The organism is Corynebacterium sp. c25Ua_47 (assembly GCF_039907205.1).
Classification (GTDB): Bacteria; Actinomycetota; Actinomycetes; order Mycobacteriales; family Mycobacteriaceae; genus Corynebacterium; species Corynebacterium hiratae.
In genome coordinates this window covers 286,851-401,049 of record NZ_JASBOH010000001.1, presented here as the reverse complement: position 1 = coordinate 401,049, position 114,199 = coordinate 286,851, and the positions used below count along the sequence as shown (strand labels likewise).

At 60.2% G+C, this 114,199-nt stretch carries 107 protein-coding genes and 7 tRNA genes (2 of these 114 only partly in view); 47 read left to right on the top strand and 67 right to left on the bottom strand.

Annotated elements, in window-relative coordinates; genetic code table 11:
- The 3 genes from QKE52_RS01880 to QKE52_RS01870 all read left to right on the top strand — a co-directional run.
- A protein-coding gene (locus QKE52_RS01880; RefSeq protein ID WP_046648581.1) for a peptidylprolyl isomerase crosses the window boundary here: on the top strand, positions 1-403 show its 3' end. 458 nt of this gene lie to the left of the window's left edge; the window shows 403 of its 861 coding nt (coding positions 459-861); its start codon lies beyond the left edge, outside the window; the stop codon is at positions 401-403.
- A gap of 288 nt (positions 404-691) precedes the next feature.
- Positions 692-1,084 (top strand): hypothetical protein, encoded by a 393-nt coding sequence (locus QKE52_RS01875; RefSeq protein ID WP_158381264.1) that lies wholly within the window; start codon positions 692-694, stop codon positions 1,082-1,084.
- Positions 1,085-1,129: 45 nt separating this feature from the next.
- Entirely contained in the window at positions 1,130-1,381 is a 252-nt protein-coding gene (locus QKE52_RS01870) for a hypothetical protein (protein WP_046648585.1), read from the top strand.
- Positions 1,382-1,525: 144 nt separating this feature from the next.
- Here QKE52_RS01870 and QKE52_RS01865 read toward each other — a convergent pair whose 3' ends face one another.
- From QKE52_RS01865 to ruvC, 12 genes are all read right to left on the bottom strand, one after another.
- Positions 1,526-2,737: an IS256-like element ISCau1 family transposase gene (locus QKE52_RS01865; protein WP_347947953.1), complete on the bottom strand. Its 1,212-nt coding sequence runs from the start codon at positions 2,735-2,737 to the stop codon at positions 1,526-1,528.
- Between the two features lie 401 nt (positions 2,738-3,138).
- Positions 3,139-3,696, bottom strand: coding sequence for a YetF domain-containing protein (locus tag QKE52_RS01860; RefSeq protein ID WP_180963910.1), 558 nt, complete (start codon positions 3,694-3,696; stop codon positions 3,139-3,141).
- 101 nt (positions 3,697-3,797) lie between these two features.
- Entirely contained in the window at positions 3,798-5,933 is a 2,136-nt protein-coding gene (locus QKE52_RS01855; RefSeq protein ID WP_347947952.1) for a bifunctional UDP-sugar hydrolase/5'-nucleotidase, read from the bottom strand.
- A 192-nt stretch (positions 5,934-6,125) separates the two neighbouring features.
- Positions 6,126-8,423 carry a bifunctional (p)ppGpp synthetase/guanosine-3',5'-bis(diphosphate) 3'-pyrophosphohydrolase gene (locus tag QKE52_RS01850; protein WP_308607224.1) on the bottom strand — a complete coding sequence of 766 codons (2,298 nt, stop codon included), beginning with the start codon at positions 8,421-8,423 and terminating at the stop codon, positions 6,126-6,128.
- A 34-nt stretch (positions 8,424-8,457) separates the two neighbouring features.
- Positions 8,458-9,012, bottom strand: a complete 555-nt coding sequence (locus QKE52_RS01845) for an adenine phosphoribosyltransferase (RefSeq protein ID WP_308607225.1) — start codon at positions 9,010-9,012, stop codon at positions 8,458-8,460.
- Complete coding sequence (locus tag QKE52_RS01840) at positions 9,009-10,619, bottom strand: ABC transporter substrate-binding protein (RefSeq protein ID WP_347947951.1); 1,611 nt, start codon at positions 10,617-10,619, stop codon at positions 9,009-9,011. Before QKE52_RS01840 ends, QKE52_RS01845 begins: the two co-directional genes overlap by 4 nt.
- 3 nt (positions 10,620-10,622) lie before the next feature.
- Positions 10,623-11,786, bottom strand: coding sequence for a protein translocase subunit SecF (gene secF / locus QKE52_RS01835; protein ID WP_046648147.1), 1,164 nt, complete (start codon positions 11,784-11,786; stop codon positions 10,623-10,625).
- Between the two features lie 2 nt (positions 11,787-11,788).
- The gene (gene secD, locus QKE52_RS01830; protein ID WP_158396681.1) at positions 11,789-13,585 is read right to left on the bottom strand and encodes a protein translocase subunit SecD; all 1,797 of its coding nucleotides are present in this window, start codon (positions 13,583-13,585) and stop codon (positions 11,789-11,791) included.
- Between the two features lie 246 nt (positions 13,586-13,831).
- On the bottom strand, positions 13,832-14,164 hold the full coding sequence (gene yajC / locus QKE52_RS01825; RefSeq protein ID WP_046648149.1) for a preprotein translocase subunit YajC: 333 nt from the start codon (positions 14,162-14,164) through the stop codon (positions 13,832-13,834).
- Between the two features lie 51 nt (positions 14,165-14,215).
- Entirely contained in the window at positions 14,216-15,301 is a 1,086-nt protein-coding gene (ruvB, locus tag QKE52_RS01820; RefSeq protein WP_046648150.1) for a Holliday junction branch migration DNA helicase RuvB, read from the bottom strand.
- A gap of 15 nt (positions 15,302-15,316) precedes the next feature.
- A complete protein-coding gene (ruvA, locus tag QKE52_RS01815; protein ID WP_046648151.1) occupies positions 15,317-15,925 on the bottom strand; it encodes a Holliday junction branch migration protein RuvA in 609 nt (202 codons plus the stop codon).
- A gap of 39 nt (positions 15,926-15,964) precedes the next feature.
- The gene (ruvC, locus tag QKE52_RS01810) at positions 15,965-16,576 is read right to left on the bottom strand and encodes a crossover junction endodeoxyribonuclease RuvC (protein WP_175973063.1); all 612 of its coding nucleotides are present in this window, start codon (positions 16,574-16,576) and stop codon (positions 15,965-15,967) included.
- Between the two features lie 140 nt (positions 16,577-16,716).
- Between ruvC and QKE52_RS01805 the strand changes: the two genes are divergently transcribed.
- On the top strand, positions 16,717-17,412 hold the full coding sequence (locus QKE52_RS01805) for a nitroreductase (RefSeq protein WP_347947948.1): 696 nt from the start codon (positions 16,717-16,719) through the stop codon (positions 17,410-17,412).
- Between the two features lie 5 nt (positions 17,413-17,417).
- On the opposite strand, the gene QKE52_RS01800 is transcribed toward QKE52_RS01805, so the two are convergent.
- Together QKE52_RS01800 and QKE52_RS01795 are read right to left on the bottom strand one after the other, a co-directional pair.
- Positions 17,418-18,173: a YebC/PmpR family DNA-binding transcriptional regulator gene (locus tag QKE52_RS01800; RefSeq protein WP_347947946.1), complete on the bottom strand. Its 756-nt coding sequence runs from the start codon at positions 18,171-18,173 to the stop codon at positions 17,418-17,420.
- Between the two features lie 129 nt (positions 18,174-18,302).
- Complete coding sequence (locus tag QKE52_RS01795) at positions 18,303-19,166, bottom strand: acyl-CoA thioesterase II (RefSeq protein WP_070516924.1); 864 nt, start codon at positions 19,164-19,166, stop codon at positions 18,303-18,305.
- A 118-nt stretch (positions 19,167-19,284) separates the two neighbouring features.
- On the opposite strand from QKE52_RS01795, the gene QKE52_RS01790 reads away from it, so the two are divergent.
- Together QKE52_RS01790 and QKE52_RS01785 are read left to right on the top strand one after the other, a co-directional pair.
- A complete protein-coding gene (locus QKE52_RS01790) occupies positions 19,285-19,767 on the top strand; it encodes a DUF3817 domain-containing protein (protein ID WP_347947945.1) in 483 nt (160 codons plus the stop codon).
- A 130-nt stretch (positions 19,768-19,897) separates the two neighbouring features.
- Positions 19,898-21,007, top strand: coding sequence for a DUF2029 domain-containing protein (locus tag QKE52_RS01785; protein WP_257995509.1), 1,110 nt, complete (start codon positions 19,898-19,900; stop codon positions 21,005-21,007).
- Here the strand turns inward: QKE52_RS01785 and QKE52_RS01780 are convergent.
- From QKE52_RS01780 to QKE52_RS01705, 16 genes are all read right to left on the bottom strand, one after another.
- Positions 20,992-21,450, bottom strand: a complete 459-nt coding sequence (locus QKE52_RS01780; RefSeq protein ID WP_347947943.1) for a hypothetical protein — start codon at positions 21,448-21,450, stop codon at positions 20,992-20,994. The two genes, QKE52_RS01785 and QKE52_RS01780, sit on opposite strands and share 16 nt — an antisense overlap.
- Complete coding sequence (locus QKE52_RS01775) at positions 21,451-22,551, bottom strand: glycosyltransferase family 4 protein (protein ID WP_347947942.1); 1,101 nt, start codon at positions 22,549-22,551, stop codon at positions 21,451-21,453.
- Between the two features lie 16 nt (positions 22,552-22,567).
- The gene (locus QKE52_RS01770) at positions 22,568-23,470 is read right to left on the bottom strand and encodes a phosphatidylinositol mannoside acyltransferase (protein ID WP_046648161.1); all 903 of its coding nucleotides are present in this window, start codon (positions 23,468-23,470) and stop codon (positions 22,568-22,570) included.
- A gap of 63 nt (positions 23,471-23,533) precedes the next feature.
- Positions 23,534-24,160, bottom strand: a complete 627-nt coding sequence (gene pgsA, locus QKE52_RS01765; RefSeq protein ID WP_046648162.1) for a phosphatidylinositol phosphate synthase — start codon at positions 24,158-24,160, stop codon at positions 23,534-23,536.
- Complete coding sequence (locus QKE52_RS01760; protein WP_046648163.1) at positions 24,153-24,731, bottom strand: HIT domain-containing protein; 579 nt, start codon at positions 24,729-24,731, stop codon at positions 24,153-24,155. The genes pgsA (QKE52_RS01765) and QKE52_RS01760 overlap by 8 nt, the downstream gene beginning before the upstream one ends.
- Before the next feature lie 45 nt (positions 24,732-24,776).
- Positions 24,777-26,840, bottom strand: coding sequence for a threonine--tRNA ligase (gene thrS, locus QKE52_RS01755; RefSeq protein ID WP_046648164.1), 2,064 nt, complete (start codon positions 26,838-26,840; stop codon positions 24,777-24,779).
- 93 nt (positions 26,841-26,933) lie between these two features.
- On the bottom strand, positions 26,934-28,217 hold the full coding sequence (locus QKE52_RS01750; protein ID WP_347947939.1) for a Dyp-type peroxidase: 1,284 nt from the start codon (positions 28,215-28,217) through the stop codon (positions 26,934-26,936).
- Positions 28,218-28,283: 66 nt separating this feature from the next.
- Complete coding sequence (locus QKE52_RS01745; protein WP_347947937.1) at positions 28,284-28,970, bottom strand: copper chaperone PCu(A)C; 687 nt, start codon at positions 28,968-28,970, stop codon at positions 28,284-28,286.
- 77 nt (positions 28,971-29,047) lie between these two features.
- Positions 29,048-29,650: a copper resistance protein CopC gene (locus QKE52_RS01740; protein WP_293777287.1), complete on the bottom strand. Its 603-nt coding sequence runs from the start codon at positions 29,648-29,650 to the stop codon at positions 29,048-29,050.
- A 195-nt stretch (positions 29,651-29,845) separates the two neighbouring features.
- Positions 29,846-31,834, bottom strand: a complete 1,989-nt coding sequence (locus QKE52_RS01735) for a VWA domain-containing protein (protein ID WP_293777284.1) — start codon at positions 31,832-31,834, stop codon at positions 29,846-29,848.
- A gap of 411 nt (positions 31,835-32,245) precedes the next feature.
- Positions 32,246-32,318 (bottom strand) — tRNA-Gly (locus QKE52_RS01730).
- A 43-nt stretch (positions 32,319-32,361) separates the two neighbouring features.
- Positions 32,362-32,433, bottom strand: a tRNA-Val gene (locus QKE52_RS01725).
- A 32-nt stretch (positions 32,434-32,465) separates the two neighbouring features.
- Positions 32,466-32,536 (bottom strand) — tRNA-Cys (locus QKE52_RS01720).
- A 31-nt stretch (positions 32,537-32,567) separates the two neighbouring features.
- Positions 32,568-32,643, bottom strand: a tRNA-Gly gene (locus QKE52_RS01715).
- A 38-nt stretch (positions 32,644-32,681) separates the two neighbouring features.
- Positions 32,682-32,753, bottom strand: a tRNA-Val gene (locus QKE52_RS01710).
- 61 nt (positions 32,754-32,814) lie between these two features.
- A tRNA-Gly gene (locus QKE52_RS01705) sits at positions 32,815-32,890 on the bottom strand.
- A 287-nt stretch (positions 32,891-33,177) separates the two neighbouring features.
- On the opposite strand from QKE52_RS01705, the gene QKE52_RS01700 reads away from it, so the two are divergent.
- From QKE52_RS01700 to msrB, 5 genes are all read left to right on the top strand, one after another.
- Positions 33,178-33,252 (top strand) — tRNA-Val (locus QKE52_RS01700).
- Between the two features lie 268 nt (positions 33,253-33,520).
- Positions 33,521-34,408 (top strand): TDT family transporter, encoded by an 888-nt coding sequence (locus QKE52_RS01695; protein WP_102234151.1) that lies wholly within the window; start codon positions 33,521-33,523, stop codon positions 34,406-34,408.
- Positions 34,409-34,465: 57 nt separating this feature from the next.
- Positions 34,466-35,116 carry a dihydrofolate reductase family protein gene (locus tag QKE52_RS01690; protein WP_144012932.1) on the top strand — a complete coding sequence of 217 codons (651 nt, stop codon included), beginning with the start codon at positions 34,466-34,468 and terminating at the stop codon, positions 35,114-35,116.
- A gap of 11 nt (positions 35,117-35,127) precedes the next feature.
- The gene (locus tag QKE52_RS01685) at positions 35,128-36,324 is read left to right on the top strand and encodes a glycosyltransferase family 87 protein (protein ID WP_347947935.1); all 1,197 of its coding nucleotides are present in this window, start codon (positions 35,128-35,130) and stop codon (positions 36,322-36,324) included.
- Positions 36,321-36,734 (top strand): peptide-methionine (R)-S-oxide reductase MsrB, encoded by a 414-nt coding sequence (msrB, locus tag QKE52_RS01680; protein WP_070547092.1) that lies wholly within the window; start codon positions 36,321-36,323, stop codon positions 36,732-36,734. The genes QKE52_RS01685 and msrB overlap by 4 nt, the downstream gene beginning before the upstream one ends.
- A gap of 34 nt (positions 36,735-36,768) precedes the next feature.
- Here msrB and hemQ read toward each other — a convergent pair whose 3' ends face one another.
- Positions 36,769-37,470: a hydrogen peroxide-dependent heme synthase gene (gene hemQ / locus QKE52_RS01675; protein WP_046648171.1), complete on the bottom strand. Its 702-nt coding sequence runs from the start codon at positions 37,468-37,470 to the stop codon at positions 36,769-36,771.
- Positions 37,471-37,646: 176 nt separating this feature from the next.
- Between hemQ and QKE52_RS01670 the strand changes: the two genes are divergently transcribed.
- The gene (locus QKE52_RS01670) at positions 37,647-38,261 is read left to right on the top strand and encodes a DUF3000 domain-containing protein (RefSeq protein WP_046648311.1); all 615 of its coding nucleotides are present in this window, start codon (positions 37,647-37,649) and stop codon (positions 38,259-38,261) included.
- Between the two features lies 1 nt (position 38,262).
- On the top strand, positions 38,263-39,510 hold the full coding sequence (locus tag QKE52_RS01665) for an HRDC domain-containing protein (RefSeq protein ID WP_293776981.1): 1,248 nt from the start codon (positions 38,263-38,265) through the stop codon (positions 39,508-39,510).
- Here QKE52_RS01665 and dxs read toward each other — a convergent pair.
- From dxs to dut, 5 genes are all read right to left on the bottom strand, one after another.
- Entirely contained in the window at positions 39,491-41,419 is a 1,929-nt protein-coding gene (gene dxs / locus QKE52_RS01660; protein ID WP_070679700.1) for a 1-deoxy-D-xylulose-5-phosphate synthase, read from the bottom strand. The genes QKE52_RS01665 and dxs overlap by 20 nt on opposite strands.
- Positions 41,420-41,532: 113 nt before the next feature.
- Positions 41,533-42,849 carry a TRAM domain-containing protein gene (locus QKE52_RS01655; RefSeq protein WP_347947933.1) on the bottom strand — a complete coding sequence of 439 codons (1,317 nt, stop codon included), beginning with the start codon at positions 42,847-42,849 and terminating at the stop codon, positions 41,533-41,535.
- Positions 42,836-43,534 (bottom strand): DUF3159 domain-containing protein, encoded by a 699-nt coding sequence (locus QKE52_RS01650; protein ID WP_175973254.1) that lies wholly within the window; start codon positions 43,532-43,534, stop codon positions 42,836-42,838. The genes QKE52_RS01655 and QKE52_RS01650 overlap by 14 nt, the downstream gene beginning before the upstream one ends.
- A gap of 183 nt (positions 43,535-43,717) precedes the next feature.
- The gene (locus tag QKE52_RS01645) at positions 43,718-44,635 is read right to left on the bottom strand and encodes a DUF3710 domain-containing protein (protein ID WP_175973079.1); all 918 of its coding nucleotides are present in this window, start codon (positions 44,633-44,635) and stop codon (positions 43,718-43,720) included.
- 39 nt (positions 44,636-44,674) lie between these two features.
- Entirely contained in the window at positions 44,675-45,151 is a 477-nt protein-coding gene (dut, locus tag QKE52_RS01640) for a dUTP diphosphatase (RefSeq protein ID WP_175973081.1), read from the bottom strand.
- 124 nt (positions 45,152-45,275) lie between these two features.
- Here dut and QKE52_RS01635 point away from each other — a divergent pair, with 124 nt between their 5' ends.
- A complete protein-coding gene (locus tag QKE52_RS01635; RefSeq protein ID WP_046648178.1) occupies positions 45,276-45,812 on the top strand; it encodes a DUF3093 domain-containing protein in 537 nt (178 codons plus the stop codon).
- Between the two features lie 44 nt (positions 45,813-45,856).
- Here the strand turns inward: QKE52_RS01635 and QKE52_RS01630 are convergent, their stop codons facing one another.
- Positions 45,857-46,147 carry a DUF4193 domain-containing protein gene (locus QKE52_RS01630; protein WP_046648179.1) on the bottom strand — a complete coding sequence of 97 codons (291 nt, stop codon included), beginning with the start codon at positions 46,145-46,147 and terminating at the stop codon, positions 45,857-45,859.
- A gap of 321 nt (positions 46,148-46,468) precedes the next feature.
- On the opposite strand from QKE52_RS01630, the gene ppgK reads away from it, so the two are divergent.
- The 3 genes from ppgK to QKE52_RS01615 all read left to right on the top strand — a co-directional run bounded on the left by ppgK (position 46,469) and on the right by QKE52_RS01615 (position 49,375).
- On the top strand, positions 46,469-47,266 hold the full coding sequence (gene ppgK, locus QKE52_RS01625; protein WP_046648180.1) for a polyphosphate--glucose phosphotransferase: 798 nt from the start codon (positions 46,469-46,471) through the stop codon (positions 47,264-47,266).
- 202 nt (positions 47,267-47,468) lie between these two features.
- Positions 47,469-48,941, top strand: a complete 1,473-nt coding sequence (locus QKE52_RS01620) for an RNA polymerase sigma factor (RefSeq protein WP_070513148.1) — start codon at positions 47,469-47,471, stop codon at positions 48,939-48,941.
- A gap of 107 nt (positions 48,942-49,048) precedes the next feature.
- Positions 49,049-49,375: a hypothetical protein gene (locus tag QKE52_RS01615; RefSeq protein WP_070821292.1), complete on the top strand. Its 327-nt coding sequence runs from the start codon at positions 49,049-49,051 to the stop codon at positions 49,373-49,375.
- Between the two features lie 146 nt (positions 49,376-49,521).
- Here the strand turns inward: QKE52_RS01615 and dhaM are convergent, their stop codons facing one another.
- From dhaM to QKE52_RS01580, 7 genes are all read right to left on the bottom strand, one after another.
- Entirely contained in the window at positions 49,522-50,232 is a 711-nt protein-coding gene (gene dhaM / locus QKE52_RS01610) for a dihydroxyacetone kinase phosphoryl donor subunit DhaM (RefSeq protein WP_347947931.1), read from the bottom strand.
- A 3-nt stretch (positions 50,233-50,235) separates the two neighbouring features.
- Positions 50,236-50,901, bottom strand: a complete 666-nt coding sequence (dhaL, locus tag QKE52_RS01605; protein WP_070513139.1) for a dihydroxyacetone kinase subunit DhaL — start codon at positions 50,899-50,901, stop codon at positions 50,236-50,238.
- A gap of 10 nt (positions 50,902-50,911) precedes the next feature.
- Positions 50,912-51,913 carry a dihydroxyacetone kinase subunit DhaK gene (gene dhaK / locus QKE52_RS01600; protein ID WP_070513136.1) on the bottom strand — a complete coding sequence of 334 codons (1,002 nt, stop codon included), beginning with the start codon at positions 51,911-51,913 and terminating at the stop codon, positions 50,912-50,914.
- Between the two features lie 124 nt (positions 51,914-52,037).
- The gene (locus QKE52_RS01595) at positions 52,038-53,636 is read right to left on the bottom strand and encodes an MFS transporter (RefSeq protein WP_347947929.1); all 1,599 of its coding nucleotides are present in this window, start codon (positions 53,634-53,636) and stop codon (positions 52,038-52,040) included.
- Positions 53,637-53,668: 32 nt separating this feature from the next.
- On the bottom strand, positions 53,669-54,115 hold the full coding sequence (locus QKE52_RS01590) for a DUF2871 domain-containing protein (protein ID WP_046648191.1): 447 nt from the start codon (positions 54,113-54,115) through the stop codon (positions 53,669-53,671).
- Between the two features lie 162 nt (positions 54,116-54,277).
- Positions 54,278-56,068 carry a DEAD/DEAH box helicase gene (locus QKE52_RS01585; RefSeq protein ID WP_347947927.1) on the bottom strand — a complete coding sequence of 597 codons (1,791 nt, stop codon included), beginning with the start codon at positions 56,066-56,068 and terminating at the stop codon, positions 54,278-54,280.
- A gap of 102 nt (positions 56,069-56,170) precedes the next feature.
- Positions 56,171-56,422: a DUF3039 domain-containing protein gene (locus QKE52_RS01580; RefSeq protein ID WP_046648196.1), complete on the bottom strand. Its 252-nt coding sequence runs from the start codon at positions 56,420-56,422 to the stop codon at positions 56,171-56,173.
- A 48-nt stretch (positions 56,423-56,470) separates the two neighbouring features.
- Between QKE52_RS01580 and QKE52_RS01575 the strand changes: the two genes are divergently transcribed.
- The 6 genes from QKE52_RS01575 (at position 56,471) to galE (ending at position 62,206) form a co-directional block, all read left to right on the top strand.
- Positions 56,471-56,932: a DUF3099 domain-containing protein gene (locus QKE52_RS01575; protein ID WP_141759832.1), complete on the top strand. Its 462-nt coding sequence runs from the start codon at positions 56,471-56,473 to the stop codon at positions 56,930-56,932.
- A gap of 78 nt (positions 56,933-57,010) precedes the next feature.
- A complete protein-coding gene (locus QKE52_RS01570) occupies positions 57,011-58,552 on the top strand; it encodes a methyltransferase (protein ID WP_347947989.1) in 1,542 nt (513 codons plus the stop codon).
- 86 nt (positions 58,553-58,638) lie between these two features.
- On the top strand, positions 58,639-59,115 hold the full coding sequence (gene dtd, locus QKE52_RS01565; protein ID WP_070753998.1) for a D-aminoacyl-tRNA deacylase: 477 nt from the start codon (positions 58,639-58,641) through the stop codon (positions 59,113-59,115).
- Between the two features lie 139 nt (positions 59,116-59,254).
- On the top strand, positions 59,255-60,250 hold the full coding sequence (locus tag QKE52_RS01560) for a sigma-70 family RNA polymerase sigma factor (protein WP_046648202.1): 996 nt from the start codon (positions 59,255-59,257) through the stop codon (positions 60,248-60,250).
- Positions 60,251-60,537: 287 nt separating this feature from the next.
- Entirely contained in the window at positions 60,538-61,218 is a 681-nt protein-coding gene (locus tag QKE52_RS01555) for a metal-dependent transcriptional regulator (RefSeq protein ID WP_046648203.1), read from the top strand.
- A gap of 4 nt (positions 61,219-61,222) precedes the next feature.
- Positions 61,223-62,206: a UDP-glucose 4-epimerase GalE gene (galE, locus tag QKE52_RS01550; RefSeq protein ID WP_293778430.1), complete on the top strand. Its 984-nt coding sequence runs from the start codon at positions 61,223-61,225 to the stop codon at positions 62,204-62,206.
- Here the strand turns inward: galE and QKE52_RS01545 are convergent.
- Positions 62,163-63,311: a DUF4192 domain-containing protein gene (locus QKE52_RS01545; RefSeq protein WP_070516897.1), complete on the bottom strand. Its 1,149-nt coding sequence runs from the start codon at positions 63,309-63,311 to the stop codon at positions 62,163-62,165. The genes galE and QKE52_RS01545 overlap by 44 nt on opposite strands.
- 335 nt (positions 63,312-63,646) lie before the next feature.
- Here QKE52_RS01545 and QKE52_RS01540 point away from each other — a divergent pair, with 335 nt between their 5' ends.
- The 5 genes from QKE52_RS01540 to QKE52_RS01520 all read left to right on the top strand — a co-directional run bounded on the left by QKE52_RS01540 (position 63,647) and on the right by QKE52_RS01520 (position 69,807).
- Positions 63,647-64,666, top strand: coding sequence for a PAC2 family protein (locus QKE52_RS01540; RefSeq protein WP_070513116.1), 1,020 nt, complete (start codon positions 63,647-63,649; stop codon positions 64,664-64,666).
- 99 nt (positions 64,667-64,765) lie between these two features.
- Positions 64,766-67,339 carry a DUF3516 domain-containing protein gene (locus QKE52_RS01535; protein WP_347947926.1) on the top strand — a complete coding sequence of 858 codons (2,574 nt, stop codon included), beginning with the start codon at positions 64,766-64,768 and terminating at the stop codon, positions 67,337-67,339.
- Positions 67,340-67,421: 82 nt separating this feature from the next.
- Positions 67,422-68,546 (top strand): PTS sugar transporter subunit IIC, encoded by a 1,125-nt coding sequence (locus QKE52_RS01530; RefSeq protein ID WP_347947924.1) that lies wholly within the window; start codon positions 67,422-67,424, stop codon positions 68,544-68,546.
- 28 nt (positions 68,547-68,574) lie between these two features.
- A complete protein-coding gene (locus QKE52_RS01525) occupies positions 68,575-68,952 on the top strand; it encodes a hypothetical protein (RefSeq protein ID WP_347947923.1) in 378 nt (125 codons plus the stop codon).
- Between the two features lie 144 nt (positions 68,953-69,096).
- Positions 69,097-69,807, top strand: a complete 711-nt coding sequence (locus QKE52_RS01520; RefSeq protein WP_293778848.1) for a VIT family protein — start codon at positions 69,097-69,099, stop codon at positions 69,805-69,807.
- 137 nt (positions 69,808-69,944) lie between these two features.
- On the opposite strand, the gene QKE52_RS01515 is transcribed toward QKE52_RS01520, so the two are convergent.
- A complete protein-coding gene (locus QKE52_RS01515; RefSeq protein ID WP_070547103.1) occupies positions 69,945-70,478 on the bottom strand; it encodes a carboxymuconolactone decarboxylase family protein in 534 nt (177 codons plus the stop codon).
- Positions 70,479-70,522: 44 nt separating this feature from the next.
- Entirely contained in the window at positions 70,523-71,116 is a 594-nt protein-coding gene (locus QKE52_RS01510; protein WP_046648222.1) for a peroxiredoxin, read from the bottom strand.
- 173 nt (positions 71,117-71,289) lie between these two features.
- Between QKE52_RS01510 and QKE52_RS01505 the strand changes: the two genes are divergently transcribed.
- Positions 71,290-72,249, top strand: a complete 960-nt coding sequence (locus QKE52_RS01505) for a hydrogen peroxide-inducible genes activator (protein ID WP_046648224.1) — start codon at positions 71,290-71,292, stop codon at positions 72,247-72,249.
- Positions 72,250-72,413: 164 nt separating this feature from the next.
- Here the strand turns inward: QKE52_RS01505 and QKE52_RS01500 are convergent, their stop codons facing one another.
- Positions 72,414-73,496, bottom strand: coding sequence for a hypothetical protein (locus QKE52_RS01500; protein ID WP_347947922.1), 1,083 nt, complete (start codon positions 73,494-73,496; stop codon positions 72,414-72,416).
- Positions 73,497-73,606: 110 nt separating this feature from the next.
- On the opposite strand from QKE52_RS01500, the gene hrpA reads away from it, so the two are divergent.
- Complete coding sequence (hrpA, locus tag QKE52_RS01495; protein WP_347947920.1) at positions 73,607-77,482, top strand: ATP-dependent RNA helicase HrpA; 3,876 nt, start codon at positions 73,607-73,609, stop codon at positions 77,480-77,482.
- Between the two features lie 4 nt (positions 77,483-77,486).
- Here hrpA and nrdR read toward each other — a convergent pair whose 3' ends face one another.
- Positions 77,487-77,945 (bottom strand): transcriptional regulator NrdR, encoded by a 459-nt coding sequence (gene nrdR, locus QKE52_RS01490; protein ID WP_046648225.1) that lies wholly within the window; start codon positions 77,943-77,945, stop codon positions 77,487-77,489.
- Positions 77,946-78,722: 777 nt separating this feature from the next.
- Between nrdR and lexA the strand changes: the two genes are divergently transcribed.
- On the top strand, positions 78,723-79,445 hold the full coding sequence (gene lexA / locus QKE52_RS01485) for a transcriptional repressor LexA (protein ID WP_046648227.1): 723 nt from the start codon (positions 78,723-78,725) through the stop codon (positions 79,443-79,445).
- Between the two features lie 372 nt (positions 79,446-79,817).
- A complete protein-coding gene (locus QKE52_RS01480; RefSeq protein ID WP_046648229.1) occupies positions 79,818-80,600 on the top strand; it encodes a DeoR/GlpR family DNA-binding transcription regulator in 783 nt (260 codons plus the stop codon).
- Positions 80,601-80,705: 105 nt separating this feature from the next.
- Here the strand turns inward: QKE52_RS01480 and ptsP are convergent, their stop codons facing one another.
- Positions 80,706-82,400 (bottom strand): phosphoenolpyruvate--protein phosphotransferase, encoded by a 1,695-nt coding sequence (gene ptsP / locus QKE52_RS01475; RefSeq protein WP_347947918.1) that lies wholly within the window; start codon positions 82,398-82,400, stop codon positions 80,706-80,708.
- Positions 82,401-82,636: 236 nt separating this feature from the next.
- On the opposite strand from ptsP, the gene pfkB reads away from it, so the two are divergent.
- Genes pfkB through QKE52_RS01460 form a run of 3 tightly spaced genes read left to right on the top strand, consistent with a single transcriptional unit; the run spans position 82,637 to position 86,053 of the window.
- Positions 82,637-83,608 carry a 1-phosphofructokinase gene (pfkB, locus tag QKE52_RS01470; RefSeq protein ID WP_175973099.1) on the top strand — a complete coding sequence of 324 codons (972 nt, stop codon included), beginning with the start codon at positions 82,637-82,639 and terminating at the stop codon, positions 83,606-83,608.
- Between the two features lie 23 nt (positions 83,609-83,631).
- On the top strand, positions 83,632-85,725 hold the full coding sequence (locus QKE52_RS01465) for a fructose-specific PTS transporter subunit EIIC (RefSeq protein WP_070513098.1): 2,094 nt from the start codon (positions 83,632-83,634) through the stop codon (positions 85,723-85,725).
- 58 nt (positions 85,726-85,783) lie between these two features.
- Positions 85,784-86,053, top strand: coding sequence for an HPr family phosphocarrier protein (locus QKE52_RS01460; RefSeq protein ID WP_010190265.1), 270 nt, complete (start codon positions 85,784-85,786; stop codon positions 86,051-86,053).
- A 363-nt stretch (positions 86,054-86,416) separates the two neighbouring features.
- On the opposite strand, the gene QKE52_RS01455 is transcribed toward QKE52_RS01460, so the two are convergent.
- Both QKE52_RS01455 and hflX read right to left on the bottom strand, forming a co-directional pair.
- Entirely contained in the window at positions 86,417-87,697 is a 1,281-nt protein-coding gene (locus tag QKE52_RS01455) for a solute carrier family 23 protein (protein WP_102234172.1), read from the bottom strand.
- 34 nt (positions 87,698-87,731) lie between these two features.
- Entirely contained in the window at positions 87,732-89,210 is a 1,479-nt protein-coding gene (hflX, locus tag QKE52_RS01450) for a GTPase HflX (protein ID WP_102234173.1), read from the bottom strand.
- A gap of 122 nt (positions 89,211-89,332) precedes the next feature.
- Between hflX and QKE52_RS01445 the strand changes: the two genes are divergently transcribed.
- Positions 89,333-90,115, top strand: coding sequence for a hypothetical protein (locus QKE52_RS01445; RefSeq protein ID WP_347947915.1), 783 nt, complete (start codon positions 89,333-89,335; stop codon positions 90,113-90,115).
- A gap of 21 nt (positions 90,116-90,136) precedes the next feature.
- A complete protein-coding gene (locus QKE52_RS01440) occupies positions 90,137-90,670 on the top strand; it encodes a hypothetical protein (protein ID WP_049157538.1) in 534 nt (177 codons plus the stop codon).
- 17 nt (positions 90,671-90,687) lie between these two features.
- Here the strand turns inward: QKE52_RS01440 and dapF are convergent, their stop codons facing one another.
- Genes dapF through QKE52_RS01425 form a run of 3 tightly spaced genes read right to left on the bottom strand, consistent with a single transcriptional unit; the run spans position 90,688 to position 93,094 of the window.
- Positions 90,688-91,524: a diaminopimelate epimerase gene (dapF, locus tag QKE52_RS01435; RefSeq protein WP_347947914.1), complete on the bottom strand. Its 837-nt coding sequence runs from the start codon at positions 91,522-91,524 to the stop codon at positions 90,688-90,690.
- Positions 91,525-91,535: 11 nt separating this feature from the next.
- Complete coding sequence (gene miaA / locus QKE52_RS01430; RefSeq protein WP_347947912.1) at positions 91,536-92,462, bottom strand: tRNA (adenosine(37)-N6)-dimethylallyltransferase MiaA; 927 nt, start codon at positions 92,460-92,462, stop codon at positions 91,536-91,538.
- The gene (locus QKE52_RS01425; protein WP_293777904.1) at positions 92,462-93,094 is read right to left on the bottom strand and encodes a hypothetical protein; all 633 of its coding nucleotides are present in this window, start codon (positions 93,092-93,094) and stop codon (positions 92,462-92,464) included. The genes miaA and QKE52_RS01425 overlap by 1 nt, the downstream gene beginning before the upstream one ends.
- Before the next feature lie 131 nt (positions 93,095-93,225).
- On the opposite strand from QKE52_RS01425, the gene QKE52_RS01420 reads away from it, so the two are divergent.
- Together QKE52_RS01420 and QKE52_RS01415 are read left to right on the top strand one after the other, a co-directional pair.
- Entirely contained in the window at positions 93,226-94,542 is a 1,317-nt protein-coding gene (locus QKE52_RS01420) for a DUF349 domain-containing protein (RefSeq protein WP_347947911.1), read from the top strand.
- Between the two features lie 13 nt (positions 94,543-94,555).
- The gene (locus QKE52_RS01415) at positions 94,556-95,641 is read left to right on the top strand and encodes a GNAT family N-acetyltransferase (RefSeq protein WP_071409754.1); all 1,086 of its coding nucleotides are present in this window, start codon (positions 94,556-94,558) and stop codon (positions 95,639-95,641) included.
- Here the strand turns inward: QKE52_RS01415 and QKE52_RS01410 are convergent.
- From QKE52_RS01410 to miaB, 3 genes are read right to left on the bottom strand one after another with little or no spacing between them, the layout of a single operon-like run.
- Entirely contained in the window at positions 95,614-96,702 is a 1,089-nt protein-coding gene (locus QKE52_RS01410; RefSeq protein ID WP_293778637.1) for an alkene reductase, read from the bottom strand. The genes QKE52_RS01415 and QKE52_RS01410 overlap by 28 nt on opposite strands.
- A gap of 28 nt (positions 96,703-96,730) precedes the next feature.
- A complete protein-coding gene (locus tag QKE52_RS01405; protein WP_049157551.1) occupies positions 96,731-97,363 on the bottom strand; it encodes a hypothetical protein in 633 nt (210 codons plus the stop codon).
- 20 nt (positions 97,364-97,383) lie between these two features.
- The gene (gene miaB, locus QKE52_RS01400) at positions 97,384-98,946 is read right to left on the bottom strand and encodes a tRNA (N6-isopentenyl adenosine(37)-C2)-methylthiotransferase MiaB (RefSeq protein WP_083295550.1); all 1,563 of its coding nucleotides are present in this window, start codon (positions 98,944-98,946) and stop codon (positions 97,384-97,386) included.
- A 138-nt stretch (positions 98,947-99,084) separates the two neighbouring features.
- On the opposite strand from miaB, the gene gluA reads away from it, so the two are divergent.
- The 4 genes from gluA to QKE52_RS01380 all read left to right on the top strand — a co-directional run bounded on the left by gluA (position 99,085) and on the right by QKE52_RS01380 (position 102,466).
- Positions 99,085-99,813, top strand: a complete 729-nt coding sequence (gluA, locus tag QKE52_RS01395) for a glutamate ABC transporter ATP-binding protein GluA (RefSeq protein ID WP_046649369.1) — start codon at positions 99,085-99,087, stop codon at positions 99,811-99,813.
- Between the two features lie 68 nt (positions 99,814-99,881).
- A complete protein-coding gene (locus QKE52_RS01390) occupies positions 99,882-100,766 on the top strand; it encodes a glutamate ABC transporter substrate-binding protein (protein WP_293778634.1) in 885 nt (294 codons plus the stop codon).
- Between the two features lie 75 nt (positions 100,767-100,841).
- Entirely contained in the window at positions 100,842-101,528 is a 687-nt protein-coding gene (gene gluC / locus QKE52_RS01385; RefSeq protein ID WP_046649360.1) for a glutamate ABC transporter permease GluC, read from the top strand.
- A complete protein-coding gene (locus tag QKE52_RS01380; protein WP_046649359.1) occupies positions 101,528-102,466 on the top strand; it encodes an amino acid ABC transporter permease in 939 nt (312 codons plus the stop codon). Before gluC ends, QKE52_RS01380 begins: the two co-directional genes overlap by 1 nt.
- Positions 102,467-102,472: 6 nt before the next feature.
- Here the strand turns inward: QKE52_RS01380 and recX are convergent, their stop codons facing one another.
- From recX to QKE52_RS01365, 3 genes are all read right to left on the bottom strand, one after another.
- Entirely contained in the window at positions 102,473-103,066 is a 594-nt protein-coding gene (recX, locus tag QKE52_RS01375; protein WP_046649358.1) for a recombination regulator RecX, read from the bottom strand.
- A gap of 9 nt (positions 103,067-103,075) precedes the next feature.
- Positions 103,076-104,209 (bottom strand): recombinase RecA, encoded by a 1,134-nt coding sequence (recA, locus tag QKE52_RS01370; protein WP_293777969.1) that lies wholly within the window; start codon positions 104,207-104,209, stop codon positions 103,076-103,078.
- A gap of 258 nt (positions 104,210-104,467) precedes the next feature.
- Positions 104,468-104,977, bottom strand: a complete 510-nt coding sequence (locus QKE52_RS01365) for a hypothetical protein (RefSeq protein ID WP_128081875.1) — start codon at positions 104,975-104,977, stop codon at positions 104,468-104,470.
- Between the two features lie 111 nt (positions 104,978-105,088).
- Between QKE52_RS01365 and QKE52_RS01360 the strand changes: the two genes are divergently transcribed.
- From QKE52_RS01360 to QKE52_RS01350, 3 genes are read left to right on the top strand one after another with little or no spacing between them, the layout of a single operon-like run.
- Positions 105,089-105,661: a biotin transporter BioY gene (locus QKE52_RS01360; protein WP_070516853.1), complete on the top strand. Its 573-nt coding sequence runs from the start codon at positions 105,089-105,091 to the stop codon at positions 105,659-105,661.
- Positions 105,662-105,666: 5 nt separating this feature from the next.
- On the top strand, positions 105,667-106,359 hold the full coding sequence (locus QKE52_RS01355; protein ID WP_046649354.1) for an ABC transporter ATP-binding protein: 693 nt from the start codon (positions 105,667-105,669) through the stop codon (positions 106,357-106,359).
- A 4-nt stretch (positions 106,360-106,363) separates the two neighbouring features.
- The gene (locus tag QKE52_RS01350) at positions 106,364-106,978 is read left to right on the top strand and encodes an energy-coupling factor transporter transmembrane protein EcfT (protein ID WP_046649353.1); all 615 of its coding nucleotides are present in this window, start codon (positions 106,364-106,366) and stop codon (positions 106,976-106,978) included.
- Positions 106,979-106,981: 3 nt separating this feature from the next.
- Here the strand turns inward: QKE52_RS01350 and QKE52_RS01345 are convergent, their stop codons facing one another.
- The 4 genes from QKE52_RS01345 to pgsA (QKE52_RS01330) form a co-directional block, all read right to left on the bottom strand.
- Complete coding sequence (locus QKE52_RS01345; protein ID WP_046649352.1) at positions 106,982-107,818, bottom strand: PspA/IM30 family protein; 837 nt, start codon at positions 107,816-107,818, stop codon at positions 106,982-106,984.
- 105 nt (positions 107,819-107,923) lie between these two features.
- Entirely contained in the window at positions 107,924-108,271 is a 348-nt protein-coding gene (locus tag QKE52_RS01340) for a helix-turn-helix transcriptional regulator (RefSeq protein WP_046649351.1), read from the bottom strand.
- Positions 108,272-108,316: 45 nt separating this feature from the next.
- Positions 108,317-108,802 (bottom strand): nicotinamide-nucleotide amidohydrolase family protein, encoded by a 486-nt coding sequence (locus QKE52_RS01335; protein WP_070644971.1) that lies wholly within the window; start codon positions 108,800-108,802, stop codon positions 108,317-108,319.
- Positions 108,799-109,389 (bottom strand): CDP-diacylglycerol--glycerol-3-phosphate 3-phosphatidyltransferase, encoded by a 591-nt coding sequence (pgsA, locus tag QKE52_RS01330; protein WP_293777978.1) that lies wholly within the window; start codon positions 109,387-109,389, stop codon positions 108,799-108,801. Before pgsA (QKE52_RS01330) ends, QKE52_RS01335 begins: the two co-directional genes overlap by 4 nt.
- A 47-nt stretch (positions 109,390-109,436) precedes the next feature.
- Between pgsA (QKE52_RS01330) and QKE52_RS01325 the strand changes: the two genes are divergently transcribed.
- Positions 109,437-109,727, top strand: a complete 291-nt coding sequence (locus tag QKE52_RS01325) for a YciI family protein (RefSeq protein WP_049157577.1) — start codon at positions 109,437-109,439, stop codon at positions 109,725-109,727.
- Between the two features lie 16 nt (positions 109,728-109,743).
- On the opposite strand, the gene QKE52_RS01320 is transcribed toward QKE52_RS01325, so the two are convergent.
- A complete protein-coding gene (locus QKE52_RS01320; RefSeq protein WP_293777981.1) occupies positions 109,744-110,862 on the bottom strand; it encodes a TerC family protein in 1,119 nt (372 codons plus the stop codon).
- A 179-nt stretch (positions 110,863-111,041) separates the two neighbouring features.
- Positions 111,042-114,199, bottom strand: the 3' portion of a protein-coding gene (locus tag QKE52_RS01315) for a DNA translocase FtsK (RefSeq protein WP_347947906.1). The gene runs 49 nt beyond the window's last position; the window shows 3,158 of its 3,207 coding nt (coding positions 50-3,207); the start codon falls outside the window, past its right edge; it ends in the stop codon at positions 111,042-111,044.

The following is a 114,199-nucleotide window of genomic DNA, read 5'->3' as shown; positions in this document are numbered from 1 at the left end:
GGCCAAGTACTATGACGACACCGTGTGCCACCGCATGACCGATGGCGGCATCTTCGTTCTGCAGTGTGGCGACCCGACCGGCCAGGGCGCCGGTGGACCAGGCTTCCAGTTTGCCAACGAGTACCCCACCGATGAGTCTGACGATGCCGCCAAGGCACAGCCTGCCCTGTACCCGAAGGGCTCCATCGCGATGGCCAACGCCGGCGAAGATACCAACGGTTCGCAGTTCTTCATTAACTACAAGGACTCGACGCTTCCTCCCTCCTACACCTACTTTGGTGATTTGACGGAGAAGGGTCAGAAGACCATCGACGCTATCGCTGCTAAGGGCGTCAAGGATGGACAGTCTGACGGAGAGCCCGCCGAAGAGGTGCGCATCACCAAGGCAACCATCGAGGGATAAGTTTTACCCCCTTTACGGTGACTAGCCCCACTCGCGTTCAGCGAGCGGGGCTATTTCTTTACCACTCCGCCCCACCCCGCCCGGTACTAAGAATTTCTTAGCCTTGAGCAGTTCATTTGGCAAACCACTCACCCACCACAGGCACCTCTGTTTAATATCCGCAGCTCACATACGGCGGCCAGCAGATACACAGACTCACCAACTAATTGCCAAATCTCTTGCAAATCGCACAATGTCTCAGTAGCATCTGTGAGGTCTTTGAAATTCCCGAGATCTTAAGGAACGAGAATGAAGTTCTTCTCCCGTAAGGCCCTTGTTGCTGCCGCTACCGCTGCAACCGTTTCCCTGTCCGGCGTGTCCGTTGCTTCCGCTGAGGACACCGCAGTCGTAACCAACGAGTCCGCAGACTCCGAGACCACCACGGACAACAACAAGGAGACCGACAACTCCGAGTCCACCACGGACAACAACAAGGAGACCGACAACTCCGAGTCCGAGAACGACAAGGAGAAGGAAGAGGAGTCCTCTTCTTCCTCCTCCAACGACTCTGAGGGTTCCTCCATCACCGACATGAAGCCGTCTGAGATCCGCGACTGGATCGCAGTCTTCACCGCCATCATCGGCGCTCTGGGCACCGTCTTCGCCTTCTACCAGAAGAACTTCGCTCCTAACGCGAAGTAATTCGGTTTCTCTTTCCACCCTCTCCAAAGATTAGGACACTCCACCATGAAGTTCTTCTCCCGTAAGTCCCTCGTTGCCGTTGCTACCGCTGCGACCATCACCTTCTCCGGCACCGCTGTTGCTTCCGCTGCTCCGGTCGAGAACGATAGCTCCTCCGCTGCTTTCTTCGCTCTCTCCTCCGACGATGAGGGCAACGTCAGCCCGAAGGAGATCCGCGAGTGGATCAAGGTTATCACCTCCATCATCGGCGCCATGGATGACGCATTGCGTCTCGGCGACAAGCTCGCTGGCAACTAAGCCGCAAGCACGTAAGTCTCCTCCCGCGTTCAACGCGCCGGAGGAGATTTTTCGTTTTGCGGGCTGGCCATCCCCCGTTTGAGGCTTAAGGGACATTTCGTGTGGATTTGCGGCGTGTCGCATTAAGGGACATTTCGTGTGGATTTAGGAGCGTCCGGCCCAGCCTTTTCTTATGCCTAAGCTGGGGTTCCATTCGTTGTCGATGCCGGTGTCGAATGTGGCAGGTCGCCCGTCTGGGTGACCGCGCCGTTTGAGTTCTTCTTTTGCCCAGGCTGCGCGTGCTGCTTTTTCTCCTTGGCGTCCGAAGTCTTGTTGCTTGGCTAGCTCCAGTGGCGCTACGGGGTCTTCGGTGTGGGTGTAGAGCCACCAGTCCATGGTGATGCGTTGATGCTCATCGAACATGCCCCGATGGTTTCCTGCTAGGTCTTTGAGCTGTTTGTTGATGCCGCCTTCCAGCAGGTTTGTGGTGGCTTTTAAGTCTTGTGTGACACCTTCAGGCGGGTCAAGGAAGGTAAATAGCTGTTCGGCGTGGATGAGCTTTTCTAGCCGCTTTAGAGCCCTGCGGGCGTTGCGGTGGGTGTACCACCATTTCTGGTTGGGGCTGACCCATTTCGGTACTTGGCCTGCTGGTATAGCACTGCGGTAGGTTCGCTCTTTAAGCCAATCAGCAAAGGTGATGCGGGTGTGGTGGACTGCAGCAGTAAATCGCGCAGCATCTTCACGGTTGTGTACTTGGACGAGCATGTAGCCCAGTTTCCGGATTGCTTTATGGGCTGGGTGAATCGGGTTGCGGCTGATATCGGCGAAAGTGTTGCGCTGGACGTGGACTAAGCAACGCTGGATGGCAACGTCGGGCCATTTAATGCGCAGTGCCTTGAGTGCTCCGCCTGCCCCGTCGGTGGTGACGATGAGTGGTTGCGCGATTTTGTCGAGCAGTTTCAGGTACTCGTATGAGCTTTCACGCAGGCACCAGTGCCAGGCGATGACGTGTGTTTCGGTGCAGGCTACCAGCAGGCATTTCTTGTGGAAGTAGGTGCCGTCGATAAAGACCTGGTCGTAAACACGATAGGGGTCAGTAGACGTGGGTACGGTGATAAACCACAGCAGCTTGAACCACCGGGTTAAAGTTCGTCTGGTTACCCCTAGGCGTTTGGCTAAATGGTCTGCGGATTCGCCGGAAAGAATCCAGTCGATAAAGATTTTGAAGTGCCGAATCTCGCTGGTGTGTGCGCGGGTATTAATCGATGAAACGTTGCACTGAGGACACAACCAGCGCTGGGTTCCTGCCGCGGTCTTGCCGTTCTTAACCAGTCCGTGGCCGCACATGTCACACGACGGCCGATTCCTATTAGCCATAGGAATTGGCCTTACCGCACCAGCAGCAGTCCTCCTATCACAGACCTAGGACTATCCGGTGTTGATTTCACAGATCGGGTCGTTGGAACCGATTCAAAATCAAGATCACTGCATTATCCCAGGCTGCCCCGGGAATCCGTATCGGTTCATCCACACGAAATGTCCCTTAAGCCCCGTTTGACCGTTACTGCCCTAGACACTGCTGCCCTGGACGTGCTGCCTTAGTTGCCAAAGTTTTCCCTCCCGCCCCGGGGATCGGGCTATGTTTTCGTCACGTAGGGCAGTCTGGTCCCCACCCCATGAGGCTCGCGCTCTCGTGTGGAATGGAGAAAGGTATCTCGGCACGTCCTTCAGGACTCCAACCCTCACAGTGGTTAGCAGGTCTAACAGCTGGCGAGAATCTATTCGCTATCCTTTTGCGAGTCTTCTTCGACTTCTTCGATGCGCTCGGCGCCGAGGATATCCTTAAACACTGAAGCGTCGACAAGCTGGCCACGGCGGATGACCGAAATCTGACCAGTCGGTTCCAGAATCATAAGCTGGACGTCGCTACGCCGTCCGAGCCCCGCCTTGCGCACAGCGGAATTGATATCCCTCTCGGTGATGTGCGCAAAATGCATGTTGTCCTCTTGCAGTTCCCCCTTGTACACCAAAAGGACCGGTTTTCGGTCAATGAACCTCGACCACCTCACCAGCTGTCTGAAGGTGCCGAAAGCGGCCTCCAACAACATGAGCGTAAACAGTCCGATGATGCCGGCGGCAAGCGTGGGCGGGTTGCCTACGATGACGCGTCCCGAAACCGCACCAAACATAATGATGATGACAGCATCTGAGGCCGTGATAGACGTCAGCACCCGACTACCGAAAAGCTTGACCAAGAGCATGAAAGCCAAGTAGATGCCCAGCGTTGCGAACATCACCACCGGGATGCGGTGAGGCTCGATGCCGAGCTGATACATTGCCTCGCGTCCAAATAGCCTCAGTGTATCCACAGCTTCCCACCATACCTTCCGCATGCGAAAAGCCCGCACCTCAGTGCGGGCTTTAGGAACGAGACTGACTAGATGTTGAACTGCTTGCGCAACTGCTCAATCATCTGCTGTACCGGAGCCGGTAGCGCGCCTGCCGGCAGGTTAATAGCGCCAATCACAGCGGCAATGGCAGCGGCAATCGCTACGGTGATCCCCACGCCCAGGCCAACGGAGGACGCTACATCCTTGTTGGAGCCGTTATCCTTCGGATCCTTCGGGTTCTCTGGGTCCTTCGGGTCCTCGTCGTTACCCGCGCCCTCAAGGGTGATAGGCAGGACAGCCTTAGTACCAGCATCCGTGGTGATGGACAGCTTCTGCTCGCCCTCTAGGCCCTCCGGGATGGTGAGCTTGACGGTTGCGCGGCCACGCTCGCCAAACTGCTCATCACCCGGCTGTGCTGCGTTATCAATGCCTGCCTCAGCCTTAGCGTCACCCAGTGCAACGGTGACCTTCTTAGCCTGCGGCTCCTCAGCGTTGGAGTAGTTCAGGGAAGACAGGTCAATGGTAATCTCGCTGCCCGGCTTCAGGTCCCCCTCAATGTGAGCACCGATCTGACCCTGGCCGGTGCGGACCTTGGACTCTCCGGACGCAATGTAGTCAATCATCGCCTGGGTGTCCATGTGGCCAACGTCATTGCGGTTCTTGATGGAACCGGGCTCGAAGAAGCCATCGCCGCCTGCTTCCGTATCGCTGGATGCGAGGAAGGAGGACAGAGCAATGCTGTAATTCTTGTTCGGGTCAATCGGTTCACCGTTAATGGTGACGGACTTAACACGCTTGCCTTGCTCAGCCTTCTGGTCGTAGACAACGGTGACATTGTTGGACAGGCCTAGAGCCAGACGTGGGCGGGACTGGCCAGGCTTCCACTGGTTTTCCAGTGCGGTGATGAAGTCAGCTCCGCTGACCTCAGCGGTAATCACGGAGTTTCCGAAAGGCTGAACAGCAAAGATGTCCTGGTATGTAACGTCACCTTCCTTGAGGTCGGCGCGCACACCGCCCGCGTTCATGACGCCAATTTCGATGTCCTTGCCCGCCGGCTTGGCTAGAGCGTAGCGCTGACCTTCCGCAATGAAGTTGTTAAGGGTGGACTCCACACCGCGGTTGGAACCGGTGTCCTTGCCCTCATCGGAGCCGCGGTACATGGCCTTCTCGGTGGTACCAGCAGTCTTGGCACCCTCAATCTCCGCTACTTTCTTTGCTTCCTCGACGACCTTAGCTACCTCGGGGTCGTCTTCGAGGCCCTGCAGCTGGGCGAAGACCTCTGCGTCGGCCACGTCGTACTGCTTGAGATCAATCTTGGTGATCTTCTTCTCGGCCTTGTCGAAGGTGATGTCGGCGTCGTTAAGCACCTTGCCGTACTCGTAGCCCTGTGCCCAGTACAGCGGCAATGCGCCCTCACGGGCAACCTCGCCCTGGGTCTTGACGTGAGTATCACCGCCAAAGAGGATGTCCACATCCTTGTTGAAGCCCTCAGCGAACTGCTGAGCATCCTCGTGCATGAGCGCCACAACAACCTCGGCCTCGCCGGATTCCTTCAGTCGGCTGGCTTCCTTATTGGTGGCCTCGACCGGGTCGGAGAACTCGACGCCCGGGATGGACGCAGCAGACACCTTGTACTTGGTGTTCTCAGTGACGGTACCAACGAAGCCCACCTTCACGCCGTCTACCTCCTTGACGAAGGAAGCATCGAGCAAGGGCTTGCCATCCTTGGTGACGTTGGCGCCCAGGATCGGGAAGTTGGACTGGTCCTTGATACGGCCCATAAGATCCTTATCGCCCTTGTCGAACTCGTGGTTGCCCACGGCCGTGACATCGAGATTCATAGCATTGAGGGCCTCGTTGGTGTACTTGTCCTCAGAAATCGCAGACACGAAAGCGGAACCGCCAACGTTATCACCGGAGGAGGTCAAGGCGTACTCCTGGTCCTTGTTGACGGCCTTGATGAGCGCAGCCATGCGAGCAGCACCCATCTCGGAGTAACCAACCAGTTCCTCGGTTTCCTTATCAAAGTTTTCGGCCAGCTCAAGGTGGCCGTGGAAGTCGGTGAAGTTGGTGACGGAGAAGGTCACCTGGTCGGCCTCAGCGGCGAACGCAGGCGCGCCAAAGACGGCAACGGCGGTAACGGTGGTGGCGGCCAGTAGCTGACCAAAGCGACGGAAATTCACGTGGTACTCCTGAAGATGAGAGGTATCTTGTCCACGTGTTTATAACGCATCCATCACGGTGGCGCAGGGCTTGCTAACGCCACCACCAGCACGTTTACTTTATATCTTTCTCTTTTTCATTACTATGCAACCTAGAGTTCAGCCATACGCCCCCGGTTGGGGGTGGTGGTTTAGCCGTAGGCTTCAGTTCGCCTAGGCGGTGACGCGATAGACGTCGAAGACGCCTTCGGTATTGCGCAGCGTCGTCATGAGCTGTCCCAGCTGCTTGGTATCGGACACCGAGAAAGTAAAGCGAACGGTCGCAATGTGGTCATCGCCGCGATTGGACGTCATCGACAAAACGTTGAGGCTCTGCTCGCTGAAGATACGGGTCAGCTCAAAGAGCAGGCCTTGGCGGTCGATGGCCTCAAGTTGCAGCGTTGCGGAGAAAGCACCGGAAGACTTCGGCCCGCCGGCCCACTCCACCTGCATCATGCGCTCCGGCTCGGACTTCAGCTTTTCTGCGTTGGTGCAGTCCGCTCGATGGACCGACACGCCACCGCCGCGAGTGACGAAACCAAAGATGGCGTCTCCTGGCACGGGCTGGCAGCACTTCGCCAGCTTGGCCATGACGTCTGGGCTGCCCTCCACCAAGATGCCCGTACCAGTTGCGGAATCTTTCGTGTGCTGCGCGCGGGAGTTCTCCAGCTCACTCAGCGGGGTGCGCGAGGCCAAGGCATCGACTGCATCGTCTTGGTCCCCGAACAGGGCCATGAGCTGGTTGGCAACGTGCTGTGCCGACACGTGTCCTGCGCCAATAGCGGTGTATAGCGCGTCCACGTCGGGATAGTGCAGCTGCTCAGCCACCTGCTTCATGGAGCTGGCGGTGAACAGACGGTGCATGGGCAGGCCGCCGCGCTGCACCTCTGCGGCCAGGGCATCGCGCCCGGCTTCAAGATGCTCTTCACGGCGTTCTTTGGCAAACCACTGTCGCACCTTCGTCTTCGCCCGGGGCGACACCAGGAACTCCTGCCAATCCCGCGACGGTCCTGCGTTAGGGTCCTTGGAGGTGAAAATTTCCACCTTGTCACCGGACTTGAGTTCAGACTCTAGGGCCACGAGCTTGCCGTTAACCTTGGCGCCGATACACCTGTGCCCCACCTCGGTGTGCACAGCGTAGGCAAAGTCTACGGGGGTGGAACCAGCAGGCAGGTTAACCACGTCGCCCTTCGGCGTAAACGCAAAGATCTGCTTGGCGGTCAGGTCATAGCGCAAGGAGTCTAGGAACTCGTTGGGATCAGCTGCTTCCTTTTGCCAATCCAGAAGCTGGCGCATCCACGCCATCTGGTCGACTTCTTCCTGATGGCCGGAATTCTTGCCCTTGGTTTCCTTGTAACGCCAGTGCGCCGCCACGCCGAACTCCGCGTTATAGTGCATCTCGTGCGTGCGCACCTGCACCTCAAGGGTGGATCCGCCCTCCGCAATCACGGTAGTGTGCAGCGATTGGTACACGCCGAAGCGTGGTGAGGAGATGTAGTCCTTGAAGCGCCCCGGAAGAGCCTGGTACAGCGAGTGCACCACGCCGATCGCCGCGTAGCAGGAATTAATATCGTCGACAAGGATGCGAATACCAACGAGATCAAAAATCTCAGCGAAGTCACGTCCGCGCACAATCATCTTCTGGTAAATCGACCAGTAATGCTTCGGGCGGCCCATCACCTCGGCCTCGATGCCATTAGCCTTCAGCGCTTGGCTAACCTGAGCCTTGATCTCTTTGAGCGCTCGATCACGCGAGGGAGCACGGTCGGCCACCATGCGTACGATTTCGTCATACTTCTTCGGGTACAGGATGGCGAAGGCCAAATCCTCAAGCTCCCATTTGACGCTGGCCATTCCTAGGCGGTGAGCCAGCGGCGCAATGACGTCGAGAGTCTGGCGTGCCTTCTTCGCTTGCTTCTCCGGTGGGAGGAAGCGCATCGTGCGCATGTTGTGGAGGCGGTCGCACACCTTGATAACCAACACGCGCGGATCGGTAGCCATTGCCACAATCATCTTGCGGATCGTTTCCGCTTCCGCAGCGGCACCGAGTGCAACCTTGTCGAGCTTCGTAACACCATCGACAAGTCGGGCCACCTCAGGACCAAAATCACGAGTCAGATCCTCGAGCGAGTAGTCGGTATCCTCCACCGTGTCATGCAGCAACGCTGCTGCGACGGTCGTGGTGTCCATACCTATTTCCGCGGCGATGGTGGCCACTGCCAGCGGGTGTGTAATGTATGGCTCACCGGATTTGCGGAATACACCTTCGTGCAGCCGCTCCGCAGTCGCGTAAGCGTTGTTGAGTAGCTCCGCGTCAGCCTTCGGATGAAACTCCCGGTGAATGGACATCAGCGGGTCGAGCGCCGGATTGATCTTTACTCTGCCGCCCGTGAGCGAACGAGCCAGGCGGGCGGACATGCCGCGGACGCCGCCTGGCCGCCATGCAGTCTTGTCCTGCTTTTCAGTCGTCATGTCTGCCTCCGCGAAGTAGCTTAGGCATACAACCTTAGTCCTTTGTCCCCATCTGGTTGAGCACAATCAGCGGAGAACCTTGCAGGCGCTCGCGGCCCTCCAGTCCCTGAACCTCCAGAACCACAACATTGCCCACGACCTCTGCTCCTGCGGACTCCAGGAGCAAGGTGGCGCCGTGGAGTGTGCCGCCGGTGGCGAGGACGTCGTCGACAAGCACAATGCGCTTGCCCTTGATGTCGATACCGCTGTTAGGGATCTCCAGCGCGGCGGTACCGTACTCCAACTCGTACTCCTGGGTCAGCACCGGTGGTGGCAGCTTACCTTTCTTGCGGATGGCCAAAATACCTACTCCCAATTTGTACGCTACGGCGGAGCCCAGAAGGAATCCGCGCGCATCGAGGCCACCGATCATGTCAGCGCCGAGCTCTTTACAGGCCTCAGCCAAGCCATCGACAACGGCGGCGAAGGATTCAGCATCGGCCAACACCGGGGTCAGGTCCTCGAAAAGGATTCCTTCCTCTGGGAAATCCGGTACCAGACGCACCTTATCCTTCAGGGCTTGTGCTGCTGCGACGTAAATCTCGCTCACGACTCTTCCTTTGTTTCGGTTGCTTCATTTCGGGTATAGCCCCAGCGGTCGAGATTCCACCCGATACCCGCAGGGCCAGTGTAGGGCACCACGCCAGTCACAGCGCGATCAACAATGAAGGTTCGGGGCTGCGCGGCGATGGGAATAGACGGCAGCTCCTCCCATAGCTCTTGTTCCAGTGTGCGCAAAGCCGCAGCGTATTTCACGCTGGCGATGGGCGCGGAATACTCCCGCATCGGGTCTACGGCTCCAAGGTAGACGTCGATCTCCGGCAACCCCGTCGAGGGGTCGGCGTCCAATTGGGCACGAGAGACACGTTCCCCGGAACGATCCTCCACCGTAATCCCGGCTGGTTCGCAGGCTGCGCGTAGCTCCTCTACCATCGCTCTATAGCGCGGGTTAGGTGCCAGGTATCCGACCCCGACCGTATAGCCAGCGAGGCCAGATGCTGTGGCGGTGTCTACAGGGACTGTGGTGAGCGACGCCATTTGTGATGCCACCGAATCACTGGTGCTCACTGTCCGCACGGAGACGGCGGGTACCTCCACGCCGGATTCCTTTGCGGAGACATCTGCCATGCGTTGTGCATCGACGCAGGCAGCGAAAGCGGCGCGTGCCCACGGCTGCGCGAAGGTGCCGGCTTCGGAGAAAACCAAAGTATCGGTCATGCCTCCCGCAACGGAGTTAACGTCGACCGGTTTTCCTTCTGCGTCCCGATTCAGCCACGACGGTGCCGCGGTAGGTGACTCGGCCACGCGCAACTCGTCCGAGGCCACAAATGCAGCCGCATCCGCCGTGTTCGGCAGCATGACGATCTCCTTCAGCGACGGCTTGTCGCCGTAGTAGTTGTCGTTGGCGGTGAGTACGATGGCGCCGTCGTCCTCGACGCGATCAATGCTGTAAGGACCAAAGGAAATCTGTAGCTCGGGATCGAAACGGCCTGGTTCGGTAGAAAACCCCTCGCGCCACGCCTCCGCCACAGGCTGCAAGGTCGTCACGTCGTAGGCGTGAAGCGCCGCGTTGAGCTCCTCCATGCTGAGCTCTGCTCGCTTAGCTAACGCGTGGGCGGGCACCACCGTGCCCGGCCCAAACAGGTAGCGCCAGCGCGAACCAGCATCTGGGTTAAACCAGACGGTGAACTTCTTACTATGCGGTGCACACTCCATCTCGGCTATGTCTTCCGCCAACGGGAGGTGGGAGCCAAAGGTCTCGCTCAACTGCCCGGCGATATACGCCAAAAGGTAGTCATCACATGTGACAGGTTCTCCGTCGGCAAAGCGTGCCTGCTCCGTGAGCGTGAAGTCCACACGAGCGCCGACGCCCTCGCTCTCGGCCGGAACGTACTCAGCATCTGCCAGATCCGAGTTCGGAACCATCTGCCCAGCCGGGCCTGGCACGTACAACGCAGGGAACACGCGGCTGGCAAGCTGCGCGGCGCCCGCAGCTTCGCCCCAGTCAGAAGCCGCATTGCTGGTGGCGATGCGGGCGTCGCTCAGTACTGCGAAGCGCGGCGGCGGGACATCCTTGCCTGCCCTGTCCTCCTTCGCTCCACACGCAGAAACGGTAAGAGCAACAGCGAGCAGTGCCGCAACTGATGAGGCGCGCACGATTTAGCGCCCAGGACGCCAGGACGCGCCACCGGACTCCTCGCCGCGCGGCTTCGTTGCGGGCTCGGAGGCCGTGGATGGGGAAACTGCTGCCGGGGATACCACAGTGCGCGCAGGCTTCGGTGAATCATCGTCGGCGTCGTCTGCGTCCCCGCCTTCCGCCCGATAAGCGGCGACCTCAGCGTTATGCTTCTTGACGCTCTTGCGCTGGTTCGACAATGTCACCAGCAGCGTCGTTGCGAGGAAGATGGAAGAAAAGACGCCTTCGATAACGCCGATGAACTGGACCAGAGCCAGATCGCGCAGGGTACCGATACCCATCAACCACACAGCGACGACGAACAAGGCGATAATCGGCAGCGCGGAAATGACCGAGGTAGAGATAGAACGCATCACGGTCTGGTTGATGGCCAGGTTGGTGAGATCGGCATAGGTCTTCTTACGCTGGCCCTCCAGCCCACTCGTATTTTCATCTACCTTGTCAAAGACAATGACGGAGTCGTAGAGGGAGAAAGTAAGCACAGTCAGCAGGCCGATAATGACCGCCGGTGAAACCTCAATTCCAAAGAGGGCGTAGATACCAGAGATGAAAACACCGTCAAAGATAAGGGCGAGGATAGCGGCAAAGGCCATATCACGCTGCAGGCGAACCGCCACGTAGATAGTGGCGAGCACCAGGAAGACCGCCATGGCGATGACCATTCGCTTGGTAATCGAGGCACCCCACGATTCCGATACCGTCGAGGAACCGATCGCGTCCGGGCTGGGCTTGCCGTTTTCATCCTTGACGTGGAACTCTTCGAAGATGGCCTGGCGTGCCCGATTCACCTGATCCTGGGACAGGCGCTCGGAGGTGATTTCCAATGTCTCCGAGGAACCGGCGCCCACAATCTGCACCAGCTCCGGTGTGACACCGGTGGCATCCTTGAAGGTTTCCTCTACCTGCTCGGTGCTGAGGTCTCCCGCCGGCATGTTGAGCTTCGTACCGCCTTCAAAGTCAAGGGACAAGTTAAAGCCGCGGAGCGCAATGGCCAAAATGGACGCGATGAGCAGCACGCCGGCGATGGTGTACCAGGTTTTGGCCCGGCCCACGAAGTCGAATCCGCTGCCGTCCACGTAGAGACGGTCAAAGCGGGAAATCTTGCGGTTAGTGGTTTCGACAGCCATGTTTACTTCTCCTCATCCGCAGCGGTAGCAACGGGGTTCTTGGCCGGTTTGGCATAAAAGCCGCGTTCACGGCGCTCCTCCACAAGGTTGTAGATGCCACCAAGGCCATTCATGGATGGTTTAGCGAAGGCCGGGCGGCTGCCGAGGAGCTGCATGAGCGGTGCCATGATCAGGAAGGATACGACGAGGTCGAAGATCGTGGTCAGCCCCATGGTGAAGGCAAATCCCTTGACCGCACCGATGGACAGGAAGTAGACCACGACGGAACCGATCAGGGTAACTGCCTTACCCGTGACGATCGTTGCACGGGAGCGTTCCCAACCCGTGCGGGTAGCGGAGCGGAATGTGCGGCCGCCCAAGAGCTCATCCTTCATGCGCTCGTAGTAGACCACGAATGAGTCAGCCGTGGCGCCGATACCGATGACCAAGCCCGCCATGCCAGACAGGTCCAGCGAGTAGCCAATCCACCGGCCCAACAGAACCAGAGCGCCATAGAGCAGGACACAGGTGGCGATGAGCACCAGCAAGGCCACGGCGGACAGTGCGCGGAAGTAGTAGATGGAATACAGGGAGACCAAAATCAGGCCGACAATACCCGCAATAAGCGCTGCCTCAAGAGCTGCCTTACCCAGTGACGGAGGCACGGTTTCCACCGTTCCGCCCGGCTCGCCGTTAGCGCCCGTAAAGGACAACGGGAGCGCACCGTAGCGGAGGTTGTTGGCCAAGTTCTGGGCTTCTTCCTGCGTGAAATCACCCGTGATGGACGTGGCAGAACCCACCGGAGTCGCACCCTGGATAACCGGTGCGGAAATAACGGCGGAGTCAAGAGTGATGGCCACCTGCTTCTGCAGGTACTCCTGCGTCAGGGTGGACCACGTCTGAGAGCCGTTGGGGCCGTCGCCAGTCTTGAATGCGAAGCTGATCTCCATCTGGCCGGTTTGGCCGTTGAGACCGCCCTGAATTGGGGATTGGGTATCGATTTCGTTACCGGTCAGGCGGGTACCGTGTGGATCCTCAATGCCATCCAGCAGCGGAGCCGGCATCAGGATATAGGGCTGCTGGTTCGAGTAGTCACACGCCACGAGCGGCTTTGCCGGATCGTCCGTGCCGGCCAGCGGATCGGAATCGGCATCGCACCGCATCAGGCCCAGGGCCGCGGTTTGAACGGTGGGATCCTCGGACTGACGGTCCTTGAGAAGAACCTCGTTAACCTGGTCGCGACGTTCGGTTTCTTCCAGAGAGTTTGCTGGGTCCGGAAGCGGCTTTTCGCTCACGGTCGGGGCCGGAGACTTCTTCGCGTCCTTGTTTTCTTCCTTCTTATCCTCACCCTGGGCAGCATCGGCGCTCTGGTTAAGCGCGTCGTGGATAGAGGCCAGTGCGTCATTCGCCTGCTCCGGTGCCACGACGCCGAACTTGACCCAGCGGTTCGCCATATCCGTCATGGTCTTTTCAAGCTTGTCCAAGTCCGGCATCGGCTGTTCACCCACTGGGCGGAACAGCAGCTGCGAGGTTTGGCCTACAGCCTGCGCCTGGGAAGCGTCTTCGCCCGGCACCGTAATGACCAGGCTAGAGCCGCTGATAACGACCTCAGAGCCGGAGACGCCCATACCGTTGACACGCTGCTCCAGGATGTTGCGTGCCTGCTGCAGCTGATCCTGGGTGGGGTCTTCGCCCTGCGGAACGAGGGTTACTCGCGTACCGCCCTGCAAATCAATGCCGAGCTTGGGAGTCGGCGATTTATCGCCGGTTAGGAAGATAAGGGCGTAAACCACAATGACGATGAGCACAAAGAGCGCCATTGCTCGTCTGGGCCATTGCCGTTGACGGCTGCTAACGCCACCACGTTTCGAAGCGGACACAAAGATCTCCTGTGTTGTGAGGAACAGGGCTAAAAATCATGGGTCATGGCAGCCACTGCCACGCACGTGCTGAGTGTCGCGGCGCCACCATGACTAAAGCACAGTCCATCATCGTACGTCATGGACCGGCATAATCCTTAACAGGTTTAAGGTGAGGCACCCGCAGTGTGACGAGTGCAACTTGTTTTAGAGCTTCGGAAAGCGTTCGTCCTCACCCTCCTCCGGCTCAGCCGCTGCTTCGTTCTGGGAAGCAATCGGCTCCGCGGAGCGCACGATGGCCATGGTGTCGAAGGTCATCACCGTGCCGTCCTTGACTCGCAAATCAACCTGTTCACCGCGGGCCTCCACCACGGTTCCGTGCAGGCCACCGGCCGTAATCACGTCTAAGCCTGGGCGCAACGAGGACTGGAGCTCCTTCATCTGCGCTTGGCGCTTGCGCTGCGCGCGCATGGACATGAAGCTCGGCAAAATGACGAGGACGGCGAGAACAAGGAGAAGAATAAGTTGGGTTCCGTTCATAAAAGGCCAGTGTGCCAGACCTGCCCGCCTCCCGGCCAATTGCCGGGACGATTAGAAGAGTGTCCCGCCGACAGTTCCTTCGGGCGCCTCAAGGCCCAGGTGCTGCCAGGCCGCTGCCGTGGCAACACGGCCACGCCCGGTGCGGGAGATCATTCCGGCGCGCACGAGGTAGGGTTCGCAGACCTCCTCGACGGTTGACGGTTCCTCGCCCACCGCAATAGCCAACGTATTAACCCCCACGGGTCCACCGCCGTGTCCCTTAATGAGGGCCTCGAGCACCGCGCGGTCAAGACGGTCCAGCCCACGTTCATCAACGTCGAAGACCCGAAGCGCTGCCTGGGCAGCTGCCACATTAATGTGCCCATCTCCGTTGACCTCGGCATAGTCGCGCACACGACGCAACAGCCGGTTAGCAATACGCGGCGTCCCGCGCGATCGGGAGCCGATCTCCACCGCGGCATCCTGGTCGATATCAACCTCCAAGATTCGCGCTGCTCGGGTAATCACTCGGGTGAGGTCCTCGGTATCGTAATACTCCATCTGCGCGGTGAAACCGAAGCGGTCACGCAACGGACCAGTCAGCATGCCCGCGCGCGTCGTCGCTCCCACCAGAGTAAAAGGTGGGATTTCCAGCGGGATGGAGGTCGCCCCAGGGCCTTTGCCCACGATGACATCGATGCGGAAATCCTCCATTGCCATGTAGAGCATTTCTTCCGCGGGACGGGCGATGCGGTGAATTTCGTCGATGAAGAGCACGTCACCTTCCATGAGATTCGACAGCATCGCGGCCAAGTCTCCGGCCCGCTCCAGTGCGGGGCCGGACGTCATGCGCAGGGAACTTCCCAGTTCTTGAGCGATAATCATCGCCATCGTGGTCTTGCCCAGCCCAGGCGGGCCGGAGAGCAACACGTGATCCGGGGTGACACCACGGTTTTTCGCGCCATTGAGCACGAGCGATAGCTGTTCGCGCACCTTGGGCTGGCCGATGAATTCATCGAGGGATTTCGGGCGCAGTGAGCGCTCAATATCGTGCTCGCCTTGTTGCTCTGTGGCGTCCACATCCTGGTTACGCTGCGGAGGCGAGGTTAAATCCATCCCCTCCGGCAGCTTAAACTCAGTGCGTTCTACATCTGACATGTCGTCCACTCTCCCCTATTTTTTGGCCCCGAGTTGGTTGAGGGCTGCTCGCAGCACCACCGGCGTCGCCGCATCGGGCTGCTCAGCCACTACCGATTCCACCACCGGTCGAGCCATCTTGTCTGTAAAGCCCAACCCAATAAGCGCCTCAACGACATCCTCCACCACGGGGCCGGCAGCCGCAGGGGCGGAGGCCGCAGGATCAGCACCGTCCGTGGGTGCAAACGCCTGCACCTTCTCCTTGAGTTCTAGGATCAAGCGTTGCGCCACGCGCTTTCCTACCCCCGGGATTTTCTGCAGCCGTGCAGCCTCCTCCCCCGCAATTGCTTGGGCCAAATCACCTGCGCTCATCACGGACAACGCGGCTAGAGCCAGTTTGGGCCCCAGCCCAGAGACCGTCTGGAGGACGTGAAACATGTCGCGGTCATCCTGGCTGGTGAACCCGTACAGCGTCATCGAATCTTCTTTCACCACGAGCGTGGTCATGACTCGGGCTTCCTCACCACGCTGGAGCGTGCCCAGTGTGGCTGGGGTGGCCAGCACCTTGTATCCCACGCCGGCGCATTCGAGCACGGCATGATCAAGCTGGATGTCGAGGACAGTTCCGCGCAAAGATGCAATCATTAATCAGGTTCCTTGGTTCGAGTGGATGTACCACATAGCTTAAGAGGTCGTCTTCGCTGCCCGAGAAACGGACGCGGTGCGTGGTGAGGTGCCGCGCACACCGCTCGTTCGTGCCCCAGCCCCCACGCCAGCACTCGGATCACCCCCGCTCATCCATGCCAGGGCCGGCGCACGCCAGCAGTGGCAGACAGCAAGGGCCAAGGCATCCGCAGCGTCCGCTGGCTTAGGCGACTCGCTGAGCCCCAGAATTCGGGTGATCATGGCGGTCATCTGCTTCTTATCAGCGCGCCCGTTGCCCGACACCGCCTTCTTCACCTCCGAAGGGGTGTACATGTGTACTGGGATGTCGCGCTCTGCGGCTGCAAGCACCAAGACGCCGACTGCGTGCGCGGTCTGCATCACCGTAGATACCTCACCGCGTTCGAATACTCGCTCGAGCGCCACGACATCCGGCTTATAGTCATCCATCCATTCCCGGACCGCAACTGACAGCCGCTTAAGGCGCTCTCCCAGCTCCTTGTCACTGGGCGTACGGACGACGCCCACGGCGATGGGAATGACCGCGCGCCCACGTCCGGCTTGGACAACAGACAGGCCACAACGCGTCAGACCGGGATCAATCCCCATGACGCGCAACCCCTCCAAGTTCACGGCTGCCTCCTCGCCCTTTTTATTCTCACCCTATACAACCACTTGTTTATCTAGGAACAGTGTACACACATGTGTTCTAGTGCAGGCAGTCCCCCGAGCCGAATACGCTCCCTCAGATCGTGGGGCGTAGAGTGGCGCGCATGTCTCAACATCCTAATGGCTTTTCTGAGTTCATCCGTTCCCGCCATTCCGCGCGCGCGTTCCTTCCGGACCCCATCCCCGCAGAAGTCATAGAGCAAGTGCTGATCGACGCCCAATCCGCCCCCTCCAACTCCAATACCCAACCCTGGAATGTGCACTTGGTTGGCGGTACGGCATTGCAGGACTTGAGCGCGGCTCTCATTGCTGAGTTCGATAAGAGTGGAATCAATCCGGATTTCACGATTGACTACGGTCAAGGCGTTCACCCGCAGCGCTCGCAGGCGTTAGCAGCCAAGATGTACGGGCTCCTCGGTATTGCGCGCGAGGATAAGGAAGCGCGCACAGAATTTGTCCGTGAGAACCTTCGCTTCTTCGGCGCCCCACACACGGCTCTGCTCTTCATTCCCCCAATGGGCGATCGTATCCGCGCTGCCTTTGATCAAGGTACCTATGCAGAGAATTTCTTACTCTCGCTCGAGGCTCACGGGTACCACGGCGTCCCGCAAGGCATGATTTCGCTCCTCGCCCCAACCGTCCGTGAATTCCTCGGAGTGGACGAGGAGCACAAGCTTGTCACCGCCCTGACCTTCGGCATTGCAGACGAGTCCAGCCCTGTGTTCAACACATCCCCGGGCCGTGCACCATTGTCAGAGACGGTGACTGCTCATGGCATGGAAGGCCTCGAGCTCGACTAGTCTTCTTAGTCCTCGCCCAGCTCGGCGAGGACCTCTTCGCTTAAGTCCATGTTGGTGTAAACGTTCTGGACATCATCCGAATCCTCGAGAGCATCGATGAGGCGGAAGATCTTGCGGGCATCATCTGCCTGCAGCGGCACCTCAACGGAAGCACGGAAGTCGGTATCGGTGTCATCGACCTCGATATCGGCAGCCACGAGCGCCTCGCGCACGGCGGGGATATCACCCGGTGCACAGGTAATCTCAAACTTCTCGCCGTTGTCGTTGACCTCTTCAGCGCCGGCTTCCAACACAGCGAGCAGGACGTCGTCCTCACTAAGCTCGCCCTTTTCCACCAACACCAAGCCGGTGCGGGCGAACATGTATGCGACGGAACCGGACTCGCCGAGGTTGCCGCCGTTCTTGGACATCGCGGTACGAACATCAGTGGCTGCACGGTTGCGGTTATCCGTCAGACACTCGATGAGCATGGCAACACCATTCGGTCCATAGCCCTCGTACATTACGGTTTCCCAATCGGCACCGCCGGCTTCTTCGCCGGAGCCGCGCTTGCGGGCGCGCTCAATGTTGTCGTTAGGAACAGAGGCCTTCTTGGCCTTCTTAATCATGTCATCGAGGGTGGGATTCGCCGCCGGGTCACCGCCGCCGGTGCGGGCAGCCACCTCGATATTCTTAATCAGCTTGGCAAATTCCTTGCCACGCTTGGCATCGTTCGCCGCCTTCTTGTGCTTCGTTGTTGCCCATTTAGAGTGGCCTGCCATGTCATCCCTTTCGATGTGGCTATATAAAAAGCTTGTAGAAACTGCTGCAATTATACGGCCTTGTCCTGGATCCACCGGAACAGGGGTCCGCGCGTGCGTCTCGCACGCCGTGGTGCTGACCCCCGGTGGCTAAACGTTTTGCCAATTCCCGTTGGCGCTTGAGCCTTCGGCGTCCGGATGCAGGATGCGCGTCAGGCCCTCCTGCATCGCCACGGCCAGTAGCTCGCCGCGCTGATTGAAGATCTTGCCCTCTGCTAGCCCCGTCCCGGTTTGTGCTGACGGGCTAGACTGCGAATACAACATCCACTCATCCACTCGAACTGGCCGCAAGAACCACAGAGAATGGTCCAGGCTGGCTAGCTGAATCCTCTCGCCCTGGTGCGGAAGCAATGCTGTACGAATCAGCGTCATGTCCGACATATACAGCAGCGCCGCCTGGTGGAGAGACTGGTCGGCAGTGGTAAGAAAGTCACCAGTGTTACGGAACCAAATATTCCTAAACCCGGCACCGGTGGTTTCCGCGGCAATCGCGTCGCGGTCCGCATCCGGGACAAGCCGCACGTCCCAGTCTTCCCACTCTTTCAAGATGATTCGGGTGGAATAGGGCGAGTCCTTAATACTCTCCGGTGGCGGCACCTGCGGCATGTCTGCTTGGTGCTCTGGACCACTGTCCCCTGGCGCTTGGAAACCAGCGCTGAGCATGAAGATCAAGCGTTCGTTTTGAAAGACCCGTACGTGTCGGTGCGCAAAAGAGCGGCCATCCCTAATCCGCTCGACCCGAATGGTGGTGGGAGCGCCAGAATCGCCCGGCCCCACGAAGTAGCAGTGCATGGAGTGGGCAAACTTGTCGTCAACGGTGAGCTGCGCCGCGCGGAGCGCCTGCGCCATGGTTTGCCCGCCAAAGGTGCGCGTAATAAGCGATGGAACCACAGGGCCGCGGAACTCGTCGTCGCCGATTCGCTCGAGGTCGACCGCCTGGGCCACCGTTGCCATGTCTTGCTCCCTTCCTTGTGCGTTGTGGCGTTCGCCGCGATATGGCGCCCGCCACACTAACCCCGACTATCCTACTCACGTGCTGATCCACCCCCGGAGGTTGCGTACTATATTCCGCATGACTTCAACCACGCCGCACAGCGTGCACCGCGTAGCCGCTTACCTGGAAATGGTCACGTGGGGATTGCTGATTCTCTCGATGATCCTCAAGTACTCGGGCACCACCGCAGCACTCACCCCACTTGCGGGAGGTATCCACGGCTTTGGCTTCCTGTGCTTTTTGCTCATGACGGCCCTGGTGTGGATTAACAACCGATGGCCAATGGGCATCGGGATCCTGGGCCTGGTTGTCACCGTGATTCCCTTCGCAGCATTGCCTTTTGCGCTGTGGGTTTCGCGGCGCGGGCTCGTTGCTGGTCCGTGGCGGTTTAGCGATGACGCGGAGCCGCAGAGTTTCTTCGACAAGCTCTTAGCCCAGGCCGTGCGCCACCCCGTCCGCACCGCGCTCATCGCGCTGCTCGTCGTTGCCGTAGTGTTTAGCATCCTTCTCTTTTTGGGCCCACCCGTCGACGTCGAATCCGCCATTGAAAATAATCGCTAAAGTCCCGACTATCTGGGCTGGATGGGTGCTGGCACGCCTTTTCCTTATCTACCTACTCGTCAACGAAACGGGGCCGCTCGGGGATGTCCGGTACTACCTCGCGGGCGTATACGGAGATAACCCCCGTGACATGACGGAATATCCCCAGGTGGGAACCTGGCCCAGCGTCCTCCTTGCGTGGATTACCGGCGACGACTTCGAGGCCTATGCCATAGGCTTTACGGCAATGGTGCTGCTTGCCGACGGCGCCTTCCTCGCCCTTCTCCTACGCCATCACCGTTCCAACCCCGGGGCATATAGCGCCGGATGGTTTTGGGTGTTCTTTGGCACGGCGGCAGGCCACGTTTTCGCGTGGCGGCTCGATCTCTATCCTGCCTTGCTGGTTGCCGGTGCGGGCGCGCTTCTGGCTACCCGCCCGCGGCTCGCCTCAGCTTTGTTGGCGTGGGCCACCGCCGCGAAGCTGTGGCCGGGGGTCCTCGCTGCGGGGCTCGTCGGGAGAGCAAACTCCCGCGATACCTGGCAACGGCTGGCCGCATTCTTTGGAAGCCTTCTTGCCCTGTGCCTCGGTGTAGCAGCGATGACCAGCGTGGATAGGGTTCTATCCCCGTTGACGTATCAAGGTGAGCGCGGTCTCCAGATTGAGTCTCTAGCCGCTACGTGGTTCGTGTACCAGGCGCATCGCCATCCTAATGTGTGGACGATGGGATACGCGGCCTCGAAGAGCTATGAGATCTCCGGTCCCGGCGTCGACACGGCACTCGCTATCAGCACCATCGCGACGGGCGCGGCCCTCGTGTGGATCGTGGGCGTAGCATTCGTGCACTTTCTACGGGGGTTCTGGAGCCCACATTCCACCGTGGTCTTTTTCATCGCGGCGATTCTGCTTCTCATCGCAACGAATAAAGTCTTCTCCCCGCAGTACATCGTGTGGCTCGGGCCGATACTAGCGGTGGCGCTTCGCTCCCCCGTCCCCAAGTCACCCGCCGGGCAACGGCAGAGGGCCGCCGATATCAAAGGGGTCCGCACCATCATGGCCGTCCTCGCCGTGGGAACAGCGGCTTTGGGAACCGTCATCTACCCCTATGGCTATGACTACATCTGGTTCTATGTCGGTGAGGACCCCAACCCGGTGCGTGCCCTCGTACTGCGCAACCAGCTCATCCTCGTGATGGCTGTACTGGCTCTCTACTGGCACCGCCTCGAGTATCGCGCAGCGCGAGCAGCTCACATGTCGATCTGACTTAGTTCGAAAAACTCAGGCAGCTTCGCTGTTCCCCCCAAGCGCAGCAGCTTGACAGCGGGGCGCAACCGCAACGCACGAATATCGCTGACTGCTTCGTTGTAGAAGCGGTGAGCTAGGTGAATGCGCCCTTCGGCGTCGGCAAGCAAGGCCGGGCGTGATTCAAAGCGCTGCTGGATGGCTGCGGACAACTCCCGCTCCCGGGTGGCACGCTCATCGAAATTCCCCTGTGCTAACTCGGTAGACTCCGCCCGCGCCGCAATGCCCTCGAGCTCCGGCGCCAGCGCGCTCACGACCGCCGCACGGCGGTCGAGCGTGGACTCCAACTGCGCTAACGCCGCATCGGTGCGGATGTGGAGGGAGTTGAGCCGCTGTGCTGTGTACAGGGCCCACATTCCGAGCACAATCGCCAGAGCAAGGATGATGACAACTTCGATCGGCATTTAAGACACACGCACCTTTGTTCCGTCCGCTACCGTTTCATAGACGCGCATTACGGCTGCGGCCACATGGTCCCAATCGTATTCGCGAGCCCTCTCCATTCCCGCTGCGGTCAAGGCGTGCCGCTTGTCGGAATCACTCACCACATCGTGCAGCACGCGGGCTAGATCCGTGGCATCACCGTTACGGAACAAAGCACCGGCGGGTGTGTCCGAATCGACGTTGCACACCGCGGCGAAGGCCTCCAGATCTGAAGCCACGACCGCGCAGCCGGCGGCCATCGCCTCAACGAGGACGATGCCGAAACTTTCGCCTCCAGTATTGGGAGCCACATAGATATCGGCGCGCCCGAGGATGGCTGCTTTCTCGGCATCGCTGACCCGGCCCACGAATTCAACCCCTGGGGCGCTTCGCGGGTGCCCTCCTCCCATGACCGTCACGCGGACGGGCTCTGGGAGAAGCGTCAGGGCCTCGAGAAGAATGTCCAACCCCTTGCGCGGTTCATCGAGGCGTCCCAAAAACACGATTTCAATCTCCGAATCGCGTCGCTCACGCTCAGCCCGCTCCCGCTCGAGGGCATACACGGAGGTATCCACGCCATTGGGGATAAGCACGGGGTCACCGCCAAGCTGCTCCACCTGCCAGCGCCGCGCCATTTCCGAGACCGCGATCCCGCCCCGGACCTTTTCCAGATATGGGCGCAGGAAAGGCTTGGCTAGGGTCAGCGCGAGAGAACTGGAGGCGGATGCATGGTACGTCGCCACGATCGGCCCGCGCGCCAGTGCCAAGGCTGCCATGGAATAGCTTGGGGAGTTCGGTTCGTGAATGTGGAGGATGTCGAAGTTGCCCTCGCGGATGAAGCGCTTGATGTTGCGGCGCACGTGCGGGCCGATGGACAGGCGGGCCACGGATCCGTTATAGGTGATCGGCACCGCCCAGCCTCCCTTGCGCACGAAGCTGGGGACCTGCGTGCTTGCCGACGCCGGCCCCAGCACCTCCACAAAATGGCCCTGTTCAATAAAAACAGTAGCTAGGTCAAGGATGTGGGCCTGAACGCCGCCAGGTTCGTCGAAGGAATAGGGGCAGATGATACCGATCCGCATGATGTGTTCTGCCTTTCTATTTCTTCGCGCGCGCCGCCCGCCGGCGTTCTACGTCGGCGTTCCAATGCGGCTGCAGCATGTGCCAATCCTCTGGATGCGCTCGGATGTTTTCTGCGAAGCCTTCTGCGAGCCGCTGGCAGGTCTCGTGAAGAGTGGTAACTTCCACCTCGGGGCTGACGGACAAGCCCCATTCCTTACCATCGAACCATGAGTGCACCACGTGGAGGGCCGCTCCCGTCTCGATGGCGAGTTGGGCGGGGCCTGCGGCAACGTTGGCTTCTTCGCCCATGAAGTCTACCGGCACACCAGTGCGTGTGAGGTCACGCTCGGACAACAAACACACCACGCCACCGCGCTCCAGGGTGTCTTTCAAACGCGGAAAAGGCGAGGAACTGCCGCCGGTCAGCGGCAAGACGGTAAAGCCAAGGCTCTCGCGGTAGTCCACAAAAGCGTCGAAAAGCGCCTCGGGTTTTAGGCGCTCGGCCACGGTGGTGAATCCGCCATAATGACCCACGCAGAAAACACCCGCCATGTCCCAATTGCCGGAGTGTGGAAGGGCGAAGATCACCCCGCGGCCCGATGCCACGGAGGCGTCCGCGTGCTCCTTGCCGCGCAGCCCTGCCAATAGGCGTTTCTGCAGCTCGGGGTCCGAGTGGATGGCAGGCAAGCGAAAGGCCTCGAGCCAGTAACGCATGTAGGAACGCATCGAGTCACGCACCAGCTCGCGCGTCACGTTTTCGGCGCCCACCACGCGGCTGAGGTTGCGGCGCAGCTGCTCCATGCCCTTGCCATTGTCGCTGGCCAGATCCGCGCCGCGCTCAAACAGCCAGGCAGCCAGTGGCTGTGGGAGAAAACGTACAACTTTCCAACACGCGATGTACGCGGCGGCCGTCAGGCGTTCACGATCCACTAGAGCCACGGTTGAGAAGCCTTTCTGTGCGGGCCGGGGTCGGGTGCCGGCTGAGCGGAGCGATTACTTAGGCTAAAGATCCTTCTTGAAACGCGCTTTAGTGTCCTGGCGCGCCGCTTGGCGCATGCGCTGGTAAATGGTGAAGACAGAACCGACAGCTAGGAGCCAGAGCGAGACTTCTAGGGCATAAGGAACCCCCAGTCCCTCCAGACCCACGCCGCCGAGGCCCAGAATCAGGCGCTCGGGGCGCTCGACGAGTCCGCCGACCATCTTAAAGCCGGAGGCCTCACCGCGCGCCTTGACATAGGAAATGACCTGGGAGCTCACGAGCACCACCATGCAGGCGGCGAAGTTAAGCGGGTGAGCATTGTCGACGTACACCATCCAAAAGGCAATCGCTGCGAACAATGCGCCGTCGGTAATGCGGTCACAGGAGGCGTCGAGAGTAGCTCCGAAGTTGGAACCGCCCGTAGTCAGGCGTGCCATGGTGCCGTCGAGCATGTCGAAGGCTGCGAAAAGCCCCGAGAGTAGCGCTGCGGCGAAAAGGTGGTCGAGCGGGATGAGGATGACCGAGATAGCAATGGTGACAATCGTCCCCACGATGGTGACGATATTGGGGGTCAGGCCCATCTTGAGGAAGAGCTTGGCCACTGGGACCACAACCACGGCGGCGGGCTTGCGCCCATGAACACTAAGCATGCGCTTCTCCTAAGATGATTCCCTCGGCGGCGAGCTCTGCCCACCCCTGCGCCAGCAGGGAGCGGGTGTCCTTGAGGAGCTGCGGCAGCACTTTGACGCCGTCCACGATAGTCATGAAATTAGAGTCCCCGCTCCAGCGCGGAACAATGTGCATGTGCAGGTGCTGCCCCACCGATCCACCGGAGGCGCGCCCCAGATTGAATCCAGCGTTGACGGCATCGGGGCCGGAGACCTTCTTCAGAACCCGGATGGCTGCTTGGGCAAACTGGAAGAGCTCACGGGATTCCTCCTCGGTGAGGTTTTCCAGTTCAGATTCTTGACGGTACGGAATGACCATCATGTGCCCAGCATTATAGGGATAGAGGTTGAGAACACAGTAGACAAGCTCGCCGCGGGCCACGATGAGCCCGTCCTCGTCCGACATCTGTGGAATCTCCACGAACGGATTGTGGGCTTTCTTCGGCACGTCGCCGGCGCCGCCCTCACGCTTGATGTAGCTCATGCGGTACGGCGCCCACAGGCGCTCTAAGCGGTCGGGGGTTCCCAGGCCGGTATCGACGTACTCTCCCACTCTGTATGTTCTCCCTTTCTAGCCTCTGCCTAGATGCATATGCACCTAGACGCGCTCGGCGATGCTGTCCTTGGTCGGTTGTTCGTTATTGCGCTCACGAACCCACGCCTCGATGACGTTGATTGCCGCCTCAACCGGCACACCGTTGACCTGGGTGCCGTCGAGGAAGCGGAAGGAGACCGCACCCGCTTCGACGTCACGCTCACCGGCCAGAAGCATGAATGGCACCTTGCCGGTGGTGTGGTTACGGATCTTCTTCTGCATGCGGTCATCGGAGGTATCCACGTCAGCGCGCAGGCCGCGTGCGCGCAGCTGTGCACAAACTTCCTCGAGGTGCGGGGCAAAGGTATCAGCGACTGGAATGCCCACCACCTGGTGCGGGGCCAGCCACGCCGGGAATGCACCCGCGTAGTGCTCTAGGAGCACGCCAAAGAAACGCTCGATGGAGCCGAAGAGCGCACGGTGAATCATGATCGGGCGCTGCTTGGAGCCATCCGACGCCGTGTACTCGAGCTCGAAGCGCTCGGGCAGGTTGAAGTCCAGCTGCACGGTGGACATCTGCCAGGTACGGCCGATGGCATCGCGAGCCTGAACGGAAATCTTCGGGCCGTAGAAGGCCGCGCCTGCCGGGTCCGGGACCAGCTCAAGGCCGGACTTCTCCGCTACAGACTGCAGGATCTTCGTCGAGCGCTCCCAGATCTCATCCGAGCCAACGTACTTGTTCGGGTCTTTGGTGGACAGCTCAAGGTAGAAGTCATCCAGGCCGTAGTCCTTGAGCAAGGAAATGATGAACTCCAGAACCTTGGTCAACTCTTCTTCGAGCTGCTCCGGGGTGCAGTAAATATGCGAGTCATCCTGGGTAAAGCCGCGAGCGCGGGTCAGGCCGTGGATAACGCCAGATTTCTCGTATCGGTAGACCGTTCCGAACTCAAAGAGGCGCAGCGGCAACTCGCGGTAGGAACGGCCGCGGGAGGCGAAGATGAGGTTGTGCATTGGGCAGTTCATCGGCTTGGCGTAGTAGTCCTGCGGCTGCTTGGTGCAGTTGCCATCCTCGTCCCACTCACCGTCGAGCTGCATCGGCGGGAACATGCCATCCGCGTAGAAATCCAGGTGACCGGACTTCTTGAACAGGTCTCCCTTGGTCAGGTGCGGGGTGGACACGAAGGAGTAGCCGTCAGCGATGTGGCGGCGGCGGGAGTGTTCTTCCATCTCCATGCGCACGGTAGCGCCATTGGGGTGGAAGACGGGGAAACCGGAACCAATCTCATCCGGGAAGGAGAACAGGTCCAGCTCAGCACCCAGGCGGCGGTGGTCACGCTTTTCAGCTTCTTCCACCATGGTCTTGTAGGACTCCAGGGCCTCCTTGGATTCGAAGGCGGTGCCATAAATGCGCTGCAAACCAGCCTTGGACTGGTCACCGCGCCAGTAGGCAGCAGAGGAACGCGTCAGGGCAAATGCCGGGATGTACTTGGTGGTCGGCACGTGCGGGCCGCGGCAGAGATCGAACCACTCCACCTCGCCGGTGCGCGGGTTGACGTTGTCATAGTGGGTCAGATCTCCGGCGCCCACCTCGGCGGCCTCATCGGAATCTGGGTCCACGTTGCCCTTGTCCTGGACCAGCTCCAGCTTGAAGGGCTCGTTGGCCAATGCCGCCTCAGCCTCCTCGGTGGTGGCATAGACGTGGCGCTCGAAGCGCTGGCCGCCCTTGATGATCTTCTTCATACGCTTCTCAATGGCCTTGAGGTCCTCTGGGGTGAAGGGCTCAGCGGTCTGGAAGTCGAAGTAGAAGCCATTCTCGATGGCCGGGCCAATGCCCAGCTTGGTGCCGGGGAATTCCGCCTGTACTGCCTGGGCCATGACGTGTCCGCAGGAGTGGCGGATAACGGCGCGGCCATCTTCCTCGCAGGCAGCAACCGGGGTGAACTCGGCGTCCGTGTCCGGGGTGTGGGAAAGGTCGTAGAGGGTGCCGTCGGCGCCGCGGACGACGACAACTGCTTCGGGGCCCTTGTTGGGCAGCTCATGCTCGCGCATCGCTGCTCCCACGGCAGTCCCGGCCGGGACCGTGATCGGGTCGTAGTTCACCGGGACTGCTGGAATCATTTCCGCCATGACTTGGTGCGCTCCTTTGCGCTCACGCGCCACTCGACATACCTGGCCGAGCAGCACTCATCGAGAAAGTTACAGCGGCTTAGTCTACCCCTCTTAACTGCGTATGAGCGACTCGCCCCAGAAGGTTTCGCCTTCAGTTCCGGCTGGCATGAAGTACACGGCCGAACCAATGTGGGTGATCCACTCGTTGAGCCGATCAGCTTCGTCAAGGCGCGCCTGAATAGGCTCGAACTGGGTCGTAGGGTCCTTCTGGTAGCAAATAAAGATCAACCCGGCGTTGCTGAGCTCACCGCGCTGGGTGGTCTCCGGAGTCGGCGGCAGGTTGTAGTTATACGGGCGACGCAACAGTTTTTGCTCTGGATGCTCCGCCGGCGGATGCGCTCTGGCGACATGAGAGTTCTCATCAATGGCTTTGAGCCCAAACTCGTTGCGGGCGTCCAAATCCACCGGGTCGAACTCGTCCTTAGCACCTATAGGAGCTCCGGTATCGAGAGTGCGCCCAGTCGAGTTCTCACGTGCTGCGCGATCAAGCTGCTCCCATGTGTCCAGGTTCATGTGGATGCGGCGTACCACCATGGCGCTGCCGCCGGCGAAGGGGCCATCTTCGATCCACACCTGCTCGTTGAAATCTTCATCGCTGCGGGGGTTGACCGTGCCGTCTTTCTGCCCGAAGAGATTGCGTGGAGTTGCTCCCTTCGGTGCCGAACCATAGGCATGGCTGAATCCCTGCTGAATCCACGCAACGTCGGCGTAATCTTTGCCTGCGCGGGTCATATGCCGCAACACGAAGGCGGCAGTGAAAGGATCATCGCTGCAGATCTGCAGGACGATATCCGTCTGGCCCCATTCCGGGCGGAGGTCATCATGGTCAAAAGCCTGGATATCGCGCAGCCAGCTGGGCTTGGCGACGTCCACCGTGTCGAAAAATCCCTCTCCCCAACCGCACGTGACGGTGAGGTTTGCTGGGGTGGTAGACAATTCGGGTTCGAGGCTGCCCAACGGGTTCTCACCGGTGCAGAGGCGACGGGCGTCCTCCGTCCACAGGCGCATCAACGCGGCCGCGCCGCGAGCGGTGGTGTCCTTCTTGAGGTTAAAGCCCACCAGCTCCACGTGCGCCTGGACCGGAGTTTGGATGCCTGCTTGGTGCTTGCCGTCGAAGGCGACGATATCGCCACCCATGGTCTCCTCGCGGTTTTCCGGGCCTGTGCTTCCGGCGTCCCCAGCCTGCGCTGCGCGAGAGGCATCCGCGGAGGCATCCGCAGATGCCTGTCCAGGTTCATCCCCTTTCGCACAGCTTGCAAGCGCTACCGCGCTTGCCGCCACAGCACTTCCGGCGAGCAGTCCACGCCGACTGACAGGTTCTGCGAACCCGCTCATCTTTGATTTCTCCCTATCTCGTGAGAACCGATTTCTTGCCTACCTTGACCCAGAGCACGCTGGTTTCTAGTGGGCGTGCTCTTCTTTCTTCATGTCAGACATGTCTGCGGATTCCGAGTGGTCCATGTGCTCTGCATGGTCCATGGATCCGTGGTCCATATCGCCGTGGTTCATGTGGCCCATGTCGCCGTAGTCTTCATCGCCGGCACCAATGGTGCGCACCGGGATGTCACCGAGTTCGATCGTGGAACCGTCGGCAAGCTCCAGCGTCAGGGTTGCGGTCTCACCGGCCATGACGGGCTCGGTCACGCCCATCAGCATGAAGTGGAAGCCACCCGGCGCGAGCTCAATGGATTCGCCGGCAGGGATATCGAAGCCGCCTTCCTTCTCCTGCATGACGCCATCGACAACCTCATGGATCTCATAGTGCTTCGCCTTCACCGAAGAGCTGAAGCCAACCACGTTGATGTCCTCATCAGTGTCGTTGCGGAGCGTGCCGAAGATAGCGGTCATATCGGAGTCCTTCTCCATCGCACGCACGACAGCGTCCTCAAAGGTGACCCCGGACTCAGCAGAATCGGAAGCCGACGCACTGGAGTCCGCTCCCTGTTCTGCACTGCTGTCAGCGCTGGCCGCAGCGCTCGTCGCGGTAGCTGTCGAGTCCTCCTCGCTCGGCGAGCAACCGGCCAGGCCGAGGCTGACAGCTGCGACAGCCACCACGGAGGTACGGAGGAAGGAACGGGATTTCAGCATGGGACATGCCTTTCTGCAGTAATTACATGAAGGGGATGAAGTGGATTGGCTCGCGCGTCATCGAGGCCCTGTGTGACCTAGCCCTCGCCATCGGCGCGACGAGTTTTCGCCCCGAAGGCGAAGACTGCCGCACCGACGACGAGAACTGCCCCGATACCAATGATCCATTTAGCAGCTGCGGGCAGGGAGCTCAGGGGGTCCTGGGAGTCCTCTGCACCGCCGTCTTCCGCGGCAGCATCCGCGTCACTTTGGCCAGAGGCTCCAGACGACCCATTGCCTGCCTCCCCTCCGGCAGCACCGGAAGCCACGCTGAACGGCACCGAGCCGAGTGTGGAGTGACCGTCGGAGGAGGTAATGCGAAAACCTACTTGGTATTCGCCGTCACCAGGTTCGATGTCCTGGGGAACCTCAATGGTGAGGTTTCGTCCGTCAATGGTGGGTGTGGCATCAAAGAGCACGTCGCCGGAAGTTGTATCACTCACGGCGAAAGTGTTGAAGTCATCCCGAGGAATGCCAGAGAACTCCAGCGTGATTTCACGGGGGAATTCTTCCAGCGGTGCGTCACCTACCACGTTGCCGCCAATAACTGAGTCATGTGCCGCGGCTAGTGGCGCGGACAGCCCAATCACGAGGCTCGCGGCCCCAGCGGCGACTACTGTGGTGACCTGACGCAACTGCATTTCTTGGATGACTCCTTGATGGCGTGATGAAACTTTTGATTGAAGGTTCCCTCATCCTATCGCTGGGAGGGATCTCCTAGCCAATCCTTAACCCCACGTGGAGTGCGTGGGGTTATCAAGTAGTCGTTGCACGCGATAGAAAAGTTCCCTATGCCTACTCAAGCCGTCATTCTGCCGTAGTTCCCGCAGGTAGCACTAGTGTCTACGCCCGCGAAGAAGGATGACCACCAAGATGATGACGGCAAGCGCAATGATGCCCAAGGCTGCGGCCAAGAGAAAACCTAGGGTGCCAAGGCCCAAGCCTTTATCCTCGTCGGAGCTTGCTGCTTGGTCCGTCTTGTCTTTCGCTCCTTCTTCATCGCTCTTTGGGGCCTCAGTCTCGTCCTTAACCGGCTCATAGATGGGACCTTGGATTGGGTCTCCCAAGACCTTGGTGGTGAGGGCGTACTTCATCGTGGCTCGCTTGCCGTTAAGCACGTCATCTTCTTTATTGGAATCCGATCCCGCATCCAGAGTAACTAGGACATAGTAGTCACCCTCTAGCCAGTTGGCGCGAGCTTGCGCTCCGTTGGGGGCACTGTCACCGAAGCGATTCGTATAGGCTGTCGGACTCTCCGAGTGGGTACTGGCTTCATCGCCTTCCTTTGGCCACGTCATGGATTCACTCTTACCGGCACGCTCCCGCACGGGGTTGAGGATCTCCACATTCATGTGCGTGTACTGTAAAGCATCCTCATCGGAGACCTCCCCCACCTTTAGGGCAGCGGCTAGCTGCTGACCTTCCTTCATGGGAACTTTGAAGACTTGCGCCTCACCGAGCACGATGTCGGTCTCGATGGTGTTTCCGCTTTGCAGCTCAGTGGCATCGGCGAACCAGCTGGCCGCGCGGACCTTCTCTGCTCCTTCAAAATTGGCGTGAAGTTCTCCCTCTATTTCGCTGTCCAGCCCGCTGACTAGGTCATCAATGTTGGTCACTGGGTCGATTCGACGAACAAGGATCTCCACATCTAGAGGCTCATCGGCCTTATAGGTCATCGCTCGCATCGCGGTTAAGACGATTTCATCGTCAGGGCATTTCTCGGAGCCCATCTCCCGGGTAAAGGCACTCGCGCTAGGCAAAGCATCTGAGCGAATGGAAGTATGGAAAGAGTCCTGATCGGCTGTGCACTCAATGGAGCCTTGTTCACCGCCATGATTTCCGGTTGGTGGCTCGGCACCGTCACCGAAGAAAACCTTCATTCCGAGACTTCGCGGCCTCACCACCGCGCCGTCCAAAGTCTTGTATATTGACGCTACATATCGCTCCCCTGGCTTGACGGGGATAGACCACGACTCAGCGTGAAAATCCTTGTGAGAGTCCTCGCCGCCGTTCGGCGGGGCATCCAGTTGCGCACGGAAGATGAAATCCTCACCAGACTCCCAGCGTGGAAGCGGCGTTGGTTGACTGATATCTTCGCTGCCTTCAATCTGTTCGACATCGGATTGGTAGATGTCCGCAGCGCGTCCGGCGGCCTTCTTAATCATCGCTGCCAGGGAATCTGCATCCCCGGCATCGAGATACTCGCCGCCTGCGGCATCTGCAATGCAGGAAAGCTCCTTGCGGGCTTCCTCGTCAACATTGAAGCCAATGGTGTTGATGACGAGATCAACGCCCTGCTCGTGAAGCTCTTTGGCTACTTCACATACTGGCGGCGGCGCACAGGTATCAATCCCATCCGATACAAGGACGATCGTTCCGTGCTGACCGCCCAACTCCTCGGCGGCCTTCTTCAGGGAATCACCAATCGGGGTATACCCCTTAGCTTGAAGGTCATCGATTGGCCCAGTGAAAGAATCCCCCACGTCCTCCTTAGGCCCACTCACCACGTGGATATCACGGCATCCGGCTTCCTGATTCTCAGGGGCTTCGTCGACCGTGCCACCATACGTGACGAGTCCCAACGGAATGGTGCCGCCGAGTTCGGAGACGAACTTCTTCGTTGCGTCCTTCGCGGCATCAAGGCGGGTCTGCCCGCCAGCATCCTGGACATTCATAGAGCCCGAAGAGTCGAGCACAAGCATCGTCGCACCGCTCTGTGCATCTGCTGAATCTCCACTCGGTGCAGACCCGGAGTCAGCCGCGGACTCCGAACTAGGCTCTTCGCTGCGCGTGACGCCCGTTGGATTCTGTGCAAACGCTGGCACGGCTATCGCGCTAAGAAATGCGAGAAGCGCAACGGCGAAAACGGCGAAAAAGGTGCGTACTGCGCTCTGCCTGGAAGGCAAAAACGGGGCGAATGCTCTCATGATGTCCATTTCTTTGAGATGACAAGTCTGTGAGAAACATCATAAATGGCTGGCGAAAAGCTCGGCCACCGACGGGGAAAGGTCCCCTTCCAACACGCCCCCCACCTCAAACCTGGACATCTCCCAGGCAAGCTCCCGGGCAAACTTATCCAACCTGAGCGTTCACGGTAAACAAGGCCTCAAAAATCTGCGATTTTGTGCCACTATCTACCGTGAATGACCCCGAACCCAGGCAAACCCTTACCCCCAAACGCAAGGGCGAAGAAATTGAAAAAGTGCCCCTCCATAGTGGAGGGGCACTTTCGCCGGAGCGGATGACGAGACTCGAACTCGCGACCCTCACCTTGGCAAGGTGATGCGCTACCAACTGCGCTACATCCGCGTGACGAGCTCTCGCTCGTCGCGGGCTCCAAGTGGAAACCCTGTGCGCGATACTGGGATTGAACCAGTGACCTCTTCCGTGTCAGGGAAGCGCTCTCCCGCTGAGCTAAACGCGCTCGCAGCGCCCTGCGTTGGGCGCCAGCTTTTGAGGTGGAAACGGGAATCGAACCCGTGTGCACGGTTTTGCAGACCGTTGCCTCACCACTCGGCCATTCCACCGTGGCGATACCGCCTCACACACTACATGTGCTGGAGCGGATGACGAGACTCGAACTCGCGACCCTCACCTTGGCAAGGTGATGCGCTACCAACTGCGCTACATCCGCATTCGAAACCAGGCCCGGTTTCTAGGACAAAGTCCTTGTGCGCGATACTGGGATTGAACCAGTGACCTCTTCCGTGTCAGGGAAGCGCTCTCCCACTGAGCTAATCGCGCATATGTATTTATCAAGACCCTCCACTCACTTATGCCAAAAAGTTTGGCGTCAAGAAGGTCTTGGAGCGGATGACGAGACTCGAACTCGCGACCCTCACCTTGGCAAGGTGATGCGCTACCAACTGCGCTACATCCGCATTGCACGTTCCCGGCCGGTATGCCGTGGTGCGAGAAGAAACTTTATCGTGCGCCGCCGTAGTTTCCAAATCCGCAGCCCACGGCACTAATCCCCAGACTCCCCAAAGCCTGCGGATTACATCAGTGTGATTGAGACTGCGGTTACAGCGAGCGGCAGCGATGGCAACAGGAAGCCCTGGACCGACCCCACCACGACACTAACACCCACACAGACAGTTTAAAGCGCGTTTGAGCTGGACGATTAGGGGGTTACCACACGCGCGGTGTACCTTAAGTGCTGCACCGAGGTTCTATAGCTCAGTGGGAGAGCGTTCCGTTCACACCGGAAAGGTCGCTGGTTCAATCCCAGCTAGAACCACCATCATAACTGCAGGTCAGAGACCTCCGGCATGAGGTACAAGCCTTCGCGTGGATACTATATGGATTATAAATCTACATTCATGGTTTCTCGCGGGGCGTTTTCTCATTGTGCCTCATCTTGGCCACAAGGGCTAGACGAAAACCTCAACGCGTTGGGGACACGGCACGGTTACACAAGACTGCATGACATTGAACCTGTCCCCCTCGCACACTTATCCGATTGCTCCATAAGGGTTCGATAGCAACAAGTGCAGGAATAGGGTGATTTTGTGCGGTTGCCAAAGTGTGGCCCGGCCTGGGCGGGCGCCTTGATGGGTACCTCGATTGCATCGACTTTGTCGGGGTTGCATGGTTTAGGCGTAGCGCAGTTCGTCTTCGCTTTTATCGCAGCGGTGCTGCTGGTGATTTTTACCGCGGGGACGAAGAATGAGCCTCCCCGGCACCAGAACATGGCGGCGTGGGGCATGTACACGATGGGGCTGCTGGCGTGCGGCTCGGCATGGACCGCGTTGACTGGAAGCAATGCCTTCCAGTTGGCAAGTTGGTGGATTGGTGCACCGCTATCGGTGGTGGTCTGTTTGTGGCAGCTATGGGGGTTGTTCAAGCAGCCGCACCTCTACGACAAGCCCGCTTTTCCTTGGGGCCTGGCACTTGTTTCTCCCATGGTGGCGGCGACCTCCGCAGGTCAGTTGGCTATGAACCACGGGCAGTTCTACCACTTTGCCGGCGAGCTATGCTTCTTCCTCACGTTCATCACCGCAATTCCACTATTCGCCTACTGTTACTGGTCCCTTGTACAACGCCGAGAAAGGCCGCGCGGGGCAGCTGCAGGTACAGCGTGGATCCCGCTCGGCGTGGTTGGACAGTCAACGGCAGCCTCGACACTGCTTTTTGACGCCCACCTCTACGGCATCATCATGTTCATCATTGGAGCACCCTGCGTCGCATTCGCAATGTACTGCTTCTACCGAGCGGTCTTCGAGTGGACTCCCTACAGCCCCGGCTGGTGGGGCTCGACCTTCCCGGTCGGAACACTGTGCCTAGGTTCATGGAATGAAGGCTGGCACCGGTTGTCCTTCGTTCTCTTGGTGCTCTTATTGCTCCATTGGGGAGCCTGCGCGCTGCGCTTCGGCACATGGCGGCTCCAGCGCGCCTAATGGCATGAGATCCACTTCCCCAGGCAGTAGCCACCCTTTGCGGTACCGTGGGGCGCCATGAGTGACACTGCGCTGATAGAACGCCTACTGGGGCCAGACCGAGAAGGAATCCGCTTGATTGCGGTGAGTACGCTCCACGGCTCCGCCACCATCGATGGCACTTCCGGTCCCATGGGTAACGACACTGACGCCGAGCTCTTGGCGGCTTTACGCGAGTGGTCCGATATTGCCGTCGTCGGCTCAGCCACGGTGAAGGCGGAGGAATATGGGCCGTCGACAAGCACGCGCCTCGCCGTGCTTAGCCACTCCCTCGATTTTGCCGGTTTCGAGGATTTCATTGCAGCAGGCCCCATCGTGCTTACCCCGGCAGAGCGCGCGTCTTCGCCCGAGGCACAGCGCTTGGCCGACGCCGGCGCCGAAGTCATCAGCACAGGTACCGGAACCATGAGCGAGGCTGTTTCAGCTCTTCACGCTCTAGGCGCGCGCCGCATCAGTTGCGAAGGTGGCCCATCCGTTTATTCCGCCTTTATCGCAGAAGGCCTCGTCGACCAGCTTTATCTGACGCTCGATCCGCACCTTTCCCCTTCCGTCGAAAAGCCCGTCGTCGACGGCGAGGCCACCTCCCCCGCGCTCAAGCTCGAGCTGGAGAACGTCGACACCGTCGACAGCACGGTGTTTCTGCGCTACCGGCGCGCACAAACCCCGTAAACTTTGCTGCCGTGACTTCTCCGGCTCCCTCATTCCCAGCTTCCGCGCGACTGTGGACGGCCGCCGCGTGGCCCGCCGCCATCGTCTTAGTCCTTCACCGCGTGTTCGTGCTCGCTGTTAACGGCTCGGTGACTGATGACTTCGGCACCGTCTACCGCGCGATCCGGAGGTTGTGGGAAGGCAACCCGGTTTATGAACAGAACTATTCCTTCGTGGAACCGCTCTACCTGTATAACCCAGGGGCCACCGTCCTGCTGTCTCCCTTAGGACTCGTGTCTGAGGAACACGCGCGCATCGCCTTCATTCTGGCCAACGCCGCTGCCATCGTCGCTGCCTTGGCTCTGCTGACCCGCTTCGTAGGTCACAGCCTGCGGGGCCCGCTGTTACCGGTGAGCATCGCCGCTGCCTTCGCTACCGAATCAGTCATCAACACGTTGGTCTTTACCAACATCAATGGCTTGTTGCTGCTCGCGATGGTGGCGTTTCTGGTCTTGTTGGACAAGCACGGATGGGCCGCCGGGCTGTGCATCGGTCTGGCAATTCTGGTCAAGCCACAGTTTGCCCCGCTGCTCTTCCTCGCCTTGGTGCGCAAACGCTGGCTCACCTTAGGTCTGGGTGTAGCTGTACCGCTGGTAGCCAACCTTGCAGCTTGGCCGTTCGTCCCCGGCGTGGAGGGCTTCCGCGCCAACCTTCTTCCTTACCTGTCCACCACGCGCGACTACGCCAACGCCTCATGGCCGGGCGTGCGCGCTTACTTCGATCTCCCCGGCGTCATCTACTACCCCATCTGGATCCTTTTCGCGGCGCTAGCCGCAGTGGCGATCCTCGGTCTGCTGCGCTGGCGCGACAGCGAGCCGACCTTCTGGGCGCTGAGCACCAGTGGCGCCATCATGGTCGGGATCTTCTTTCTTTCCTCCCTGGGTCAGCAGTACTACTCCATGTGGCTTATCCCCATGCTGTTTACGGTGGTGCTGGGCCGCGCAGTGTTCCATTCGTGGGGAGCATGGCTCGCGGCATTTTTATTCTTGGCGCCGCTCGAGTGGACGTCGACAAGCATGCCCACCGCCGCACACTGGATGAGCGTCTTCATCGCCACCATCGGGTGGGGCCTGCTCATCGTCGTGACCGCTGCCTCCGTGGCCGGCTGGTGGAGCGCGGAGCGAGGCACTAGCCCCAAGCCTCAGGCGAGCGATAAACTCCCTGCATGACTGATTTCAAGCTCATTGCCGATACCGAATGGCGCCAGCGCCTGAGCCCTGAGGAGTACCACGTCCTGCGCGAGGCCGGCACCGAGGCACCGCACGTCGGTGAATACACCAACACCACTACCGAAGGCGTGTACTCCTGTCGAGCCTGCGGCGCCGAGCTCTTCCGCTCCACCGAAAAGTTTGAATCGCACTGTGGCTGGCCGTCCTTCTTCTCCCCCTTGGCTGGCAACGCCGTCATTGAGCGCGAAGATAATTCACTGGGCATGCGCCGCATCGAAGTGCTGTGCGCCAACTGCGAGTCCCACCTAGGCCACGTCTTCGAAGGCGAGGGATACGATACGCCGACGGACCTGCGCTACTGCATCAATTCCATCTGCCTCAACCTAGAAGAAAAGCCGGTCGAGGACTAAACCCTCAACCGGCTTCCGGCGCTATAACGACCCTTTAAGGCAAAATCGCGATGAGCTCAGCCACATCCTTCACGCGGCGACCGGTGTGGAAGGGAATCTCCTCGCGCACGTGGTGGCGCGCCTCGGTGTAGCGCATGAGGTACATCAGATCCACGATGCGGTGCAGTTCCGGGGCCTCAAAGGCCAGGATCCACTCGTAGTCACCCAGCGCGAAGGCCGGCACGGTGTTCGCGCGCACGTCCGGATAATCACGCGCCTGCATGCCGTGCTCCATGAGGATGCGGCGGCGCTTTTCCTCGTCCATGGTGTACCAGTCGTAAGAGCGCACGAAGGGGTAGACGGAAATCCACTCACCGGGCTCCTCGCCCATGATGAAGGACGGCAGGTGGGACTTGTTGAACTCCGCCGGGCGGTGCAAGGCGTTTCCTACCCACGTCACCTCAGAGACCTGGCCCAGGACGGTCTCGCGGCGGAAGTCCGCGAAGGCCTTCTGGATGTCGGCGAATTCCTCAGCGTGCCACCAGATCATGAAGTCAGCGCTCTCCCGCATTCCGGACAGATCGTAGATACCGCGCACGGTAACCACGCCTGCTTCCTCGAGCTCAGAGAAGAACTTCTGCGCCTGCGCGACGATCTCCTCGCGCTCAGTGCCCAGCGCCCCCGGGATGACCTGGAACACCGCGTGCTGCGAGTAGCGCTGGACCTTGTTGAGCTCGGCGAAGTTGACCTTCGACATGCCTCTCTCCTTTTTTCAACCGACAAAGTTTCTTATCCATCATAAGTTGGAGACGCCCTCGCGCGCCACTAGCCTTTCGGCGCGCCTTCCACCGCCACACGGGCGGAGCTTATACCTTGATCCCCGTGAGCAATTCCGACGTTTCTTCGCGCAACCTTGCAGGGGCACCGACCAACCTGCACGATCGCGCCGCCGCCTCTCCCGCCGAATCGCGCCCCGCAGAACCGAGCACTCCGGCTGCCTTCACGGAGGCCGTCGAGTCCCTCCACGCTGCGCAGCTGCGCCCAGAAATCACCTTGGGCACCATCCGACCCCCGCAGCGACTGGCCCCGTTCAGCCATGCCATTGGCCTGGAGGTTGAGCGTCACGAGCAGGAGGAGGCTATCCCCACCGACTCTGAGGGTGATGCCTTCGGCCGCCTTATCCTGTTGCACGACCCAGGCGCTGAGGAAGCCTGGGAAGGTGCGATGCGCCTGGTGGCCTACATCCAGGCAGACTTGGAGGATGCCGTAGCCGGAGACCCGCTGCTTCCCGACGTCGCCTGGGAGTGGCTCACCGAATCCCTCGACGTGCGCGAGGCAACACACACCAACCTCGGAGGTACTGTCACCTCGACTGCTTCGGTGCGCTTCGGCGAGATCGGAGGCCCGCCGCGAGCCTATCAGCTGGAAATGCGAGCTTCCTGGACCGCAGCCGACTTGGATCTTGCCCCACACGTCGAGGCTTTTGCACAGGTGCTTTCTCTCGTCGCAGGCCTGCCGCCCGAAGGCGTCACCGAGCTCGGGCGCTAACATGAGCGAACTGCGCCAGGTCCCCGTCGACGGCACGCCGAAAGTCCTGCTTTCTCCCCGTGAGTTCCAGGCGGGTGCCGCGCGCCTGGCCGCGGGGACTGGACCCTTCGCCATTGATACCGAACGCGCGTCGGCCTACCGCTTCGATGACCGCGCCTTTCTAGTGCAAATTCGCCGGGAAGGCGCAGGCACGCTTTTGTTTGCCCCGGAGAATCGTCGGCATGAACTGAGTTCCGCGCTAGCGCCGGTGCTCAACGGTCAGGACTGGGTAGTCCACGCCGCTCCTTCCGATCTTCCCTGTCTGGCCTGGCTGGGGCTACACCCCGGAACACTGTTCGATACCGAACTCGCCGCCCGCTTCGCCGGTTTTGCACATCCCAACCTGGGGGCGATGGTGCTGGAGCTGTTCGACGTCGAACTGGAAAAAGGTTACGGGGATTCCGATTGGTCCCAAACCCCCATTCCCCGGACATGGCGCAACTACGCGGCGCTCGACGTGGAGCTGCTCAACGAGCTTGCTGTGACGTTGCGCGACATCCTTGCGGAAGAAGACAAACTCGACTGGGCCTTTGAAGAATTCGACCGGATCGTCGACGAGCACGCCGGGATTACCGGCCCTGAGCCTCGAACATGGCGGGAGCTGAAAGGCGTCTCTTCGCTACGCACACGCGAACAGCTCGCCGTGGCTCGCGAGTTGTGGCAACGCCGTGAATCCATCGCACGTTCCCAGGACATCGCCCCCAACCGGGTGCTGCCGCACCGCGTGCTCGTGGACATAGCGCGCCGCGTGCCTCGCACCCCGCACGACATCAATCAGATTAAAGGGTTCCCCCGCCGCCGCGGTGGGGCTACGTTGCGCTGGCTCGATGCCGTCACGACTGCGCTGGATAGCCCGCGCCAGCAGTGGCCAAAGCCGCTGCGCAGCCCCCGCCCGGTGCCCTCCAAATCAGTATTTAACCGGGATTTTCCCGAGCTGTGGCAGCTCTACTGCGAGATCCGCCATGACTTCGAGGACCTCGGTGACGAACTGCGCATGAGCTACGAGCTGATCCTCAAACCCAGTCTGATACGTACAGCGGTGTGGGCAGCGTTCGGGCCAGAAGGCGGCGTCGCGGGGGAGATCGCAAAAGATGCCGATATCCCCGATTTCCTGCGTTCTCAGGGCGCGCGCGACTGGCAAGTCAAGCTGGCCACGCCGCTCTTGCAGCGCGGGTTAACCCGGATGCGCTCTACTCCCCCGCGCTCTTAGCAGACTCCTCAGCATCGCGTGCAGCTACCCACTCACGCACTGAGTTCGCGATGCCTTCCGGGGTCAAGCCAAAGTCCTCGAGGATTTCTCCACGGCTGGCATGCTTGGGGAAGCAGCCGGGTACGCCGAGCCTGTGTACCGGAGTGTCCACATCGGCGGCGTCGAGGGCCTCGGCCACCATGGACCCCACACCGCCCCGCAGGATGCCATCCTCCACCGTCACCACGAGATCGTGATCGGCCGCCAACGCGATGATGGATTGCGGTACCGGTACCGGCCAGCGCGGGTCCACGACGGTCACGTTGAAGCCTTGGGCTTCGAGCAGCTCAGCTGCACCCAGGGAACGCGCGCTCATGGCACCGACGGCGACGATAAGCACATCAGTAGCTTCCTCCGCAGAAGCAGCGGCATCGGAATAGCTCAGGATGTCTACCCCGTCATCGAGCCGCTTGAGTTCGTCGCGGTCATCAAGGAGGTTGCCCTTGGGGAAGCGCACCACGGTCGGGCCATCCTCGATTGCGATGGCTTCGTTAAAGAGTTCCCGCAGGCGGGCACCATCGCGCGGGGCGGCGATGCGCATGCCGGGGACGATGCTCATGAGCGCCATATCCCACACACCGTTGTGTGAAGCACCATCAGAGCCCGTAACACCGGCGCGGTCGAGGACAATGGTCACTGGCAGCTTGAGCAGCGCAATGTCCATGATGACTTGGTCCACCGCACGGTTGAGGAATGTAGAGTACACCGCTACCACCGGGTGCATCCCGGCCAGCGCCAGACCGGATGCAGAAGCCATGGCATGCTGCTCAGCGATGCCGACATCAAAGAAGCGCTCCGGGAACTCCTCCTGGAAGGGGGTTAGCCCCGTCGGCCCAGCCATGGCGGCAGTAATGGCGACGATGTCCTCGCGGGCGTGGCCGGCCTTGATCAATTCTTCCGAGAACGCCGCGGTCCACCCCGGTTGCTTCTGTCCCTTGGATACACCGGTGACCGGGTCGATGGCGCCGGTGGAGTGCATCTGGTCCTTCGGCTCGTTGACCGCAGGAGCAAAGCCATGCCCCTTCTCGGTGACCGTGTGCACGATGATGGGACCGTCATAGTCGCGGGCGTAGCTCAGCGCCCGCACAACTGCCTCAATGTCGTGGCCGTTAATCGGGCCAATGTACTTGATGCCCAGCTCCGGGAACATCTCCGTGGGCATGACGGTCGACTTCACACCCTCCTTGACCGCGTGCAATGCATCAAAGGTGCGCTCGCCTACCCAACCCATGGACTTGAGGCGCTTCTTGCCCAGCGCCATGAACTCGTCGTATCCGTGCTGCGCACGAATGCGCCCCAGATTCTCTGAGAGGCCACCGATCGTCGGCGAATAGGAACGCCCATTGTCATTAACGATGATGACAACGTTGCGGTCCTTGTCGGCAGAAATGTTGTTGAGGGCTTCCCAGCACATGCCGCCGGTAAGGGCGCCATCGCCCACGACCGCCACGGCATTGCGGTGGGATTCACCCCGAATCTTGAAAGCCTTGGAGAGCCCGTCCACCGTGGATAGCGCTGCCGAGGCGTGCGAGGATTCGGTCCAATCGTGTTCTGACTCTGCGCGATCCGTGTAGCCGGACAAACCGCCCTTCTGACGCAGAGTATCGAATTGGGAGGCGCGGCCCGTGAGCATTTTGTGCACGTAGGACTGGTGTGACGTGTCGAAGACGATGGGATCGCGCGGGGAATCGAAGACGCGATGGATCGCCACCGTGAGCTCCACGACGCCCAGGTTAGGGCCTAGGTGGCCGCCTGTAGCGGACACCTTCTCAATAAGGCGCTGACGGATTTCCGCCGCGAGCTCAACCAGTTGCGTCTTGCTCAGGGCTTTAAGATCGCCTGGTGATTGAATGGAATCCAGAATGCCCATAGAGCTTGCCTTAAACCCCTTCATCGATCGTTTTCTTCTTTACCACCGTACCCGTTGACACGCGTGACGCGTCAATCATTGCCCGACCACTCCCGCGGCGCCCCCTGTGCGCCCTAGGCCAGTGGAACCAGGAGTGCCAGGGTTTCAAAGTGATGCGTTCCGGGGAAAGCATTCACCATGGCGAGGCGCTTCGCGCGGTAACCATGCTCCGACCAGGCAGCCAAGTCCCGGGCGAACGTAGCGGGATCGCAACCGATATGCAGGATGCGTTGCGGCTTTGCCGCGGCGACAGCGGCCACCACGTCGTTACCAGCACCGGTACGCGGCGGATCCAAAATCACCGACGCCGGCTGCGGAAGCTGGCTGGCCACCTGCTCCACCTTGGCTGTGCGGAAGTGCACGTCAATGCCTGCGAGTCCCGGCTGCGCTGCCGCTGCTGCTCGCGAATAGTCGACGGAATACACGGTTGTGTGCCCGCCCTGGGGCGCGGTGACCTCTGCGAGCGCGGGAACGAACAGGCCAACGCCGCCATACAAATCCCAGGCCACTGCATGTACAGCGGACTCGTCCGCTGCCTCAGGTTCACCGCCGTTCCCGTGGCCTTCTGCGCCGAGCCACTCGCGTGCAAGGCTGGTGTAAACGTCCGGTGCTCCGACGTGCGCCTGCCAAAAAGCGGTGGGCGGGAAGCGGAACTCGTGGCCGTCAGCACGCTGCACCACGTTCTCAGTTGGCGCATCAATGACCTCTCGAATGGTCTCGATTCGCCGCCCCCGCGGCGCCTTCCGGGTTTCCACGACGTGCCTATTGCCGTCGCTATCCATGACCGCGATTACCTCTGCACCTGGATTAAAGGTACGGGCATCAGGCCCCACTAGGCCGTCGACGAGCCCCGGAATCAGCTGGCTGCACGCAACGTCGGTGACGAGCTCCGTGGAGCCACGCTTGCGCAGACCAGCACGGCCCTGCTTGTCGACGCCCAACCGCACCCGCGTACGCCACCCGCGATGCGGTGCCACATCGATGGTCTCGACGTCGGGAGCATCCTCGATGTGAGCCACGCGGCGCAGCTGATCGAGCAAGACTGTGACCTTGATGTCTGGCTCCGCCGCGGGATCGAGCTCAGCGAAGTCACAACAGCCGGCGCCACGCTGCGCGGCCGGGCACGCAGATTCGACACGGTAGGGCCCAGGTTGTACGACGGAACTCAGCGCGGCTTCCACAAAGGACTTCTTCACCTTGGTCGCAGTCACCGTGACATGGTCGCCGGGGAAGGCTCCCGGGACGAAGCACACGCGCCCGTCGGGGGCCGCCCCGATTCCGACACCGCCGTGCCCCATACGTTCGATGGTGGTGTCGAATGACTGCCCTTTGCTCAGGCTTCCGGCAGCGGCGCTCTGATCTTTCGCGGAGTTGTGATCAGTCGCGGTCATGGATCTTCTCCTTAGAGTTGTCGCCGCCCTGCGACGTAGTGTCGCCGCCCTGTGCTTCCTCCACGGCGGCATTCGCGCGGCGCACCATCCAGATAGTGAGGAGGGTGACAATACCCGTTAACGGCCAACCCATGAGAATGCGGACGATACCAAGCGTTGTGGTGGCATCGGCATCGTAGAGCGCGCGTTGCACCGCAAAACGGGCGATGAACACCGTCGCCCACCCGGCGGTGGCATAGGCATAGGAGCGTCGTGCTCGTGGCACAGTGCGCCACCCCATGTCCTCACCGTTGAGGCCTTTCCATACCACGCCGACAAGCGGCCAGCGCAGAATAATGGAAACGACCGCGACGATGAACAGCACGAGCGACATCCAAATTCCGTAGAGGAAATAGCCTTTGGCATCCCCGGTAAACCACGCGATTCCGGCGCAGATGGCCACGCCCAGCAGACCAGAAAAGGCTGGTTGCAGGGTTTCCTTGCGGGCCAGGCGCCACAGGCTGATAGCCAGCGCCACGCCCAGTGCCGCAACAAGCGCCGGCCCCAACCCCCAGACGTTGTTGACCGGAATGAGAACCAGCACGGGCAGGGTCGCAGACACGAGCCCGGTCAGCCCACCCATCTGGTCGAGCAACGACGGCTCCGGATCAGCTTCTGTCGACACCGTCTCTTGTTCCGCCGCCATGTCGGCGCCAGGATTCGAGGATGGCTCAGGGGCAGGTTCAGTAGCGCGCTCGGCGCTATCGTGGTCATGCGCAGACGCCGGGGTGCGGTAAGGCTCGCGCTCTTCGGGAGTAGGGCTGGTCACGTGCTTAAGGGGTCCTTTTCGGTAGTGCCGGAGGGGTCTGGACCGGCAGGCTGAAGTGCGCTACTTGTTCTCGTTGTCTTCGAGGTCGCGCAACTGCTCGCGGGCCTGGGACTCCGCGGTCTTCTCTGTATCCGTGGCCGTGTCCGCTGCCGCTGCACTATCCGCGCTGTCTGCCTGCGCGGCCTGCTGCTGGCGCTCCTTCAGCGCCTGCTGAACTTGCTCAGCCAGCTGCTGCGGAAGCGTGACAGGCAGGGAGCTGCCAGCCAGGATGGGATCCTCACCGCGGTAGACAAAGGTGCGGGCAACGACTTCGCGCCCTAGCTGCGCCAATTCCACTTCCTTGCCGGCAGGTGCGGCCAGGGTCAGGCGGTACATCCACCGCGGCCCCTCTACACCAATGATGCGTATGCCGCCTTTCTCGCTGCTGCCAACGATCTCAGAACCCCACGGGCCATCCTCCGGGTGGGCAGCGAAACCATCGGCTTCCAAGCCTTTGATGATGTCCTCCGCAGACTCCGCCCACTGCCCCGGCGTGCGCGGCGCGGCAAAGGCCACTGGGGTCATACGGCCGTGTGGGGTGAGAATGTGGAGCATGCGCGGGCCTTCCTGACCCATCTCCACTTGGACCTGTGAGCCCTTCGGCAGCGGGATGCGCAGTGAGCCCAGATCCAACAGGCCTACGGAGAAGTCCTCAAAGTTAAACTCAGCGATGTCGACATTATCGCCATCGTAAGGACCCATGTCGCCGTTGATGGCATCGTGAGCCACCGCCTTCACGGCTAGAGAAGCCTGAGCATCATCTTCATCCTCACGGACAAGACCAGCGGTTGGCTCGGGGTCAGCCTCAGCGGCGCCGTCATTTGCGTTCTCCGCTGCCGGGTTCACTGTGGTGGTGTCCTCGGCCACGGCCTCGGCAGCCGCCTCATCCTGGTGGACGGCAGAGTTCTTCTTCTTTTTTCCAAAAGGCCACATCGCCATTGTTTACGCCTTCCTCATTCCGTGTCTGCTTTGTTGAACTTAGTTAACGCCGGTTGATCCATACCCGCCGTCGCCACGAGCGGTGTCATCAAGTTCCTCGACTTCCTGGAAGCCCACCAGCTCCACGCGTTGGACAATCAACTGCGCGATACGCATTCCCCGCGTGACCTCAAAGGTCTCCTCTGGGTCGTGATTAATGAGGCATACTTTAATCTCACCGCGATACTCGGCGTCAATGGTGCCGGGGGTATTCACGACGGAAATGCCGTGCTTGGCCGCCAGGCCCGAGCGCGGGTGGACCAAGCCTACCGTGCCCATCGGCAGGGCAAGGGCAATGCCCGTACCGACAAGAGCGCGCTCGCCGGGCCGCAAAATAACGTCGTGAGCAGCGTAGAGATCCGCGCCCGCATCGCCGCCGTGAGCGCGATGCGGCATCGGAAGCTCCTTATCAAGGCGCTTGACCTGAATGTCGCCGAAGGGACTAACTGGATCTACGAGAGGGTGTTGCTCATTCACGCGGCCCAGCCTACCTTGTCCCCTCCATCCCCAACCGTCAGGGCCGGAAGCCGCGTCGGCCTGGCAGCCGCGCCTACTCTGCGTGTTGGGCTCTCCCCTTCCCCGACGGCTAGACTCGAAGGTCATGACTTCGAGTTCTTCGTCTGCTTCTCCCTCGGCACCAGCCGCTTCCCCAGTGATCCTCTACCGTGAGCGCCAATGGGTGCCGTGGTACTGGTGGCTGATGGCGGCCTTTGTTGTAGCGATCTCCACCGCCACAGTCAGCCTCAACCGTGGAATCATGTGGGTCATCGTCCCCGCCATCCTGCTCAGTGCCATCGCCGCGTGGGTCCTACTGACATGGTCCAACACGGTGGTGCAGGTGGAACAGGATGCCGACGGCACACGGTGGCTCACCGTCAAGGACGCGCAGCTGCCGAACGATGTTGTCGCCCGCAGTACCGCGGTGCCGGCCACTGCACGCCGCAACGCGCTCGGTCCACAGCTCGATCCGGCTGCCTTCCTCGTCACACACGGCTGGGTACCCGAACACGTCATGCTCGTCCTCGATGACCCCGAAGATCCAACGCCCTACTGGCTCATCGGATCCACCAACCCCGAAAAACTCCTCGCAGCCTTTGTCCCCGAGCAGGCCGCAGCAGCTACAAGGCGCAGCAATTAAGGCTTGAATTAAGGCCTCAGCCACGCCTCGGTGAAACTGGCCTGTTAGGCGCAGTCCATGCAGACTGGCTCGCCGTCCTCTTCATGGTCAAGGCGCTTGTTGGACTGCACCAAGAAACATACAGAGCAGGTGAACTCGTTTTCTTTGCGCGGAACGACGGTGACGTTGAGCTCTTCACCGGTCAGGTCCACTGACGGCGGTTCGAAGGCCTCGACGATTTCTCCATCGTCATCCATGCCATTGTTGTCGTTTTCAGCCGCCTTCAGGCCCTCGAGGGAATCGGCCTCGAGGTCGTCTTCAGCGCGGCGACGCGGTGCGTCATAATCCGTGGCCATAATGCTTGCCCCTGTGAGTCAGATCGATAGGTATGTGTATTTATCGACGGCATCCTAAACCAGACTGGCCTCTGTGTCACACTCGCCCCGCCGTGGGGGCACCAAACCCTGCACTATCCTACCCCCTATTACGCCTCCTTCACCCCTGTGACCTGCTAATTCCAGCCCTTTAGCGAGCCGCGAAGATTTCGTCACAATGTGCACCTACCTCCAGCTCAAGGAGCACGTCACGCACCGGACACCGCAGGGCATTACCGACGCTACCCTTTTCATCGCTGAGATCGTGCCGCATCATCGCGCGAGTGCACATAGACTGTCGGTATGACCGCCCATGAATCACAGCACCAGGACACGAAACCGAGCCCGCAGCACGAAGGCCACGCCTTCGGCATCGATGTTGGAGGCTCTGGCATCAAGGGTGCCGAGGTCGACCTCGCAACGGGAGAGTTCGTTGGTGACCGCCTCAAGATTGCTACTCCCCAGCCCGCAACGCCGGACGCCGTCGCCAAGGTGATTGCCCAGATCATCGAAGAGAAGAACTGGGACGGTCCCGTCGGCATTACCATGCCAGCGGTGGTAAAGGACCAGGTAATCCGCAGCGCGGCAAACATTGATAAATCCTGGATCGGCACGGATGCACAGGAATTGTTGAGCTCATACCTCGACGTTCCTTTTACCGTGCTTAACGACGCCGACGCGGCCGGCCTCGCCGAGGTGGCTTATGGCGACGAGATTGCGCGCTCCGGCCCCGTCATCTTCCTCACTTTGGGCACTGGTATTGGTTCCGCTTTCCTGCTAGATGGCCAGCTTTTCCCCAATACGGAGATTGGGCACCTCATCGTTGGCGAGAAGGAGGCGGAGCACCAAGCTTCTTCAGCCGTCAAGGACCGCGAGGGGCTCAAAACCAAGCAGTGGGCGAAGCGCGTCAACCGAGTGCTCCACGAGTATGAGGCCCTGTTTAACCCTTCAGCCTTCGTCATCGGCGGAGGAATTTCCCGCAAGTTTGACAAGTGGGGAGAGCACCTCCGCATTGAAACGCCGGTCGTTGCAGCTCAGCTTCGTAATCGCGCCGGTATAGTAGGCGCAGCCATGGCAGCACAAGAAGGTATTCGCCCATAAGGCAACCGGGGGCCAGCATTTCCGAGTTGACCCCAGTCACCGCCTAGTGCAAGAAATGATCTATACTGGGCTGTCGATTATCCAATATCCAGCGGCGCGCCTCCCCTGCTCATCTCGGAGGCGAGCTAGCATCGGGGACTAGTCGCGACTAACTTGCGCGTCCCCATAGTTTCCACTCAGAGAGCAAGTCGAAAGGGCGTACGTGGCAGCCACTGATTCTTCAGACCAGGTACTCGGCGCGGGCGAGAGCACCTCCGAGGCATCTGCACCTGCACAGAAGACCGCCAAAAAGACGGCAAAAAAGACCGCTAAGAAAACGGCCAAGAAAACCGCGAAAAAGACAGCCAAAAAGACAGCCAAGAAAACGGCTAAAAAGACGGCCAAGAAGGCAACAAAGAAGACCACCCGCAAGTCTGCACAAAAGGCCACAAAAAAGGCGGCCAAGAAGACTGTGCGTAAGTCAGCAGCCACAAAGGCAACGTCGCCTGAAGCTGCCAAGTCTTCCGAGGATCTCGCCGAGGATCAGACCGACGAGTTGGACGCCGACACCACTGACGATGCCGATATCGATTTCGATCCGGACAACGCCGAGATGGATGATGAAGACGAGTTCGGCGACGACGATGATGACCTCGAGGGCGACGACGCTGATGAGGACGAGGACGATGGTTCCTCGGTCTGGGACGAGGATGAGTCCGCAGCCCTGCGCCAAGCCCGCAAAGATGCGGAGCTGACCGCGTCGGCAGACTCTGTCCGCGCCTACCTGAAGCAAATCGGTAAGGTCGCCCTGCTCAATGCCGAGCAAGAGGTCTCCCTCGCCAAGCGAATCGAGGCTGGCCTCTACGCTCAGTACCGCATGGATGAGATGGAAAAGGCCCGTGCCGAAGGCGACAAGGCCGCCAAGCTTTCCCCCATGGAAAAGCGTGACATGCGTGCCATCGCTCGTGATGGCCGCAAGGCGAAGAACCACCTTCTCGAGGCAAACCTGCGTCTCGTGGTGTCCTTGGCCAAGCGCTACACCGGCCGCGGCATGGCCTTCTTGGATCTCATCCAGGAGGGCAACTTGGGTCTCATCCGTGCTGTTGAGAAGTTTGACTACACCAAGGGCTACAAGTTCTCCACGTATGCCACCTGGTGGATCCGTCAGGCTATTACCCGCGCGATGGCAGACCAAGCACGCACCATCCGCATTCCTGTGCACATGGTCGAGGTCATCAACAAGCTGGGCCGCATCCAGCGAGAGCTGCTGCAGGATTTGGGCCGCGAGCCCACGCCGCTGGAGCTGGCGAAGGAAATGGACATCACCGAGGAAAAGGTGCTGGAAATCCAGCAGTACGCTCGTGAACCCATCTCCTTGGACCAGACCATCGGTGATGAGGGTGACTCCCAGCTGGGTGACTTCATCGAGGACTCCGAGGCTGTCATTGCTGTCGACGCGGTCTCCTTCACCTTGCTGCAAGACCAGCTGCAGGACGTGCTCACGACCCTGTCTGAACGTGAAGCCGGCGTGGTTCGCCTGCGCTTCGGCCTCACCGATGGCATGCCGCGCACTTTAGACGAAATCGGCCAAGTCTATGGTGTCACCCGCGAACGTATTCGCCAGATCGAGTCCAAGACCATGTCCAAGCTGCGCCACCCTTCGCGCTCCCAGGTGCTGCGAGACTATCTCGACTAAGCCCGCGGACACGACAATGGCGGCGAGGAAAGATTTCCTCGCCGCCACTTTTCTTTCTGTATGTTCCAGGGCTCTGGGGTTCCTAGCGGCTCTAGGGATTGAGTCCCATGACCACCATCATGGCCATGGGAACGAACGGTGCGATACAACTCCAACAGAATCCGATGATCATCCCGGACACTGTGATGCCGGTTCGCCTATGCTCCGGGCTTCGCCCTGATCCGAGGATGAGCGCCACGATCCCCAGCCCCACCGCGCACCAACCGGTAAAGATCGTCAGCATCGACGACAAGAATCCCACTGCACCCCACAAGAGCGTCAGCACGATGATGACGAGTGGCGGAAGCACCGCCAGCCCCAGTACCCACGGCGCGAGGGGATTCGGCGTGGAAGGGTGTTCTATCGGAGACGTGTACGACCCCGCAGAGGAGTAAGGGGAAGTATTCGGATAAGCCTGTACGTAATCGGGCTGGTTCATGGATTCCCCGCTTTCAAGAGAACTCAACTAGGACGCTGCCTTTTACCCTATTCGAAGGCAGTGGGAGCGTCCTTCCGTACGGGGGACAGTGCCCGCACGCTTCTAACCGTCGAGCCCCAGCTCGATGGCCGTGGCAATCCGGTCGATGACTTCCTTATCGGAGATATCTCCGCTAATGGTCACCGATGCGCCCTGGCAAACACCGAGCGACATCAGCATCATCGCGGAGTCTGCCTCTACTGCCTCACCGTTATAGGTAAGGACGATATCGCCCTCTGCTTCAGCCGCCATTTCAGCGATCTTGGACGCGGGACGAGCATGTAGTCCTGCTTCATCGGCAATGGTCACAGTCAGCGAGTATCGATGTGGATCTTCCTCTTGGTCTTGCTCGCGCACAGTCCCGGGATCAGCAGGCTGCTGAGGAGTGAAAGCCTCGATAGCTCGTCTAGCGGCGTCAGCAACTGCCCCCAGATCATCGCCTTGCTGGGCGGCGGTTGCCGCAGCGATAGTGGCCTCGACCAGTGGGGCATCAACGAACAGTGCTTGCTCTTCGTCCAGAAACTCCAGAACCGATTCGACGGTCATCGTTGCCGAGCCCAAGTCCGTGAGCACAACAACGCTGAGACCTTGACCTATGGCGTGGCTGATAGCGCCTTCGATGAAGTCATAGGACGTTCCGATACTGCCGTCTTCCAAGCCACCTGCAGGAAGGATGGTGACATCGGCGGCCATCTGGGCGGCGAGCTCAGCCAATCCTTCTGCGAGCTTCGCGGAATGCGAAACGAGAACGAGTCCAACGCGCGGCTGTGCCATGCTCTACGCCCCCTTCCCAGTAGTGTCGGCGGCGTCAGCAGCCGCAGCGAGGAAAAGCGCCGAGGAGGCGGCACCCGGATCCTTGTGCCCGGCAGAACGCTCGCCCAGGTAGGAAGCGCGTCCCTTAGTCGCAACCATCGGGATAGTAGCGTCCGCGCCGGCTGCGGCCGCGTCGGCAGCCGCGCGCAAGACCTCGGCGGGGCTCTGTGCGGCATCGGCGGCGTCGCGGGCAGCGCGCGCCGCTGGCGCCCAAGCATCGACCATGGTCTTCTCCCCTTCCGTTGCTTTGCCGCGGGTCATGATTCCCTCGAGGGCGGCCTCAATAAGCGCAGCCGTCGTAGAAGCATCAATGTCACCGGTGCCGGCGGCCTTCGCCGCACGCAAGAAGGCGGTGCCCAACAATGGGCCGGAGGCTCCGCCGACGGTGGACATGAGAGTCTTCGCGGTTAGTTTGAGTACATCAGCGACCGTTGAGTCATCCGAAGAGATATCCGCAGCAACCTTGTCGACGACGGCGCGGAAACCACGGTCGACGTTTTCTCCATGGTCGCTATCGCCGATGGCACGGTCGAGCTCGATGAGCTCCTCACGGTGTTCACGCGCGGCTTCGGCACAGCTTTTCATCCATTCCTGTGCCCACGCGCTTGAAAGAGTTTCAGAATTCGTCATAGTTAGATTGTTACATTCCTTGGCGTAGTGCGGAGGTGTGGCAGGGAGCGTCGAAAAGCGCGAGATCCTCGTCGTCCGCTCGCATGACGGTAACAGAGCACCCAGCCATGTCCAGGCTGGTGACGAAGTTACCCACGAGGGAGCGCTCAATGGCGATGCCAGCCTGCTGGAGACGCTGGGCCACGCGGCGGTAGACCACGTACAGCTCAGAGGCCGGGGTGGCGCCCATGCCATTGACGACGACGATGGTGCGCTCCCCCTCGCTCAGCTTAAGATCTGCCAAGACGGGGTCGAGTAGGTGATCAGTAACGTCATCGGCAGAAACCAGTGGAATTTCCTTGCGGCCCGGCTCGCCATGGATACCCACGCCGAGTTCGACTTCGTCTTCCCCAAGGTCGAAGGAGGGCTTGCCCACGTGCGGCACCGTGCAGGCGCTCAGTGCCGCGCCCATGGTCGCGGTATTCTCCACTACCTTCTTAGCCACCGCTGTCACCGCAGCAAGATCATCGCCGCGCTCGGCTGCGGCACCTGCCAGCTTCTCTACCAACAAGGTTCCTGCCACGCCGCGGCGTCCGGCGGTAAACGTAGAATCCTCCACCGCGACATCATCGTCGACGATGACCTGGCTGACCTCAATATCATCGAAGTCAGCCAGCTCGGCTGCCGTATCAAAGTTGAGAACATCGCCGGTATAGTTCTTGACGATGTAAAGAACGCCCGCCCCAGCACTTACCGCTTCGGTGGCTGCTTGGATTGCATCCGGTGTAGGCGACGTAAACATGGCGCCCGGCACCGCCGCGTCCAGCATGCCGTAACCAACGAAACCCGCGTGCAAAGGCTCGTGCCCAGAACCACCACCGGAGACAATAGCCACCTTGCCGTGTTCTTTCTTCTGTGCGCGGGCAACAAACAGCGGTTCCGTGTTGCGAGTCACAATGTCACCGTGGGCTAACGCGAAGCCTTCTACTGATTCGGCTACTACGTTGTCCGGCGAGTTGACGAGCTTTTTCATCATCCATCTCCTTAGGTTGTCTTTGGCCTAGAGCACTCTTCTCACAATGCTGCCGAGCCTACCCTTCGCTGCTGGATGTTTCGCTGAAACCGTTGCGCCAACACCGTGGGCTACGCCCCCTTGCTTAGCCCTGCGCTGCTTTGCGGACCTGCAACGCACCAATAAAACCGAGCCCTAAGAACGCAACTGCGGTCAGCAATGACCAACGCGCTGCATCACTCATACCGTCGCTGAGTGCTCGGACCAACACGGCAGTCTCCTCTCCGAAGGGACTGGCGGCACCCTGCGCACGCAGCCCAGCGATACTCGACCCAGCCGATTGACGCGCTGCTTCCGCTATTCCTTCCGCAGCCGGACCATCGAAGCCAATGGTATTAAGCGCCTTCGGCAGAGACAGCGCTAGCGAGACGGAAAAGACCGAACCGGAAATCGCGGTTCCCAGGGAAGAACCAATTTGACGAACTGTGCTCTGTGTCGCGGAAGCTTGGCCTGAGTTTTCCACGGGGATGTCACGCAAGACGGTTCCGGTTAACTGCGCAGAAGCGAATCCTAGGCCCACTCCATAGATCACAAGCGGCAGCGCGATGAGCCATCCGCTGGTGTCGGGACCGAGAATTAACGCGAGTATAAGAGCTCCGACGACCTCGAGGCTCAGGCCGATGAGTACGGTGCCAGGGGCGCCGAAGCGCCCAGCGACGTGGCGTGCGGCTGCACCTGAAATGAAGGCTCCGACGGCCATCGCCGCGAGCACAAGGCCGGCAGACATTACGCTTAAGCCCAACGCATTAATGAGATATAACGGCAAGACGAAGATGATGGCGAACTCCCCGATGGCTACCGCACCGGCGGTGGTATTTCCCCACGAGAACGTCGGATAGGAAAATAGCCCCAAGTCCAAGAGTGCGGAGCGCTGAACCTTTTCGCGGTGCTTCTCCCAACGGATAAACAAAGTGAATCCGACCGCGGCGATGAGCAGCGCCACCGGCACAGCGGATACCGACGCGGTGGTAGGCCACGTCCACCCGAACACAGTCAGCTCCGCTTGCGGTGTCCACCAGCCAAGGCTGGGCCCCTCGATGACAGCGAAAACAAGGGCCCCAAAGGCAATCGCGCTCAGCTGCGCGCCGTCGACGTCGACTCCAGGGCGAGTCTCTGGGTTGCGGGTTTCCCGGACGGTAAGGACAGCTCCACCGGCCACGAAAAGGCCGATGGGGACGTTGACCAGAAAGATCCAGTGCCAGGACACCCACTGAGTAAGCGCGCCGCCGGCTAAAGGGCCTACGGCAGCAGCGCCTGAGATGACGGCGCCCCACACGCCGAATGCGGCTGCACGATACTTCCCGCGGAATACGGCGTTCACGGTGGACAGGGTGGAGGGCATGATAAAAGCCGCGCCCACTGCCTGCACGGCACGTGCCGAGATGAGAATTCCCGCTGTTTCGGAGAAACCAGCCCACACGCTGCCTGCTACGAATACGGCGAGGCCGAGAAGGAAAGCTCGTTTGCGGCCCCAACTATCCGCGATCTTTCCGGTTGATAGCAACAGCGCGGCAAGCACTACCGCGTAGAGGCTGTTGACCCACTGTGCCTGGGTGATATCCAGGTTGAGGTCCGTGATGATGGCGGGCAATGCCACGCCGACGATAGTGCCATCAAGAACAATGACACCCAGCCCTACCGATAAAACCGCAAGGCTAATCCAGTCACGGCGGGTCGGTGCCACCGTGCTGGATTCTGTTGTAGCCGCGGGCATAGCTAGGCGCTCACAGAAGTTGCGGCGGCAGGGTTAGCGGGCTCGTTCAATGCGCGGCCAAGTGCGACGAGGAAGAGTGCCAGCCCCACCGTGATGAAGATGTGTCCGAGGCCGGCGATTCCGGCGATCATCGCGGTCGATTCCTCCCCCAGCACAGTTAAGCTACCGTGCCAGATGAGCATTCCAACGGTAAGCACAACGCCAATGTTGTAGAACCAGAAAAAGGAGTTAAAAAGCTTCTTGTTGCGGGACACGGCGAAGACCTTGTCCACCACAAGGAAGATGAGGAACATCATGAACCCCAGCGCCAAGAGGTGGGTGTGGGCCACTCCTAGCTGGGTGAACTGTCCCTCCGGGAAATCGTTCGCGCGCGTGAACTCGCGGTAGAACACGCCGGCGCTCAACCCCATGACAAGGTAGAAGATGGCTGCTCTATAGAGGGACTGCATTGTGTGTTCCTTCCTAGCCACGCTGCTGTGGCGATTGCGTCGAGGATGGTGATTGGTCTTTAGACCATCTGCTATCCATCCTGCTTCGCGCTCACAGCGTTTCCATCGCGTAGCCGGTTGAGTTTCTCATCAACCAACTAGTTGATAGCGCGGCCGCGCCGGCTACCACTTGCGCAGGTAATCGATGCGCTCCCGCAGCTGCTCGGCGTCGCACAACGCAGTCGGCGGGCCACCGCAGGCCTTGCGGGCTTCTGTGTGGATGGCTCCATGCGGGCGCCCGGTGCGTTGGGCGGTAATAGACACCACCGTGTTGAGTTCTTTGCGCAGCGCGGAAATCTCATCCACCACACCTGGCTGGGAACCAGCACCGCTTGCCGACGCCTCTGACCCACGCTTGGGTGCATGTGGGGTGCCGTAGAGCTTGCGGCGTTGTTCCTCTGCTGCTTCCGCAGCCCGGCGCGCCTTCTCTTCTGCCTCGCGGCGGTCCAACTCTTCGGACTGCTTTTTGCGCAGGAGGTCCTTGACCTGGTCGGCGTCGAGAAGCCCGGGGATTCCGAGGAAGTCTTCCTCTTCGTCCGTGATATTGCCCGTCGTGAACTGCGAGCCGTTATAAAGCAGCCCGGAAAACTCTGCCTCCGCTCCGAGGGACTCGTAGGAAGGCTCGAGCATATCGGGCTCGGTCTTCTTCTGGTTAGCGTCCTCCAGAAGCTCGTCGTCCCAGCCTTCCTTGTCGGGGTTCTTCTCCCCTCCCAGGACGTGGTCGCGCTGCTTTTCCATGTTCTCGGCAAGGCCCAAGAGCACCGGCACGGAGGGCAGGAAGACGGAGGCCGTCTCGCCGGGCATGCGGGAGCGCACGAAACGCCCGATGGCCTGAGCGAAAAACAGCGGGGTCGAGGCAGAGGTGGCGTACACGCCCACGGCGAGGCGGGGAACGTCGACGCCCTCCGACACCATGCGCACGGCCACCATCCACTCGTCGGTGGATTCAGAGAACTCCGCAATGCGCGCGGAGGAGCCTGGGTCATCGGAGAGGATGACGGAGACTGGAGTATTGGAGATCTGCTTGAGGATCTTGGCGTAGGCGCGCGCGGTTGTCGTGTCGGTAGCAAGTACCAGACCGCCGGCATCCGGCATGTTGCGGCGCATCTGCATCAGCCGCGTGTGCGCCGCCTGCAAGACGGTGGGGATCCACTCGCCTTTCGGGTCGAGGGCCGTGCGCCAGGCGCGGGCTGTCTGCTCCGGATTGAGGATATCGCCGAGACGGGCCGCATGTTCCTCACCGGCGCTGTCGCGCCAGCGGGATTCGCCGGAGTAGCTGAGGAAGACCACGGGGCGCACGACACCGTCGGCAAGCGCATCGCCATAGCCATACGTGTGATCAGAGCGGGATACGAGGTGGCCTTCCCCGTCCTCCTCATAGCGCACGAAGGGGATCTGCGAGTCATCGGAGCGGAAGGGCGTACCAGTCAGTGCGAGGCGGTGCTCCGCATCATCATAGGCTTCCCGCACGCCATCGCCCCAGCTCTTGGCATCTCCGGCGTGGTGAATCTCATCAAGGATCACCAGGGTGCGCCGCGCTGAGGCAACCGCGCGGTGCTTGTACGGGTGCATGCCCACCTGCGCATAGGTCACCACGACACCGTCCATCGCGGGGTTGACTCCCGAGGAGTTTGTGAACTTGGGGTCAAGCGCTAGCCCTACGCGGGAGGCGGATTCCGACCACTGCACTTTGAGGTGCTCGGTGGGCACCACCACGATGACGCGCTCTACGGTGCGGTCCGCCATGAGCTCTGTGGCTACCCGCAGGGCGAAGGTGGTCTTACCTGCGCCTGGCGTTGCCACCGCCATGAAATCCTTCGGCTTGGTGGCTAGGAACTTATCCAAAGCCGCGCGTTGCCATACGCGCAGCGAACCGTTATTGGCAAATCTCTGTGCTGGAGTCTGAGTAGACACGGTCAGCGACTTTCCCCCTCTAGTTATCCCAACATCCCGCTCTTGTGAAGTTTTTCGTACGCTTCGGTTTACGCCGACGCAGGATGAGCGTCGACGTCAGACTTAACGGCGGCGCAAGCTCTTATATATGCGCTCGCAGTCTGGGCACACGGGTGAGCCGGGCTTCGCTTGCTTGGTCACCGGGAAGGTCTCTCCACACAGGGCAACGACGTACTTGCCGTTGACCGCGGAATCGAGGATCTGGTTCTTCTTCACGTAGTGGAAGAACTTCGGGGTGTCGTCGTTGGTCGACGTATCCTCGCGGACATCAGGGCGTTCAATAGTCTTAGTCGTCGTACTCACGCCCCCTATCATGCCGCATCGGTATCGAAGTTGGCGAGTCCTGCAGCTACGCTAGTAGGCATGACCCCTTCGAACTCGCGCGATAACCCCCGCCATACCCCACGTTCAGGGCAGCGGCGCGGGCGCGGATTCGGCCGCGAGACGCACCTCATCACGACTGCCAAGCTCGCCCCCGGTCAAGACCGGCATCGCCGCGAGATCATCTACTCAATACTGCAGTTTTTGCGCGTTCCATCCCTCCTGATAGCCGGGGCCATGGTTTATGTTTGGCAGTGGTGGATCCCCGCTGCCCTCGTCGTGGCCGTCACCTTCCCACTGCCCTGGATCGCTGTGGTCATTGGCAATGGTCGGGGTCAAAAGAAAGACAAGCGCGAGAAGGCTGTTTATAAGCCCGCTATGGCCCGGCAAATGGCGCAGGCCCAGCGCGAGCAACTGACAAGCCGGTCCCATGGAGCGCTTCCCGGCGCGCCGTCATCACACGACGATACGGCGAAGCAAAACACCATCGACCACGAAGACTAGACATTTACCGTTTACCTCCCGAAGCAATGTAAGGACACTTTTGTGAGCACACAACAGCCTTCTCCTTTTGGCCCGGAGATGAACCCAGAGCACCCCGTCGCGGATGTCGCGGCCGACCTCGCCCGTGTCTTTGCTGACGCGGGATTCACCGCGGACGGCATCGCGGGACACTTAGGGCCGGAGTACACCGAAGCCCTACATCGCGGGGAGCCCGAGGCCGTGGCGCTGGGTGCTAGCGGCGACTCCCGTCTCGACCGCCTCATCCGCATCTTTGTGTTGCACGAGCACGTGCCGGCCACGCTGCTTTCCGACGTCCTCGGTGCCCGCCTAGCCACCCAATTGCTTGACAGCGGTGTCGCGCTTACCGACGATCACGGCACTGTCTACGTGGCATACGACATTCGGCCGCACGTCATCGTGGGCAAGAATCGCGTGGTGTTTTCCGATGTTGATGCTTCCCTCGTGGACCACGTTCCTGGTCCCGAGCACGTCTTGGGTGTCGGCTCTGCCAGCCTTTCCCTACTTCATTCGACTCCCACTACTCCGGTGTCATCGGTGCTGGATCTGGGCACAGGCTCTGGCGTGCAGGTCCTGGGGCAGCTGGATTCTGCAGAGCGCATCGTCGCTACTGATGTCCATGAGCGAGCCCTCGAGCTCGCCCGCGCTACCGTTGCTGCAGCGGACGCAAAGGAACGGGTCGAACTGCGCCAGGGTTCGTGGTTCGAGCCGGTACAACACGAGCGCTTCGACCGCATCGTGGCCAATCCTCCATTCGTGGTGGGCCTTCCTGAGGTCGGCCATGTGTACCGAGATTCCGGACTCAACCTCGATGGTGCTAGTGAGCTCGTGGTGTCCCAAGCCGTGGAACACCTCACCCCTGGAGGAACCGCGCACGTGCTCGCCGCGTGGGTTCATCAAGGCGAGGAGTCCTGGCAACAGCGGGTTGCCTCGTGGTTACCGGACACCGGTGTAGCCGCATGGATCATTCAACGCGACGTGGCAGATCCTGCCCTGTATGTGTCCACCTGGTTAAGCGATGAGTCCGTGGATGTTCGTAGCCCTGAGGGAAGGGAGCGTTCGCGCCGTTGGCTCGAGCACTTCCGCGACCATGAGGTCACCGGCATTGGGTTTGGTTTCGTAGCCATCCAGCGTATTGGGGACGACGAGCCCTCGGACATTCTGGCGGAGACAATGTCACAGCCGCTCATTGATCCACTCGGACCAGAAGTAGAAGAGTATTTTGCGCGCGTCGAATGGCTGCGCGCTTTGGTGCCGGGAGAACTGGAGACCAAGCACGTTCAGCTGCGCCCCAGTGTTACTCGGGAGGACGTGGCCCTGCCAGATGCTGAGCTTGGCATGGGCTTTGAGCGCGCAGCGCTCCGATTGAGCCGGACCGACGGTCCGCGCTGGCAGCATGATGTCGACGAGCACCTCGCGGCTATCGTCGCCGGGCTTAATCCGCATGGGTTGAGCATCGGCGAAACCATCGAGCTTTACGCCGCCGCACAAGGCTTTGATGAGACCGCACTGGTGAGTGCTGCGCTTCCTGCCATCGTGGATCTCATCCGCCATGGTCTGCTGATCCCCACGGAGCTGCTAGCTTTTAGCAACACCGAGTAGACCAAGTAGTTCGCGTTAGCTGTATCCCCAGGAGCCTCATTGCGTACTGAAAACTTCTCCACAAGAAAGGTTGTGTATCCCCGTCCATGCGTGCTGTTCTCACCCGCGTTTCTGAAGCTTCCGTCACGGTAGAAGGCGACGTTGTCGGTTCCATCAGCTGTCCCGACACCGGCGGCATCCTAGCGCTCATTGGTGTATCTCGTGACGATGTCACGGCAGGCGCCGAAGCTGGTCCTGCCGACGGGCCATCCTTGGAGGAGCGGATGGACACGATGGCACGCAAGATCGCCGAGCTGCGCATTCTCGAGGGCGAAACCAGCGTGGTTGACAGTGGAGCTCCAGTGCTAGTGGTAAGCCAGTTCACTCTCTACGGGCGAACGGCGAAGGGCCGCCGGCCATCGTGGTCAGATGCCGCACCCGGGGACGCGGCGGAACCGGTGATCCAAGGGGTTGTCGCTCGCCTGCGGAAGCGCGGGATCACCGTGGAGGAAGGTCGCTTCGGAGCCATGATGCAGGTCTCCTCCGTCAATGAGGGGCCGTTTACCGTGCTCGTTGAGGTGTAGCCTCGGCGCGCCTCCCCCAAAATGGCCTAAAACCCACCTCGCAGACCGGGATGCGTGAACTTTTTTCAAACCGTGGGAACTATCTGCGCCGAAGGTCCGTTGTAGGAGATGAACCAAGCCGCAACTTAGGAGGCATGAGATGGCCACATCATCCGCTGCTAGCGTCCAGGACGAGGACGGACAGGAAGTTGACCGCGGCTCACGCCGTAACCAGACTAATGACAATCCCTCCGCGGACTTGGTCCGCGTTTACCTCAACGGAATCGGCAAGACTGCGCTGCTGAGCGCCGAAGACGAGGTTGAGCTTGCACAGGCAATCGAGGTGGGCCTGTACGCCGAGTACAAGCTCGCCAATGCCGAAAAGCTGACCCGCGCCGAGAAGCGCGACCTCAAGATTCTCGCCCGCGAAGGCAAGAAGGCACGCTCCCACCTCCTCGAGGCTAACCTGCGCCTCGTGGTCTCCCTGGCTAAGCGTTATACCGGCCGCGGCATGCCGCTGCTGGACCTCATCCAGGAAGGAAACCTGGGCCTGATTCGCGCAATGGAGAAGTTTGACTATGCCAAGGGCTTCAAGTTCTCCACGTACGCCACGTGGTGGATCCGCCAGGCCATTACCCGCGGCATGGCTGACCAGTCCCGCACCATCCGCCTCCCGGTGCACCTGGTAGAGCAGGTCAATAAGCTTTCCCGCATCAAGCGCGAGATGTATCAGTCCTTGGGCCGCGAGGCTACGAATGAGGAGCTGGCCGAGGAATCCGGCATCGAAGAGTCCAAGATCGAAATGCTGCTGCGCCAGTCTCGCGATCCCGTCTCCCTGGATATGCCTGTGGGCACCGATGAAGAAGCACCGTTGGGTGACTTCATTGAGGATGCCGAGGCAACCGATGCGGAAACCGCCGTGGTGGCATCCATGCGCCACTCTGATATCCGCTCCGTCATCGGCTCCCTCGAGGAGCGTGAGCAGGATGTCATCCGCCTGCGCTATGGCTTGGACGACGGTGTTCCGCGCACCCTCGATCAGATTGGACGCAAGTTCGGTCTCTCCCGCGAGCGTGTTCGCCAGATTGAGCGCGAGGTCATGGCCAAGCTGCGGGAGGGCAACCGCGCCGATCGTCTCCGCGAATACGCGCTTTAAGTTCTGTTTCATAGCTTGGCGCTAGCCATCGAGGTTCATCCCTCCTGCCCACCTAAATTGTTGGCTGGGCTCGGGGAGGTCGATGCTCGGTGGCTTTCGTCATTTCTCGAGGGCCGTGAATCTCTTTGTCCATATCTTCCTATTCACCCCGCGCAGCGTGCAGCGCTGCGTGCGCTAAGCCCTGAAAAAATACGCTATTGTTTAAGATATTCTCTTAATACACTCCTATTACCGCGCCTAAACCTATGTGGCTACGGACCGCCGACAACGCAGAAAGGTAAGCCCACGTGAGGGATCTAGTTGACACCACGGAAATGTATCTGCGAACCATTTATGAGCTCGAAGAGGAAGGAATTACCCCACTGCGTGCTCGCATTGCAGAGCGCCTAGAGCAATCTGGGCCGACTGTGTCCCAGACTGTGGCTCGCATGGAGCGCGATGGCCTGCTCCACGTGCGCACGGACCGCAGCCTCGACCTCACCCAGCAAGGTCGCGAACTGGCCACCAATGTCATGCGCAAGCACCGCCTCGCTGAGCGCTTGCTCACGGACGTCCTGGGCCTCGATATTCACAAGGTTCATGATGAGGCCTGCCGTTGGGAGCACGTCATGAGCGAAGAGGTAGAGAAGCGAGTCATAGCCGTTCTTGAGGATTCTTCCCGCTCCCCCTTCGGCAACCCCATCCCAGGTTTGGCGCAGCTTGGCATGACCCCCGCGGAACTCGACCTGGGGACTCGCGCCATCGATCTTCCCACCGGGCAAAAGACTGCAGCCACCATCGTCCAGATCAACGAGGTTTTGCAGGCGGATAACTCGACTTTCCACGAGCTTTACTCGTGCGGTATTCAGGTTGGTTCGAAGGTTACCGTGGTCAATGAAAGCGGAACGATTACGCTGACCACGGAGTCGGGCCACACCGTCGAGCTTGTCGACGACCTCGCGCACGCTATCCGAGTCAAGGAGGACTAAGGCGATGAAGCTACTTGTTACTGGCGGTGCCGGCTATGTCGGCAGCGTGTGCGCGGCCGTCCTCGTGGAGAAGGGGCACGACGTCACCATCATCGATAACTTTTCCACCGGCAACCGCGAAGCTATCCCAGAGCAGGCCCGCCTCGTCGAGGGTGACGTGGCCGATGTAGCTCGTGAAGTGCTATCTGAAGGAGGCTTCGACGGCGTTGTGCATTTTGCCGCTCGCTCCCTCGTTGGCGAATCCGTTGAGGCTCCGGCTGACTATTGGCAGCACAATGTCGTCACGACGCTGCAGTTGCTCAACGCCATGCGCGAATTCGGCGTCACCAACCTTGTGTTTTCTTCGACCGCGGCAACGTACGGCGAGCCTGCACAGGTTCCGATCACAGAGACGATGCCTACGAAGCCGACGAATCCTTATGGCGCATCCAAGCTCGCAATCGACTACATGATCACCTCATATGCCCAGGCCTACGGCTTGGGGGCGACGTCGTTGCGCTACTTTAACGTCGCCGGTGCCTACGGCAGCATTGGCGAGAACCGCGAGGTGGAAACCCACCTCATTCCGCTTGTATTGCAGGTAGCACTTGGCCATCGCGACAAGATCTTCATTTTCGGCGATGACTACGACACTGCCGACGGCACCGCCGTCCGCGATTACATCCACATCCGTGACCTGGCCGACGCTCATGTGCTCGCGCTTGAAAGCAACGCTGCGGGTACACACCGCATCTATAACCTCGGCTCCGGAGACGGTTACTCTGTCAAGCAGGTCATTGAGGCCTGCCGCGAAGTCACCGGACACCCCATCCCCGCTGAGCTGGCGCCCCGCCGCGCAGGAGATCCCGCAACCCTCGTGGCCTCCTCGGACAAGATTAAGTCCGAGCTCGGATGGGATCCGAGCCGCACCGACTTGACCACCATCGTGACGGATGCGTGGAACTTTACCCGGCAGCTCGGCGAGCGGGCGCACTCCGCTCAGCGTTAGCATCACCCTCCTGGGCCGCATCCCCTACCGCGTTGTCAAAAGCTTTGCGCGCGCCCGTGTGGATCGAAGCGCGTATCTTTTCGTGCAACCCGTGGCGATAAGCCTGGCACAACAACGATCCTAAGCGGTGACTAGGGAACTCTTCCGTGACGAGCTGCAGTGCCGGTCCAGCCAGGATGTCCCACTCCTGTTCCATGTGTGCCAGGGCAAACAGGGTCAGAGCATTCGCCCGTAATTCTTCGCCGAATGTGCGCGCTGCTGCTAGGAGAAGGTACGCACCGGTTTCGCCAGCCTCCGCGCAGATGCCCACCACGAGGTCGCGCGTCCACGTCGTCGACAGCCACACGGCGCATGATGCCAACAGCTCTACATCTTCTTCGGCTTCCTCCACAGACGCCACCTGGTGAAGCGCCCACTGAGCATCATCCACAAAGTGCTCAAGGAGTTCCTTGCGCTTCTTCCCTTTCGCCGCGGCCACCTGGGCGCGAAACTGAGTCGCGGTATCGCGTGCTTGCCGGCTCAGGGCTTCGGCTTCGGCAGAATCGAGGTGTGGGTTTCCCGGCGCGAAAATGGCAAAGAATTCTTCCCTATTGAGCTCTGGAACAACATTGTGATTGACGCAGGAGCGCATCGAGGAGGCGTCGGTAAGCGCCGGTATAGTGCCTTCTACCCACTTTTTCATCGGCCCGCTCCCATCTGCGTTGACGGTTCCGTGCAACAGAACGTAGGGCTCATGTTTGGTGATTTCCTTGGCGTACCAGGCCGCGTCAATCTCCAACCCGTCACAGGAACGATCCAGGCCGTAGAGCCAGTGGGTCACCTCCCGCAATTCAGTAAGCGGGCGCTGCGAAATGAGGAAGGCGAAGACGCCTTCGCGGGCATTCTCTGCCAGCATCGCCGCGATGTCTGGCAGGGCTCCGGCGGCATCGGGGATATCGACGCGGGCGAGCGGACCCATGGCCGGGCCGCGCGGGGTGGTGTCAATGGCCATGAATACCACCGATTCGGTGGGATAGAAGCCAAGGAGTCCGGGGATGTTAGCAAGGAGATGACCAGGTGTCGTAATCGGTGGGGTGTTATCTGTGTGCGTTGAGAATGTGCTCATACTTGTACCCTGAACCAGGGCTGCCACAGGACGCTAGGGGGATCACGCCACACACGGAGAATCTGTGGATAACTAGTCCGGACTGGTCTGCAATCCGAGGGAAAGAGCCAAGTTATTCACACCCACCAACTCGACATGCTGGCACAACGGATGGCCATGTGGCATGCTTGAACGATCATCACCAGTGCCCATGATCAATCCCAGCTCGGCTTGGCAAGGAACGCACAATCGCAGCTGGGAATAGGTAGTAGCCCTACAGCGTTGCAAGGCACAGAACGCTGATTAGGTCCGTACGCTTCTAAAGAAGCGCACGGATAGAAGGAGGAGTCACAATCATGCAGGAAGAACAGGGCCGCATGTATGAGCTGGAGTATCCCGCACCAGTGGTCAAGGACGATTCCGCCCCAGGCAATGGCCCTACGATGATCGTGGCCATGAATGGCTATGCCGATGCGGGCCAGGCCGTCGAAGCCAGTGCTGATCACCTCAAAGCCGCGTTGGAGAACCGCCAGCTGGCTTCGTTTAATAATGACGAGCTTATTGACTACCGCTCTCGCCGCCCCGCCGTCACCATTGACCACGACCGCACGGTAGAAATTGAGAACACCGATCTGGGCATCAAGGTGCTCCGGGATAACTCCGGCACACCTTTCCTGCTGCTTTCTGGACCGGAACCGGACTTGCGCTGGGAGGCATTTACGGACGCGGTGGTGAACTTGGTGGAAAAGTTCGATATCAAGAACACCATCATGCTGTACTCGGCCCCTATGCCGGTGCCGCACACCCGCCCCACCGTGGTCACGGCGCACGGCAATGAGCCGGAGCTCCTTAACTCCATGGTGCGCATGGAATCCACCATGATGGTCCCGGGCGCCGCCGCCCTGTATATTGAGCGAGCCTTGGATAAGAAGGGCCGCCGCGTTGCTGGATACACCGCTCATGTTCCGCACTACCTTGCGGCGTCTCCTTACCCGGCCGCCACGCTACGGCTGTTAGATTCGGTCGCCTCGGCGGTTGACCTCAACATTCCGCTGGGCAGCCTGGAAGCGGACGTTGCTCGCATCAACCAGCAGTTGGAGGAGCAGGTTACCGATTCTGAGGAGATCGCTGGCGTCGTACGTCAGCTAGAAGAGCAGTACGATGCCTACATGGAGCGCTACCGCTCCCGCCACCCGCAGGCCATCATGCCAGGTGAGGAGCACATGCCCACTGGCGAGGAGATCGGTGCGGACTTTGAGGCCTTTCTTGCTGGCCTCGATGACAGCTCGGACATCCTGTCCGAAGATATCGATGACCGCGAAGACAACTACGGCCGCGATGAAGGCCCCGGCTTAGACATGGATGACGACGTCTAAGCATATCTTGCCCAGCCGCACAATTAGAGGCAGGGCAGTGAAGTTGGGGCGCAGGGCCGACGCTCTGGTTAATAGAGCTTTTCGCCTAAGGTGGGACGGGTGAACCTTTCTCAGATGTTGCCCGATCTCGCCGAAGTCCCCGAGTCGATGGTTGATGAGGCCATCTGGGACACATTTTTGTCCTGGACTTCCGGCCGCGGTATCTCGCTTTACCCGGCGCAGGAAGAGGCCTCCCTTGGTGTTCTCGCCGGGGATAACGTCATCTTGGCCACCCCCACCGGATCTGGTAAGTCCATGGTGGCCAACGCCGCCCACTTCACTGCTTTAGCACGCGGCCAGCGCAGCTTCTACACCGCTCCCATCAAGGCCTTGGTGAGCGAAAAGTTCTTCGCTCTCTGCGAGATTTTCGGCCCCGAGAACGTCGGCATGATGACCGGCGATGCCACGGTCAATGGCTCCGCCCCGATTATCGCCGCCACCGCTGAGATCGTGGCCAATATTGCGCTACGCGATGGCGCAGAAGCCGCCATCGATCAAGTGATCATGGACGAGTTCCACTACTACTCCGAACCCGATCGCGGCTGGGCCTGGCAGGTACCGCTCCTGGAGCTACCGAAGGCCCAGTTCCTGCTCATGTCCGCCACCCTGGGTGATACCGCCTGGCTGGAGAAGGATTTGACGGAGCGTACCGGCCGCACGACGACTCTGGTAGCGGGAACAACTCGCCCAGTGCCCCTCGACTTCTCTTATGTCTTTTCCGCGGTCCACGAAACAATCGAAGAATTGCTCGCCGATGGCAAAGCCCCTGTCTATGTCGTCCACTTCTCCCAACGCGAAGCCTCAGAGCGTGCGCAGGCGCTCACTTCGCTGTCGAAGATCATCACCGCAGAGGAGAAGGAGGCCATTGCCGCGGAGCTCGCGGGCTTCCGCTTCACCACGACGTTTGGCAAAGACCTCTCTAAGCTTCTGCGTAAGGGAATCGGTGTCCACCACGCTGGCATGCTGCCGAAGTACCGGCGCTTGGTTGAGCGCCTGGCCCAGAAGGGCCTTCTCAAGATTATTTGCGGCACCGATACTTTGGGTGTGGGCATCAACGTCCCCATCCGTACAGTGCTGATGACGGGTTTGGCCAAGTATGACGGGACCCGCCAGCGCATTCTGAAATCCCGTGAGTTTCACCAGATTGCCGGCCGCGCTGGCCGCGCCGGTTATGACACGGAAGGCACCGTCGTAGTGCAGGCGCCGGAGTATGAGATTGAGAACGCCAAAGCGCGGCGCCGTGTGGGCGATGACCCGGCCCGCCTCAAGAAGCTGAAGAAGAAGTCTGCGCGCGACGGTGAAGTGTCGTGGTCGGAGCAGACTTACGCCCGGCTTATCGACGCCGAGCCGGAGCAATTGACGTCCCAGTTCCGAGTGTCCAACTCCATGTTGCTCAACGTGCTCGCCCGCCACGGCAACGGCTACGAGCACCTTAAGCACCTGCTCCGCACGAGCCACAACACGCGCGCCCGCCAGAACGAGGACATCCTCACAGCGTTGAGTCTGTTCCGAGGCCTCCTCAATTCGGGCGTGGTGCAAAAGTCTACGAAGGGGCTCGATATCTACGGCCGCCCCTACCACGTGGTCCGTGAGATGCCGCGCGATTTCGCCCTCAACCAGCCTTTAGGCCCCTTCGCGCTAGCGGCACTCACCTTGCTGGATCCCGAGTCCGAGACCTATGCCCTCGATGTCATCTCTGTCTTTGAATCGGTGCTGGATGATCCACGCCAGGTGCTTATTGCTCAACAGAAGCAGCGGCGCGGTGAGGAGATAGCAGCTCTCAAAGCGGAGGGCGTGGACTATACCGAGCGCATGGCCATCGTGGAAGACATCACGTGGCCAAAGCCCCTGGAAGAACTCCTCGAACAATCCTATGAGACCTTCTGCCAGACCAACCCATGGGCTAAGGAGTTCGAGCTGCGGCCTAAGTCTGTAGTGCGCGACATGCTGGAGAGCGCCATGACTTTTTCCGATCTCGTCGCCACCTACGGTCTTGCCCGCTCGGAAGGCGTCATTTTGCGCTACCTGACGGATGCCTGGCGCACGCTCAAGCAGTCGATTCCCGCGGAGTTCCTCACAGAAGAACTCGAGGACATCATCGTCTGGCTCGGGGAGCTTATCCGCCAAGTAGATTCTTCGCTTGTCGACGAGTGGGCTGAGATGGCTGGCGAGGACTCCCCCATTTCCCAGGAGGATTTGGACCGCGAGTTGGCCTTTGGAGTTGAGGATCCCACTGCCTTGACCGCGAATCAGCGGGCTTTCAGCATCATGGTGCGCAACTACTTCTTCCGCCTTGCTCAGCTCTTTGCCTTGGAGAAGGAAGAGCGCTTGGCAAACCTATTGGATTACTTGGAGGAGATCCCCGACTTCGGCCGCGCCCTCGATGACTACTTCGATGATTACGATGACATCGACACTGGGCCAGCGGCTAGGGGGCAGGAATATTTTGTCTTGGATAAGGGTGACACGGGCTCGGGCGCTCGTGGAGTTGGCGGCTCGCGGTCGTGGACCGTGCGTCAGATCCTTAAGGACCCAGAGGGTGATAACTCCTATCAGCTCGTTGGCATCGTAGATCTCGATGCCTCCGATGAAGCCGGGGAAGTACGGCTTTCTGAGCTGCGCGTGGAGTACTAGGGCGCATAAGCAGGGACTATTAATACCCCCTTTTCTGAATTAATATTTTCCGTTCATCGCATATTATTCGTATGATTGGAGAATGAGCACGGCACAACAGATAGACGAACGCAAGCTTTCCCCAATTCCTCACGCCAGCGCAGCCCCCGCGGCCGAGCGCCTCACACCCGGTTCCTTCACCATGAAGGTCCTCAACGGCATCTCCATCGCCGTCGTGGTGTCGCTGGTTCCGCAAGCTCTACTGGGCGAACTGGCCAAGGCTCTGCTGCCCTTCTGGTCTGGCGCCGCCACCGTCATGGCCCTCACCGGTTTGGCCGCTAGCCTTTTGCCCGTCATGATCGGTGTCCTCATTGGCATCGAATTCAAGATGACACCCATCCAAACCGCCGCGGTGGGTATTGCCTCCTTCTGCGGCTCCGGCGTGGCCACAGTGAATCCCGAGGGCGGCTTCTTCCTCAAAGGTACTGGCCTTGTGATTAACTCAGGACTTACCGCAGCCATCGCGGTGGGACTGCTTCTTTTCATCGGCGATAAACTCAAGAACTACTCAATCTTGCTGCTCTCCACCATTGTGACTCTGGTCGCGGGCACGATTGGATGGGTAGTCACTTACCCCGTTGTTAAGGTCTTCACCCTGTGGTTGGGCAACTTGGTCAACGGCGCAACCACTTTGCAGCCGGTCCTTATGGGCGTGGTCCTCGCTATCCTCTTCGCCATCATGATTGTCTCCCCAGTCTCCACCGTTGGCATTGCCACTGCCATCTTCATTGACGGTGTTGCCTCCGGTACCGCCAACCTGGGTGCCGTGGCCGCCGGATTTACCGTTCTGGTTGCTGGTTGGCGCGTCAACGGCTTCGCCACCTCCATCCTGCACGTCCTCGGTTCCCCCAAGGTGCAGATGGCCAATATGCTGTCCAAGCCAGTGACCTTCCTCCCGGTACTTTGTTCCGCGGCAGTTTTGGGCGGGGTCGGCGGCGCCCTAGGGATTTCCGGTACCCCGATTTCCGCCGGTTTCGGCATCTCCGGCCTGATGGGCCCCTTGGCCGCCCTCAACTACGAAGGCTGGGGCTGGAGCGCTGGCAACGTAATGATTATCACCTTTGTCTACCTCGTCCTGCCGCTCGCCCTTGCGCTGCTCTTTTGCTGGCTCTTCGAGAAGGTCCTGCATCTCACCAAATCTGAATACTTTTCTCTCGATTTCACATAGCCACGTGGGGAGTACAGTGGGTGGCGCTATGAATACCCCAGACTCCCCAGCCACCAGTATTCGCCTCGCGGGCGTTCACTTTGAAACGCAGGATGACGCCGTCACGGTCCACTGGCTTCTCGGAGGCCTTCCTCACCACCGTGACGTCGTGTTTAAGCTGCACACCCTCGATCTTCAACTCATCATCCACTTCGAGCGAGACCAGCTCGTCTCCATGGAAATCGCGTCTTTTGGTGAGGACACCAGGGATGCCCACCGTCCAGTTGACTATCCCTATACGTACACCCCCGAGGAGCTCGTTGTCACCGTGCCAACGGCTCATTTTGAACTCACCGACCAGGTTTTCACCATGGGGCTGTCCGTGGATGGTGCCGCCTGTGGCGAATGGACTGGCACTATTATCTAAGCCTTCGCTCCCTGCATTCAGCTAAGCCTACACACGCTTTACAGGGCGTTGACCAGCATTGATACTGGAGTATAAGAAGTTCTCTAGACAATTGCGAGAGCACTAGAGCACGACGTGGACACTCTGGACATCGAGGAGCTGGCAATGCCCCACCATGGCAACGAACCCCACGGATCTTCACACAACGCGCGCCTCAACTCTTTGCGGGCAGGCGTTCTTGGCGCCAACGACGGTATCGTTTCTGTCGCCGCGCTTCTACTCGGCGTGGTGGGTTCGGGGGCGTCGGCAAGCGCCATCCTCACCGCCGGCTTGGCAGCCACCGTGTCTGGTGCCGCCTCCATGGCGCTTGGAGAATACGTCTCGGTGTCCGCTCAGCGTGACTCCGAGCGGATGATGATCGACAAGGAGACCCGCGAGCTGGCGGAAATCCCCGAACAAGAACATGCTGAGCTCGTTTCCATGCTCGCCAGCTACGGCATGCACACCGAAACCGCGGACACCGCAGCGCGCGAAATCGCCGCCGAGGATCGACTGCTGGAGGCACACCTCCGGCTTGAAATGGGCATCGACGGCGAAGACCTGACTAATCCCTGGCATGCGGCTTTCTGGTCGGCCGTATCCTTCCTCGCCGGCGCCGCACTCCCCCTGTTGTCGATCTTCCTCGCCCCCATGAGCATGGCTGCAGCAACAGTCGCCATCGTTACCTTGGTCGCTCTTGCAATCACAGGCTACGTCTCCGCCCGCCTCGCCGACACGAACACTGGGCGTTCCGTGCTCCGCCTCGTCATCGGTGGTGCACTGGGCCTGGCCGTCACTTATGGCATCGGCGTCGCGTTCGGCGGGGTCGTCGGCTAAAGGCAGGAAGAGAGCTGTCCCACGCGCCCTCTGCGCACCGACGCCCCTCCCCGACGGGCCCCAAAACAGAAAGTCCCACCTCCCGCCAAATGCGGGCAGTGGGACTCTACGTTTAGCTAGGAAAGTGCTAGCTGGCTTTACTCAGCGGTGCGCACAGCCTCGGCCTGCAGCGCCTGGGCCACGGCCTCGATGACGCCAGCTACCTTGATGCCTTCCCAGATCTGCTCCTTGGTCACGCCTTCCTCGAGGAGAGTATTAGCGTGTGCGGACAGGCAGTGCTCGCAGCCGTTGATGGCGGAGACAACGGTGCTCCACAGCTCAAACGTGGCCTTTTCCACGCCGGGCTTAGCAATGATATTCATGCGCAGACCAAACTTGACCTGGGCAAAATCATCGCCCAACCAGCTCTTTGCACGGTAGGCCACGTTGTTCATAGCCATCACCGTGGCGGAGCCAAGAGCTGCGTCAATTGCTTCCTCACTGAGGTGCTCGCGGGCTTCCTCGAGAATCTCCGACAGCACCAGATCATTGCGGGTCGCAGCGGCAGCAGCGACCAAGCTACCCCACAGCTGCTCCTCATTCAGCTCGGTGGTGCGTGTAAGGGAACCAATGTTGAGCTTCTGATCCTTAGCATATGCCGGAAGCGCGGACTTCAGGTTTTCGATAGACACTGATGTAACTCCTTTAAGGTTGGGCGGTTGTGCTTACTGCTGGTTTACAGAGCGGACTGAACAACCTCGAGCTTGTCGATGTTCTTCGTCGGGTCGTTAGCCTCCCAGTTGCAGGCGCAGACCTCTTCGGACTGCAGCGCGTCCAGCACGCGCAGAACCTCATCAACGTTGCGGCCGACAGCATCCGGGGTCACGGACACGAACTGAATGACACCGTCCGGGTCGATGATGAAGGTTGCGCGGTCAGCAACACCGTCGGCGTTCTCCACACCAAGGGCACGGATCAGGTCGTGGCGGATGTCAGAGAACATCGGGAACGGAACTTCCTTCAGCTCCGGGTGGGTTGCACGCCAGTTGAAGTGTGCGAACTCGTTATCGGTGGAGCCGCCAAGCACCTGGGTATCGCGGTCCAAGAACTCCTCATTCAGCTTGCCGAAGGCGGCGATTTCGGTCGGGCACACGAAGGTGAAGTCCTTCGGGTAGAAGAACACGACCTTCCACATTCCCTGGTACTTGTCCAGAGATACCTGCTCGAAGTAGTCCTCCGGCTGGTTAGCGTTAACGTCGTGGAGGTCACCGCCCTTCAGTGCGGTCAACTCGAACTCTGGGAACTTCTCGCCAACGGTCAGGATAGGCATTAAAGGCTCAACTCCTTATAGTGTCACAACAATGCATAACTGTGATGCAAATCTCTACGACCACACGTCAATCTGCCTTTTAGCAGGTACGCGGTCGCTCACCTGCCAAGTATGCCACGGAAGGCTTCGCGCGTCAATAGGACCGACGAATTAGAAGTGTTACAGTTATAGGCATGAACAATAAGGAGTATCGTCCGACCCTCGCCCAGTTGCGCACCTTCGTCACGATCGCAGAGAACAAGCACTTTGGCTCCGCGGCCGCCAAGCTCGATATCTCCCAGCCTTCGCTCTCCCAAGCCCTCGTCGCGCTCGAGCAAGGACTGGGAGTGCAGCTCATTGAACGCTCCACCCGCAAGGTCATCGTGACGTCCACCGGCGAGATGCTCCTGCCCTATGCAAAGGCGGCCCTCGAAGCCTCCGATGCCTTCCTGAGCCAAGCCCGCGGCGCCAACGGCACACTCACCGGTCCCCTCACCATCGGCATCATCCCGACCATCGCGCCCTATATCTTGCCGGGTCTGTTGCGATCCATCGATGATGCTTACCCCGATTTGGAGCCCCGCTTCGTCGAGGAGCAAACCCAGCATCTTCTGAGTAAGCTGCGCGAAGGAAACCTTGACTTAGCCGTTGCTGCACTACCCACTGAGGCTCCCGGCATGGTGGAGATCCCTCTCTACACCGAGGCCTTCACCGCAGTAACTCCAGCGGCGCATCCACTCGCAGGGCGCGATGACCTCACACTGTCGGAGCTCGAGCATCTCGATTTGCTCTTGCTTGATGACGGCCACTGCCTCCGCGACCAAGTCCTCGACCTGTGCCGCCGCGCGAAAGTGAACCCCTCCGAAGCCACCAATGCCGTCACGCGCGCCTCGTCACTGACCACTATTTTGCAGCTTGTCATGGGAAACCTCGGCGCCACACTCGTACCTGAATCCGCACTCGTTACGGAATGCCAGAACCCGCAGCTTGCCGTTGCTCGCTTTGCCCCTTCGGTAACAGCAGAGCGCCAGGTGGGGCTCGTTTTTCGCTCCTCTGCCGCCCGCGCCGATGAATACCGCACTTTCGGGACACTGGTCACCAGCGCATTTGAGGACGCCGTCGAGCGCTCTCGGGACCTCTTTTCGTCTCCCTAGTCAGCTCCCTCTGATCAACACGCGTGCCCCAGCGCGACACTCAAAACGCCAAAGCCGCCACTGACCGGCCTCCTTGTCTAGGCCCTCCTCTGTGAAAGGGCTATCCGAAGAGGACAGTCAGGGCGGCGGCGCGCGTTAAATGCGCTACGTGTGGCCTTTAGTGTTTAGGCTGCGGGGGCATAACGCCCTTGACACTGGCGGCACAGGTGCGCGGTTGCCAGCTGCATAGCCGGTGCGATGACTACCAGCGCCAAGCCCAACGTGATGAAGGACGCGGCAAACATGAGAGCCGTAAGAACGATGAACAGCAGGATGTGGCTGTAATTCTGTTTGCCTAGCTTGAGCCCCTGCGAGAACGCCTCACCGATTGAGGAGGTATCCGCTGCCAACCAGGGCATGAGGGTAAAGAAGGGCTGGATGAATAGCCCGATCAGCATGAGCACGGCGAGAATACCGAAGATGGAACCGACGAGCGCGAGAATCTCCCCGTCTCCGAGGTTCTCGACGTTCTGCATATCCATTGCAGAGGCCCCGCCGAAGCCCACAGCAAACACAATGACGACAACAATCACGAGGGCTATAGCGCCAAGAATACCCAGGACCAGGTTCACCACAAGCGGCGACACCCAGCGAACACCTTGGAAAAGAGTGCCCCACGTGGGGCTTGGCTTATCGATCTCGCGATAGGCCAAGCGGTACACAATCAAAGAGATAACGATGGCGAGGATAGACACGGCAAAGGAGAAGAAGCTCACCATGACGCTCGCGCCCGTACCATCGGCGTTCTGCTCGCCAACGCTTATGCCAATTTGTGGAATAACCTGAATAAAGAACACTACGACAGCACCCAGCACCCACAGCATCGCATTACCCAGCGCAGCCTTGAAGCCCCATTTGATCGCCTCTAGGGCGCTGACTGGGCCCGTGTAGGCAGGGCCGGCGCCCGGACCAGGGCCCTCATATCCGGAATCGCCTCCGTAGCTTGCCCCGGCGTATCCCGGCTGACCGGCGTTGTAGGCGCCATAGGAATTGCCACCATAGGGCTGAGCGCCGTAGGACTCGCCACCGTAATTGCCATAACTGCCGGACTGGCCGAAGCCAGCCTGATCCTCTGGGTGCGTGGTGGGTTCATACCGCGGCAGGCCGCCATTGTTTCCCGAGGAGTTATTGGCGTTGTTTCCCGGATTGTTGCCGAACCCGCCCTGCGAGCCGTTGTCATCCGGTTTCGGATCAAAAGGATTGGTCATACACTTCTACCCTTCTTTAATCTCTTTTCACACAGTCACCACGAGAGTACCAACTTCTCCACCTCGACCTGTGAGCGAAAAGCACTTCCGAGTAGACTTCTAGGTCGACTATGACTGCTACTCGCGAAGACCTCTACAACGCCCTCACGACAGTTTCCTTGAGTGATGAGCGTGCTTTCCGCCGCCGCCTCCGCAAGGCTCGCTCCCCCAAAGCGCTTGCAGCTATCGGGGCTGATATTGCATCTGCCCAGGAAAAAGTGAACGCCATCGACGTAAACGTGCCGTCGCTTTCCTACCCTGAGCAGCTTCCCGTTACCGGACGGCGGGACGATATCGCCGAGGCCATCGAGAATAATCAGGTGGTCATCATTGCCGGCGAGACTGGTTCGGGCAAGACCACTCAAATTCCCAAAATTTGTCTAGAGCTCGGCCGGGGACGCCGGGGGCTCATCGGCCATACCCAGCCGCGACGACTCGCAGCACGGACCGTCGCCGAGCGCATTGCGGAGGAACTCGGCCAATCAATCGGGGACTCCGTTGGCTACGCCATCAGGTTCGATGACCGTGTCTCCTCGACCACAGCCGTGAAGCTCATGACCGACGGCATCCTGCTGGCGGAAATGCAACGCGACCGCTTCCTCAACGCCTACGACACGATCATTATTGATGAGGCCCACGAGCGGTCCCTCAATATCGATTTTCTCCTCGGCTATCTCAAGAGGCTGCTTCCCAAGCGTCCGGATCTCAAGGTCATTATCACCTCCGCGACGATCGATCCGGAGCGTTTCGCCGAACACTTCGCTGACGCTGAAGGGAAGCCCGCGCCGATCATCGAAGTGTCCGGGCGCACCTACCCGGTAGAAATCCGCTACCGTCCCCTCGAAGTCGAGTCAGGGGGAAAGACCATTGACCTCGATCCACTGGACGCCCTGTGTGAAGCCATCGAGGAGCTCATGGCGGAAGGCGAAGGAGATATCCTGTGCTTCTTCCCAGGCGAGCGCGATATCCGCGATGCAATGGAAGCGATTGAGGGGCGTCATTGGCGCAACGTGGAAGTCACTCCGCTCTTTGGGCGCCTGTCCAACCAGGAGCAGCATCGCGTTTTCCGCTCACACAAGGGGCGCCGCATCGTGCTCTCCACCAACATCGCCGAAACCTCCCTGACGGTGCCGGGCATTCGCTATGTCGTGGATACCGGAACCGCACGTATCTCGCGCTACTCCACCCGCACTAAGGTGCAGCGATTGCCCATCGAGCCGATTTCCCAAGCCAGCGCTAACCAGCGTTCAGGGCGGTGTGGTCGCGTGGCCGATGGCATTGCTATCCGTCTGTATAGCGAGCAGGATTTCCTCTCCCGGCCGGAGTTTACCGACCCTGAGATTCTGCGCACTAACCTAGCCAGCGTTATTCTCCAAATGATTTCGCTGCGCCTCGGCGACATCGCTGATTTCCCCTTCGTCCAGGCCCCAGAGCCCAAAGCCGTGCGTGACGGCCTGCTCCTCCTCCACGAGCTGGGCGCACTCGAGGGCAAGGAGAAAGACGGGCTACCGGTGCTGACACGCATTGGGCGGGATCTTGCCCGCATCCCGGTAGATCCGCGCATGGCTCGCATGCTCGTTGAAGCCAACACCTCCGGATGCCTGCACGACGTCATGGTCATCGTTGCCGCGATGACAATCCAGGATGTGCGCGAGCGCCCCATCGACAAACAGGCCCAAGCCGACCAGGCCCATGCTCGCTTTAAGGACAAGTCCTCAGACTTTATGGCGATGCTCAACCTGTGGGACTTTGTCCAAGAAGCTCGCGATGAGATGAGCGGCAATGCTTTCCGCAAGCGGATGAAGGCAGACTTCTTGCATTACATGCGCATCCGCGAGTGGTTTGATCTGGTTCGACAACTCAGGGATGTCGCTAAGCAGCTCGGTTGGACGGCCCAGGAGAGCACCGAGCGCCGAGCGGATGACATCCACATGTCCCTGCTGTCTGGCTTGCTGTCCAATATCGGCGCACGCGATGGAAACTCTAAGGAGTTCATTGGCGCACGAAATACCCGCTTCCTCATCTTCCCCGGTTCAGCACTAGCAAAGAAACCGCCAGAATTTCTCATGGCGGCTGAGCTGGTGGAGACCTCACGTTTGTGGGCCCGCGACGTAGCGGCCATCGACCCCGCTTGGGTAGAAAAGCTGGCCAAGAACCTGCTCAAGCACAACTATTCGGACCCGACGTGGTCGCGCAAGCGGGGCTCCGCGGTAGTCACCCAGCGCTCGACCCTCTACGGAGTCACCGTGGTGGCCGATCGAACCGTTCCCTACCATCGCGTCGATCCCGTTGCGGCACGTGACATGTTCATCCGCAATGCGCTTGTCGACGGCGACTGGACCACCCACCATAACTTCTTCCACGACAACAAGCGCAAGCTTGCCGAGGCTTCCGAATACGAAGAAAAAGCACGGCGCCGCGGTCTCGTTGTAGACGAGGACACGCTTTTCGACTTCTACGATCAGCGCATCCCGGAATCTGTGACCACTGCCCGACACTTCGACTCGTGGTGGAAGAAACAGAAAAACAAGCATTCTCTGGACTTCGACCCAGAAGCACTCCTCGAGGATGACCACGATGTCACTGAGGACGCCTTCCCGGATCGGTGGTTGAAGGGAAGCATCGATTACGACCTGTCCTATAAGTTCGAGCCAGGTGACCCGCTTGACGGCGTCACGCTCAGGGTTCCCGTTCCACTGCTGGCCGGATTGGATACTGAGGGATTCGACTGGCTCGTGCCGGGCCTGCGTCTAGAGCTTGTCACTGAGCTGATCCGCTCGCTACCGAAAGCGCTGCGCCGTACTGTGGTTCCGGCCCCCGAGTTCGCTGAGCGGGCCTTGCCCAAGCTCCTTCCCTATGAAGGAGCGCTCATCGACCAGCTCGCAGCTGTGTTACGGGACATGGGCGGCCAGGGCATCAACGCGGCTGACTTCCGCCCTGATCAGCTCCCGCCCCATTTGCGCATGAACTATGCCGCAGTGGACAAGCGGGGCAAGATCATCGATTCCGATCGCGATTTGAAGGCGCTCGTGCAACGCCAAGCCGGGCATATCTCGTCCTCCGTGTCGCGCGTCGGCCGCGCCGCCGAATCCGCTTCCGTCAAGGAATGGTCGGAAGACACGCTGGGCGCTATCGATGAGGAAGTGACCACGGTGGTTGATGGGCATGAGGTCACCGCTTATCCTGCACTTGTCGCTACGAAGGAGGGCGTGGCGCTGAAGGTGCATCCAACCAAGGCGGCTGCCGACGCCTCCATGATCACCACCACCCTGACGCTGCTACTCCGAGAGATTTCCGTAAACACGCAGCATATGGTCAAGGGCCTGCCCCTGCAGCAGCGGGTTGCTGTCGACGCCTACCCGCACGGCGGGGCCGAAGGTCTCGTCAACGATGCTCGGGTCGCCGCAGTACGCGACATCATGATGGAGAAGGGCGGGCCGGTACGAAGTCCTGGTGAATTCACCACTCTTCTCAACGCGGTTAAACCGGAGGTGCCAGGCCGCGTCCGCCAGGCGGTGGTCGCGATCGCCCCAGGCTTGGCAGAGTATTCGAACCTCAACGCTGAGCTCAATCAGTGGGAGGGGCCGGCAATCGATGATATTCGCGGTCAGCTGAAGTTCTTGTTGCCCCCGAATGCGATCACTATGCACGGCATGCAGCACCTTCGCCACCTGCCGCGTTATATCCAAGCCGCGCGCATCAGGCTCGAGGACATGAATCTAGACCCGGATCGGGATGCCGACCGCCAAGCCGATGTCGACGAAGCGAAGGCATACCTGAACAATCGTTTGCGCACGCTGCCCGCCGGCCGCAAGAAGACCCGTGAGGTCAAGGACATCTACTGGATGATCGAGGAGTTACGCGTATCGCTCTTCGCACAACGCCTGGGTACCGCGCATGCGGTGTCCGTGCGGAGAATTCAAAAAGCCACGGACAAGCTGCGCTAGGAGGCTAGAAGCTGTCACGGTCGCGCCGGCGCATGAGGCGAATTTCGGATTCAAAGTCGTCGGCGCTCTCAAAAGACTTGTAGACCGAGGCGAAGCGCAGATAGGCCACCTCGTCGAGGTCACGCAGGGGTTCCAAGATAGCGAGGCCGATATCGTTGGCGTTGACTTGTGACGATCCGTGACTGCGCACGGTTTCTTCGACCTCTTGCGCAAGCTTTTTCAAGGCATCATCGCTAACATCGCGCCCCTGGCACGCGCGCTTCACGCCGCGGATTAGCTTGTCCCGGCTGAAAGGCTCGGCCAAGCCATTACGTTTGACCACCGACAAGACAGCCTTCTCGATGGTGGTAAACCGGCCTCGGCATGCAGCACACTCGCGACGTCGGCGAATTGACGTTCCACTGTCGATCACTCGGGAGTCAATCACTCGTGACTGTTCGTTGTGACAGAACGGGCAATACACTGTGCCGTATCCTTCCTCTCGACCGCTGCGCAGACGCCTTCCGGCCCCTCGGGAAGTCTAGCGCGAAGAAACAACCGCTGTGGCTGATGCACCGCTAGCGCTAGGGGCCTCACCATCAATACTAAGACCACCCCACACGGTGCCGATAAATACCGCTGCACCGAAAACTGCTCCAAGAACATAGTTACCTACGTTCGAGCCGCTACGGCGAGGTAGGGACGCAGCACGCTGGTATGAAACTGAGGAATCCCCTATTCGATCTGTGCGCCCCTGTGTTCTATCTCTCGGCTCGAGCGTTCGAACACGCGACAAACCACTTTCACGCGTTAACGCGAACGAGTGACACCGCTCAGGTTCCCACACGGCCGCGGGCGGGACGAGCACAGGACCCTTTCCGGACTTCTCGGGAGTTACTCCATGCAGAGCAGAGCTGGTATTAAGTGCAATGGCCATGACAGTTCCTTTCCAGGACTTCTTCTTCATTGTGGTGATGCCTGAAGTGTAAGAGCGAGGTTCGACATCGTCGAACACTTCCATCGACCAACCGTTCGATTTGGTCTGTATGTTCGATTTATAGCAGGCGCTCGAAAGTTTGTCCACATCCAAGCGGCGTTAGTCGAACATTTTTTCTTTACGTGCTAAAAAGGAAACGGAAACACCAATACGGCGCACGCCACGATGAGCAACCAACGAGACGTCACCGCGATGCCCACCAGCGTCCTGCACGCCTCAACCCGACGCGCTGTTTTGCGCACACCGATAGCCCTAGGAGTAAGAATGCCCCGCAAGCCGAAGCGAAGCGACCAACCTACCCTCGACTCACTTTCCGCCCGTCAGCGCCGCATCTTGGAAGTCATCCATGACGCTGTCATGCTGCGCGGGTACCCGCCAAGCATTCGTGAAATCGGCGATGCAACAGGCCTACAGTCCACGTCTTCCGTGGCCTATCAGTTGAAGCAACTAGAGGAGAAGGGCTTTCTTCGCCGCGATCCAAACAAGCCGCGCGCCGTTGATGTGCGCCACTTCCCCGGCGCCGACGATCCAAAGAAGCCGGGCCGCAAAGCCGGGCAGGCCAACACCACAGCAGGGCAGTCCACTCCCGACGTCCCCGAGGATGCAGCAACGCCGAACTACATCCCAGTAGTCGGCCGCATCGCCGCGGGCTCTCCTATCACCGCCGAAGAAAACATCGACGGCTACTTCCCCATGCCAGGTGAGATCCTGGGAAGCGGCGAGCTTTACATGCTGCAGGTCGTCGGCGACTCTATGCAGGACGCCGGAATCCTCAATGGCGATTGGGTTATTATCCGCTCCCAGTCCGTCGCCGAAGAAGGCGAATTCGTCGCTGCACTCCTCGAAGGCGAAGAAGCAACTGTAAAGGAGTTCCACCGCGATTCTTCTGGAGTGTGGCTCCTCCCCCACAACGACGCCTACGCTCCCATCAAGGGCGATGAGGCCGAAATCATGGGCAAGGTTGTATCGGTGTTCCGCAAGCTTTAGGCACCCCTAAGCCACAACTATCCCTCCCCCAACCGGTTGCCCACGCCACCGCTTATTTCCACTCGGTGCGGGCGAACTGGAGGGAGGGATTTTTTCTTTTTACCCCCTTGTGTGTGTACATGTCCGAATCGCGCCGTTTAAGCGTCCGACATCACACATTTGCAAACATGCAGTATAAACATTGTTTTTCTCGCACGTTTGCCGCCAGCAATGTGAGCTTTTATTTGTTTGGTTCCGTTTTGTTCGCATTCAGTGGGACAATAGAAGCATCGCCGCAACATTCGTTGCTCTCTTCGCTCACATGCCCCGGCCCCACTTATTATCACCGCCGGGCGCAGCGACTACCACAGGCAAACTTCACTGGGAGGAACTATGTACGCAGAAGAGCGTCGCCGACAAATTGCGTCATTGACCGCCGTCGAAGGCCGAGTCAATGTCACTGAGCTTTCCGAACGCTTCGATGTTACCGCTGAGACGATTCGCCGCGACCTCGCGGTCTTAGACCGGGAAGGAGTTGTCCACCGCGTTCATGGCGGTGCGGTTGCTTCCCAATCGTTCCAGACTGCAGAATTTACACTCGATACTCGTCAGCGTTCCGCCACGGGCGCGAAAATGGCTATCGCCCGCGCCGCACTAGAGCAGCTTCCCGACGGGGGCAGTATCTTCATCGACGCTGGAACTACCACCAACGCCCTCGCTGACCTCATCGGACAGCGCTATTCTGCTGGCCAGTTCAGCATTGTGTCGAATAGCCTACCGATCGCCCTCTCGTTGGCCAGCAATGGTGTTTCCGAGGTGCAGCTCCTAGGCGGCACGGTGCGCGCGATCACCCAAGCCGTCGTCGGCGATACCGCCCTTCGCACCATGGCGCTGATGCGCGCAGATGTTGCTTTCATCGGCACCAACGCCCTGACCATCGACCATGGGCTATCCACGGCGGACTCACAGGAAGCAGCTATCAAGTCGGCCTTTGTTACCAACGCGCATCGCGTCGTCGTCTTGTGTGACTCGTCGAAGCTCGGCAATGACTATCTGGTCAGCTTTGCCTCGCTCGATGAGATTGATGTCGTCATTACGGACGCCGCTGCTCCAGCCGCCTACGTCGAAGCCCTGCGCGAGCACGGCATCGACGTGATTATCGCTTCGGAGAAATAGGCGGTTTCATCCCACGACCGCGTAAGGGCGGTGTGGTTCCCCGAGGGGCCTCTCGGGGAACCACACCTCCCTGTTTCAGCAGCGGCCTAAACCAAGCTAGAGCTACTAGGCAGTCTGGTATTCCTCCAGCAGCGCAATCACTGCGGATCGCGCATCTGCTGGGCTTTCGGCGTTGATAGCCGCCTCCGCCATCTTCTGGCACTGCTCGAGTGTGAGCTCAGCCAGCTGTGCACCAACGCCCGCAACTGCGGTCGACGCTGCGGACAGTGAGGTGACTCCAAGGCCAGTCAGCACGCAAGCGAGCATGGGATCGGCGGCGGCCTCACCACAGACACCAACCGGCACATTGTTATCGCGACCCACCACGCACGTGTGCTGGATCAAACGCAGCACGGCCGGCTGCCACGGATCGGTCAGGTAGGCCAGCTGCGGCGACAGGCGGTCCGCGGCCATCGTGTACTGAGTCAAGTCATTGGTACCGATGGACACGAAGTCGAGGTGCGGCATGATGGTATCGGCCATCAGGGCCGCTGCAGGCACCTCAATCATCGCGCCGGCGATGAGCCCGCGCTCACGACACAGTTCAGCAAACCACTTCGCCTCTACTGCCGTGGCCACCATGGGCGCCATGACCCAAGTGGTAGCGCCATCAGCACGCTTTTCCGCGGCCCGTGCGATGGCGTCGAGCTGACGGGTGAGAAGCGCCTCGTTGTTTCGGGCGATGCGCAGGCCGCGCACACCCAAGGCCGGGTTCTCCTCAGAGTCCAACGTGGCGTAGGAAATCGGCTTATCCGATCCGGCGTCGAGCGTTCGAACGACGACCTTGGATTCGGGGAAAGCGTTGAAAACCTTGCCGTAGATGCGTGCCTGCTCCTCCACGGTCGGTTCTTCGCTGGCAGAGAGGAAGGAAAGCTCCGTGCGGTACAGGCCGATCCCCTCTGCCTGCGAATCCGAGGCGATGCGAGCTGCGTTCCCGTCGGCCACGTTGGCCAACAGCTGCACGCGGTGACCGTCCTTGGTCTGGGCAGGGCCACGCCACTCGGCCACTCGCGCTGCCTTCTCGCGGTATTCCTCAACTGCCTTAAGTGAGGTGTCACGATCCGCGCCAAGGGACACCGTTCCCACGGAACCATCGACGAAGATCTGGGTTCCCGCTTCAATCGAGCGGAGATCAGCGCCAACTGCGACGATGCACGGAAGGTCCAGCTGGCGGGCGATGATTGCAGTATGGCTCGTCGGCCCGCCGAGCTCGGTGACCAGTGCCTTGATATGCGCAATGTCCAAGGTAGCGGTATCCGCTGGAGCGAGGTCATCCGCCAGCAGTACCGCCTCGCCTTCGACCATGGGCAGGCCCGGTTCCTGTTCACCGCGTAGCTGTGCAATCACGCGATCGCGCACATCCTTAAGGTCGGTTGTGCGCTCTGCCATCACGCCGCCGGCGGCCTCAAACATGGTGACGAACCTGTCCGTTGCGCCGACGACCGCATACTCGGCGTTCTTGCCGCTACGAATACCCTTGCGCACTGCCTTGTGCCAACCTCGGTCCTTCACCATTCCGGCGGTAGCACCGAGAACCTCAGCAGCCTGGCCTTCAGCCCCAGCTGCACGCTGCTCAAGGCGGCTGGCAACAATGTCCGCCGCTTCGAGGAAGCGATCGTACTCAGCATCGCGCTGCTCCTCCGGCACGGTTTCTCCCGCCGTGGGCAGTTCTGGGCGTGGGCGGACCCACACCGCCTCAGCGTATGCAACGCCGGCGACGACGCCGGTGCCTTTAATGGTGGATGGGGATGCGTTTTCCATGACACATATCCTTACGGAGACGATGTTTTCTCTATCCAGATCATCACAAGTCGGTCAAAAATGCAACGAAAACCACAGTGATTCCGTTGACATTCGGGCACATACGGGCAATAATCAACATTAAGCAACATTAGTTTCACGCTGACCACGGGCAATCTGCACCGAAGTTCTTGTTCGAGCCGCCGCGGCGCTTTTGCCCCAATATACGCACTCCGCGAAAGGGGACATTGTCCACGATGATCCTTACTTTGACCCCCAACCCGAGCATCGACGCCACAGTGCGCCTGAACGAGGCGCTCGAACCCGGTGCTGTCCACCGCGCCGAGTCTGTCTCCAGCGTTGCCGGTGGTAAAGGCGTCAACGTTACGCATGCCGTAACGCTCGCCAACGTCGACAGCTTGGCGCTGCTTCCCGCCGCCCCCGCTGATCCTTTCTTGGCCCTTGCTGATGACGCGTCCATCCCCGTACATGCAGTACACACGGCCGGCGCGGTGCGCACCAATACCACTCTGACCGAGCCAGACGGCCGGACGACCAAACTCAACGGTCCCGGCCCCACGCTCGATGAGTCAGTTCAGCAAGACGTGGCACAGGCCGTTGCTGAACACTGCGCCAACGCCGAGTGGATCGTCATGGCAGGCTCCCTGCCCAAGGGGGTTCCCACCGACTGGTACACGCAGCTCATCACTGTCGCTCGCGAGGCGAACCCCAACATCCGTGTAGCCGTCGACACCTCCGATGCCCCTATGGTGGCTCTCGGGGAGAACCTCGAGGTAGCCAGCCCCGATCTCATCAAGCCCAATGGCCTTGAGCTTGGCCAGCTAGCCAACGTTGATGGCCAGGCCCTCGAAGCTGCCGCAGAGAACGGTGATTTCAGCGGTGTGGTCGAGGCCGCGAGGGTCGTCGTCAAGCGCGGCATTCCCGAGGTTCTCGTCACCCTAGGTGGCGCTGGCGCAGTCCTGGTCACCGCCGATGAAGCGTGGGCCGCTACTCCCCCGCCCATTACCCTGCGCTCCACCGTGGGTGCCGGTGATTCTTCGCTCTCCGGCTATATCCTCGCCCGCCGCAGCGGTGCCTCCTACCCCGAAGCGTTGCGCCAGGCCGTGGCCTACGGCTCGGCTGCCGCAGCGCTCCCAGGAACCCAAATACCAACCCCTGAAGAACTCGATATTGAACACACGACGGTTCAGGCCGTCACCGACCTTTAGCAGTACTGAGGAGTACGTACCCGATGTCATCAGAACTCATCACCACCGATCTTGTGGCGCTCGACGCCGACTTCGGTGGCAGCATCGAATCAGTCATTACCAACCTGGCCACGCTTGTCCATGACACTGGCCGCGCCACCTCCATCGAAGAGCTGGCCGGCCCCGCCATCGAGCGTGAAGCCAAGGCCGGCACCGGTGTTCCCGGCGGGGTTGCCATCCCGCACTGCCGCTCCGCCGCAGTGTCTGAACCCACCTTGGCCTTCGCCCGCCTCTCGCGCGGCGTGGACTTTTCCGGCCCCGATGGTGACGCCCACCTGGTATTCCTCATTGCTGCCCCGGAAGGTGGCGGTAAAGCACACCTGAAGATCCTCTCCAAGCTTGCCCGCGCGCTGGTGAAGAAGGACTTCCTGGAGGCTCTGCGCACCGCGCAGACCAAGGAGGAAATCGTCTCCCTGGTACTCGACGTGGTTAACGCCGAAAAGCCGAAGAAGGCTGCGGCTAACGAATCAGCATCCCCTGCAGGTGCGAGTGCAGCGGCTACGGCTCCTGCTTCGAGCAAGGCTGCAGATTCAAAGAAGACCCGCATCGTCGCCGTCACCGCGTGCCCGACCGGCATTGCCCACACATACATGGCGGCCGACGCCCTCACCCAGACCGCCGAGGAGCGCGACGATGTCGAGCTCACCGTAGAGACCCAGGGTTCCTCCAACAACACCGCTGTTTCGGCAGACACCATCGCGGCTGCCGACGCCGTCATTTTCGCCACCGACGTCGGCGTTCGCGACCGGGAGCGCTTCGCCGGCAAGCCCGTCATCGAATCGGGCGTTAAGCGCGCCATCAACGAACCGGGCGTGATGCTCGATGAGGCCATCGCCGCGTCGAAGAATCCCAATGCGCACAAGGTGGCAGGCACGGCAGGCGCAGCCTCCTCTAGTTCCGCGGAAGAAGGCGAAGGACTGGGCTGGGGCAAGCGCATTCAGCAGGCCATCATGACCGGCGTGTCCTACATGGTGCCCTTCGTCGCCGCCGGCGGCCTCCTCTTGGCCTTGGGCTTCCTCTTCGGCGGTTACGACATGGCCAACGGATGGCAGGCCATCACTACTGATTACTCCCTGACCAACCTGCCGGGCCATGACGTCATGGTTGATGGCGAAATGATGACCTTCCAGAAGGCAGGATTCGCCCTATACATCGGCGCCGTGCTCTTCGCGATTGGTCAAGCATCGATGGGATTCATCGTCGCAGCGCTCTCCGGCTACATCGCCTTCGCACTGGCAGGCCGCCCGGGCATCGCGCCGGGCTTCGCCGGCGGTGCTATTGCTGTTACCTTGGGCGCCGGCTTCATCGGTGGTCTGGTCACCGGTCTCATCGCTGGCTTCGTTGCGATGTGGATTGGCAAGTGGAAGGTCCCGCGCTGGATCGGCTCCCTCATGCCTGTGGTCATCATCCCGCTGCTCGCCACGATGATTACTGGCCTGCTCATGTATCTGCTTCTCGGTGCCCCGCTGGCCGCCATCATGAACGGTCTGCAGAACTGGCTGGCCTCCATGTCTGGCTCCTCAGCAGTGCTTCTGGGCATCATCCTCGGTCTCATGATGTGCTCCGACCTGGGTGGCCCAGTCAACAAGGCTGCTTACCTCTTCGCTACTGCTGGCCTGTCCACGGGTGATGAGGCTTCCATGAAAATCATGGCCGCCGTTATGGCCTCCGGCATGGTTCCGCCGATTGCGCTGTCCATCGCTACCTTCGTACGCAAGAACCTGTTCACGCCCGCGGAGCAGGAGAACGGCAAGTCGGCCTGGCTGCTGGGTCTGTCCTTCGTTTCCGAGGGCGCTATCCCGTTCGCTGCTGCCGACCCGCTGCGCGTCATCCCTTCGATGATGCTCGGTGGCGCAGTAACTGGTGCGCTGTCGATGTCCCTGGACGTCATGTCTCGCGCCCCGCACGGCGGAATCTTCGTTATCTTCGCTATCGAACCTGCGTGGGCCTACTTTGTGGCTATCCTTGCCGGCGTCATCGTCTCCGCCATTGCAGTCATCGCGATGAAGCAATTCTGGCCGAACAAGGCTGCTGAAGAAGCTGCTGCGAAGGCAGACAAAGCCAAGGCTGCCGCCTAGCGCTTAAGCCGCGTACACTTGTAAGCACGAAATACCGTAATTCGAAAGGATTATCATCATGGCTTCTAAGACCGTCAAGGTTGGCTCCTCCGTCGGACTGCACGCACGTCCGGCCTCCATCATCGCTGACGCCGCCGCTGAGTTCGATGAGGACATCTTCCTCACCCTCGTTGGCGATGAGGACGAGGATGAGACCGATGCCGCTTCTTCCCTCATGATCATGGCTCTCGGCGCCGAGCAGGGCGACGAAGTCACCGTGACCTCCGAGAACGAGGCCGCTGTGGAGAAGATCGCCGGTCTCATCGAGCAGGACCTCGACGCTTCCTAAACGGCATCCTGCCGCTTAAGGCCCACGCTCCCGCTTCCCTCTTTGCTGAGGGTAGCGGGAGCTTTCTGTTGCTTGGTTGTCTAGCACAAGGTTCCAGTCATCAGGCTCTACTCAAACGGTTCTGTTGGGGGCAAGGAAACCAAATAGAGGTGCCTAGAAGGTTCATTTGACCTCAGAAGAACCTTCTGACCCAAACCGTTTGAATGGAACCATGTGTATGCGCGTCTTCATACCGCAGAGGGACCGAAGTAAAAGCACCTTATGCAGATTCCTGCACGAATTCACCTGGGGCTTTCTAAATCAAAGCCCCCAGATGGTGCCTTTACTCCGGTCCCTTATCCTCGCTAGTCGGCGGAAGCGCCTCTAGTACTTCGCGCCGCGGCCCTCACCGATGGTGCTATAGAGCTTCTTCATCACCGGGTAGAGCACGATTATGCCGACAGAGCCCCAGGCAATACCTTCCAGCGTCACGCCGAAGACGTCGAGGGTGAGGTTGCCAATGCCCGCGATGAGCGCCACCGCCGCCGCAGTGAGGTTGACCGGGTTGTTGAAGTTGACCTTGTTGTCCATCCAGATGCGCACGCCGAGCATGCCGATGAGGCCGTAGAGGACGATGCAAGCGCCGCCCAGCACGCCGGTGGGAATGGTGAAGATGAGCGCGCCGAACTTCGGGATGAAGGCCAGAGCTATGGCGGTGATAGCAGCGACCCAGTAGGCGGCCGTGGAGTAGACGCGGGTCGCGGCCATAACGCCGATATTCTCCGCGTAGGTTGTGGTGCCGGAGCCGCCGAAACCACCAGCCAAGGAGGTAGCCAGGCCATCGGCAATGAGAGCGTCGCCGGCTAAATCATCGAGATCGCGCTTAGTCATCTCCGAGACCGCCTTGACGTGGCCGACGTTTTCCGCAATCAGCACCACCAGCACTGGAAGTGCTGCCGCGATGGCGGAGACGTGAAACTCCGGCGCATGGAACTGCGGGAAGCCAATCCAGGCTGCTTCGCGGATGGACTCCACGGCCCCCTCGCCCAGGTTGCCCGTGGCCGCCGCGAAAGCCCAGCCGACGACGACACCGATAAGAATCGACAGACGCGAAACCATGCCGCGACCGGCCACGGTGGCCAGGATGATGACCGCCAGCGTCACCGTGGCAACTAGAGGCTGGCTCGAATAATTGCTGGCAGCATTGGGTGCCAAGTTAAGGCCGATCAGTGCCACAATGGCGCCGGTTACGGCCGGCGGCATGACGGCGTCAAGAACCTTGCGGCCCGCTGCCTTCACCGCGAAACCAATGGCTACCAAGACCAGGCCAGTTACTAAGACAGAACCTGCCTGCGCGCCAATGCCATACTGCTGGGAGGCGCTCAGCGGTGCAATGAACGCGAAGGAGGAGCCCAGGTAGGAAGGCAGGCGGTTGCGGGTAATCAGGAGGAATAGGATTGTTCCCAAGCCTGAAAACAGCAGCGTGGTATTGACCGGGAATCCGGTCAGGGTGGGCACCAGCAGGGTCGCGCCGAACATGGCCACCACGTGCTGCATGCCGATGCCGATAGTGCGGCCCCAGCTCAATCGTTCTTCGGGTGCGACAACCGCGCCCGGCTTAATCGTTTTTCCGTCCCCGTGGACGGCCCAGCCAAAATTACTCACGAACCATAATTATGGCTCACGGGAGCACCGAAACCTAAGCGTCCTCACCAATCACGCGAAATTCGCTGAGTTCGGCGGCGATGGAGGCGGGCAGGCGGACGTCGACAAGCGTGCCCTCCCCCGTGTACTCCTCGCTGCGCACCGTACCCTGAGTATGGATGCGATCGACCACGTCCCCGCGAGTAAACGGAATGAGCAACTGCACATGCTCGTCCTGAGAATTGAGGAAGAGCTCCACGCGCGTGGTGAGCTCCTCGATGCCCTCCCCCGTCTTGGCGGAGACATACACCACGTTGTCACGGTCGAGGGCGTGGCGAAGCTCCGCCAGCACCAGCGGATCGGCCTGGTCTATCTTGTTGATGACGATGATCTCCGGCGGGGCCTCCTCGCCGGTTTCCTTCACGATGTCATAGATGACCGCATTAACCGCCTCAATTTGCTTCAGCGGGAAAGGATCTGAGCCGTCCACGACGTGCAGCATCAAGTCTGCTGCGAGGACCTCCTCCAAGGTGGACTTGAAGGCCTCCACCAACTGTGTAGGAAGGTGGCGGACGAAACCAACGGTATCGGTGAACACGACCTGGCGGCCATCAGCAAGCTCGGCACGCCGGGTGGTGGGGTCCAAGGTAGCGAACAGCGCGTCCTCCACCAGCACGCCAGCGCCCGTCATCGCGTTGATGAGCGAAGACTTACCAGCGTTGGTGTAGCCGGCGATCGCAATCTGCGGGATCGTCGATGACGCACGGCGCGAGCGCTTAATCTCACGCGCCGTCTTCATCGCCTTAAGCTCCTTCCGCAGCAGCGCCATCTGCGTGCGGATACGCCGACGGTCCGTCTCAATCTTGGTTTCACCTGGGCCGCGCAGACCGACGCCGCCGTTGGAACCAGCACGGCCGCCCGCCTGGCGCGAGAGGTTGCCGCCCCAACCACGGGTATGCGTATAAAGATATTCCAACTGCGCGAGCGAAACTTGGGCTTTGCCTTCCTTGGACTTGGCGTGCTGCGCAAAAATATCCAAGATGAGCATGGTGCGATCGATAACTTTGGTGTTGAGAGCGCGCTCCAAGGCAGAGAGCTGGCCGGGGGTTAGCTCGCCGTCGCACACCACGGTATCCGCGCCAGTGGCACCCACGATATCCTTGAGCTCGTTCACTTTGCCGGAGCCGATATAGGTACCCGGGTCCGGCTTATCGCGCTTCTGATACAGGGCTTCTACTACTTCGGCTCCCGCGGTTTCCGTGAGCGCCGCGAGCTCCGACATCGTGGCCTCAACCTCGGCCACGGTGCCTTCAGTCCACACTCCTACGAGGACTACTTGTTCAAGGCGCAGCTTGCGGTACTCCACTTCGTAGCCGTCGGTGGTGTCTTCTGCGCGAATGGTGGTCTCGCGGGTTACCCGGCGGAAGGCGTTGCGCTCAGCTAGGTCGAGATCACCGGTAGTCGGCTCCGGTGAGGTGGGCGCGGGCTCACCAAAAGCCTGCGCGAGGAGATCATCATGGGTTTCTTTTGTCATATGCTTTCTATTCTTGCACGTCACGCCTCTTAACAAGGAATCTCCGTTGCACACGACCTTGTGCCGATCCCGGCGGCAAGGCTCACCGACAACATTTTTGAGTCATCGCGGCGCCAGATACAATGGGCCGCATGACCGTCAAAGAGACCACTCACCCAGAGATGCAGGCCATTGGCCTCAACTACGAGCGCTGGCAGGACGCCGTCGAAGCAGCCATTTCGACCAACCAGCTGACAGTCACGGGGGAGGTTCGGGGAGGACAACTCATTCAGTTCTCGGATCCTTCCGGGGCGCAACTCAATATCCTTGCCGTCGAACCTTTCGCCACCTTCATTGGGTTTGAGGGCGTCACCCAAGGCTTCGCCCACGTCTCTATGATCAACGATGTCTTGGCTTACCTGGACATCATCGATCCTTTCGGAAACGTTCTCGCGCAAGCGACGGCGAACTTGGCGCAGGGCCCGCTCTTGGCTGATGAGGACACCCAGCAGTGGCAGCAGGTAGAGCTTACTGCGATGGGCCTCGATGTCACCGCGTTCGACAACGCAGATGCCTACGAAGCCGAGAAGGGCACCTACCCAGCCACGTTTGAATCCACCGGTGCGGCAGTTGTTGCGGCCGGTTCCGGCGCCGAATCCCCTACCCCGGGCTGCACTTTTTCCGCTCGGGTTATGGAGTCCGAGTGGCGCCACAACCAGCTCACCGGTGAGCGCTTCATGCACCTCGTCATGGATGGCACCTTCCCCTTCGATCTGTGTCTGCCGGAGAGCTTTGGCGAGCTGCCGCCGAAGGATTCCGTGCTTGCAGGTTCGGCGATGCTGACCGCCTCTATCGCGCTGCCCACCGGCGGCTGTGGCGGCGAGGGCGGCTGCGCCTGCGGCTCTGGAGGCTGCGGCGGCCACTAGGCATACCGTAGAGTTGTAAACATGAGTTTTTCCGCATCTCAGCGTCAGGGTTTTGCCCTGCTCCTTGCCGGGGTTACCGCTACGGTACTGGTTCTGACGCTGAAGCTGCCGGGAGTTATTCTCGCCATCTTTATCTGCGGGGCGCTATGGCTGTTTGTCGGCGCCCGCCCCGATGCCTCGGAACATGCGGCGCTGCGGGCTTCCATTGCGCTCACGGTGGAAGACATCACGGGCGTCCTCGAGGACTACGCCACATTTGCTACGAGCGACGACGCTGAAGCATTGGCGGACCGCACGCTCCACCGCCCGGCGCTTGCCGACGTCGACTGCACGAACCCCGCTATCGAAGCGTTCCACTATGAAATGCATGGCGCGCAGCGTTTCTTGCGCCGCCTCGACGCACGGGTTAACTCGCCAGATGCTGGCACCAGCGAACTCGAATCCTTGCTCAAGGTGGCGGATGATCGGGCCGCCGAGCTCAAGGAGTCGTGGCTCGCCGCCCGCCGCGCCGCCTTGGCGCTAGGGACCAACTACAAAAAGGGGGACGGACGCTAAACGCCGTCCCGAAAACCCTATAGTGAGGTTTCGCCTGTGGCTACGATGCGCGAAGGCCCCGTCAGTGTGGAACCGTCCTCAGTGATTTCTACCTGGACCTCGCCGCCGGGGACGACGACGCGGACGCGGCCGGTGGTGTGGGAGGCGTCGGCAAGCGCGGCACACGCTGCCGCCACCGTTCCGGTACCGCACGAGCGAGTCTCCCCTGAGCCGCGCTCGAAGACGCGCATGTGAATCACGCCATCGTGCAGCGGTGTAACCAGCTCCACGTTGACGCCTGCCGGGAAGAAATCAGTATCGAAGACGGACTGCTCAAGGCGCTTCGCCGCCAAATCCTCCGCGGTCAGTCCCGGGATAACGGCTGCTAGGTGAGGGTTTCCCATATCTACCCCGAGCCCGGCGAAGCTCTCCCCCGCCATCGAAGCGGTGGAGACACCGAGCACCTGTGCGGGCCCCATCTCCACGCTGACTTCGGCTTCAGTCTCGTTGAAGGAGTGGACAGTGACCTGCTTGGCCCCAGCGCGCGTGCCGACGGTGAAAGTATCGGTGTTCACCAGCCCACGGGAGCGCACCCAATGCGCGAAAACGCGGGTACCATTGCCGCACATTTCCGCCACCGAGCCGTCCGCGTTGCGGTAGTCCATAAACCAGTCGCCAGCATCGATGCCCGGTGCGAGCTCATCGATTTCTCCAGAGGAGAGCAAGTCACCTGCACGTATGACGCGCAAGACGCCGTCGGCGCCGATCCCGGCGCGGCGATCACACAGCGCCACTACCTTTTCCGGCGGTAGCGGCTCGGCTCCTTCCACAATGACGAAGTCGTTTTCAGTTCCGTGGCCTTTAGCAAACTTCATAGGTGTAAAGTCTAACTCTCTTCGAGGACACGCAAAGCCTGCGTTGTCGTATCAGCCGCGGCATCCAGCCAGTAGATGCGCTTATCACGGTTAAACCAGGCACGCTGGCGACGCACATAACGACGGGTTCCAGTGATGGTACGCTCCACCGCTTCTTCCCAGGTGAGCTCTCCACGCTGGGCTTGGAGGACTTGGGCATAACCGATGGCCCGCCCCGCCGTTGAGTCCGCCTTCAGCCCCTGCGACTGAAGGTTTTCGACCTCTTCGACCAGCCCCTTGCCGAACATGAGGCGGCTACGCAGCTCGATGCGCGGGTTCAACCAGCTGGCTTCCGTGCGCAACCCGAGGATTCTCGTGCCCCACCGGGGCGGGGCATTCTTCGGTGGCTGGCTGGCTTTGAAAGGCTTGCCTGTAAGCTCGATGACTTCCAGTGCGCGCACGGTACGGCGCGGGTCCTTATCTTCGATGATGGCCGCGGCTGCCGGGTCCACGCTGGCAAGCTCTGCGTGCAAGGCATCGGTACCAATCTCTTGGCGCCGGGCCTCCCAGCGAGCGCGCACCTGCGGATCAGTGGGCGGGAATTGCCAATCATCCACGAGTGATTGGACATAGAGCATGGAGCCGCCGACCAAGATCGGGGTGTTGCCACGCGCTCGAATACTCTCGATATCCGCGATGGCAGCGGACTGATAGCGCGCTACCGACGCCGTTTCCGTCACGTCCCACACATCGAGCTGATGGTGTGGGATACCTTCGCGCTCCTCCAGCGTCAGCTTGGCCGTGCCGATGTCCATGCCCCGGTAAAGCTGCATCGAATCGACGTTGACTACTTCCCCGTCAAGCTCGTGCGCCAAGGCGACTCCGAGTGCTGATTTTCCGGAGGCCGTCGGCCCTACGACGGCAATCGGGGTTGGGCCGCTACTGAGAGTCTCTGGCATTAGCACTGCCACCCCGCCACATAGCGGCCCACGCCCAACGTCGAATCTGCAGCCCGGAGTTCTGCATGATGCGGGTGCACGCCTGCTAGCTGCGCCCACAGTGCCGTTTCGAGCACTCCCGTCGAATGGAGCAGCTCTTCGTCACAGTCTTCCTCCGCGCCGGCCAGCACGCTCTCGCACCACAGGTGAGTGTCCCGCGCACCCTCGACAAGAGCGAGCGGCGCGCGCTCCGTCAAGCCTGCAGAGCCATCAACGCACACTATTGTGAACCGTCCGGAACGCACCTCCCCTAGGTCGGCGCGGGAGTCTTCCACCGTGAAGGCGCGGTGACTGCTTTCTGCCCCGAGCGCGCTAGTGAGTACGTAGCGGGCCATTATTTCGGGCAGGTAGTTTCCGCCGCCGACGTCGACCTGGGGTGCGCCCCACGCTCTCAAACTTCCTGTGTGCTCGGTACGCCAGCGCGCATCGCGCGATCCCACGATGTCGACCTTAAGCGGTGCACTACCGTTGACGCGTGCGGCATCACGCGTGAGCTCGCAGGCGGCGCTAAGGAGCGCGCGCGACGCGTCATCGCTGGGTGACAATTCTTCCGCCAAGGCCGGTGAGGCTGGCATAACCATGAGATTTTGCATCAACTCCCATCCTATAAGGTTAGTTTTTCGGGGTTAACACGCGGCTGCGCGGCGGAAACGGTAGTGTTGTGTCACATAAGTTCTGGCAGCCGTGTCGCGCGGCGCGATAATACCGAAGGTGGTTTCTTAGCATGTCCGCTATTCCTTCCCCTGGAGCCATGCCTCGCAAGGGCGCTCGTCCCGGCCCGTCTTCCTCTGCCCCGGCCGCACGTCCCGTGCAGCCCGCAAAGAATGATCCCGCCCAGTGGGGCCGCGTTGATGCTGATGGGTCGGTATTCGTCAAGGCCCCCGAAGGCGAACGCAAAATCGGCGAGTGGCAGGCCGGCACCCCGGAAGAGGGCTTGGCACACTTTGGTGCACGCTATGACGATCTGTCCACCGAGATCGAACTGCTAGAATCCCGCCTCACAGCCCATCCGGGCGATGCCGCGTCGATCAAGGCGACTGCTGCGGAACTGCGAGAGTCCCTACCTACACAGGCAGTAATCGGTGATATCGCGGCATTGGACAAGCGCCTAGCCACGATCATCGAGCACTCCGTAGAAGCCGGTGAGCAAGCACAGGCTGACAAGGCTCGTCGCCGCGAAGAAGCCATTGCTAAAAAGGAAAAGCTCGCTGCCGAGGCCGAGGACATCGCCGCCAACTCGACGGAGTGGAAGGCCGCCGGTGACCGTATCCGTGCCATCTTGGAGGAATGGAAGCAGATCCGTGGCATCGACCGCCAGACGGATGATGCCCTGTGGAAGCGCTACTCTCGCGCCCGTGACTCTTTCAACCGCCGCCGCGGCTCCCACTTCGCCGAACTGGATCGCAACCGCGCGGCCGCCCGCGCCAAGAAGGAAGAGCTGGTAGAGCGCGCAGAAGCTATTAAGGACTCCACCAACTGGGGCGAAACGGCGCGCGCGTACCGTGATCTCATGACGGAGTGGAAGGCTGCGGGCCGTGCCCCTCGTGAGATCGACGACAAGCTCTGGGCCCGTTTCCGCGCCGCCCAGGATCACTTCTTCAATGCCCGCAACGCCGTCAATGACGAGCGGGACAAGCAGTTCGCAGAGAACGCCGCCGCCAAGGATGCGCTCATTGCGGAATATGACTCCCTGATTGATCCCGCCAAGTCGATCGACTCGGCGAAAGCCAAGCTGCGGGAGCTGCAGGAAAAGTGGGAGGAGATCGGTTTCGTTCCGCGCAACCAGGTGCGCGAGTACGAGGCCAAGATCTCGGCGCTGGAAAAGCGCGTGAGTGACGCCGAGGATTCACAATGGCGCCGGACGGACCCAGAGGCCCAGGCCCGCGTGGCCCAGTTCCAGTCCAAGGTCGATGATTTCACCGCGCAGGCAGAAGCTGCCGAGGCCAAGGGCAACACCAAGAAGGCGGAAGATCTGCGTGCCCAGGCCAAACAGTGGCAGGAATTCGCCGATGCCGCAGCGGCTGCTGTCAACGACAAGTAGCACCCTAGTCTGAGTGTTCGTTCAGATTGTCGCGCCGCCGGGTTCGGCCTCAGCTGAGCCGGCGGATTGCCTGCGTAGCTTCGTTTTCGACGCCAACCTAGCCGCCCAAGAGGCCAGCGGCGATCCCGCTGCCAGCGGTTCCCCGCGCCGTGTGCTTCAGCGCCTGCAAGGCTCCACAGAGTCTCGCACCTATCTCTTCGGGTTGACTGACTCCGCCTTGGGGCCGGCTGGTGAACTAGGTCTACCCGTTATCTCAGCGGCAGAGCCCAGCCCCGAAGTCGATTTCGATGGCTTCATCCACATCTCTCTTCCACTCTTGGAGGAAACAGAGAACGCCGATATCGAATGCGTCCTCGCCGCGGATCTCCTGCCCTTGCCTGGGGAGGATCTAGAGCCAGAGGCTCTCGACGTGACGCGAGCCCTCGCCCGCGAGGCACTCCGGATTACCCGCCAGCTGGGCCGCACGACTGCCCAGGTTGGCATACTGTACCCGCCAGACGCGGACCATACCTATGACCCAATGTCGCAGGCCTACCTTGAGCTCGGGTTTCGTCGCAAGCATGCCGAGCGCCAAATGTTCGTCGAAATAGCCCCCACTCCTCCGGTGGTTGGAGCGCAGGTGTGGCCCGACTACGACATCCCGGAAGAGCTGCTTGATGATGTCCTGCGCCTGCTCACCCTAGCCTCCACCGACGCGGTCTACGGTGACTTAAGCGTCGAGCCCATCGTGTGGACACGACAGCGCCTGAATGAAGCGCACGCACGGCTGCGCTCGCGCAAAGCGCATACGCTCCTCGTCGGCATTGTTGAACAGGGACGCGTCGTCGCACTCACCGAGCTCTCCCGCCACGGCGATGCGGACCCTGAGGTATGCGAGTGGACTCTTACCGTGACAGACCGCGAACAGCGCCGCCGTGGCCTGGCTACACGTGCCAAGCAGCATGCCCAGTATGCGGTGGCGCACCACTGGCCCGACGTCCGCCGGGCTTACTGCTCAGTTGCCCAGGCGGATCCGGCGATGAATGCGCTCTACAAGCGCCTCGGCGCGCACGTCATCTCGGCGAGCAGCGCCTACGAGTTGACCGTGGAGAACGGATAGTCGGTGTAGCCGTGCGCTCCACCCGTATAGAACGTGGTCTCATCCGGCGCAGTGACAGGAAGCTCTTCCTGCCAGCGGCGAACGAGATCTGGGTTGGAGATGGCCAACCGGCCCACGGCCACGGCATCACCGTGGTGTACTAGATCCTCGGCTTCCGCGCGCTGGGTCACCTGTCCAAACCCCGAATTCAGGATGACACGGGTACGCCCGTTAGCACGCGCTTCGGCGCTCAGCTCAGTAATGAGCTCACCCGTAGGCGCTGCATGCAGGAAGGAGACGTAGGCCAAACCAAGGTCTGCGACAGCGCGCAGCAACCTACCATAGGTGGCACGCACATCCGCAGCGTCGGTTTCCTCAATGCCCTGAATATTGTGCTGCGGGGACAGGCGCAGCGCTACGCGGTCGGCTCCGATCTCCTTCGCCACGGCACGCAGGATCTCTACTACCAGGCGGTAGCGCTTCTCCGGGGTTCCGCCGTAGGCATCCTCTCGGTGATTCGAGCTCGGAGAAAGGAACTGGTGCAGCAGATAACCGTTCGCACCATGAAGCTCCACGCCATCCATCCCCGCATCGATGGCATTGCGGGCAGCTTGGCGGAACTCATCGACAATGCGCGGTAGCTCCTCGATGTCGAGAGCGCGGGGCACCGGGCACTCCTTGCGGGATTCGAAATCTCGGACCGCAGTGCCCGATGCCAGCGCAGAGGGTGCCACCGGTTCTGCACCCTCGAGGAGGCTGGCATGAGAAAGGCGCCCGCCGTTCATCATCTGCATGAAAATGCGTCCGCCAGCTTCGTGGACGGAATCGGCCACTCGCCGCCAGCCGGAAATCTGTTCTGGAGTTTCGATACCGGGCTGGCCAGGGAAAGCGCGGCTGGTCACTGCGGGGAATACGCCCTCCGTCACGATAAGACCCATGGAAGCGCGCTGCGTGTAGTACGTCTCGTGCAAATGCGTGGGGACGCCATCGCGACCTGCCCGTGAGCGGGTCAACGCTGCCATGGTCACGCGGTTTGGCAGGGTCAGTCGTCCCATTTCAAGTGAGTCGAAGAGTGTAGTCATGCACTCCACAACACGAATCTCGTAGCGCTTATTCCTCGTCCTGCTGGCGCCGGTGGCGGGAGGCCGCGCGGGAGCGGCGGTCGTCGATAAGCAGCGGATTCTGTTCTGCCGGCAGCTCGGTAGCGGCTTCGGTCTGCAGGACTCCCACGTGATCGAGCTGGCCGGCGACTTCCCGCACGCGTTCTGCGGCGGCCAACTGCTCAGGACTGCGGCGCAGTGCTACCTGGCAGTACACAAGAAAGGCGACCAACGTTGAGAAGACGCCCACGTACATACCTATGGCAGCGCCATCCGAGGCGCTGTCCCTGTACCAAAATCCCCACAGGTTAGCGAAGAAAGAGATCGTCGTCATCATCCACGCTACGAGAGCCAGCTTGGTCCGGCGAGTGATAATCGTGGCGGTGGTTAAGATCCCCACTCCACCCAGCGCTAGCCATGCGCTGACGGTTTCCATGAGGGAGATACGCACGCCCTCGGCCGTTCCACCGACGAAGAGAGCTTCCCAGCCGCGGGCATCACCGGCATAGGGCAAAACCAAGTAAGCAACCCACGCCACGACGGCCACGATGAGCGCATATTTATGCTTTCCCAATTCGAGAGTCTGCGCTGCGCGCTTCTCAGCAGCAACGGCATCGTGAACGGACTTTAAGTCATCACTCATAAAACGGAGCCTACCCCCTTTTAGCAGCCGCAGGAATCGGCAGGAGCACTGGGCTTGCCGACGCCCGGCAGACCCAGACCCACCCCAATCGGTGCCGTCGTGGGCGTCTGCCCCGCCGCCGACATATCGCCGGCCTTCGTGCGACGGTGCTCGCTCACGCCGGAATCAGCCACCAGGAAAAAGGAGCCTGCATCCGTCACGGTAGCGTGCACAACATCACCGGGGCGAATCTCCGCAGAGATGTCCTTGCCCGCGGCATCGACTGGTGCAAAGTGAACAAGGCGACCATCACGCGCGCGTCCGGTGAGGCGGTGGGTCTCGGCGGCCTTGCGGCCGCCTTCCGCCTGCACCAACAGCTCTACATCAGTGCCGACAAGCTTGGCGTTTTCTTCTGCCTGAATGGAATCCTGCAAGGCGACGAGGCGCTCGAAGCGCTCCTGCACAACTTTCTTGGGGATTTGGTTATCCATTTCTGCGGCCGGGGTGCCGGGGCGCGGCGAGTACTGGAAAGTGAAAGCGGAGGCGAAACGTGCGCGGCGAACCACGTCCATCGTGGCTTCGAAATCCTCCTCGGTCTCGCCTGGGAAGCCCACGATGATGTCGGTGGTAATTGCCGCGTGTGGCATCTTCTCACGGACCTCGTCGAGAATCCCCAAGAACTTTTTCGTGCGATAGGAACGGCGCATGTCCTTGAGGACCTTGTCAGATCCAGACTGCAGCGGCATATGCAGCTGCGGGCACACAGCCGATGTCTCCGCCATGGCATCAATAACGTCGGAGGTGAACTCGGCCGGGTGCGGCGAGGTAAAACGCAAGCGCTCGAGACCCTCAATCTTGCCTACCTCGCGCAGCAACTTGGAAAAGGCGAAGCGATCACGCGGCAGGTCTGGGTCCGCGAAGTTGACGCCATAGGCGTTGACGTTCTGCCCCAATAGGGTCACTTCGGACACGCCTTGATCTACCAGGGCCTGAACTTCTGCGAGGATATCGCCGGGGCGGCGGTCTTCCTCTTTGCCACGCAGCGAAGGGACGATGCAGAAAGTACAGGTGTTATTACAGCCCACGGAGACCGAGACCCACCCAGCATAGGCGGATTCGCGTTTTGCCGGCAGTACGGAGGGGAAAGCCTCGAGGGCATCGACGATTTCCACCTGCGCTTCATTGTTGTGACGTGCACGCTCAAGCAGTGCCGGCAGCGCCGCCATGTTATGGGTTCCGAAAACCGCATCCACCCACGGCGCGTGGTCCAAGACGGTGTCCTTATCCTTCTGCGCCAAGCAGCCGCCAACCGCGATCTGCATGCCGGGATGGTTTTCCTTCGTCTTCTTCAGCGCACCCAGGGTGCCGTACAGGCGCTTGTCGGCGTTCTCGCGCACGGCGCAGGTGTTAAATACGATGAGGTCAGGCTCGGCGCCATCCGGCGCCGCCGAGTAGCCGGCCTCCTCGAGCAGGCCGGAAATGCGCTCGGAATCATGAACGTTCATCTGGCAGCCAAAGGTCCGCACCTCATAGGTGCGGGGCTGGTTATTAGTTACGGGGGAGCTCACGTGGGGACATTCTAACTGGACGACCCCACTACTCATAATGCCCCGACCGCATATAAGAGTTATGGATTTGTTACACAAACCTCCCCGCCTCCACTATCCACACGCCTATTGTTCTACATATGATTCAGCTCACTCTATCTAAGGAGGTGTGATGTGACCGACCATTCCGGCCCGATGATCAAGATGGACGGAGTCAATAAGTACTTCGGTGACTATCACGCGCTCCGCGATATCAACTTGGAGATTGGCCGCGGCGATGTCGTCGTTGTTCTCGGTCCGTCCGGCTCCGGCAAGTCCACCCTGTGCCGCACCATCAACCGGCTTGAAACCATCGACGAGGGTTCCATCGCGATCGACGGCACTCCCCTTCCTGAAGAGGGACGCGAGCTAGCCAAGCTGCGTGCGGACGTGGGCATGGTGTTCCAGCAATTCAATCTCTTTCCACACAAGACCATCAAGGACAACGTCACTCTGGGGCCTATCAAAGTCCGCAGGATGAAGAAGTCCGAGGCCGAAGAGCGTGCGATGCAACTGCTTGACCGCGTTGGAATTGCTAATCAATCAGAAAAATACCCTGCACAGCTCTCCGGCGGCCAGCAACAACGTGTCGCCATTGCCCGTGCCTTGGCTATGCGCCCGAAAGTCATGCTCTTCGATGAACCTACCTCAGCTCTCGACCCTGAGATGGTCAACGAGGTGCTTGACGTCATGACGGATTTGGCCAAAGAAGGCATGACCATGGTCGTGGTGACCCACGAGATGGGCTTCGCCAGGCGCGCGGCCGACCGCATCCTGTTCATGGCCGACGGGGCCATCGTCGAGGACACCGACCCGGAATCCTTCTTCACCAACCCACAATCAGAACGAGCAAAGGACTTCTTGGGCAAGATCCTGCAGCACTAAACGGTTACCAGTTCACCTCTTTTCTCTACCTTCATTCATTTTCCACTCACCTCATCAAGGAGAATCTCATGTCCCGCACTTTCAACCGCATTACTGCCACCGCCGCCGCCATCGCCGCATCCAGCGCTCTGCTCGTTGCGTGTGGTGATTCCTCTGACTCCGCCAGCGGAGGCGAGGGCCTTCTCGGCGCTATCGAGTCTGGCTCTGTCACCCTAGGCACCAAGTTCGACCAACCGGGTCTGGGCCTGCGCGAGGGCGATGGTTCTATGACCGGCCTCGACGTTGACATTGCCACCTACGTGGTCAACCACATTGCCAAGGATAAGGGGTGGGAGGAGCCGGAGATCGAGTGGCGCGAGACTCCGTCCGCGCAGCGCGAAACTCTGATCGAAAACGGCGAGGTTGACCTCATCACCGCAACGTACTCCATCAACGCTTCCCGCGCGGAAAAGGTCAATTTCGCTGGTCCATACCTCATCACCCACCAAGCGCTTCTTACCCAGGCTGATAACAAGGAGATCAGCGGGCTCGAGGGCCTCGACGGCAAGATCCTGTGCTCTGTCACCGGCTCCACCCCGGCACAGAAGGTGAAGGAAGCTCTGCCCAGCGTGCAGCTGCAGGAGTACGACACCTACTCCTCCTGTGTGGAGGCACTGAGCCAGGGCAACGTCGACGCCATGACTACCGACGCGACGATTCTTAACGGCTACGCCGCTCAGAATCCTGGCAAGTTCCAGGTCGTCGAGTTGGAGAAGGACGGCAAGCCCTTCACCGATGAGTACTACGGCGCGGGTCTGAAGAAGGATGATCAAGAGGCGACAGACGCTGTCAACAAGGCCCTGGAAGAGCTTCATTCCTCCGGCGAATTCGACAAGCTCGTAGCCAAGAATTTGGACAAGGGCGAGGGCATCGACGAGGCCACCGTCGGTGACCTCTCCTTCCTCAACTCCTAAACGCTCGATTAGCCCCCACCTAGCCTGCGCCGAGGACATTCAGCCTCGGCGCAGGCCTGTTAGTAGGAGATTTCTATGGAATCCATGTGGGCCGCACTAGGCCCCGAACTATGGCCAGCCTTTTGGCTCACCATCCAGCTGACGTTCTGGTCTGCCATCGGCGCAATGATCCTCGGCACCATCCTCACTGCCATGCGTGTCTCCCCCGTAAGAATCCTGCGGTGGATTGCCACGACGTACATCACGACGGTGCGCAATACTCCCTTGACTCTCATTATCCTGTTCTGTTCTTTTGGCCTGTACCAGAACCTAGGGCTCACGCTTGCTAGCCGGGACTCTTCGACCTTCCTAGTGGATAACAACTTCCGCCTCGCCATCGTCGGATTCATCTTGTACACCTCGGCATTCGTTGCGGAATCCTTGCGCTCGGGAATCAACACCGTGGACTTCGGTCAAGCCGAGGCCGCACGATCGCTGGGTTTGAGCTTCTCACAGACCTTTAGCACGATCGTCTTCCCTCAGGCGGTACGTGCGGCAATCGTCCCCCTGGGAAACACGCTCATCGCGTTGACCAAGAACACCACGATCGCCTCCGCAATCGGAGTGGCAGAAGCTTCCCTACTGATGAAATCCACCATTGAGATGCATGCGAGCCAGCTCTTTGTCATCTTCTTTATCTTCGCGCTGGGCTTCATCATCCTGACCTTGCCCATGGGCTTAGGCCTAGGCAAACTCTCCGAAACTGTGGCGGTGAAGAAATAATGGCTGTACGCGCAACCGTGCTTTACGACGCCCCCGGCCCCAAGGGCAAGCGGCGCAATCTCATCTATACCGTCATCACCGTCGTTCTCTCGCTAGCTGCACTGTATTGGGTGCTGTCTACATTGGGTGAGCGCGGGCAACTCGACTCCGCGTTATGGACCCCTTTTCTTAACAGCCAAACGTGGACCACGTACCTGCTCCCTGGCCTGCGCGGAACGATCCTTTCCGCTGTAGCATCCATCATCTTGGCCATCGTGTTCGGCGTCATCTTCGGCCTAGGCCGATTGAGCGAGAACGTCATCGTACGCGGCGTATGTGGTGTGGTCGTGGAATTCTTCCGCGCCATCCCCGTCCTGCTGCTCATGATTTTTGCCTACCAGCTTTTCGCCATCTATAACGTAGTTCCGTCGAAGCAGCTGGCGTTTAGCGCCGTGGTCTTCGCGTTGACCCTCTACAACGGCTCTGTCGTCGCAGAGATTCTGCGCTCCGGAATCAAGTCGCTGCCCAAGGGGCAAACTGAAGCCGCTCGAGCGCTGGGTCTTTCGCATGGGCAAACGATGCGTACCATTCTGCTCCCGCAGGCCGTAGCCGCAATGCTTCCGGCCCTCATCGCCCAGATGGTTATTGCGCTCAAGGACTCTGCCTTGGGCTACCAGATTGGCTATGTCGAGGTGGTGCGCTCCGGTATCCAATCGGCGTCCTACAACAAGAATTACCTGGCCTCGCTCATCGTCGTTGCGATCATCATGATCCTCATCAACTGGGGGCTGGGCCTCCTGGCCGAACGCATCGAACGTCAGCTTCGAGCGGGCCGTGCGCGCCGGAACATCATCGCTAAAGTTCCGGAGCAACCAGACCAAGGCTTGGACACCAAAGACCAGGTCAACGTTGATTGGCACTCAGAAAGCTATACAGAAATCCGCAACCCGGACGAATAGAAACAGCTAGGAGAGCTCGGCGATGCGCGCATCCAGCACTTCGATGGAAATACGCATCACCAGCTCCTGGCGATAGCCGCGCCGCGCGAGTGTTCCTACAATGCGACGCAGGAACTTGTCCCTCTCATGGCGGTCGGCGGGAACACTCTTCAAGGTTCGCGCCTTTTTCTCCGCTACGCGGCGCGCTACGGCCTCCTCAGATTCCTCGGTAATCTGCTCTAGGGCCGCTGCGCGATCGGCGGCCTCAACACCCTTCTCCTTGAGTTCCACATTGAGGGCACGGGCCGACTTACCGCGCCGCGCGTGGCGCTGCCGCACCCACTCCTTGGCGAAGGTTTCATCATCAACGAGCCCCACCCCTGCAAGGTCATCGACCACGTCCTCGACCACATCGGGCTCAAAGTCCGCCGCGACAAGCCGGTCACGCAGTTCCTTGCGGGAACGTGCACGTTGATCTAGCAAGCCTAATGCTCGGGAGCGCACGGGCGCCTTCGCTGCTTCAGCATTCGCATCAACAAGCTGGCCCCCCGCGTCCCCCGATTCATAGGACTCGAGAGCTTGACGTAGCTTCTCTAGCTTCTCTGGTGAAGGTTGTGCCATTGCGCCTGTTTAGTCATCGTCGAAATCGACGTTCGGTACCAGATCCACAGCCTCATCCGTCAGCGGATCGTCTGCACCCGGCACATCCATGGCGACGTCCTCACCAGCTTCGGCTGCGGCAGCACCCACGCCGAGCTTGACAAAGATCTTCTTCTCAATCTCATCCGCCAGATCGGGGTTGTCCTTGAGGAAGTTGCGGGCCTTTTCCTTGCCCTGCCCCAGCTGATCGCCTTCGTAGGTAAACCACGAGCCAGATTTCTTAATGAACCCGTGTTCGACACCCAAGTCAATGACGGAAGACTCGCGCGAAATGCCTTCGCCGTACATGATGTCGAACTCAGCGATCTTGAACGGCGGGGACACCTTGTTCTTCACCACCTTGAGCTTGGTGCGGTTACCAATGGCATCCTGGCCGTCCTTCAAGGTTTGGATTCGGCGGATATCGCAGCGCACAGAGGCATAGAACTTCAGCGCCTTACCACCCGTGGTCGTTTCCGGCGAACCAAACATCACGCCGATCTTTTCACGCAGCTGGTTGATGAAGATGGCGGTAGTCCCAGAGTTGTACAGAGCACCCGTCATCTTGCGTAGTGCTTGGGACATGAGACGGGCTTGGAGGCCAACGTGGCTATCTCCCATCTCGCCCTCGATTTCCGCCTTGGGCGTCAAGGCGGCTACGGAGTCAATCACGATGATGTCGATAGCGCCAGAGCGCACGAGCATATCTGCGATTTCCAGAGCCTGCTCACCGGTATCCGGCTGGGAAACCAAGAGGTTATCCGTGTCCACGCCAAGCAGACGCGCATACTCAGGATCGAGCGCGTGCTCCGCATCGATAAACGCCGCGATGCCACCGGTCTTCTGCGCCGACGCGATAGCATGCAGAGCAACGGTGGTCTTACCCGAGGATTCCGGTCCATAAATCTCTACGATGCGACCGCGCGGGAAGCCACCGACGCCCAGCGCAATGTCGATGGCCGTATTCCCGGAGGAAATGGCCTGGATTGGCGGGCGGTCATCGTCACCAAGACGCATGACGGCTCCTTTGCCAAAATCCTTCTCAATCATCGCCATTGCGGCATCGAGGGCTTTCTGACGATCATCGCCCTTGCTAGCCGCCGAGGACTTCTTCTTCGTAGCCATTTATTTCCTCACTATCGTGCGTCAGTTAGTGTGCAGTGCTGTATGTCATTAAATGGGGGCACCTAGTTAGACTGCCATGAAGCAACTTCGGTTCCCAGGCCCGTCGCATTGTGTTTTCCGGCATCGTTGCGGTTCCATCACATGCCACGAAAGTACCCTAACGTTTCCACCAGACCACAACCCACAATACACACACAAGTGTTCGATTGCCCATTCGAGCAACGCGCGTGTCTGAGACCTAATCCAACGCCTCGCCGCCTAGTGAAGTTTCCACGGACCGCCCTGCTCTGCACGGACGAAAGACACCTGCTCATCGGCAGGCAGTACGGCAACTACCCCGCCCAGCGCGCTACAGACATCCAGCTCATCAAGAGAGGCCCTGCTGCTCACATACTTCGACGCTCCACGCCCCTGCGCATCCCGATAAATCTCAACACTCCCCGAGCTTGGCGGCACCCATTCATCATCCTCGTCGGTACCGCCCTGCCAGGTTCCTCCACTAGCGTTTATGACATCCTCCTCGACAGCCCCAGGGCAGATAAAGATCACGCGGTGATATTCGGAATCGAAGATGTCGCCGACGCGCATGTCGACGCTGCCAGGCTCCCCTTCCTCCACCCCGGCCGCTTCTTCGATATTTTCGATGACATTCGCGGAACCTATCAACGAACATCCAGCCACGCTCCCCAGCGCGATACCGGAAAGAAGCGCTACCACACTGACACGAGCAAGCCCTAAGACATGCTCCATCTTCTTTCTATTTGCCATGCCTCGAGATTACCCCGTTCGGGGTAGTTTCAAGCCCTGAAAGCCGTGCTTGAACACTGTTCAAAAGTACCTATTTGCTGCATTATTAAGCTACTAGATAAACTTTGGCCCATGAAAAAGAATTCCGTCGCGACTGATATCGCGTACGTCGCGGTCTTCACCGCGCTCATCATAGTCTTTGCATTCGTCTCTATCCCTACGCCTACCGTGGGCGTGCCCATCGTTCTTCAAAACGCCGTCATCATCCTGGCCGGCCTCGTCCTTGGTGGCCGCCGGGGCTTCTTCGTCGGTCTACTCTTCATAGCTCTCGGCCTCGTCGGCCTTCCCATCCTTGCCGGCGGCCGCAGCGCCCTGAGCGCCATTGCCGGCCCCACCGTGGGCTACCTTGTCGGCTACGTCGTCTCACCCGCCATCGCCGGCCTCATCGCCTACCGCGCGCCGAGAAGCAAAGGAGGCATGACGGTAGTCCTCGCCATCGCCGGCGTCGTCGGCCTGGCCGTGCAGTACTTGTGCGGCATTGTTGGCCTGATGGTCCGCTCTGACATGTCCTTCGGGGCGGCCGCCGTGGCTCAGGGCCCGTTCGTCATCCCCGATCTCATTAAGGTCGCCGTGATGGTTGTCATCGCCGTCGGTGTCCACGCAGCATTCCCCGACCTGATGGGTCGCCGCACCAAGGCAAAGTAGCACCAGTGCCGCAGATTGATTTCCGCAACGTTTCCGTCACCTTCGACGAAACAACGGTGCTCAAGGATATTTCTCTCTCATTAAACGAACAGCGTATCGGCATCATCGGTGCCAATGGTGGCGGGAAATCCACTCTTGTCCGGCTCATCAACGGTCTTGGTGAACCTTCACGTGGTGAGGTCTTGGTGGATAACGTGGACGTCGCCAAGCGCGGCAAGGAGATTCGCCGCCAAGTGGGCTTCGTGTTTTCTGATGCGGAGAACCAGATCGTCATGCCGCACGTGCGCGATGACGTAGAATTCTCCCTTCGCCGGCTCAAGCTGTCTCGTAAGGAGCGCACCGCGCGCGTCGACGCCGTCCTCGAGCGCTTCGGCCTGACGCCGCTAGCTGAGCAGTCCCCGCACACTCTCTCCGGCGGGCAGAAGCAGCTCCTCGCGTTGGCGGCAGTGCTTGTCATGGAACCCACCGTCATCATCGCTGACGAACCCACGACCTTGCTAGATCTGCGCAACCGCGATCGCATTCGCCGCGAATTTGCGCAGCTCGAACAGCAACTCATCGTGGTTACACATGACCTTGACTTTGTCTCTGATTTCGATCGCGTTCTGTGCATCGATAACCACCACGTCGTAGCCGACGGACCTCCCGCCAAGGTCATTTCCTTCTACACCGAACTCATGAAATCCCGCCCGCTCTAGAGTCATGCCTAAAAACATCCCCCTCGGCTACTACGTCGACGCCGATACCATCATTCATCGCATACCGGCCGCGGTGAAATTCCTCGTGCTCATCGGCTTCATCCTCGTGACCTCGCTGGCCGTGCACACGCTTCCTTGGGCGGCGGCCAGCCTCTTCCTCCCACTCGTGCTCTTTCCCGTCGCCCGCATCCCGTTTCGCGTCGCACTCGGACAGCTTGTTCCTCCGCTCTACCTCCTCGTTGCGCTCGCAGCTTTTCAGTGGTGGCAGAAGGATTTGCTGTCGGCCGCGATCATGTTTCTCACCATCTACGCAGCGATCAGCGCGGCGGTGCTGCTGACGCTGACAACGAAGGTGTCGGAGATGATGGACTCCCTCGACCGCGCCCTCGCGCCCCTAGGGCGGCTGGGCATCCCTGTTGAGAACATCACGCTGGCCATGTCTCTCACCATTCGTCTGCTCCCGCTCATGCTGGGAACAGTCGTCGAGGTACTGGACGCACGAAAAGCCCGGGGTGCCACGGCATCTCTAACTGCCTTTGGCACCCCGGTTATCATTCGCTCAATCCGCCGAGCACGCGCGATGGGTGAGGCGCTTCAAGCCCGCGGCGTCGGCGACTAAGCCTTATTCTCCGCGCAACTCGCGTAGGCGAGCCTGGACGGCATCGTCCTGCACGTTCGGCTGAGCCTTAGCCTCTGCCGAACCGATTGCCTGCTGGGAGTTTCCCTCCACTGCCTTCGGGTTATTCATCTCCGCACGGATCTGCTCGAGACGGGAGTGGCCAGCCAGTTGCACGCCAGCCTGCTCGATCTCCTGCATGCGGTTAGACACTGAGTTCTCGGCGAGCTCTGCCTGGCCCAGGGCCTTGGAGTAGCGACGCTCAATCTTGTCACGCACAGCATCCAGGGAAGGCGAGTTACCGTTTGCGGAGAGCTCGTTCATCGAGTTGAGGGACTCGGAGACCTTCTCCTGCATCTTGGCCTGCTCGAGCTGCGACAGCAGCTTGGAGCGCTCGTTGACCTTCTCACGAAGCGCCATGCCGTTGCGTTCAACGGCCTTCTTGGCCTGCTCCGCCTGCTGTAGAGCCTGATCGTGGAGCTTCTTAGTGTCCTCAACAGACTGCTCAGCGGTAACCAACTGGGCGGCGAAGGCTTCAGCCGCATTCTCGTACTCGGTCGCCTTCTGTGCATCGCCTTCGGCACGGGCCTTGTCCGCAAGGCTTAGGGCGTTACGGGTATTCTGCTGCAGCTTTTCAATCTCGCTCAAACGACGGTTCAGCTGCATCTCCAGCTGGCGCTGATTACCAATAACCGCAGCGGCCTGCTGTGACAGCTCCTGGTGCTGGCGCTGCGCCTCCTCGATAGCCTGCTCAATCTGAACCTTTGGGTCGGCGTTCTCCTCGATCTTGGAATCGAAGAGAGCCATCAAGTACTTCCAGGCCTTTACGAATGGATTCGCCATAACAGAAGGTGCCTTTCTCAGCAGTTCGTTGTGTGGATAAATGGGTAATCAGAGTATTCTCTGCCTGCCTAATATTAGCGAAGCAAGGAGAGCTACGCCGCAGTTCTATAACTCGGATGCAGCGGGTGCGGTGGATGCGAGCTCCTCATCCATCGATGGCAGCGCCATGTATCCAGCCGCCTCAATAAGGACATCGGAAACACTGGCGTCAAGGGCATGACACACGGAAGCCAGAAGCTCGGAGGAAACCTCCTTGCGGCCGCGCTCCAACTCCGACAGATATCCTGGGGACACACGCGCCGCGGCGGCGAGTTCGCGAAGTGTTACTCCCTTATCCGCACGGAAGGCACGAAGCGTCAATCCGAGGGCCTCGCGCAAAAGCGGCTCCAGAGTCCGCGTCGATCGCGCCGTGGTCTGAGTGGGCTTATCAAGTAGTGCAACTGAAGTGTTCATCACCCCATACAACGGCTCAGCAGTCGTACTTGTTCCCACAATCAACTAATTTTCTTCAAGAGTTGATAGGAGAAGACTCAATGCCGCCTCAACGGCAGCGAAACGAATCGCGTTGCGCCCCTCAGCAGGAAGCTCATAAAGGACGCCGCGCTTGGCGACGCCCCCGCCACCCCTCCCGCATAACCCCACGTACACCGTGCCCGCGGGTTTGCCTTCCTGGAGGTCCGGCCCGGCTACACCAGTCAGCCCTACCCCCCAATCTGCACGCGTTTCAACGACCGCCGCCTCAGCCATCTGCGCAGCAGTCGCAGCAGACACCACGCCTTGCTCCTCAAGTTCTTCCACGGTGGTGTTGAGAAAATGAGCCTTGACCTCTGTCGCATACGTCACCAGCCCACCCCGCAGCACCGCCGAGGCTCCCGGGATGCACGCCACAGTCGCAGCGGCTAGACCAGCAGTAAGGGACTCACAGAACGCCACAGTTTCACCGCGTTCGCTGAGCGTGGATACTAGTTGCGCCTCGATGCTCATTGGTTCTCCCTATGGCCATCAATGAGGTACTGGATGCCGGTCAGGACGGTAACGAAGGCGGCGGCCAACATAACGAGGAGGCTCGGAAGGTCCATCCACCCTGGCAGCGGACAAAGATACAACGCCACCGCCAAGGTCTGCAGAGCCGTCTTGAGCTTTCCGCCTTGGGAAGCCGGCACCACCTTCCCTTGACGCAGCAAGAAGAAGCGCCAAATCGTAATGCCGAATTCGCGAAACAGAATCAGCACGGTGATCCACACCGGCAAAGCCCCGGTGATATTGAGGCACACGAGGGCCGCGGTCATCAGGGCTTTATCCGCGATCGGGTCCGCAATCTTGCCAAAGTTAGTGATGAGTCCCCGCGCGCGTGCAATATCGCCATCCAACTTATCCGTGAGCATCAAGAGCGCGAAGCAGAGGAAAGCCCACCATTCATGGCCGGCGAGCACCAGCCAGGCAAACAAGGGGATAAAGAGGATGCGCAAACTGGTCAGGATGTTGGGCAGGTTCCAATTGGAGACCTCGGGGTTAACATCCGTGGTTTGAGATTGCTTGTGCGCAGCCTGAGAATCATTCACGCTCTTCATCCTACCGTGGCCTCCCTGCCACTCGAGCGAGCACTACCATGGTCGGTATGAAGTACTTCGCAGTCTCCTATGAATACAATCCATCTAACCCGGTCATTGCTGAGGTGCGCCCACAGCACCGCGAGTTCATCGGCGCGCTCCACGACAAGGGCCAGATCTGCGGCTCTGGTCCCTACACCGATTCCAAGGGCGGGGCGCTCATCGTCCTGCAATTTGAGGACGAGTCCGTAAAGGTGGCCGATGTCATCGCTCTCATGGATCAGGATCCCTTCTACACCGAAGGCGCTGTCACTGGGCGCGCCTTCCGCGAGTGGAATCCCGTTATCAATTCCTTCTAAACCCCGCTGCCCGAGTTTAGGGCAGCTCGGACTTGGGAAGCTCGTCCGCCTTGCCGACGAGCTCACCCTCCTTGTTGCGAACGATCTTGTTGCCATAATCGTCCCAGTCGTAGTGGTTGTGGGAAATCACCACACCACCCTGGGCTTGGTCGCGTTTGTCCTTCCACACCGACAACAACACCGTCACGAGGAGGACGCCAACGATGACCAGCAGCGACACCATGGTCGTAATTTCCGGTACCGCACTGACATTCTCGCCGCCGTTGATGAAGGGCACGTTGTTCTCATGCAAAGCGTGGAAGAGCAGCTTGACACCGATGAACAGCAAGATGATACCCAGGCCATAAGGCAGGTAAACCAAGCGATCCAACAGACCATCGATGAGGAAGAACATCTGGCGCAGCCCCATGAGAGCGAAGGCGTTGGTGGTAAAGACCAGGAAAGGCTCCGAGGTAATGCCGTAGATAGCTGGGATGGAGTCGAAGGCAAACATGACGTCGATCAGCCCGATGGCCGCCAACGCAATAAAAAGCGGGGTCAGGGCAAACTTGCCCTTCTTTTCACCTGACTCTTCACGGTGAGTGAGCTTGTCGCCGTGGTAGCGCGGGGTTACGTGGACCACCTTGCGCAGCCACTTGACCACCAGCATGTCATTGGGATCGGTCTCAGGCGTCCCGTTGATCTCATCAATGAGCAGCTTCACTGCGGTGTAGATGAGGAAGATTGCGAAGATGTAGAAGACATCAGACCATGCAGCGATGATAGCTGCGCCCATCAGAATGAAGGCCAGACGGAAGATCAACGCCAGCACGATGCCAATGAGCAGCACCTTCTGCTGATAACTGCGCGGGATTTTGAAGGATCCCATGATGAGAGAGAAGACAAACAGGTTGTCCACACTCAGCGCCTGTTCCGTTACCCAACCGGTGTAGAACTGCGCTGCGTGCTCGCTATCCCACAACACCCACACGACACCGCCAAAGACGACGGCCATCGCCATGTAAAACAGGGTCCAGCCGCCGGATTCCTTGATGCTGGGCTCGTGGGGTGAGCGGACGTGGCTATAGAAATCGAAAATGAAGAAGCCTAGGATCACCGCGATGGTGATGGCCCAGACCCACAGTGGCACATGCATAATAAGATATCCCTCCGGTCGACACGACAATAAAGACCGGAGGTCTCCCCCGCCAGCGGACTCTATGCACAGTCCCGCTAGCCGGCGCGACCGGGAACTGTACCGCAGTTGCCGTGTTGACGATCGACGCCGTGGATTGGGGTACTCCCCTCCAAGACTCGTCCTATCCTACACGGAACTTAGAACGCGCCAGTGGAGGGGTTAGCGGAAATTTCAACCGTACGGGAATCGGCAGATCCATCCTCGCTCCCGCCAGCACCTTCAGCGTCTTGGACTTCCTTCGGAGCCTCTGCTGGGTCAGCGCCCTTAATCATCCAAATGATGGTGTCAAGCTCCTCCGGCTTGACCAGAACCTCACGTGCCTTGGAGCCTTCGGAAGGACCGACCACACCGCGAGACTCCATGAGGTCCATGAGACGGCCAGCCTTGGCGAAACCGATACGCAACTTGCGCTGGAGCATCGAGGTGGAACCCAGTTGGGAGGTGACCACGAGGTCGACGGCCTCCAAGAGGTCGTCCATATCCTTGCCGATCTCCTCGTCGATCTCCTTCTTCGCCTCCGAGGCTTTATCGTCGGTCACGCCTTCCGTGTAATTCGGCGAGCCCTGTGCCTTCGCGGCGTCGACCACCGCCTGCACCTCCTCGTCGGAGACGAACGCACCCTGCATACGCACTGGGCGTCCGCCCTGCGGGATGAAGAGGCCATCGCCCATACCGATGAGCTTTTCTGCACCGCCCTGGTCCAGGATGACTCGGGAGTCCGTCAACGAGGACGTCGCAAACGCCAAGCGGGAAGGAACGTTGGTCTTAATAAGACCGGTCACCACATCCACGGACGGACGCTGCGTTGCCAGCACCAAGTGGATACCGGCCGCACGTGCCTTTTGAGTAATGCGAACGATGGAATCCTCAATTTCCTTCGGCGCCGTCATCATGAGGTCCGCGAGCTCGTCCACAACGCACACGATGTACGGGTACGGGCGCATCTCCCGCTGAGAGCCGGCAGGAGCCTGGTATTCGCCACTGCGGACCTTCCGGTTGAAGTCCTCGATCTTGCGCACTCGGGCAGCCTGCATATCCATGTAGCGCTGTTCCATCTCTTCTACCAGCCATTGCAGGGCTGCCGCGGCCTTCTTCGGCTGCGTGATGATGGGAGTGATGAGGTGCGGGATACCTTCGTACGGGGTGAGCTCCACCATCTTCGGGTCAACGAGGATGAGGCGAACATCTTCCGGCGTCGCGCGGGTCAACAGCGAGACCAGCATGGAGTTCACGAACGCCGATTTACCCGAACCGGTTGCGCCGGCTACGAGCAGGTGTGGCATCTTCTTCACGGAGAATGAGGTGTATTGCCCCTCGATGTCCTTGCCCAAACCGATAAGCATGGGGTCATGGTCGGCACGCAGTGCCGGGGAATCCAGGACGTCGCGCAGACGCACCATTTCGCGGTCTGCATTAGGCACCTCAATGCCGACTGCGGACTTGCCCGGGATCGGGGTCAGCAGACGCAGGTTATCCGTCGCCACCGCATAGGCCAAGTTGGACTGCAGGTTCGTAATCTTTGAGACCTTAACGCCTGGGCCCAGCTCGATTTCGTATCGGGTCACTGTCGGTCCGCGACTAAAGCCGGTGACTTGTGCATCAACCTTGAACTCCTCGAAGACCTCGGTGATGGCCTCGATGATGCGATCGTTGGCCTCGGTGCGCGCCTTCGCTGGCTTGCCTGCGGTGAGCAATTCCGTGGTCGGCACATCGTAGCCTCCGCCCAGGGCAGTGTCTTCCGCACCACTCGGGGTTGCGGGTGCTTCTTCGGCTACGCTCTGAGCCTCGTTCTCAACCTTGGCGCCCGTACGGGCGTCGCGTCCGGAGCGTTCCTGGAACATCCGTACTGCTTCGGAATGCGCGGCGGAGACAACGTCATCTCCGACTGATGCGGCCGACGCTGTGCTTGCCGACGCCTCCGCAGCCGCCGCGCCCAGTGCCGCACCGGCAGCACCGCCGACGTCCACGCGCGGGCGCTTCTTCTGCGCCGGTTTCGGCGCCGGTTCAGGCTCCAGAACGGCCGTGGGCTCAGCATCCTGAACCACTGGAATCTCGTCAGTATCATCCGCGCGGCTATCAAAGCTCGGACGGCCGTGCTGCACCGGCTCCTGGTTTGCAGGCTGCGCCGCGGAGTCAAAGGACACCGTGGCGTTCTCATCCGGTAGCTGCCTTGGGGGCTGCTTCGGGGTCTGCTTCGGGCGCGGGCGCGGAGTATATGCCGGGCGCGCGGGACGCTCGCGGCCTTCGGCGATGGCGTCGATGTCATCGCTGACGTAGTCGTAGTCGTCCGCGGGGGCGTCGTCAAGCAGCTCCTGCTCTGAACGATTCTTCCTGTCACGCAGGCCGCCGACGAGCGCCGCACATTGCGCGGCCACAAAATCATATGCTTCACGCAGGGTGATGCCCGTGATATTGAGTGCCCCATACACAATGAGCAAGAAAAGCAAAGGCACCGCGACGTAGCTAGAGAAAGCCGCTACCAACAGTTCACCTATTGCATAGCCGATAGCACCGCCAGCCTCCCCGGCGGCATTGTTATTCCAGGTCAGCTTCGGAAGACCTGCAAAGATGTGAATGAGGCTGAGCATGCACACCACGATGAGGGCCGTGCCGCCCACCACGCGTGGCTTGAAATGGCCAGCTGGACCGGAAAGGTCCATCATGAGCGCGATGGCTACGCCGATCAGCGCAACGGGAAGAACATAGGCGCCCGCGCCAATCACATAGCGCACAGCGTTGGTGAGGTACTCACCGATAATGCCGGCCACCTGGAACCACGTCGCGCAAGCAAGGATGATGGCCACGCCGATAAGCACAAGAGCCACCGCATCTGGATTGGAGACGCGGATGCTCTTCTCAGTGTGAGCTGGACGCTCCATGACCGTCGTCGGCATCTCACTGTCGACGTCGCGTGCTCGCGTTACCTTGCTCTTTGCCGGAACAGCGCTATCGGCCTTGTTGCTCTTTTTCTTGTTCTTCGCGCGTCCAGAAATTTCCCCTGGCTCCCTCAACTCGTCGTAATCATCGTAGGCACCCTCGTCATGAGCAGCATCGTAGGCGGAGTCATAGAGGTCGTCATCTCGACTCCCCGTATCTACCGGCTTGAGACCGGCAAGGCCGTGCCCGACCCCTCGCGCCATGCTTCCCACGCCTCGGGCGGTAGCGCCAAAAACGGTTCCCAGTCCGCGGCCAACGGCGCGAAAGGCGCTGCCGGTCCTCTCTTCGGAGGTCTCGGCAGCGCGGGTTGCGGAGGTCAGCGAATAGCTTGTGCGGCCCGATGGCCGCGACCGATTGG

Excerpts from the sequence above, each read along its gene's own strand:
- QKE52_RS01480 (WP_046648229.1), top strand. The coding sequence starts at position 79,818 with ATGTACGCAGAAGAGCGTCGCCGACAAATTGCGTCATTGACCGCCGTC.
- yajC (WP_046648149.1), bottom strand. The coding sequence starts at position 14,164 with ATGAACGGAACCCAACTTATTCTTCTCCTTGTTCTCGCCGTCCTCGTC.
- QKE52_RS01745 (WP_347947937.1), bottom strand. The coding sequence starts at position 28,970 with ATGCTGAAATCCCGTTCCTTCCTCCGTACCTCCGTGGTGGCTGTCGCA.
- QKE52_RS01590 (WP_046648191.1), bottom strand. The coding sequence starts at position 54,115 with ATGCAGTCCCTCTATAGAGCAGCCATCTTCTACCTTGTCATGGGGTTG.
- recX (WP_046649358.1), bottom strand. The coding sequence starts at position 103,066 with ATGGCACAACCTTCACCAGAGAAGCTAGAGAAGCTACGTCAAGCTCTC.
- pfkB (WP_175973099.1), top strand. The coding sequence starts at position 82,637 with ATGATCCTTACTTTGACCCCCAACCCGAGCATCGACGCCACAGTGCGC.
- QKE52_RS01645 (WP_175973079.1), bottom strand. The coding sequence starts at position 44,635 with ATGGCGATGTGGCCTTTTGGAAAAAAGAAGAAGAACTCTGCCGTCCAC.
- dhaM (WP_347947931.1), bottom strand. The coding sequence starts at position 50,232 with ATGGCACAGCCGCGCGTTGGACTCGTTCTCGTTTCGCATTCCGCGAAG.
- QKE52_RS01345 (WP_046649352.1), bottom strand. The coding sequence starts at position 107,818 with ATGGCGAATCCATTCGTAAAGGCCTGGAAGTACTTGATGGCTCTCTTC.
- QKE52_RS01655 (WP_347947933.1), bottom strand. The coding sequence starts at position 42,849 with ATGACCGCGACTGATCACAACTCCGCGAAAGATCAGAGCGCCGCTGCC.
- QKE52_RS01570 (WP_347947989.1), top strand. The coding sequence starts at position 57,011 with ATGAACCCAGAGCACCCCGTCGCGGATGTCGCGGCCGACCTCGCCCGT.
- miaA (WP_347947912.1), bottom strand. The coding sequence starts at position 92,462 with ATGCCAGAGACTCTCAGTAGCGGCCCAACCCCGATTGCCGTCGTAGGG.
- QKE52_RS01780 (WP_347947943.1), bottom strand. The coding sequence starts at position 21,450 with ATGCCGATCGAAGTTGTCATCATCCTTGCTCTGGCGATTGTGCTCGGA.
- hemQ (WP_046648171.1), bottom strand. The coding sequence starts at position 37,470 with ATGTCGAAGGTCAACTTCGCCGAGCTCAACAAGGTCCAGCGCTACTCG.
- ptsP (WP_347947918.1), bottom strand. The coding sequence starts at position 82,400 with ATGGAAAACGCATCCCCATCCACCATTAAAGGCACCGGCGTCGTCGCC.
- QKE52_RS01525 (WP_347947923.1), top strand. The coding sequence starts at position 68,575 with ATGAATACCCCAGACTCCCCAGCCACCAGTATTCGCCTCGCGGGCGTT.
- QKE52_RS01460 (WP_010190265.1), top strand. The coding sequence starts at position 85,784 with ATGGCTTCTAAGACCGTCAAGGTTGGCTCCTCCGTCGGACTGCACGCA.
- ppgK (WP_046648180.1), top strand. The coding sequence starts at position 46,469 with ATGACCGCCCATGAATCACAGCACCAGGACACGAAACCGAGCCCGCAG.
- QKE52_RS01335 (WP_070644971.1), bottom strand. The coding sequence starts at position 108,802 with ATGAGCATCGAGGCGCAACTAGTATCCACGCTCAGCGAACGCGGTGAA.
- QKE52_RS01630 (WP_046648179.1), bottom strand. The coding sequence starts at position 46,147 with ATGGCCACGGATTATGACGCACCGCGTCGCCGCGCTGAAGACGACCTC.
- dhaL (WP_070513139.1), bottom strand. The coding sequence starts at position 50,901 with ATGACGAATTCTGAAACTCTTTCAAGCGCGTGGGCACAGGAATGGATG.
- dxs (WP_070679700.1), bottom strand. The coding sequence starts at position 41,419 with ATGGGCATTCTGGATTCCATTCAATCACCAGGCGATCTTAAAGCCCTG.
- QKE52_RS01800 (WP_347947946.1), bottom strand. The coding sequence starts at position 18,173 with ATGGCAGGCCACTCTAAATGGGCAACAACGAAGCACAAGAAGGCGGCG.
- QKE52_RS01365 (WP_128081875.1), bottom strand. The coding sequence starts at position 104,977 with ATGGCAAATAGAAAGAAGATGGAGCATGTCTTAGGGCTTGCTCGTGTC.
- ruvB (WP_046648150.1), bottom strand. The coding sequence starts at position 15,301 with ATGTCAGATGTAGAACGCACTGAGTTTAAGCTGCCGGAGGGGATGGAT.
- QKE52_RS01560 (WP_046648202.1), top strand. The coding sequence starts at position 59,255 with ATGGCCACATCATCCGCTGCTAGCGTCCAGGACGAGGACGGACAGGAA.
- QKE52_RS01750 (WP_347947939.1), bottom strand. The coding sequence starts at position 28,217 with ATGAGCGGGTTCGCAGAACCTGTCAGTCGGCGTGGACTGCTCGCCGGA.
- miaB (WP_083295550.1), bottom strand. The coding sequence starts at position 98,946 with ATGAGTAGTGGGGTCGTCCAGTTAGAATGTCCCCACGTGAGCTCCCCC.
- QKE52_RS01545 (WP_070516897.1), bottom strand. The coding sequence starts at position 63,311 with ATGAGCACATTCTCAACGCACACAGATAACACCCCACCGATTACGACA.
- QKE52_RS01410 (WP_293778637.1), bottom strand. The coding sequence starts at position 96,702 with ATGACTACACTCTTCGACTCACTTGAAATGGGACGACTGACCCTGCCA.
- QKE52_RS01510 (WP_046648222.1), bottom strand. The coding sequence starts at position 71,116 with ATGCCTATCCTGACCGTTGGCGAGAAGTTCCCAGAGTTCGAGTTGACC.
- QKE52_RS01380 (WP_046649359.1), top strand. The coding sequence starts at position 101,528 with ATGGCTGTACGCGCAACCGTGCTTTACGACGCCCCCGGCCCCAAGGGC.
- QKE52_RS01500 (WP_347947922.1), bottom strand. The coding sequence starts at position 73,496 with ATGACCAATCCTTTTGATCCGAAACCGGATGACAACGGCTCGCAGGGC.
- QKE52_RS01785 (WP_257995509.1), top strand. The coding sequence starts at position 19,898 with ATGACGGAATATCCCCAGGTGGGAACCTGGCCCAGCGTCCTCCTTGCG.
- gluC (WP_046649360.1), top strand. The coding sequence starts at position 100,842 with ATGGAATCCATGTGGGCCGCACTAGGCCCCGAACTATGGCCAGCCTTT.
- gluA (WP_046649369.1), top strand. The coding sequence starts at position 99,085 with ATGATCAAGATGGACGGAGTCAATAAGTACTTCGGTGACTATCACGCG.
- lexA (WP_046648227.1), top strand. The coding sequence starts at position 78,723 with ATGCCCCGCAAGCCGAAGCGAAGCGACCAACCTACCCTCGACTCACTT.
- QKE52_RS01580 (WP_046648196.1), bottom strand. The coding sequence starts at position 56,422 with ATGATAGGGGGCGTGAGTACGACGACTAAGACTATTGAACGCCCTGAT.
- QKE52_RS01505 (WP_046648224.1), top strand. The coding sequence starts at position 71,290 with ATGAACAATAAGGAGTATCGTCCGACCCTCGCCCAGTTGCGCACCTTC.
- QKE52_RS01795 (WP_070516924.1), bottom strand. The coding sequence starts at position 19,166 with ATGGCAACGGTGGCCCAGGCGGTCGACCTCGAGCGAATCGGCGACGAC.
- QKE52_RS01445 (WP_347947915.1), top strand. The coding sequence starts at position 89,333 with ATGGGCCGCATGACCGTCAAAGAGACCACTCACCCAGAGATGCAGGCC.
- secF (WP_046648147.1), bottom strand. The coding sequence starts at position 11,786 with ATGGCTGTCGAAACCACTAACCGCAAGATTTCCCGCTTTGACCGTCTC.
- QKE52_RS01390 (WP_293778634.1), top strand. The coding sequence starts at position 99,882 with ATGTCCCGCACTTTCAACCGCATTACTGCCACCGCCGCCGCCATCGCC.
- dhaK (WP_070513136.1), bottom strand. The coding sequence starts at position 51,913 with ATGAAAAAGCTCGTCAACTCGCCGGACAACGTAGTAGCCGAATCAGTA.
- QKE52_RS01860 (WP_180963910.1), bottom strand. The coding sequence starts at position 3,696 with ATGTATCAGCTCGGCATCGAGCCTCACCGCATCCCGGTGGTGATGTTC.
- QKE52_RS01575 (WP_141759832.1), top strand. The coding sequence starts at position 56,471 with ATGACCCCTTCGAACTCGCGCGATAACCCCCGCCATACCCCACGTTCA.
- QKE52_RS01465 (WP_070513098.1), top strand. The coding sequence starts at position 83,632 with ATGTCATCAGAACTCATCACCACCGATCTTGTGGCGCTCGACGCCGAC.
- QKE52_RS01875 (WP_158381264.1), top strand. The coding sequence starts at position 692 with ATGAAGTTCTTCTCCCGTAAGGCCCTTGTTGCTGCCGCTACCGCTGCA.
- QKE52_RS01420 (WP_347947911.1), top strand. The coding sequence starts at position 93,226 with ATGTCCGCTATTCCTTCCCCTGGAGCCATGCCTCGCAAGGGCGCTCGT.
- QKE52_RS01805 (WP_347947948.1), top strand. The coding sequence starts at position 16,717 with ATGTCTCAACATCCTAATGGCTTTTCTGAGTTCATCCGTTCCCGCCAT.
- QKE52_RS01425 (WP_293777904.1), bottom strand. The coding sequence starts at position 93,094 with ATGCAAAATCTCATGGTTATGCCAGCCTCACCGGCCTTGGCGGAAGAA.
- recA (WP_293777969.1), bottom strand. The coding sequence starts at position 104,209 with ATGGCTACGAAGAAGAAGTCCTCGGCGGCTAGCAAGGGCGATGATCGT.
- QKE52_RS01360 (WP_070516853.1), top strand. The coding sequence starts at position 105,089 with ATGAAAAAGAATTCCGTCGCGACTGATATCGCGTACGTCGCGGTCTTC.
- QKE52_RS01320 (WP_293777981.1), bottom strand. The coding sequence starts at position 110,862 with ATGCATGTGCCACTGTGGGTCTGGGCCATCACCATCGCGGTGATCCTA.
- QKE52_RS01405 (WP_049157551.1), bottom strand. The coding sequence starts at position 97,363 with ATGAGTGATGACTTAAAGTCCGTTCACGATGCCGTTGCTGCTGAGAAG.
- secD (WP_158396681.1), bottom strand. The coding sequence starts at position 13,585 with ATGGCGCTCTTTGTGCTCATCGTCATTGTGGTTTACGCCCTTATCTTC.
- galE (WP_293778430.1), top strand. The coding sequence starts at position 61,223 with ATGAAGCTACTTGTTACTGGCGGTGCCGGCTATGTCGGCAGCGTGTGC.
- QKE52_RS01520 (WP_293778848.1), top strand. The coding sequence starts at position 69,097 with ATGCCCCACCATGGCAACGAACCCCACGGATCTTCACACAACGCGCGC.
- QKE52_RS01775 (WP_347947942.1), bottom strand. The coding sequence starts at position 22,551 with ATGCGGATCGGTATCATCTGCCCCTATTCCTTCGACGAACCTGGCGGC.
- dapF (WP_347947914.1), bottom strand. The coding sequence starts at position 91,524 with ATGAAGTTTGCTAAAGGCCACGGAACTGAAAACGACTTCGTCATTGTG.
- QKE52_RS01870 (WP_046648585.1), top strand. The coding sequence starts at position 1,130 with ATGAAGTTCTTCTCCCGTAAGTCCCTCGTTGCCGTTGCTACCGCTGCG.
- QKE52_RS01665 (WP_293776981.1), top strand. The coding sequence starts at position 38,263 with ATGAGCGAACTGCGCCAGGTCCCCGTCGACGGCACGCCGAAAGTCCTG.
- QKE52_RS01440 (WP_049157538.1), top strand. The coding sequence starts at position 90,137 with ATGAGTTTTTCCGCATCTCAGCGTCAGGGTTTTGCCCTGCTCCTTGCC.
- dtd (WP_070753998.1), top strand. The coding sequence starts at position 58,639 with ATGCGTGCTGTTCTCACCCGCGTTTCTGAAGCTTCCGTCACGGTAGAA.
- QKE52_RS01325 (WP_049157577.1), top strand. The coding sequence starts at position 109,437 with ATGAAGTACTTCGCAGTCTCCTATGAATACAATCCATCTAACCCGGTC.
- QKE52_RS01340 (WP_046649351.1), bottom strand. The coding sequence starts at position 108,271 with ATGAACACTTCAGTTGCACTACTTGATAAGCCCACTCAGACCACGGCG.
- QKE52_RS01650 (WP_175973254.1), bottom strand. The coding sequence starts at position 43,534 with ATGGCGGCGGAACAAGAGACGGTGTCGACAGAAGCTGATCCGGAGCCG.
- hflX (WP_102234173.1), bottom strand. The coding sequence starts at position 89,210 with ATGACAAAAGAAACCCATGATGATCTCCTCGCGCAGGCTTTTGGTGAG.
- QKE52_RS01865 (WP_347947953.1), bottom strand. The coding sequence starts at position 2,737 with ATGGCTAATAGGAATCGGCCGTCGTGTGACATGTGCGGCCACGGACTG.
- QKE52_RS01530 (WP_347947924.1), top strand. The coding sequence starts at position 67,422 with ATGAGCACGGCACAACAGATAGACGAACGCAAGCTTTCCCCAATTCCT.
- QKE52_RS01635 (WP_046648178.1), top strand. The coding sequence starts at position 45,276 with ATGACTTCGAGTTCTTCGTCTGCTTCTCCCTCGGCACCAGCCGCTTCC.
- QKE52_RS01850 (WP_308607224.1), bottom strand. The coding sequence starts at position 8,423 with ATGACGACTGAAAAGCAGGACAAGACTGCATGGCGGCCAGGCGGCGTC.
- QKE52_RS01540 (WP_070513116.1), top strand. The coding sequence starts at position 63,647 with ATGCAGGAAGAACAGGGCCGCATGTATGAGCTGGAGTATCCCGCACCA.
- QKE52_RS01740 (WP_293777287.1), bottom strand. The coding sequence starts at position 29,650 with ATGCAGTTGCGTCAGGTCACCACAGTAGTCGCCGCTGGGGCCGCGAGC.
- pgsA (WP_046648162.1), bottom strand. The coding sequence starts at position 24,160 with ATGCTTAGTGTTCATGGGCGCAAGCCCGCCGCCGTGGTTGTGGTCCCA.
- QKE52_RS01350 (WP_046649353.1), top strand. The coding sequence starts at position 106,364 with ATGCCTAAAAACATCCCCCTCGGCTACTACGTCGACGCCGATACCATC.
- msrB (WP_070547092.1), top strand. The coding sequence starts at position 36,321 with ATGACTGATTTCAAGCTCATTGCCGATACCGAATGGCGCCAGCGCCTG.
- pgsA (WP_293777978.1), bottom strand. The coding sequence starts at position 109,389 with ATGAAGAGCGTGAATGATTCTCAGGCTGCGCACAAGCAATCTCAAACC.
- QKE52_RS01790 (WP_347947945.1), top strand. The coding sequence starts at position 19,285 with ATGACTTCAACCACGCCGCACAGCGTGCACCGCGTAGCCGCTTACCTG.
- QKE52_RS01690 (WP_144012932.1), top strand. The coding sequence starts at position 34,466 with ATGAGTGACACTGCGCTGATAGAACGCCTACTGGGGCCAGACCGAGAA.
- hrpA (WP_347947920.1), top strand. The coding sequence starts at position 73,607 with ATGACTGCTACTCGCGAAGACCTCTACAACGCCCTCACGACAGTTTCC.
- thrS (WP_046648164.1), bottom strand. The coding sequence starts at position 26,840 with ATGGCGGAAATGATTCCAGCAGTCCCGGTGAACTACGACCCGATCACG.
- ruvA (WP_046648151.1), bottom strand. The coding sequence starts at position 15,925 with ATGATTGCATCTTTGCGCGGAACTGTCCTCGACATCCAGCTTGATCAT.
- QKE52_RS01615 (WP_070821292.1), top strand. The coding sequence starts at position 49,049 with ATGACCACCATCATGGCCATGGGAACGAACGGTGCGATACAACTCCAA.